This window comes from Mesorhizobium sp. J428 (assembly GCF_024699925.1).
GTDB lineage: Bacteria > Pseudomonadota > Alphaproteobacteria > Rhizobiales > Rhizobiaceae > Mesorhizobium_A.
Window position 1 is genome coordinate 5,204,792 of record NZ_JAJOMX010000001.1, and the last position, 111,012, is coordinate 5,315,803.

Annotated in this window: 101 protein-coding genes, 2 tRNA genes and 6 pseudogenes; 58 read left to right on the forward strand and 51 right to left on the reverse strand. The window is 65.0% G+C overall.

Annotated features, from left to right (window positions below; all coding sequences use genetic code 11):
* The first annotated feature begins 158 nt into the window (after window positions 1-158).
* Together LRS09_RS26290 and LRS09_RS26295 are read left to right on the forward strand one after the other, a co-directional pair.
* Window positions 159-1,425 (forward strand): annotated as a pseudogene (locus LRS09_RS26290) (class I SAM-dependent methyltransferase).
* Between the two features lie 394 nt (window positions 1,426-1,819).
* Window positions 1,820-2,383, forward strand: a complete 564-nt coding sequence (locus LRS09_RS26295; RefSeq protein ID WP_257810001.1) for a hypothetical protein — start codon at window positions 1,820-1,822, stop codon at window positions 2,381-2,383.
* A gap of 123 nt (window positions 2,384-2,506) precedes the next feature.
* Here the strand turns inward: LRS09_RS26295 and LRS09_RS26300 are convergent, their stop codons facing one another.
* Window positions 2,507-4,486: a bifunctional 2',3'-cyclic-nucleotide 2'-phosphodiesterase/3'-nucleotidase gene (locus LRS09_RS26300; protein WP_257810002.1), complete on the reverse strand. Its 1,980-nt coding sequence runs from the start codon at window positions 4,484-4,486 to the stop codon at window positions 2,507-2,509.
* A 332-nt stretch (window positions 4,487-4,818) separates the two neighbouring features.
* Here LRS09_RS26300 and amt point away from each other — a divergent pair, with 332 nt between their 5' ends.
* A complete protein-coding gene (amt, locus tag LRS09_RS26305; RefSeq protein WP_257810003.1) occupies window positions 4,819-7,998 on the forward strand; it encodes an ammonium transporter in 3,180 nt (1,059 codons plus the stop codon).
* Between the two features lie 10 nt (window positions 7,999-8,008).
* Here the strand turns inward: amt and LRS09_RS26310 are convergent, their stop codons facing one another.
* Window positions 8,009-8,482, reverse strand: coding sequence for an Lrp/AsnC family transcriptional regulator (locus LRS09_RS26310; protein WP_257810004.1), 474 nt, complete (start codon window positions 8,480-8,482; stop codon window positions 8,009-8,011).
* 163 nt (window positions 8,483-8,645) lie between these two features.
* Here LRS09_RS26310 and ald point away from each other — a divergent pair, with 163 nt between their 5' ends.
* A complete protein-coding gene (gene ald, locus LRS09_RS26315) occupies window positions 8,646-9,761 on the forward strand; it encodes an alanine dehydrogenase (protein WP_257810005.1) in 1,116 nt (371 codons plus the stop codon).
* A gap of 212 nt (window positions 9,762-9,973) precedes the next feature.
* On the opposite strand, the gene LRS09_RS26320 is transcribed toward ald, so the two are convergent.
* The 5 genes and pseudogenes from LRS09_RS26320 to LRS09_RS26340 form a co-directional block, all read right to left on the reverse strand.
* The gene (locus tag LRS09_RS26320) at window positions 9,974-10,552 is read right to left on the reverse strand and encodes an OmpA family protein (protein ID WP_257810006.1); all 579 of its coding nucleotides are present in this window, start codon (window positions 10,550-10,552) and stop codon (window positions 9,974-9,976) included.
* A gap of 92 nt (window positions 10,553-10,644) precedes the next feature.
* Window positions 10,645-11,210, reverse strand: a pseudogene (locus LRS09_RS26325) (GNAT family N-acetyltransferase).
* Complete coding sequence (gene sseA / locus LRS09_RS26330; RefSeq protein WP_257810007.1) at window positions 11,207-12,067, reverse strand: 3-mercaptopyruvate sulfurtransferase; 861 nt, start codon at window positions 12,065-12,067, stop codon at window positions 11,207-11,209. Before sseA ends, LRS09_RS26325 begins: the two are co-directional and overlap by 4 nt.
* A gap of 76 nt (window positions 12,068-12,143) precedes the next feature.
* On the reverse strand, window positions 12,144-12,887 hold the full coding sequence (locus tag LRS09_RS26335) for an alanyl-tRNA editing protein (protein ID WP_257810008.1): 744 nt from the start codon (window positions 12,885-12,887) through the stop codon (window positions 12,144-12,146).
* Window positions 12,887-13,921 (reverse strand): cysteine synthase A, encoded by a 1,035-nt coding sequence (locus tag LRS09_RS26340; protein ID WP_257810009.1) that lies wholly within the window; start codon window positions 13,919-13,921, stop codon window positions 12,887-12,889. Before LRS09_RS26340 ends, LRS09_RS26335 begins: the two co-directional genes overlap by 1 nt.
* A 259-nt stretch (window positions 13,922-14,180) precedes the next feature.
* On the opposite strand from LRS09_RS26340, the gene LRS09_RS26345 reads away from it, so the two are divergent.
* On the forward strand, window positions 14,181-15,161 hold the full coding sequence (locus LRS09_RS26345; RefSeq protein WP_257810010.1) for a carboxylesterase: 981 nt from the start codon (window positions 14,181-14,183) through the stop codon (window positions 15,159-15,161).
* A 9-nt stretch (window positions 15,162-15,170) separates the two neighbouring features.
* Here LRS09_RS26345 and LRS09_RS26350 read toward each other — a convergent pair whose 3' ends face one another.
* The 5 genes and pseudogenes from LRS09_RS26350 to ilvA form a co-directional block, all read right to left on the reverse strand.
* Entirely contained in the window at window positions 15,171-16,361 is a 1,191-nt protein-coding gene (locus LRS09_RS26350; protein WP_257810011.1) for an MFS transporter, read from the reverse strand.
* Window positions 16,362-16,509: 148 nt separating this feature from the next.
* Window positions 16,510-17,904 (reverse strand): DEAD/DEAH box helicase, encoded by a 1,395-nt coding sequence (locus LRS09_RS26355; protein WP_374684885.1) that lies wholly within the window; start codon window positions 17,902-17,904, stop codon window positions 16,510-16,512.
* 325 nt (window positions 17,905-18,229) lie between these two features.
* On the reverse strand, window positions 18,230-19,975 hold the full coding sequence (locus LRS09_RS26360; protein ID WP_257810012.1) for a phospholipase D-like domain-containing protein: 1,746 nt from the start codon (window positions 19,973-19,975) through the stop codon (window positions 18,230-18,232).
* A 159-nt stretch (window positions 19,976-20,134) separates the two neighbouring features.
* On the reverse strand, window positions 20,135-20,680 hold the full coding sequence (locus tag LRS09_RS26365) for a DUF1697 domain-containing protein (RefSeq protein ID WP_257810013.1): 546 nt from the start codon (window positions 20,678-20,680) through the stop codon (window positions 20,135-20,137).
* Window positions 20,677-21,937: pseudogene (gene ilvA / locus LRS09_RS26370) on the reverse strand (threonine ammonia-lyase IlvA). The gene LRS09_RS26365 and the pseudogene ilvA overlap by 4 nt, the downstream one beginning before the upstream one ends.
* Before the next feature lie 180 nt (window positions 21,938-22,117).
* Here ilvA and LRS09_RS26375 point away from each other — a divergent pair.
* The gene (locus LRS09_RS26375) at window positions 22,118-23,509 is read left to right on the forward strand and encodes a TrkH family potassium uptake protein (RefSeq protein ID WP_374684939.1); all 1,392 of its coding nucleotides are present in this window, start codon (window positions 22,118-22,120) and stop codon (window positions 23,507-23,509) included.
* An 88-nt stretch (window positions 23,510-23,597) separates the two neighbouring features.
* A complete protein-coding gene (locus LRS09_RS26380) occupies window positions 23,598-24,755 on the forward strand; it encodes an alpha/beta hydrolase (RefSeq protein WP_308240369.1) in 1,158 nt (385 codons plus the stop codon).
* A gap of 25 nt (window positions 24,756-24,780) precedes the next feature.
* On the opposite strand, the gene ade is transcribed toward LRS09_RS26380, so the two are convergent.
* On the reverse strand, window positions 24,781-26,586 hold the full coding sequence (gene ade / locus LRS09_RS26385; RefSeq protein WP_257810016.1) for an adenine deaminase: 1,806 nt from the start codon (window positions 26,584-26,586) through the stop codon (window positions 24,781-24,783).
* Window positions 26,587-26,757: 171 nt separating this feature from the next.
* On the opposite strand from ade, the gene LRS09_RS26390 reads away from it, so the two are divergent.
* The 8 genes from LRS09_RS26390 to LRS09_RS26425 all read left to right on the forward strand — a co-directional run bounded on the left by LRS09_RS26390 (window position 26,758) and on the right by LRS09_RS26425 (window position 34,774).
* Window positions 26,758-28,557 (forward strand): sensor histidine kinase, encoded by a 1,800-nt coding sequence (locus LRS09_RS26390; protein WP_257810017.1) that lies wholly within the window; start codon window positions 26,758-26,760, stop codon window positions 28,555-28,557.
* A complete protein-coding gene (locus LRS09_RS26395) occupies window positions 28,554-29,888 on the forward strand; it encodes a sigma-54 dependent transcriptional regulator (RefSeq protein ID WP_257810018.1) in 1,335 nt (444 codons plus the stop codon). Before LRS09_RS26390 ends, LRS09_RS26395 begins: the two co-directional genes overlap by 4 nt.
* A gap of 233 nt (window positions 29,889-30,121) precedes the next feature.
* Window positions 30,122-31,147: a tripartite tricarboxylate transporter substrate-binding protein gene (locus tag LRS09_RS26400; protein ID WP_257810019.1), complete on the forward strand. Its 1,026-nt coding sequence runs from the start codon at window positions 30,122-30,124 to the stop codon at window positions 31,145-31,147.
* A gap of 19 nt (window positions 31,148-31,166) precedes the next feature.
* Window positions 31,167-31,628, forward strand: a complete 462-nt coding sequence (locus LRS09_RS26405; RefSeq protein WP_257810020.1) for a tripartite tricarboxylate transporter TctB family protein — start codon at window positions 31,167-31,169, stop codon at window positions 31,626-31,628.
* An 11-nt stretch (window positions 31,629-31,639) separates the two neighbouring features.
* Complete coding sequence (locus LRS09_RS26410; protein ID WP_257810021.1) at window positions 31,640-33,148, forward strand: tripartite tricarboxylate transporter permease; 1,509 nt, start codon at window positions 31,640-31,642, stop codon at window positions 33,146-33,148.
* On the forward strand, window positions 33,145-33,729 hold the full coding sequence (locus tag LRS09_RS26415; protein WP_257810023.1) for a hypothetical protein: 585 nt from the start codon (window positions 33,145-33,147) through the stop codon (window positions 33,727-33,729). Before LRS09_RS26410 ends, LRS09_RS26415 begins: the two co-directional genes overlap by 4 nt.
* Before the next feature lie 55 nt (window positions 33,730-33,784).
* Window positions 33,785-34,561 carry an exodeoxyribonuclease III gene (gene xth / locus LRS09_RS26420; RefSeq protein ID WP_257810024.1) on the forward strand — a complete coding sequence of 259 codons (777 nt, stop codon included), beginning with the start codon at window positions 33,785-33,787 and terminating at the stop codon, window positions 34,559-34,561.
* Window positions 34,562-34,688: 127 nt separating this feature from the next.
* Window positions 34,689-34,774 (forward strand) — tRNA-Leu (locus tag LRS09_RS26425).
* Between the two features lies 1 nt (window position 34,775).
* Here the strand turns inward: LRS09_RS26425 and LRS09_RS26430 are convergent.
* Together LRS09_RS26430 and wrbA are read right to left on the reverse strand one after the other, a co-directional pair.
* Window positions 34,776-35,741 (reverse strand): alpha/beta fold hydrolase, encoded by a 966-nt coding sequence (locus LRS09_RS26430; RefSeq protein ID WP_257810025.1) that lies wholly within the window; start codon window positions 35,739-35,741, stop codon window positions 34,776-34,778.
* Between the two features lie 298 nt (window positions 35,742-36,039).
* Window positions 36,040-36,639: an NAD(P)H:quinone oxidoreductase gene (gene wrbA, locus LRS09_RS26435; protein ID WP_257810026.1), complete on the reverse strand. Its 600-nt coding sequence runs from the start codon at window positions 36,637-36,639 to the stop codon at window positions 36,040-36,042.
* A 184-nt stretch (window positions 36,640-36,823) separates the two neighbouring features.
* On the opposite strand from wrbA, the gene LRS09_RS26440 reads away from it, so the two are divergent.
* From LRS09_RS26440 to LRS09_RS26480, 9 genes are all read left to right on the forward strand, one after another.
* A complete protein-coding gene (locus LRS09_RS26440; RefSeq protein WP_257810027.1) occupies window positions 36,824-37,564 on the forward strand; it encodes a competence/damage-inducible protein A in 741 nt (246 codons plus the stop codon).
* 114 nt (window positions 37,565-37,678) lie between these two features.
* Entirely contained in the window at window positions 37,679-38,179 is a 501-nt protein-coding gene (gene gpt / locus LRS09_RS26445; protein ID WP_257810028.1) for a xanthine phosphoribosyltransferase, read from the forward strand.
* 118 nt (window positions 38,180-38,297) lie between these two features.
* The gene (locus tag LRS09_RS26450; protein ID WP_257810029.1) at window positions 38,298-38,789 is read left to right on the forward strand and encodes an NUDIX hydrolase; all 492 of its coding nucleotides are present in this window, start codon (window positions 38,298-38,300) and stop codon (window positions 38,787-38,789) included.
* A gap of 118 nt (window positions 38,790-38,907) precedes the next feature.
* A complete protein-coding gene (locus tag LRS09_RS26455; RefSeq protein ID WP_257810030.1) occupies window positions 38,908-40,473 on the forward strand; it encodes an inorganic phosphate transporter in 1,566 nt (521 codons plus the stop codon).
* 720 nt (window positions 40,474-41,193) lie between these two features.
* On the forward strand, window positions 41,194-45,033 hold the full coding sequence (locus LRS09_RS26460; RefSeq protein ID WP_257810031.1) for a vitamin B12-dependent ribonucleotide reductase: 3,840 nt from the start codon (window positions 41,194-41,196) through the stop codon (window positions 45,031-45,033).
* A gap of 275 nt (window positions 45,034-45,308) precedes the next feature.
* Complete coding sequence (locus tag LRS09_RS26465) at window positions 45,309-45,962, forward strand: hypothetical protein (RefSeq protein WP_257810032.1); 654 nt, start codon at window positions 45,309-45,311, stop codon at window positions 45,960-45,962.
* A gap of 326 nt (window positions 45,963-46,288) precedes the next feature.
* Window positions 46,289-46,729, forward strand: a complete 441-nt coding sequence (locus LRS09_RS26470) for a cupin domain-containing protein (protein WP_257810034.1) — start codon at window positions 46,289-46,291, stop codon at window positions 46,727-46,729.
* Window positions 46,730-46,974: 245 nt separating this feature from the next.
* On the forward strand, window positions 46,975-47,814 hold the full coding sequence (locus tag LRS09_RS26475; RefSeq protein WP_257810035.1) for a right-handed parallel beta-helix repeat-containing protein: 840 nt from the start codon (window positions 46,975-46,977) through the stop codon (window positions 47,812-47,814).
* 233 nt (window positions 47,815-48,047) lie between these two features.
* A complete protein-coding gene (locus LRS09_RS26480; protein WP_257810036.1) occupies window positions 48,048-48,842 on the forward strand; it encodes a thermonuclease family protein in 795 nt (264 codons plus the stop codon).
* A 3-nt stretch (window positions 48,843-48,845) separates the two neighbouring features.
* Here the strand turns inward: LRS09_RS26480 and LRS09_RS26485 are convergent, their stop codons facing one another.
* Complete coding sequence (locus tag LRS09_RS26485; protein ID WP_257810037.1) at window positions 48,846-49,304, reverse strand: GFA family protein; 459 nt, start codon at window positions 49,302-49,304, stop codon at window positions 48,846-48,848.
* A gap of 438 nt (window positions 49,305-49,742) precedes the next feature.
* Here LRS09_RS26485 and LRS09_RS26490 point away from each other — a divergent pair, with 438 nt between their 5' ends.
* Entirely contained in the window at window positions 49,743-50,192 is a 450-nt protein-coding gene (locus LRS09_RS26490) for a hypothetical protein (protein WP_257810038.1), read from the forward strand.
* Between the two features lie 138 nt (window positions 50,193-50,330).
* On the opposite strand, the gene yghU is transcribed toward LRS09_RS26490, so the two are convergent.
* Both yghU and LRS09_RS26500 read right to left on the reverse strand, forming a co-directional pair.
* Window positions 50,331-51,197, reverse strand: coding sequence for a glutathione-dependent disulfide-bond oxidoreductase (yghU, locus tag LRS09_RS26495; RefSeq protein WP_257810039.1), 867 nt, complete (start codon window positions 51,195-51,197; stop codon window positions 50,331-50,333).
* A gap of 102 nt (window positions 51,198-51,299) precedes the next feature.
* On the reverse strand, window positions 51,300-51,839 hold the full coding sequence (locus LRS09_RS26500; RefSeq protein ID WP_257810040.1) for a putative glycolipid-binding domain-containing protein: 540 nt from the start codon (window positions 51,837-51,839) through the stop codon (window positions 51,300-51,302).
* A 103-nt stretch (window positions 51,840-51,942) separates the two neighbouring features.
* Between LRS09_RS26500 and LRS09_RS26505 the strand changes: the two genes are divergently transcribed.
* Window positions 51,943-52,449 carry a DUF992 domain-containing protein gene (locus tag LRS09_RS26505; protein WP_257810041.1) on the forward strand — a complete coding sequence of 169 codons (507 nt, stop codon included), beginning with the start codon at window positions 51,943-51,945 and terminating at the stop codon, window positions 52,447-52,449.
* On the opposite strand, the gene LRS09_RS26510 is transcribed toward LRS09_RS26505, so the two are convergent.
* From LRS09_RS26510 to LRS09_RS26540, 7 genes are all read right to left on the reverse strand, one after another.
* Complete coding sequence (locus tag LRS09_RS26510; RefSeq protein WP_308240370.1) at window positions 52,450-52,698, reverse strand: GNAT family N-acetyltransferase; 249 nt, start codon at window positions 52,696-52,698, stop codon at window positions 52,450-52,452.
* Window positions 52,623-52,955 (reverse strand): hypothetical protein, encoded by a 333-nt coding sequence (locus LRS09_RS26515; RefSeq protein WP_257810042.1) that lies wholly within the window; start codon window positions 52,953-52,955, stop codon window positions 52,623-52,625. Before LRS09_RS26515 ends, LRS09_RS26510 begins: the two co-directional genes overlap by 76 nt.
* Window positions 52,956-52,998: 43 nt before the next feature.
* Window positions 52,999-53,484 (reverse strand): GNAT family N-acetyltransferase, encoded by a 486-nt coding sequence (locus LRS09_RS26520; RefSeq protein WP_257810043.1) that lies wholly within the window; start codon window positions 53,482-53,484, stop codon window positions 52,999-53,001.
* Between the two features lie 3 nt (window positions 53,485-53,487).
* Complete coding sequence (gene gatB, locus LRS09_RS26525; RefSeq protein ID WP_257810044.1) at window positions 53,488-55,008, reverse strand: Asp-tRNA(Asn)/Glu-tRNA(Gln) amidotransferase subunit GatB; 1,521 nt, start codon at window positions 55,006-55,008, stop codon at window positions 53,488-53,490.
* A gap of 66 nt (window positions 55,009-55,074) precedes the next feature.
* On the reverse strand, window positions 55,075-55,932 hold the full coding sequence (locus LRS09_RS26530; RefSeq protein ID WP_257810045.1) for a hypothetical protein: 858 nt from the start codon (window positions 55,930-55,932) through the stop codon (window positions 55,075-55,077).
* A 158-nt stretch (window positions 55,933-56,090) separates the two neighbouring features.
* On the reverse strand, window positions 56,091-56,522 hold the full coding sequence (locus LRS09_RS26535) for a CBS domain-containing protein (protein ID WP_257810046.1): 432 nt from the start codon (window positions 56,520-56,522) through the stop codon (window positions 56,091-56,093).
* Between the two features lie 87 nt (window positions 56,523-56,609).
* Window positions 56,610-57,371 carry a rhomboid family intramembrane serine protease gene (locus LRS09_RS26540; RefSeq protein ID WP_257810047.1) on the reverse strand — a complete coding sequence of 254 codons (762 nt, stop codon included), beginning with the start codon at window positions 57,369-57,371 and terminating at the stop codon, window positions 56,610-56,612.
* Window positions 57,372-57,741: 370 nt separating this feature from the next.
* On the opposite strand from LRS09_RS26540, the gene LRS09_RS26545 reads away from it, so the two are divergent.
* The 3 genes from LRS09_RS26545 to LRS09_RS26555 all read left to right on the forward strand — a co-directional run bounded on the left by LRS09_RS26545 (window position 57,742) and on the right by LRS09_RS26555 (window position 59,992).
* Entirely contained in the window at window positions 57,742-58,383 is a 642-nt protein-coding gene (locus tag LRS09_RS26545; RefSeq protein WP_257810048.1) for a PAS domain-containing protein, read from the forward strand.
* Window positions 58,384-58,511: 128 nt separating this feature from the next.
* Window positions 58,512-59,132: a PilZ domain-containing protein gene (locus LRS09_RS26550; protein WP_257810049.1), complete on the forward strand. Its 621-nt coding sequence runs from the start codon at window positions 58,512-58,514 to the stop codon at window positions 59,130-59,132.
* A gap of 254 nt (window positions 59,133-59,386) precedes the next feature.
* Window positions 59,387-59,992: a transglutaminase-like cysteine peptidase gene (locus LRS09_RS26555; RefSeq protein ID WP_374684886.1), complete on the forward strand. Its 606-nt coding sequence runs from the start codon at window positions 59,387-59,389 to the stop codon at window positions 59,990-59,992.
* A 137-nt stretch (window positions 59,993-60,129) separates the two neighbouring features.
* Here LRS09_RS26555 and LRS09_RS26560 read toward each other — a convergent pair whose 3' ends face one another.
* Window positions 60,130-60,660 carry a gamma carbonic anhydrase family protein gene (locus LRS09_RS26560; protein WP_257810050.1) on the reverse strand — a complete coding sequence of 177 codons (531 nt, stop codon included), beginning with the start codon at window positions 60,658-60,660 and terminating at the stop codon, window positions 60,130-60,132.
* 30 nt (window positions 60,661-60,690) lie between these two features.
* On the reverse strand, window positions 60,691-61,011 hold the full coding sequence (locus LRS09_RS26565; protein ID WP_257810051.1) for a hypothetical protein: 321 nt from the start codon (window positions 61,009-61,011) through the stop codon (window positions 60,691-60,693).
* Window positions 61,012-61,119: 108 nt separating this feature from the next.
* Here LRS09_RS26565 and LRS09_RS26570 point away from each other — a divergent pair, with 108 nt between their 5' ends.
* Window positions 61,120-61,851 (forward strand): hypothetical protein, encoded by a 732-nt coding sequence (locus LRS09_RS26570; protein ID WP_257810053.1) that lies wholly within the window; start codon window positions 61,120-61,122, stop codon window positions 61,849-61,851.
* A 24-nt stretch (window positions 61,852-61,875) separates the two neighbouring features.
* Here the strand turns inward: LRS09_RS26570 and LRS09_RS26575 are convergent, their stop codons facing one another.
* The 5 genes from LRS09_RS26575 to LRS09_RS26595 all read right to left on the reverse strand — a co-directional run bounded on the left by LRS09_RS26575 (window position 61,876) and on the right by LRS09_RS26595 (window position 64,993).
* Entirely contained in the window at window positions 61,876-62,265 is a 390-nt protein-coding gene (locus LRS09_RS26575; protein WP_257810055.1) for a MerR family DNA-binding transcriptional regulator, read from the reverse strand.
* 76 nt (window positions 62,266-62,341) lie between these two features.
* Complete coding sequence (gene mgtE / locus LRS09_RS26580; protein WP_257810056.1) at window positions 62,342-63,754, reverse strand: magnesium transporter; 1,413 nt, start codon at window positions 63,752-63,754, stop codon at window positions 62,342-62,344.
* A gap of 136 nt (window positions 63,755-63,890) precedes the next feature.
* Entirely contained in the window at window positions 63,891-64,295 is a 405-nt protein-coding gene (locus tag LRS09_RS26585; RefSeq protein WP_257810057.1) for a GtrA family protein, read from the reverse strand.
* Window positions 64,296-64,469, reverse strand: coding sequence for a hypothetical protein (locus LRS09_RS26590; protein ID WP_257810058.1), 174 nt, complete (start codon window positions 64,467-64,469; stop codon window positions 64,296-64,298).
* On the reverse strand, window positions 64,454-64,993 hold the full coding sequence (locus LRS09_RS26595; protein ID WP_257810059.1) for a class I SAM-dependent methyltransferase: 540 nt from the start codon (window positions 64,991-64,993) through the stop codon (window positions 64,454-64,456). Before LRS09_RS26595 ends, LRS09_RS26590 begins: the two co-directional genes overlap by 16 nt.
* 221 nt (window positions 64,994-65,214) lie before the next feature.
* Between LRS09_RS26595 and LRS09_RS26600 the strand changes: the two genes are divergently transcribed.
* The 4 genes from LRS09_RS26600 (at window position 65,215) to ggt (ending at window position 69,040) form a co-directional block, all read left to right on the forward strand.
* The gene (locus LRS09_RS26600; RefSeq protein WP_257810060.1) at window positions 65,215-66,204 is read left to right on the forward strand and encodes a glycosyltransferase family 2 protein; all 990 of its coding nucleotides are present in this window, start codon (window positions 65,215-65,217) and stop codon (window positions 66,202-66,204) included.
* 143 nt (window positions 66,205-66,347) lie between these two features.
* Window positions 66,348-66,432 (forward strand) — tRNA-Leu (locus LRS09_RS26605).
* Between the two features lie 111 nt (window positions 66,433-66,543).
* On the forward strand, window positions 66,544-67,251 hold the full coding sequence (lipB, locus tag LRS09_RS26610) for a lipoyl(octanoyl) transferase LipB (protein ID WP_257810063.1): 708 nt from the start codon (window positions 66,544-66,546) through the stop codon (window positions 67,249-67,251).
* Window positions 67,252-67,279: 28 nt separating this feature from the next.
* Complete coding sequence (gene ggt / locus LRS09_RS26615) at window positions 67,280-69,040, forward strand: gamma-glutamyltransferase (protein ID WP_257810064.1); 1,761 nt, start codon at window positions 67,280-67,282, stop codon at window positions 69,038-69,040.
* A gap of 3 nt (window positions 69,041-69,043) precedes the next feature.
* Here ggt and LRS09_RS26620 read toward each other — a convergent pair whose 3' ends face one another.
* Window positions 69,044-70,291, reverse strand: coding sequence for a cytochrome-c peroxidase (locus LRS09_RS26620; protein WP_257810065.1), 1,248 nt, complete (start codon window positions 70,289-70,291; stop codon window positions 69,044-69,046).
* Window positions 70,266-70,706, reverse strand: coding sequence for a FixH family protein (locus LRS09_RS26625; RefSeq protein WP_257810066.1), 441 nt, complete (start codon window positions 70,704-70,706; stop codon window positions 70,266-70,268). Before LRS09_RS26625 ends, LRS09_RS26620 begins: the two co-directional genes overlap by 26 nt.
* 132 nt (window positions 70,707-70,838) lie before the next feature.
* Here LRS09_RS26625 and LRS09_RS26630 point away from each other — a divergent pair, with 132 nt between their 5' ends.
* Entirely contained in the window at window positions 70,839-71,759 is a 921-nt protein-coding gene (locus LRS09_RS26630) for a sugar kinase (RefSeq protein ID WP_257810067.1), read from the forward strand.
* A gap of 259 nt (window positions 71,760-72,018) precedes the next feature.
* On the opposite strand, the gene LRS09_RS26635 is transcribed toward LRS09_RS26630, so the two are convergent.
* The 4 genes from LRS09_RS26635 to LRS09_RS26650 are packed head-to-tail and all read right to left on the reverse strand — an operon-like array spanning window position 72,019 to window position 76,598.
* Window positions 72,019-73,113 carry an aldose epimerase family protein gene (locus tag LRS09_RS26635; RefSeq protein WP_257810068.1) on the reverse strand — a complete coding sequence of 365 codons (1,095 nt, stop codon included), beginning with the start codon at window positions 73,111-73,113 and terminating at the stop codon, window positions 72,019-72,021.
* Window positions 73,114-73,124: 11 nt separating this feature from the next.
* Window positions 73,125-74,579 (reverse strand): NAD-dependent succinate-semialdehyde dehydrogenase, encoded by a 1,455-nt coding sequence (locus tag LRS09_RS26640; protein WP_257810069.1) that lies wholly within the window; start codon window positions 74,577-74,579, stop codon window positions 73,125-73,127.
* A gap of 22 nt (window positions 74,580-74,601) precedes the next feature.
* Window positions 74,602-75,609 carry an Ldh family oxidoreductase gene (locus LRS09_RS26645; RefSeq protein WP_257810070.1) on the reverse strand — a complete coding sequence of 336 codons (1,008 nt, stop codon included), beginning with the start codon at window positions 75,607-75,609 and terminating at the stop codon, window positions 74,602-74,604.
* Window positions 75,610-75,647: 38 nt separating this feature from the next.
* Window positions 75,648-76,598 carry an AEC family transporter gene (locus tag LRS09_RS26650; protein WP_257810071.1) on the reverse strand — a complete coding sequence of 317 codons (951 nt, stop codon included), beginning with the start codon at window positions 76,596-76,598 and terminating at the stop codon, window positions 75,648-75,650.
* A 154-nt stretch (window positions 76,599-76,752) separates the two neighbouring features.
* Here LRS09_RS26650 and LRS09_RS26655 point away from each other — a divergent pair, with 154 nt between their 5' ends.
* Window positions 76,753-77,304: a histidine phosphatase family protein gene (locus tag LRS09_RS26655; protein ID WP_257810072.1), complete on the forward strand. Its 552-nt coding sequence runs from the start codon at window positions 76,753-76,755 to the stop codon at window positions 77,302-77,304.
* Window positions 77,305-77,314: 10 nt separating this feature from the next.
* On the opposite strand, the gene LRS09_RS26660 is transcribed toward LRS09_RS26655, so the two are convergent.
* A complete protein-coding gene (locus LRS09_RS26660; RefSeq protein WP_257810074.1) occupies window positions 77,315-78,205 on the reverse strand; it encodes a PfkB family carbohydrate kinase in 891 nt (296 codons plus the stop codon).
* Between the two features lie 167 nt (window positions 78,206-78,372).
* Between LRS09_RS26660 and LRS09_RS26665 the strand changes: the two genes are divergently transcribed.
* The 6 genes from LRS09_RS26665 (at window position 78,373) to LRS09_RS26690 (ending at window position 84,192) form a co-directional block, all read left to right on the forward strand.
* The gene (locus LRS09_RS26665) at window positions 78,373-79,206 is read left to right on the forward strand and encodes a metallophosphoesterase (protein ID WP_257810075.1); all 834 of its coding nucleotides are present in this window, start codon (window positions 78,373-78,375) and stop codon (window positions 79,204-79,206) included.
* Window positions 79,207-79,402: 196 nt separating this feature from the next.
* On the forward strand, window positions 79,403-79,687 hold the full coding sequence (locus LRS09_RS26670; RefSeq protein WP_085465735.1) for an acyl carrier protein: 285 nt from the start codon (window positions 79,403-79,405) through the stop codon (window positions 79,685-79,687).
* Window positions 79,688-79,736: 49 nt separating this feature from the next.
* Window positions 79,737-80,906 (forward strand): beta-ketoacyl-ACP synthase, encoded by a 1,170-nt coding sequence (locus LRS09_RS26675; protein WP_257810076.1) that lies wholly within the window; start codon window positions 79,737-79,739, stop codon window positions 80,904-80,906.
* Between the two features lie 5 nt (window positions 80,907-80,911).
* The gene (locus LRS09_RS26680; RefSeq protein WP_257810077.1) at window positions 80,912-82,180 is read left to right on the forward strand and encodes a beta-ketoacyl-ACP synthase; all 1,269 of its coding nucleotides are present in this window, start codon (window positions 80,912-80,914) and stop codon (window positions 82,178-82,180) included.
* 46 nt (window positions 82,181-82,226) lie between these two features.
* Window positions 82,227-83,255, forward strand: coding sequence for a zinc-binding dehydrogenase (locus LRS09_RS26685; RefSeq protein ID WP_257810079.1), 1,029 nt, complete (start codon window positions 82,227-82,229; stop codon window positions 83,253-83,255).
* A gap of 4 nt (window positions 83,256-83,259) precedes the next feature.
* Entirely contained in the window at window positions 83,260-84,192 is a 933-nt protein-coding gene (locus tag LRS09_RS26690; RefSeq protein ID WP_257803502.1) for a lipid A biosynthesis lauroyl acyltransferase, read from the forward strand.
* A gap of 22 nt (window positions 84,193-84,214) precedes the next feature.
* Here LRS09_RS26690 and LRS09_RS26695 read toward each other — a convergent pair whose 3' ends face one another.
* From LRS09_RS26695 to LRS09_RS26710, 4 genes and pseudogenes are all read right to left on the reverse strand, one after another.
* Window positions 84,215-85,138, reverse strand: coding sequence for a DmsC/YnfH family molybdoenzyme membrane anchor subunit (locus LRS09_RS26695; RefSeq protein WP_257803503.1), 924 nt, complete (start codon window positions 85,136-85,138; stop codon window positions 84,215-84,217).
* Window positions 85,139-85,140: 2 nt separating this feature from the next.
* The gene (locus tag LRS09_RS26700; RefSeq protein ID WP_257803505.1) at window positions 85,141-85,899 is read right to left on the reverse strand and encodes a 4Fe-4S dicluster domain-containing protein; all 759 of its coding nucleotides are present in this window, start codon (window positions 85,897-85,899) and stop codon (window positions 85,141-85,143) included.
* Window positions 85,896-88,746, reverse strand: a pseudogene (locus tag LRS09_RS26705) (molybdopterin oxidoreductase family protein). The gene LRS09_RS26700 and the pseudogene LRS09_RS26705 overlap by 4 nt, the downstream one beginning before the upstream one ends.
* A 92-nt stretch (window positions 88,747-88,838) precedes the next feature.
* Complete coding sequence (locus LRS09_RS26710; protein ID WP_257810090.1) at window positions 88,839-89,270, reverse strand: L,D-transpeptidase; 432 nt, start codon at window positions 89,268-89,270, stop codon at window positions 88,839-88,841.
* A gap of 190 nt (window positions 89,271-89,460) precedes the next feature.
* Between LRS09_RS26710 and LRS09_RS26715 the strand changes: the two genes are divergently transcribed.
* The 7 genes from LRS09_RS26715 to LRS09_RS30450 all read left to right on the forward strand — a co-directional run bounded on the left by LRS09_RS26715 (window position 89,461) and on the right by LRS09_RS30450 (window position 97,766).
* On the forward strand, window positions 89,461-90,741 hold the full coding sequence (locus LRS09_RS26715; protein ID WP_257803506.1) for an acetylornithine deacetylase/succinyl-diaminopimelate desuccinylase family protein: 1,281 nt from the start codon (window positions 89,461-89,463) through the stop codon (window positions 90,739-90,741).
* A 130-nt stretch (window positions 90,742-90,871) separates the two neighbouring features.
* The gene (locus tag LRS09_RS26720) at window positions 90,872-91,306 is read left to right on the forward strand and encodes a L,D-transpeptidase (protein ID WP_257803507.1); all 435 of its coding nucleotides are present in this window, start codon (window positions 90,872-90,874) and stop codon (window positions 91,304-91,306) included.
* Between the two features lie 180 nt (window positions 91,307-91,486).
* Window positions 91,487-92,968, forward strand: coding sequence for an ABC transporter substrate-binding protein (locus LRS09_RS26725; protein ID WP_257810081.1), 1,482 nt, complete (start codon window positions 91,487-91,489; stop codon window positions 92,966-92,968).
* A 151-nt stretch (window positions 92,969-93,119) separates the two neighbouring features.
* Window positions 93,120-94,067 carry an ABC transporter permease gene (locus LRS09_RS26730; RefSeq protein ID WP_257803508.1) on the forward strand — a complete coding sequence of 316 codons (948 nt, stop codon included), beginning with the start codon at window positions 93,120-93,122 and terminating at the stop codon, window positions 94,065-94,067.
* Window positions 94,064-94,933 (forward strand): ABC transporter permease, encoded by an 870-nt coding sequence (locus LRS09_RS26735; protein WP_257810082.1) that lies wholly within the window; start codon window positions 94,064-94,066, stop codon window positions 94,931-94,933. Before LRS09_RS26730 ends, LRS09_RS26735 begins: the two co-directional genes overlap by 4 nt.
* Complete coding sequence (locus LRS09_RS26740) at window positions 94,930-96,555, forward strand: ABC transporter ATP-binding protein (RefSeq protein WP_257810083.1); 1,626 nt, start codon at window positions 94,930-94,932, stop codon at window positions 96,553-96,555. The genes LRS09_RS26735 and LRS09_RS26740 overlap by 4 nt, the downstream gene beginning before the upstream one ends.
* Before the next feature lie 326 nt (window positions 96,556-96,881).
* Complete coding sequence (locus LRS09_RS30450) at window positions 96,882-97,766, forward strand: sulfotransferase family 2 domain-containing protein (protein ID WP_374684887.1); 885 nt, start codon at window positions 96,882-96,884, stop codon at window positions 97,764-97,766.
* On the opposite strand, the gene LRS09_RS26745 is transcribed toward LRS09_RS30450, so the two are convergent.
* Window positions 97,708-98,136 (reverse strand): TerB family tellurite resistance protein, encoded by a 429-nt coding sequence (locus LRS09_RS26745; RefSeq protein WP_257810085.1) that lies wholly within the window; start codon window positions 98,134-98,136, stop codon window positions 97,708-97,710. The two genes, LRS09_RS30450 and LRS09_RS26745, sit on opposite strands and share 59 nt — an antisense overlap.
* A 164-nt stretch (window positions 98,137-98,300) precedes the next feature.
* Between LRS09_RS26745 and LRS09_RS26750 the strand changes: the two genes are divergently transcribed.
* The 4 genes from LRS09_RS26750 (at window position 98,301) to LRS09_RS26765 (ending at window position 100,264) form a co-directional block, all read left to right on the forward strand.
* Entirely contained in the window at window positions 98,301-98,471 is a 171-nt protein-coding gene (locus LRS09_RS26750) for a hypothetical protein (protein WP_257803512.1), read from the forward strand.
* 88 nt (window positions 98,472-98,559) lie between these two features.
* On the forward strand, window positions 98,560-99,387 hold the full coding sequence (locus LRS09_RS26755; RefSeq protein ID WP_257810087.1) for an AraC family transcriptional regulator: 828 nt from the start codon (window positions 98,560-98,562) through the stop codon (window positions 99,385-99,387).
* Between the two features lie 74 nt (window positions 99,388-99,461).
* Window positions 99,462-99,878 carry a VOC family protein gene (locus LRS09_RS26760; protein WP_257803514.1) on the forward strand — a complete coding sequence of 139 codons (417 nt, stop codon included), beginning with the start codon at window positions 99,462-99,464 and terminating at the stop codon, window positions 99,876-99,878.
* Window positions 99,875-100,264 carry a cupin domain-containing protein gene (locus tag LRS09_RS26765; protein WP_257803516.1) on the forward strand — a complete coding sequence of 130 codons (390 nt, stop codon included), beginning with the start codon at window positions 99,875-99,877 and terminating at the stop codon, window positions 100,262-100,264. The genes LRS09_RS26760 and LRS09_RS26765 overlap by 4 nt, the downstream gene beginning before the upstream one ends.
* A 4-nt stretch (window positions 100,265-100,268) precedes the next feature.
* Here LRS09_RS26765 and LRS09_RS26770 read toward each other — a convergent pair whose 3' ends face one another.
* Together LRS09_RS26770 and LRS09_RS26775 are read right to left on the reverse strand one after the other, a co-directional pair.
* Window positions 100,269-101,735 (reverse strand): cobyric acid synthase, encoded by a 1,467-nt coding sequence (locus tag LRS09_RS26770; RefSeq protein ID WP_257803517.1) that lies wholly within the window; start codon window positions 101,733-101,735, stop codon window positions 100,269-100,271.
* Window positions 101,735-102,337 (reverse strand): dimethylsulfoniopropionate lyase, encoded by a 603-nt coding sequence (locus LRS09_RS26775; protein WP_257810088.1) that lies wholly within the window; start codon window positions 102,335-102,337, stop codon window positions 101,735-101,737. Before LRS09_RS26775 ends, LRS09_RS26770 begins: the two co-directional genes overlap by 1 nt.
* Window positions 102,338-102,466: 129 nt before the next feature.
* On the opposite strand from LRS09_RS26775, the gene LRS09_RS26780 reads away from it, so the two are divergent.
* Both LRS09_RS26780 and mmsB read left to right on the forward strand, forming a co-directional pair.
* Window positions 102,467-103,642: an acyl-CoA dehydrogenase family protein gene (locus LRS09_RS26780; RefSeq protein ID WP_257810089.1), complete on the forward strand. Its 1,176-nt coding sequence runs from the start codon at window positions 102,467-102,469 to the stop codon at window positions 103,640-103,642.
* A gap of 147 nt (window positions 103,643-103,789) precedes the next feature.
* On the forward strand, window positions 103,790-104,668 hold the full coding sequence (gene mmsB / locus LRS09_RS26785) for a 3-hydroxyisobutyrate dehydrogenase (protein ID WP_257803521.1): 879 nt from the start codon (window positions 103,790-103,792) through the stop codon (window positions 104,666-104,668).
* Window positions 104,669-104,971: 303 nt separating this feature from the next.
* On the opposite strand, the gene LRS09_RS26790 is transcribed toward mmsB, so the two are convergent.
* From LRS09_RS26790 to LRS09_RS26815, 5 genes and pseudogenes are all read right to left on the reverse strand, one after another.
* Window positions 104,972-105,616, reverse strand: a complete 645-nt coding sequence (locus tag LRS09_RS26790; RefSeq protein WP_257803522.1) for a cytochrome c oxidase assembly factor 1 family protein — start codon at window positions 105,614-105,616, stop codon at window positions 104,972-104,974.
* Window positions 105,617-105,682: 66 nt separating this feature from the next.
* Window positions 105,683-106,093: a carboxymuconolactone decarboxylase family protein gene (locus tag LRS09_RS26795; RefSeq protein WP_257803524.1), complete on the reverse strand. Its 411-nt coding sequence runs from the start codon at window positions 106,091-106,093 to the stop codon at window positions 105,683-105,685.
* On the reverse strand, window positions 106,093-107,472 hold the full coding sequence (locus LRS09_RS26800) for an aspartate aminotransferase family protein (protein ID WP_257803525.1): 1,380 nt from the start codon (window positions 107,470-107,472) through the stop codon (window positions 106,093-106,095). The genes LRS09_RS26795 and LRS09_RS26800 overlap by 1 nt, the downstream gene beginning before the upstream one ends.
* Window positions 107,473-107,665: 193 nt before the next feature.
* Window positions 107,666-108,270 (reverse strand): annotated as a pseudogene (locus tag LRS09_RS26805) (DUF72 domain-containing protein).
* 192 nt (window positions 108,271-108,462) lie between these two features.
* The gene (locus LRS09_RS26815; RefSeq protein WP_308240344.1) at window positions 108,463-109,506 is read right to left on the reverse strand and encodes an MFS transporter; all 1,044 of its coding nucleotides are present in this window, start codon (window positions 109,504-109,506) and stop codon (window positions 108,463-108,465) included.
* A gap of 559 nt (window positions 109,507-110,065) precedes the next feature.
* On the opposite strand from LRS09_RS26815, the pseudogene LRS09_RS30455 reads away from it, so the two are divergent.
* From LRS09_RS30455 to LRS09_RS30465, 3 genes and pseudogenes are all read left to right on the forward strand, one after another.
* A pseudogene (locus LRS09_RS30455) lies at window positions 110,066-110,577 on the forward strand (trimethylamine methyltransferase family protein).
* On the forward strand, window positions 110,574-110,696 hold the full coding sequence (locus tag LRS09_RS30460; RefSeq protein WP_374684888.1) for a hypothetical protein: 123 nt from the start codon (window positions 110,574-110,576) through the stop codon (window positions 110,694-110,696). Before LRS09_RS30455 ends, LRS09_RS30460 begins: the two are co-directional and overlap by 4 nt.
* Window position 110,697: 1 nt before the next feature.
* The gene (locus LRS09_RS30465) at window positions 110,698-110,961 is read left to right on the forward strand and encodes a hypothetical protein (RefSeq protein ID WP_374684889.1); all 264 of its coding nucleotides are present in this window, start codon (window positions 110,698-110,700) and stop codon (window positions 110,959-110,961) included.
* Window positions 110,962-111,012 lie beyond the last annotated feature (51 nt).

The window sequence follows — 111,012 nt, forward strand, 5'->3', positions numbered from 1 at the left end:
TCGATGCGGGAGCCGGCGCAGCCCGCCGGCTCCTGCCCTCGGGTCGCTAGCCCAACGACCCGTCTGTTGTTGCCTCTTGAACATTCCCATCGTGCCATGGAAGATTGCAGTTGTATGGCATGACAGCCGCGACCGCGGTCGCGCGAAGGGCATCGGCAATGACGCACGGGGGAAACACAACAGCGGATGAACTCTCGGCGGAGCGCGCCGTGCGGCTCGATCCCGGCAATTTCGCCGATTTCGCGCGCGGCCTGCCCGCCAAGGCGCGGATGGTGCTGCAGGCCGCCATGTCGCTGCCCTTCGGCTCGCTGGTCGCGCGCCTTCCCGACGGTCGCACGGTCAGCGTCGGCGGCAACGCGCCCGGGCCGGACGCGAAGGTGATCCTGAAGAACTGGCGGCTGCCGTCGCGCGCCTTTTCCGGCGGCACGATCGGCGTGGCCGAATCCTACATGGACGGCGACTGGGAAAGCCCCGACGTCACCACCTTCCTCGAACTCTTCGTGGTCAACCAGGAGGCGGGCGAGAAGGTCGCCGGCGGCGCCAACTGGCTCATCATGACGATCCAGCGCATCCGCCACTGGTTCAACGACAACACCAGGTCCGGCTCCAAGCGCAACATCTCGGCCCATTACGACCTCGGCAACGAGTTCTATTCGAAGTGGCTCGATCCGAGCATGACCTACTCCTCGGCGCTCTACGACACCGGCGCCAATGACCTCGAATCCGCCCAGGCCGCGAAGTTACCGGGCGCTTGCCCGCGACACCGGCATCGGACCCGACGACCATGTGCTGGAGATCGGCTGCGGCTGGGGCGGCTTCGCAGAGTTCGCCGCCCGCGAGATCGGCTGCAAGGTCACTGGCCTGACGATCAGCCGCGAGCAGCTCGACTATGCCCGCGCCCGCATCCAGAAGGCGGGCCTTGCCGACAAGGTCGAGTTCAAGTTCCAGGACTATCGCGAGGAGACCGGTCGCTACGACCGCATCGCCTCGATCGAGATGTTCGAGGCGGTCGGCGAGAAATACTGGCCCGTCTTCTTCGGGAAGGTGAAGGAGTGCCTGAAGCCCGGCGGCACCGCCGGCATGCAGATCATCACCATCAACGAAGACGCCTTCAAGCTCTACCGCAAGCGCCCGGATTTCATCCAGCGCTACGTCTTCCCCGGCGGCATGCTGCCGACGCCGGCGATCTTGAAATCGATGGGCGCGCAGCACGGCCTGTCCTTTTTCCGCGAGCGTGTCTTCCCGCAGGACTACGCCCGGACGCTGGCCGAGTGGCGCGAGCGGTTCTGGCACTCCTGGGACCGCATCGTCCCGCTTGGCTTTGACGACCGCTTCAAGAAGCTTTGGGAGTTCTACCTGCACTATTGCGAAGCAGGCTTCCGCGCCGAATACATCGACGTGCGCCAGGTCGTCTATAAGGCCTGACCCCGTATTTCATCCGGTTCGAACCTGCGCCGACAGACACCGCGCGAGGCGGACGTCGTCACGTGCACAGCATGGATGCGACAGCCTGCGATTGAAGTAAAGTCTCGTTCGATCGCAAGCGGATAAGTTCTCATCCGGCTCCCGTCCTTGCTTTCCCTCAAAAATTTTCAACGATTCTTCAAATTCTGCAGAAAAACCAAATTCTGCCTGCAGATGTGAAGCGATCCACATCCGGAAAGTCCACGGCGTCTTATATTTCTTCTCGACAAAAGGAGATCTGCAAACATTCACTTGCACGTCATCTTTTGTCTTACAAAAATACTTCATCGTGAATTTGGCATACAATCGAAAGAATGGGGCATGTGAAATGATCTGAACAACAGGAGATATTCACATGAGAAAGACCTCACTCCTCATCGGGCTCGCAGCCTCTCTCGTTTCTGCGAATCCCGGACACTCGGCCTCCCTGATCTGGGACACCGGCGTCGACACCTGTACCGCTCTGAACTGCGGCGCCATCCTCATGGGCGGCACAGTGCTCAACGCGGTCAATGCCTCGACCGCGCGCTGGGACATCGCCGTCTACGCAGCCGCCGGCGAATGCCTGCGTCTGGACGAGACGGCCATGTTCGGCGCTGGCGCTGACGACGAAATGGTCGTCGTGGCTCCGAACGGCACCGTCTACCGCAACGACGACTTCGGCTCGCTGCGTCCGCGCGTCGTGGTCAACCCGACCCCGTCGTCGGGCTGGTACTACGTCTCGATCGCCAAGTTCACCGGTGCGGCCGCGCCGGAGCACGACATCCACTTCCGCTATGGTCGCTATGTGAGAAGCACGACGAATCCGAACTGCGCCTCGCCGACGGCGGGACAACTCGGCCAGCAGTCGACCTTCGGCAAGGGTCCAGCCACGACCGAAGTCACGCCTCCCGCGGCACCTTCGGGCGGTTCCCGCTGAACGAGGCCGCTGACGGCCGGAGACGATGGTTTCCTCGTCCTTCTCCGGCCTTCGGGCAGTCGTTCTGAAAGAAGAAAGCCCGGGCGACATGCCCGGGCTTTCCAGTCGCCAATACCGATCGGCTTACAGCGTGATGCGATACTTCCCGAAGCCGCCCTCGCCTTCGCCGGCGTCCTCTATCTTCACGCCCTTCACCTCGGCCAGGAACTGCTTCGCCTTCGGCCCGGTCTCGAACAAAACCGTCGCGCCCTCGACCGGCATGAAGCTCCAGTTGGCGTCGGCCGACGGATTGATGGTGCCCTGCTCGATGATGTAGCGCACGATCACGTCGCGATTGGTGTCCGGCGCCTCGAAGATGATCTTCGACGCGTTGATCTCCGGGAAGTTGCCGCCGCCGCCGGCGCGATAGTTGTTCGTCGCGACGACGAACTTCGCCGCCGGATCGACCGGCTTGCCGTCGAACATCAGGTCGACGATGCGGCTCGAACTCGCGTTCAGCACCGCGCCCTTCGGATCGTATTTCGGTGGCTGCGACAGGTCTATTCTGTAGGTGACGCCGTCGATGACGTCGAAGTTGAAGGCCGGGAAGTCCGGGTTGATCAGCTTCTGGTCCGCCTTGCCCTTCTCGATCTGGTTGAAGATGCCCGCCGACATTTCCAGCCATTCCTTCACCTGCGCCCCGGTGATCTCCACCGCGCGCACCGTGTTCGGATAGAGGTAGAGGTCGGCGACGTTCTTGATCGCGATGTCGCCGGCCGGCACGTCCGTATAGTAGTCCGGCCCGCCGCGCCCGCCCGACTTGAAAGGTGCTGCGGCCGACAGCACCGGCAGGTCCTTCCACTGCGAGGTCTTCAGCAGGTCCTTGATGTACCAGGTCTGCGCCTGGGAGACGATCTGCACCGACGGATCGTCGGCCACCAGCGCGAAATAGGAATACAGCGGCGCCGTGGTCTTGCCGACCGGCCGGCGGACATAGGCGAGCGTCGCCTCGTGGTCCTCCTTCACAGCGTCGACGATCTTCTGCACGTCGCCGACCACCGCCTTGTTCTTGTTGTCCACGCGCTCGAAGATCGGCCGTGCCTCGGAAGTCGCGGAAACGACCCGCCACTTCGACCCGTCGCGCTCGAGCAGCAGGTCGATCAGGCCCATATGCGAGCCCCAGAAGCCGGCCTGCACCGCGGGCTTGCCTTGCAGCGTGCCCTTCTCGGTATCGACGCCTTCGAGGCCCTGGAAATCCTTCTTGCCGGGGAAGACGAGATGCTGGTGGCCGGTGAACACCGCGTCGATGCCCTCGACGCCGGCGACATGGAAGGCCGCGTTCTCCATCATGTCGCCGGTGCCGGTGTCGATGCCGGAATGCGAGAGCGCGATGACGATGTCGGCGCCTTCCTCCTTGATCTGCGGCACCCAGACCTTGGCCGCCTGGACGATGTCGCGCACCGCGACGTTGCCCTCAAGGTTCTTCGAATCCCAGATCATGATCTGCGGCGGCACGAAGCCGATGACGCCGATCTTTATCGGGTGTTCGGCGCCCGACCCGTCCTTGATCGCCTTGTCGAGGATCACGTAGGGCTTGAGATAGAGCTTGTCGTCGCGGGCATTGGCGGCAAGCTCCGTGCCGCGCACCAGGTTGGCGCAGACGAAGGGGAAGTTGGCGCCGGCCAGCACCTTGTCCATGAAGGACAGGCCGTAGTTGAACTCGTGGTTGCCAAGCGTCGACACCGAATAGCCGAGCAGGTTCATGCCCTTCATCACCGGGTGGATGTCGCCGTCCTTCATCCCGCGCTCATAGGCGATGTAGTCGCCCATCGGATTGCCCTGCAGAAGGTCGCCGTTGTCGACCAGCATCGAATTGGTCGCCTCCGCCCTCACCGCATCGATCAGCGAGGCGGTCCGCGCGAGACCCATCGTGTCATTCGGCTTGTCGCCGTAATAGTCGTAGGGCAGCACGTTCACATGGATGTCGGTCGTCTCCATGATGCGCAGATGCGCCTGGTTGGCCTGGGCATTGGCGGAGAACGGGTGGAGCATCACCAGGCCGCCGAAGGCGGCACTGCCGGCCAGGAAGGCGCGGCGCGAAAGCGGAAGCAGCATCTCGGACATTTCTCTCTCCTGTAAACGTCGAGGAAGGCGCGGCGGAAGATCGAGATCCGAGTGTCGCGCCACTGCTTGCCTCTGTCCAGCATCAAGGTGACAGGCCGATGAACATTCGCCGGCAAAAGTTTCCGTCCTGACCGGCAGCATCGCGGCCGTCGGCGCGACGAGAATCGGCTCTTGGCCGGCCAGCCCACAAACCGGACCGTTTGACTAAACTTTAGGCAATTGCATAAAACAACCCATTGTTTTCAAATGAGATTCCACGATCTAAGCGGGTGTGAGTACACGCAAGTTTAATCAACTTCTGCTGAAGTCCCCATAAGGGCATAGGGGGCAGCATGACGCGCATCTTGCGACAGCGCGGCGTTTGGATCCTGATCGCCGCCGGTCTGGCGGCGGGCAGCGCTCCGCCGCACGCGGCGGCCGCCGAATTGTCGATTGAAACCTTGAAACGCGATCTCGACATGAGCTGGACGCTGCTCGCGGCCGGCCTCGTGCTGATGATGCAGGTCGGCTTCCTGCTGCTCGAAGCCGGCATGGTCCGGTCGAAGAATTCGATCAACGTCGCACAGAAGAATCTCCTCGACATGGTGTTTGCCATCGTGGCCTTCGGCGCGGTCGGCTTCATGCTGGCCTTCGCGCCGAGCCGCGGCCTGCCTTTCGGTTTCGACGCCGGCTATCTGATGGTGTCCAACCTCGGTTCCTGGCAGACGGCCTTCTTCGTCTTCCAGGTCATGTTCTGCGGTACCGCGGCGACCATCGTCTCCGGCGCGGTCGCCGAACGGATGCGGCTTTTCGCCTATGTTCTCGGCTCGATCTTCATCGCACTCTTCATCTATCCCGTCTTCGTCCACTGGGCCTGGGGCGCCGCTCTGCAGCCGAGCGAAAGCGCGTTCCTCGGCAATATGGGCTTTATCGATTTCGCCGGCTCGACGGTCGTTCACGGCACTGGCGCCTGGGTCTCGCTCGCTGCCTGCTGGATCATGGGTGCGCGCGAAGGCCGCTACGATGCGAATGGCGATCCGGTCCGCATCGCCGGCCACAATCCGGTGCTGACCACGGCCGGTGCCATGATCCTCTTCGTCGGCTGGATTGGGTTCAACGGCGGCTCGACGGTCGGGGCTAGCCCCGACATCGCGCACATCATCGCCAACACAGTGATCGCCGCGGGCACGGGCGGCACCGCCGGCTACCTCCTCGGCTGGCACCAGGATGGCGTCGTCTATCCCGAGAAAGCGGTCTGCGGCATGCTCGGCGGGCTGGTGGCGATCACCGCCGGCTGCATGGTGCTCGGCCCGGTCGGCGCCTTCCTCGTAGGTATCGTCGGCGGCCTCGTCGCGATCTGGGGCAACGATGTCGTCGAGCGCGATCTCAAGATCGACGACGCCGTCGGCGCGATCGGCGTGCACGGCTTTGCCGGCGTTGCCGGCACGCTCGCCGTCGCACTCCTGGCGCCGGTCGAGAACCTCCCCGCCGGGGGCCGTTTCGCGCAGCTCGAAGTTCAGGCGACCGGCGTCGCCGTCAATTTCATCTGGAGCTTCGGCGTCGCCGTCGTCTTCTTCTGGGCGCTCTCCCGCATCACCCGGCTGCGCGTCACCAGCGAGGAGGAACAGATCGGCCTGAACGAGGCGGAACACGGCACCCGCATGGGGATCGGCCATGTCGAGCAGGCGCTCGAAAAGCTGGTGCACGGCAAGGCCGATCTCACCATGCGCATCCCCTCTGTCCAGGGCGATGAATCCGAAACGTTGACACGCCTGTTCAACGGGCTGATGGACAGCATCCAGCGCGAGGAGCATGCGCGCGCGGAAACCCGGCGCATCGCGCGGGACGCGGTCGAGGCCGAACGCCTGTCTGCACTCGCCAACGCGACCTTCGAAGCGATCGTCATCCTGCAGGACGGCAGGATCGTCGACGGCAACGACAAGCTCGCCGAACTCTTCGGAACCAGCCTCGCGAAACTGAAAGGCCGCCAGCTCCTCGACCTGATCGCGCCCGACTGCGTCGGGGAGGTTCGCGAGGCCATGACGCTGTCGGTCGTCGATCCGTACGAATGCGCGATCGTCGATATGGCGGGAACACGCATCCCCGTCGAGATGCGCGGCCGCGAAGTGACCTATCACGGCGCGAAGTCGCGCGTCGGCTGCATCGTCGACCTGCGCGAGCGCAAGAACGCCGAGGACCATATCAGGCACCTCGCGCTGCACGACACGCTGACCGGCCTGCCGAACCGCGCGCTCTTCAACGAAAAGCTTGCCGCGGTGACCCGTTCCGGCAGAAGCGACCGCGGCAAGACGGCGCTTCTCCTGATCGACCTCGACCGGTTCAAGAACATCAACGACATTCACGGTCACCCCGCCGGCGACCGCGTCATCCAGATTTCGGCGCAGCGCCTTGCCGAATTGTCGCCCGACGGCTGTCTCGCGGCCCGCCTCGGCGGTGACGAGTTCGCGATCCTGTTCCCGGGTCTCGCCTTCGCCGCGCAGGCGGCCGATCTCGCCTTCCGGATCGTCTCGAGCCTCATCCTGCCGATCACGTTGGACGACGGCACCCAGGTCCGCGTCGGCGCCAGTGTCGGCGTGTCCGTCGCCGACAGCCCGAACGAGCTGGAACGGCTGGTCTCACGCACCGACACCGCACTCTACCATGCCAAGCACATGGGCCGGAACACCTATTGCCTCTACGAGCCGGGAATGGACGCGCAACTGGAGAAGCGCCGCGCAATCGAAGGGGACCTCGCCGAAGCCCTCGAACGTGGCCAGTTCGACCTGCATTTCCAGCCGCGCATCTCCGTCGCCACTCGCCGGATCGTCTCCTACGAGGCGTTGGTGCGGTGGCACCATCCTGAAAAAGGCATGATCAGTCCGGCGGACTTCATCCCGATCGCCGAGCAGAACGGCAAGATCATTGCGATCGGCGAGTGGATATTGCGCGAGGCCTGCCGCCGCGCTCGTTCCGAACTCGGTGGCGCTCGGGTAAGCGTGAACGTCAGCCCGGTCCAGTTCCGCCAGCGCAACTTCGTCGAGGCGGTCGGCGCAGCCATCGCGGACACCGGCATCGATCCGACCATGCTGGAGCTGGAAATCACCGAAGGCGTGCTGATCGATGACGACAAGCGCGCGCATCGCCTTCTGAGCGAACTCAAGCGTCTGGGCGTCACCATCGCGCTCGATGATTTCGGCACGGGCTACTCGTCGCTGGGTTATCTAGGCCGCTTTCCCGTCGACACGATCAAGATCGATCGTTCCTTCGTCCGTGACATGGCGAAGTCGGACACCGCCATGACGATCGTCCGCACGATCGCCGGCCTGGGCGATGGGCTGGGCATGACAATCGTCGCGGAAGGCGTCGAGACGATGGACGAGGCGAGGCTGCTCGCCAACTTCGGCTGCAGCGAGTTCCAGGGCTACCTCCTGGGCCGCCCCATGCCGGTGTCCGCGATCCCCGATATCGACCACGCGGCGATCGCGCAGACCGTCGAGCAATGTCTCGCGACGCCCCTCGAAGAGGCTGCCTGACGCCGGGCGCCTAGGCCATCTCCGGCTTCAACCCCAGCGCCACGCGATCGATGATCTCCCTCAGCGCAAAGCTCGAATTGATCTTGGTCACGTGCGGCAGCGCGGTTAGCCATTCCTTGTGGATGCGCTCGTAGTCCGCGAGGTCCTTCGCCGCAATCCGCAGGATGTAGTCGTATTCCCCGGACATCAGGTGGCAGGAGAGGATGTTCGGGCAGCGCTTCACCGCGCTCTCGAAGTCGGACAGCGTCTTCTCGAACTGGCCGGACAGCGAGATGTGCACGATCGCCGTCATCTGGTGGCCGAGCGCTGTGTTGGAGATGCGCGCATGGTAGCCGCGGATGATGCCGGCCTTTTCGAGCGCGTCGAGACGGCGCGAGCAGGCCGATTGCGACAGTCCGGCCCGTTCCGCGAGCGCGGCGTTGGAGATGCGTCCGTCCGTCTGAAGCGTGTCCAAAATGGTGATATCGATCCGGTCTAGCCGCATTGGTCGAAGATCCTTCGCAAGATCGGCACCCCCACGCAAGAATACGCGAATATGGCATCGTCCCACAACTGCATTCGCAAGGACGTTCGACCCGTTTCATGGTTACATTCGTTAACGCATGGGGAACATGGGCCAAAGGCCCGTAAAAAACGGAGAACAGAAGATGCGCGTCGGCTGCCCGAAGGAAATCAAGAATCACGAATATCGCGTCGGCCTCACCCCCGGCGCGGTGCGCGAATATGTGGCCCACGGCCACGACGTCCTGGTCGAGACCGGCGCGGGCGCCGGCATCGGCGCCGACGACAACGCCTACCGCGCCGCGGGCGCCAAGATCGCCAAAACCGCCGCCGAGGTGTTCGAGCGTTCCGACATGATCGTCAAGGTCAAGGAGCCGCAGCCGGGCGAATGGGTGCAGCTCCGCGAGGGCCAGATTCTCTACACCTATCTGCACCTCGCGCCCGATCCGGAGCAGACCGCGGGCCTGATCGCCTCCGGCGTCACCGCCGTCGCCTACGAGACTGTCACCGACGACCGCGGCGGCCTGCCGCTGCTCGCCCCGATGTCGGAAGTCGCCGGCCGCCTCGCCATCCAGGCCGGCGCGACCGCGCTGCAAAAGGCTAATGGCGGCCGCGGCGTGCTGCTCGGCGGCGTCCCGGGCGTCCTGCCGGGCAAGGTCGCCGTCATCGGCGGCGGCGTTGTCGGCCTGCATGCCGCCCGCATGGCCGCCGGCCTCGGCGCCGACGTCACCATCATCGACCGCTCGATCCCGCGCCTGCGCCAGCTCGACGACCTCTTCGCCGGCCGCGTCCACACCCGCTACTCCACCGTCGAGGCGCTCGAGGAAGAGTGCTTCTCGGCCGACGTCGTCGTCGGCGCCGTGCTGATCCCGGGCGCGGCCGCGCCCAAGCTCGTCACCCGCGAGATGCTGTCGGGCATGAAGAAGGGCTCCGTTCTCGTCGACGTCGCGATCGACCAGGGTGGCTGCTTCGAGACCTCGCACGCCACCACCCATGCCGAGCCGACCTACGAGGTCGACGGCGTGATCCACTACTGCGTCGCCAACATGCCGGGCGCCGTGCCTGTCACCTCGGCACACGCGCTCAACAATGCGACGCTGCACTACGGCCTGCAGCTCGCCGACAAGGGCCTGAAGGCGCTCGCCGATGACCACCACCTGCGCAACGGTCTGAACGTCCACCGCGGCAAGATCACCAACCGCGCCGTGGCCGAGGCCCTCGGCTTTGAGATGGTCGAGCCCCGGCAGGTTCTTGCCGCCTGATCAGCCGCGACGCATCCTCCCAGTCGCGCAGCGCCCGCCGGTTTCCGGCGGGCGTTTTCGTTCATGGCAACCGCGGCAATCCGAGGCAGCAACAAAAAAGCCGGGCTCTTGCCCGGCTTCCTCGGCATCGAGATCCGCCGCCGGTTCATCCGCGGTCGTCAGATCGATCGACGTCCATCTTCTAGCTGTCGATTGTAACAGCTGTACGACGCCTAGAACGGCCGCACGACGTCCGTCACCCGGCGCAGCGTGACGCGGCGGTTGCGCCATTCCTCGCGCTGCGTCGGCACCAGCAGGAACTCCTCGCCATAGCCGACCGTCTCCAGCGCACGGCGCGGAATACCGAACTCGCGCACCAGGACACGCTTCAGCGATTCCGCCCGACGCTCGGACAGGACCTGGTTGGATGAGAACGAGCCGACCGCGTCCGTATGGCCCTCGATCAGAAACACCTCGCCCCGGTTGCGACGCAGGATGCGCTCCATGGCAGTCGCGATATTGTCGACCTTGCGGTACTGTGAGCGCGGAATCTCGGCCGAGGCGAACTCGAAATTGATCGACTGGATGTCGATCGACGGCGCGATGCGGCGGATTTCGGGGCGGCGGCGCAGTTCCTGAACCGTGACGCGCTCCTGCGGCGCAAGGCGCTTGCGGGGCGCGGCCTGCAGCTCCTGCTCGATGCGCGCCGCGCTCGGCGTGGTCGCCTGGGCAAACGCCTCTCCGGTCCCGCCGATAACGGCGGAACCCGCCAGCGCGGCGGCGGCGGTCAGAAAATTGCGGCGGTTCAGCATGGTCGTCTCCTTTGCATGTCGATGCGTGCGACCATGGCAGCGCAAGCCTGAAAGGAAGCTGAACGCCGGGTTCAGGAAACGTGCGGAAACCTTTACGGCCGCAGCAGGATTTCCGCCCGTTCCGGCATGGTCAGCGGGAAGACCGTTTCCTTGACCTGTGCCACCGGCCTGAACCCCATCTTCTGATAAAGCGGCAGGGCTGCCGGATGATCGAGCGTGCAGGTCTGCACCACCACGCGCTGCGGCGATCTCGACCAGGCCGCCTCGATCGCCGCGCCCAGGAACCACCGGCCGATGCCCTGGCCGGTCGCATTCTCCATCAGGCCGAAATAGACGAGTTCGATCATATCGTCCCCTTCCGGGGCGAGTTCGAACATGCCGGCGGGGCTCCGTCGAGATGAAGCACGCGCACGTCGCGCTCGGGCTCGGCCAGCTTCTTCTCCAGCACCTCATCGGAAAGCCTCAGCGCATTCACCCAATGCCATTTCCGCCCGACCCGATCGATGAGGTAGCGGTAGAAATGATTCGGCATGCTGCGCGCCTTGAGCAGCGCGATCGGCCGGTTGTAGGGCACCGGGGGATAATGCGCCGGCGGCGCGACCATTTCGAGGAACGTGACCGTTACGTCGATCGGATCGGGCTTCTTCTGCGCAGTCATGCTTCGTCCTTTACCACCGGCGTGTCGGCGCGGCCGCCCCATTCGGTCCACGACCCGTCGTAGAGTTTGACGTCGCGATGCCCGAGCGTCTCCAGCGCCAGCGCCACCACAGCCGCGGTGACGCCCGATCCGCAGGAGGTGACGACCGGCTCGTTCAGGTCCACCCCGGCGGCGGCAAACGCCTGCTTCAGATCTTCCGCCGGCAGCAGCTTGCCGTCCTTCGACAGCGCCAGCGCCGGCACGTTGTGCGCCCCCGGCATATGCCCGCCTCGGACGCCGGGCCGCGGTTCCGGGTCCTTGCCGGTGAAGCGGCCCGGCGGCCGCGCGTCGGCGATCTGTCGCCCGCCCTTCTCGACGATCTCGCGCATCTCCGCCAGCGAGGCGACCCGTCTTGGATTGAACCGGACGTCGAACAGGCACGAGGCGATCTTGGTCGGCTGGTCGGTGACGAAGCGGCCTTCCTTCTTCCAGCCGTCGATGCCGCCTTCGAGCACATAGACCTTCTCCGCGCCCATCGTGCGGAACATCCACCAGGCGCGCGGCGCGGAGAAGAAGCCGGGCCCGTCATAGACCACGATGGTGTCGTCGCGCGAAATCCCCATCGATGCCGCGAAGGTCGCGAACACCTTCGGCGAAGGCATGGTGTGCGGCAGGTCCGAACCCGGCTCGACGACAAGGTCATGGTCGAAGAAGACCGCGCGCGGGATATGGCCGGCATCATATTCGGCCCGCGCATCGCGCCCTTGCGCCGGCAGGTACCACGATGCGTCGATCACGGACATGCCCGGATCGTTGAGATGCTCGGCCAGCCAGGCCGACGAAACGGTGAAGCCGGTAGGTGCAGCGCTCTTGCTCATGGGCCGGTCATACACCACCGCGAGGCCGCCTGCCTATCCGGCTGTTGATCGCCACCACGCGTCACTTGCGGAGGCCCTACCCCGCCGCCGACGGCCCGAACCGCAGCCGGTAGCGCCGGTTCTCGCGGCCCTTCTTCTCGATCTTGCCGATGTGGATCTCGCCGATCTCACCGGTGCGGGCGACATGAGTGCCGCCGCAGGGCTGGCTGTCCACCGACGCATTGTCGCCGATGCAGACGAGCCTTATGCGCCCGGTGCCGCTCGGCGGGCGCACGTTTTTCGATTTCACCAGCCCCGGATTGGCCGCGAGTTCCTCGTCGGTGATCCAGCGCGTGAAGACCGGATGGTCGGCCCGCACCAGGTCCATCAACCGCTCGGTGACAAGTTCCTTGGTGTAGCTCGTATCCGGAATGTCGAGGTCGATGCGGCTGTCGTCTTCGGCCACCGACGCGCCGGTGATCGGGAACGGACAGATCACCGAGACGAGGTGGCAGGCCGTGTGCATGCGCATCAGGTTGAAGCGGCGCGGCCAGTCGATCGCCAGTTTCACGCGCGAACCGACGAGCGGAACCGCCGCCCCCTCGGCCGGAACGTGGATGATCTCGTCCTTCGTCTCGCCCGTTACCGTGGCCGCGATCGGAACGACCGTCCCGTCCGAAAGCGTCATTGTGCCCATATCGCCCGGCTGGCCGCCGGAGGTGGCGTAGAAGATGGTCCGGTCGAGGATCAGGCCGCCGCTCTCGTTGACGGCGAGCACCTCGGCCTCCGCCTCCCGCAGATAGGAATCCTCGCGGAAGAGCGCCTCTATGCGCAGCACCATCAGTCCACCTTTTCGTAGGGCACGTCGATCTCCGGCGTCCGGTCCATCCATTGCGGGATGGGCAGGTTCTTGGTGCGCAGGAAGGCGGGGTTGAACAGCTTCGACTGGTAGCGCGTGCCGTAGTCGCAGAGGATCGTCACGATCGTGTGGCCGGGGCCGAGATCCTTCGCCAGCCGGATCGCGCCGGCGATGTTGATGCCGGTCGATCCGCCGAGGCAGAGCCCTTCCTCCTGCACCAGGTCGAAGATGATCGGCAGCGCTTCCTCGTCCGGCACCTGGTAGGCGAAATCGGGCGTGAAGCCTTCCAGGTTGGCCGTGATACGCCCCTGGCCGATGCCCTCGGTGATCGAACTCCCCTCCGACTTCAGCACGCCGTCGGTGTAAAAGCTGAAGAGGGCCGCGCCCAGCGGGTCCGCGATCGCGATCTTCACATCCTTGCTCTTGCCCTTCAGTCCCGCCGCTACGCCCGCCAGAGTTCCGCCGGTGCCGACGGCCGAGACGAAGCCGTGCACCTTGCCGCCGGTCTGGTCCCAGATCTCCTGCGCCGTCGTCACGATGTGGCCGTCGCGGTTGGCGACATTGTCGAACTGATTGGCCCAGATCGCGCCCGCGGGCTCGCTTTTCGCAAGTTGCTCCGCCAGCCGGCCCGACACCTTCACATAGTTGTTCGGGTTCTTGTACGGCACCGCCGGAACCTCGATCAGTTCGGCGCCGAGCAGGCGCAGCGCGTCCTTCTTCTCCTGGCTCTGCGTGTCGGGGATCACGATCACGGTGCGATAGCCCAGCGCCTTGGCGACGACGGTCAGCCCGATGCCGGTGTTGCCCGCCGTGCCCTCGACGATCACGCCGCCGGGCCTCAGCAGGCCGCGCTTCTCGGCGTCGCGGATGATGAATAGGCCGGCGCGGTCCTTCACCGACTGGCCGGGATTCATGAACTCGGCCTTGCCCAGGATCTCGCAGCCGGTTTCCTCGGATGCCCGCCTGAGGCGGATCAGCGGCGTGTTTCCGATGGCGTCGATGACGGAAGTGAACATGATCGATCCTTGCCTGCTCGCCCGCTTCGGGGCTGGAGGGTGAGCAGCCCGGTTTAGAAACCAAGCCGCTTCCCCGCAAGGGAGCATTTTTCTCCGAAGCCGCCAATCGACGGCAAAATGCACCGTCGGAGGCGGTCATCCGGGAACGAACATTCAGGCTTCTATGGGCAAAGGCCACGCGAAGCTCTCGCCCGGCACGTCTCCTTGTCTGGACCCCGCCCGCGCGATACCGATAGGCCGAATGATCTGGGAGGACCCGATGGGGAGGATCGTCGCTATCTTGCTTCTGCTGCTGGTCGTCGCGCTCGGCGCGCTCTATCTCCTCGGCCCGCGTGTGGCGGCCGACACGACGCTGACCTTTCGCGACACCTCGATCGGTCCCGACCCCGACGCCTATCTCGCCGACTCCGAGGCGAAGGTCGCGAACATCCGGCCGGGCCTCGCCAAGGAGATCGTCTGGGCCTATCCCGCCTCGCGCGCGAAAACGCCGCTGTCGATCGTCTACATCCACGGCTTCTCCGCCTCGAAGGGCGAGGTCCGCCCGCTGCCCGACAAGGTCGCCGCCGCCCTCGGCGCCAATCTCTTCTTCACCCGCCTCGCCGGCCACGGCCAGGACAACGCCGCCATGGGCGAGGCAAGCCTCAACGCCTGGGTCAACGACACGGCCGAAGCGCTCGCGATCGGCCGTGCCATCGGCGAGAAGGTGGTCGTCATCGCCACCTCCACCGGCGGCAGCCTCGCCGCCTGGGCGCTTACCCAGCCCGAGCTTGCCGGAAATGTCGCGGCGGCCGTGCTGATCTCGCCCAATTTCGGCGTCCAGGCCTCGGGCGCGGGCCTGCTCACCGGCCCGTGGGGCCTGCAGCTCGCGGAACTCCTGGTCGGCAAGGAGCGCGGCTTCGAGCCGGCCAACGACCTGCAGCGGCAGTTGTGGACGTGGCGCTATCCAACCCGCGCGACACTGCCGATGGCCGCGACCGTCGAACTCGCCCGCGCGCAGCCCTATGACAAGGTGACGATCCCCGCCCTCTTCATCGTCTCCGACGGCGACAAGGTGATCAGGCCGGACGAGGCAAAGGCCGTCGCCGCCGCCTGGGGCGGCCCGCACGAGCTCGTCTCCGTCGACAACCCCGGCGATCCATCCAGCCATGTCCTCGCCGGCGACGCGATGTCACCAAAAATGACCGATCCGCTCGCGACCCGGATTGTCGAATGGATCAAATCGCTTGGGCTTGGAACCTGACTCTGCGCATCAGGCCGCGGGCTTCGCGTCGCGCGCCGGGAGGTAGGCGATGTGGGCGACCGCCAGCATCGCGGCATAGAAGACGAACAGCGTGCGATAGGCCGCGAGCGGATCACCCGGTACGGTCGAGGCGGTCACCACCGCGCCGGTGACGAACTGCATCACGCCCACCCCGCCGATCGAGAAGAAGTTCATCAGCGTCACCCCCCTGCCCGTCAGGTGCATCGGCAGGAAGGCGCGCGCATGCGCCATCAACAGCCCGTAGCTCGCCCCGGTCACGCCGATCAGCACCAGCACCACCGCGTCAGCGAAAATCCCCTCGCCCGCATGCAGTGCCAGCCACAGGATCGCGCACAGGCTCAGGCTGTTGCCGGCCACCGCGACCCATTTGCGCGTGCGGAAGAGCTGGTCGAGTGGGCCGTAGAGGAAGTTGCCCGCTACCATGGCGAGGGCCATGAACAGCGTCACCTGGCCGATGACGATCGCGGTGGCGCCGTAGACATCCGCAAGATACGGCCCCGCCCAGAGCCCGCGTATGCCCACGGCCGGTGCATAGTTGATCGCCGTCAGCGGGATGATCGGCCACAGCACCCTCAGCCGCAGCAGGTCGAGATAGCCGGAAAAGCCGGTATCGGCATGCTCGGTCTTGAGCTTTTCCGGATCGCGCACGAAGACGGCAATCGCCAGAGCGACGGCCACGGTCACCGCGACCAGCCCGAGCATCACCCAGCGCCAGCCGAATGCCTCCGCCGCGTTCGCAAGCGGCGACGAGCCGAAGACGTTTCCGGCCGAGCCGACGCCGATCAGCGTCGACGTCAGCACGGCGAACCGCGCCGGTGGGAATTCGCGTGCGAAGATGAACACCGAGGCCATCAGCACCGGCGCGCAGCCCATGCCGATCAGCACCATCGCCAGCGTGATCATCCACGGCGCGGTAGCCGAGGCGAAGATCAACCCGCCGGCACCGCCGCACAGGCCGAGCAGGATCGCCGCCGTGAGCTTCGGGCCGAACCGGTCGAGCGACACGCCGACGACGAACTGCATCAGCGCGAAGGCGATGAACCATGCGCCCGAGGCCATCGACAGCTCGGCCTTCGTCGCCCCGAGTTCGGAGATCAGCGCCGGCGTCAGCACGGCGAGGAAGGAGCGGAAGAATTGCGACAGCACATAGGCCGCCGTCAGCGCAACGATGCCCGCCATGGATGCGTTTCCCGGTTCGTCTCGACGGCTCTGCGGCCGCCTGCGTGCCGTCCGGGGTAAACGATGACCGTCCGGGCATCAATGTGCCAACGGCCCCACAAGGGGGCCGTCGGTTGGGTCAGCAGAATGGACCGGAACGGGCCCGGGCTCAGGCCGCGCGGGTGGCGGGCTTCGATCCGAAACCGCGACGCTTGCCGCGGAACGGCTTGCGCTCGCCGGCCGGCGCACCGCCGGGCTTGCCTTGGGCGTTGCGATTGCCGCCCTTGTGGTTGCGGTTGCCCCCATTGCCAGGATTGCCGTTGTCCTGGCGCGGCTTTGCACGCGGGTCGCGATATGGCGCCTCGCGCGGCTCGTTCTTGTTGACGGCGGGGTCCGGCTGGTCGGTGTGATCGGCAATGACGGCGATCTTCATGCGGGTGATCCGCTCCACCGCGCGCAGCTTGGCGAACTCGGCAGGATCGCACAGCGTGATCGCCACGCCGTCGGCGCCGTTGCGGCCCGTGCGGCCGATACGGTGGACGTAGCTCTCCGGCTCGTCCGGCAGGTCGAAGTTCACGACATGCGAGATGCCGGGCACGTCGATGCCGCGCGCGGCGATGTCGGTCGCCACCAGGATGCGCACGGAACCGTCGCGGAAGTCGTTCAGCGCCCTCTGGCGGGCATTCTGGGACTTGTTGCCGTGGATCACGGCGGCGTTGAAGCCGTCGCGTTCGAGGTCGCGGGTCACGCGATCTGCGCCGTGCTTGGTGCGGGCGAAAACGATGACCGACTTCATCTTCTCGTCGGCAAGCATGGCGGACAACACCTGCCGCTTCTGCTTGAGCCGCGCGATGACCAGGCCCTGCTTGATCTCGGTCGCCGTCGTGGACGGCGGAGCCGCCTCGACGCGCACCGGGTTCTTCAGCAGCGACTTCGCCAGTTCGGCGATCTCGTCCGGCATGGTCGCGGAATAGAGCGCCGTCTGCCGCTCGGGATGCGTCGCCTTCGACAGGCGGCGCACGTCGTTGATGAAGCCCATGTCGAGCATCCGGTCGGCCTCGTCGAGCACCAGCCAGCGCGTCTCGTTCAGCTTCACCTCGCCCTCGCGGACGAGATCGGTCAACCGGCCGGGCGTGGCGATCAGGATGTCGACGCCTGCCTGCATCTTCTTGACCTGGCTGTTGCGCGACACGCCGCCGAGCACCAGCGCGGTCGAGATGTGCAGGCCCTTGGCCAGCACCTTGATCGTGTCCTCGATCTGCACCGCGAGTTCGCGGGTCGGCGCGAGGATCAGCGCGCGCGCCGTCTTCGGCAGCCGCTTGGCGCCGATGGCAATGATCTTGGTCAGGATCGGCAGCGAAAACGCCGCCGTCTTGCCCGAGCCCGTCTGCGCGATCGCGATGATGTCGCGGCCGGCCAGATGCGGCGGGATCGCCTTGATCTGGATCGGCTTCGGCTCGGTAAAGCCCGCTGTCACGGTCGCCTTCAAAAGGCTGCCCGTGATGCCCAGCGCGGCAAATCCGGACTCGGCGATATTGGTTTCAGTGGTGGTTTCGGTGTTCAAAATACTCTTCTTTCGGCGGCCGCCATCGGCCGCGCGCAGAGACGGACCCGGGGCGCAACCCGACCGTCAGGGATCTATGTGAAACGACAAGGCGGCGGAAAACCCGCTCGTTTGCGCTGTCGCGCCCGCATGCATCATGCCGCGGGGCTTGTCCGCCAACCGTCCGAGGACAGGGCGAAACAGACGCGACGAAGTCTCATTGGAGAAAGCCGGAACATCCGGCCCAAGCGCCTATGCGGTGGCATATGGGGGAATTCGACGGAAAAGGCAATCGAAATCGTTGTGCGGTGCAATAGGCGCGCATTCAGTTAAGTCCCGTGCGCCGCTACTTGAACATTTCGCGCCGCTTGTCCTGATAGCTGCCATTCCTGAAATGCTTGTCCACCCAACTGTCGTCGACGGCCAGGAAACGGCTGTCGTCAGCGGCCGCCCCGCCGCCCGCGTTGGCGTTCGCAGCTTTGCGATACAGGAAATGGCGGAAAAGCCGATCGAATTCCGTGAAATAGATATGCGCCACCCGCTTGTCACCGCGGATCAGCAGCATATTTTCGTCGTTGCCGGTCAGCGAGCCTTCGGAAAAATTGGCGGAACCCGCGAACACCAGCGGGTCGTCGCCGAGTGGGTCGACGACCAGGAATTTCTGGTGGACGTAGAAGACGTGTCCGCGCGTGCCGCGGAAGTGTATCTCGCGGTGCCAGTTCTGCAGGTCCCAGCCTGGAATCTCGCGCTGCTTTCCGTCCCGCCCGAGTACCGAACCGACGGCAACGGAAATGTTGGGGTCTTGTTCGTGGAGCGCCGGCAGGATGTTGTCCTCATCCTTCTCCATCAGGATGAATCGCAGATGGTCTCGCGGTTCGACCAATCGGGTGTGCATCGCATTCGTCTTGGCGTTGAGGCCGAACGCCGCCGTGAACAGCCAAGGCTTGTCCGCTTCCGCCGCCCGCGCGCCATACCATTTCAGCATTCTGGCCCCCTTCCGGGGACTGAAGAGCGTGGTGGTTCCAACCGGCAGGTCGTCGCCGGGGTCCGGCGAATGCGTCGCCATCCACGCCTTCAGATCGTCCGGCTCCGTATCGCCTTCCAGCTTCGTCCAGTAATCCAGGAATTCTCCGGCGACACGCTTGTCGCGGATCAGGTGGCCGGTGTTTGCCTGGCCAAGAAAGCCCGACATCGAGAAATTCGCCGATCCGGTCCAGACCTCGGTCGGCACGCCTCCCCGCAATTTCACTATAAACTTGTTGTGCGGGATTTTCAGGCGTTTCGTCCGCGCGATCAGGGTTCCCTGGTCGAAGTCCGCATCGGGTCCAGCCAGCGCCTTCTTGTTATCGGCCGTCGCCTGAGTGTCGACGATCTTCCTAACGCCACCGCTCCCCTTCTTCGGATATTTGATCTCGGTTCCGCCCTCATAGATGATCCTGACGTCCACGCCCCGCTTCTGCGCATCGCGCAGCAGGCGGATCACCGGCAGATAGTGAAATTCGTAGGCTGCGACGCGAAGCTGATCGCCGGAACTGGCATCCAGCACGAACCGCCGAAGTGCCTCGAAAAGCCCGCGTGACAGCCACGCCGTCTGCGGATGATCCGGATTGTCGGGCTCTGGCGGCCGGATGCTCGTTTTGAACTTCTGCATGTAGGCCTGCGACGCGACCGCGCCGCGATTGAAGAAGACGGCATGGTCGCCGGCGTCATCCTCTTCGGTTCGCACCGTCACCTCCACCGGATCGCCGAGCCGCCTCTGGTCATGCGGGCCATACATCGGGTGGATGAGGTAGGTGTAGTGGTGATTTTCCTTGGCGGCGTAGTCGCTCCACACAAAGCTCTGGACCGGGTGTGTGTTGCTCGCGTAGCCCTTACCCAGATCGGGCGCCGGCTCGATAGCCCGGAACACTTTCGACCCTAGAAGCCAGCGGTCAGAGCCGGGCGTTCCCACCTCGGTGTGATCGACGCGCCGGAAAGCAAAGCCGAGCAGGTTCTGGCGCGCCGGCGGCGTGGCGTCGAGGCCGAAGAAGACCACATAGGTTCCGGCAATGACATTCACGGAGATGCCGTTCTTCCCGCCACGAGCCTGCATCCGACGCTCCGATCGAGACAGAAGCAATGAACTTCTTGTTGAAGAGTAACTCTAAAATTGATTAATAGCAACAGCGCAGGATATTACTTAATGATACTTCGACCTGCCGGTATTTTCGATCTTTGCCGACTTACCTGTTGCCGGTCTTTGAAGGCGACATCAGTCCGCAGCAGCGGCCTCCGCCATCTCCATCAGCTTCATCACCGTATTCCAGTTCCGCGCCGTGTTCGCCACACCGATGCCCTTGTCGAACTTCTCCGCCAGCTTCGATCTGCCGAACCCGTTCGGCGTGTGCAGATAGGCGACGCGCTCCACCACCTCGATCCGTTCGCCGCCCTCCGCCAGCTCGCGCAGCTTCTCGACCGCCCCCTTCGGCGGGTCGTCCGCCAGCACCGCCGCATGCAGGAACTGCGGCACCTCCAGCGCGTCCGGAAACGGGTTCTTCGCGATGAGCTCCGCCCATTCGGCCCGCGTCACGACATGGATGTCCTTGTCGAAGCCGAATTCGGTCTTGCAGATCGCCGCGACCTCCTTGCGCACCGTCTCGCGGCCCTTGCCGCTCGCCAAGAGCGCATTGCCGCTGTTGATGTAGGTCGCGGCTTTCTCGAAACCCGCCTCCGTCAGCTTTTCGCGCAGCGGCTTCACCGGCAGTTGCGTCGCCCCGCCGACGCCGCGGAACAGGAGGATGTAGACCGTCTTCGTCATATCAGCAGGCCCGCCAGCGTCTCGTTCTCGGTGATGTCCTGATACGCCCAGCCGGCCGCGTCGAAGCGGTGGCGCAGCGTGTCGAAATTCTTCCGGTCCTTGGTTTCGATGCCGATCAGCACCGAGCCGAAATTGCGCGCCGACTTCTTCAGATATTCGAACCGCGCGATGTCGTCCTCGGGGCCGAGCAGGTCGAGGAAGGCGCGCAGTGCGCCCGGCCGCTGCGGGAAGCGAAAGACGAAGTAACTTCTTCAGCCCCTCGAACCGCAGCGAGCGCTCCTTCACGTCCGGCAGCCGCTCGAAGTCGAAATTGCCGCCTGAGACGATGCACACCACCGTCTTGCCCTTCAGTTCCTTGCGCGGAAAATCCTTCAGCGCGTCGATCGCCAGCGCGCCCGCCGGCTCCAGCACCACGCCCTCGATGTTGAGCATTTCGAGGATGGTCGAGCAGAGCCGGTTCTCCGGGATGAGCTTCACCGCGTCCGCGGGAAACTCCTTCAACTGCTTCAACGGCTCGCGGCCGATCTCGGCCACCGCCGCGCCGTCGACGAAATTGTCGACCGCGTCCAGCTTCATCCGCCGGCCGTGCGCCAGGGTCTCGCGCAAGCTCGGCGCACCGGCGGGCTCGGTGAAGACGAAGCGCGACGTCCAGCCCGCGTCGTGGAAATATCGCGTCAGCCCCGCCGCAAGTCCGCCGCCCCCCACCGGGATGATCACCACGTCGGGCTCCCTGCCCTTCGGCATCTGCGCGGCGATCTCCTGCGCCACCGTCGCCTGGCCCTCGATGATGTCGCGATGGTCGAAGGGCGGCACCATCAGCCCCTTCTCGGCTTCGGCGAAGGCGATTGCTGCCCGGTAGCAATCGTCGAAGAAGTCGCCCACCAGCCTGATCTCGACGAACTCGCCGCCGAAGATGCGCGTCTTGTCGATCTTCTGCTGCGGCGTCGTCACCGGCATGAACACCACGCCGCGCTTACCGAAATGCCGGCAGACATAGGCGAACCCTTGGGCGTGGTTGCCGGCCGAGGCGCACACGAACAATTCGGCCTTCGAGCCGCCCGATAGCGCCTTGCGGAAGAAGTTGAACGCGCCGCGGATCTTGTAGGAGCGCACCGGCGACAGGTCCTCACGCTTCAGCAGCACGCGGGCGCCGAACTTGCGCGAAAGGTGGTCGTTCTCCTGCAACGGCGTCGGCGCGAACAGCGCCCTCACCTCGGCTGTGGCCCGCTCCACGCCCTCGATGAATGCCGTCGCCATCGCGCTTTCCCAAAACTGTTGGTTCAAGCCGCGCCCTATTGCATATTCAGGCTACGGAAGCCACCTTCCGCGCCGCCGCCCGCCCGGCGGCGGATTTCGCAAGGCCACACGGTGCACTCTCTTTCCATCCGCGCTGCGATCCACGTCTCGGCCGTCTTCGCGATCTACCTGTCGCTGGCGATGCTGATCCCGGCCGCGGTCGATCTGTTCTACGGCAACGAGGACTGGAAGGTGTTCGCCTTCTGCGCCTTCTTCCTCGGCGGCCTGTCGCTCGCCGTCGCACTCGCCACGCAGGGCCGCCCGCCGCCGGCCAACACCCGCTTCGGCTTCCTTCTCGTCAACATGCTCTGGATCACCATGGCGGTGGCGGGCGCGATCCCGCTTCTGGCCGCGCCGTCGATGGACCTGTCGCTGGCCGACGCCATTTTCGAATCGGTCTCCGGCATCACCACCACGGGTGGTACGGTCATCAACGGCCTCGACAATGCCCCGCCCGGCCTGCTGCTCTGGCGCTCGCTGCTCAACTACATGGGCGGGCTCGGCGTCATCGCCCTCGGCCTGTTCCTGCTGCCCTTCCTCAACATCGGCGGCATCACCTATTTCCGCATCGAATCGTCCGACATCCAGGAGAGACCCTTCGAGCGCCTCGCCACCTTCACGCTCAGCCTCATTGCCATCTATTCCGCCCTGGTCGCCGCCTGCGCGCTGCTCTACGTCGCCGGCGGCATGCAGATCTTCGACGCGGTCAACCACGCCATGTCGACGCTCGCCACCGGCGGCCTGTCCACCCACGACACTTCGTTCGCCCGCTACGCCGACAATCCCGCCATTCTGTGGACCGGCTCGTTCTTCATGTTCATCGGCGGCCTGCCCTTCTCGATCATGATCCTGTTCGCCGTCCGCGGCCGCATCGACGCGCTCGGCGACCCGCAGATCAAGGTCTATCTCGGCTATTCGGTGGTGTTCGCCGTGGCGGTCGCGATCTATCTGCGCGTCTCGACCGGCGTGCCGTTCTTCTATGCGCTCACGCACTCGACCTTCAATTTCATGTCGATCATCACGACGACCGGTTTCGCCAGCGACGACTACACCAAATGGGGTCCGTTCGCCGTCGCCTGCATCTTCGTAGCCACCTTCCTCGGCGCCTGCTCCGGTTCCACCTCCGGCGGCATGAAGGCCTACCGCTTCCTGATCCTGTTCGAGCTGCTGGCCAACGGCGTGCGCCGCCTCGTCTATCCCAACACCATCCACCCGGTCCGCTACGGCGACCGCAGCGTGCCGGACGACATGCAGCGCGCGGTCGTGCTGTTCATCGCCTCGTTCTTCGTCATCTGGATGATCGGCACCGTGCTCCTGTCCGCCACCGGTCTCGACATCGTCACCGCGCTCACCGGCGCGCTCGCCTGCATGACCAATGTCGGCCCGGGCCTCGGCGACATCATCGGCCCGGTCGGCAACTATTCCAGCCTGCCCGACACGGCGAAATGGATCCTGTCGGCGCTGATGATGCTGGGCCGCCTCGAGATCCTCGCAGTGCTCGTCATCTTCTCCCCCGCCTTCTGGAGCAGGTGAGCCGCGTCCGATCCTCGGCTGGACGGCGGCGGCTCGTACCGCTATCCAGCCCTGGGCACGGGGGAAGCTTTCTGGATGTGGTGCGGTGATGGCGTCTGTCGGCTCGCGTTCCTGGCTGTTTCCCGTCGCCGTCCTGGTTGCGGCGCTGCTTGCCTCGGGCTGCAACACGTCGCCTGAGCGCCCGCTGCTCTTCGATCCTCCGGTCGTTTCCCAGAAGGGAGTGGCGGCGACCCACGAGATCTACATCGCCACCACCCGGCACAAGGCAGACGACCCGAAGACCGTGTTCGACGGCCGGCGCTCTCAGGAGCACGCCTTTGCGCGCATCGACATCTCCGTGCCCGCGATCCACAAGGTCGGTGCACTGGAAAAGCCGAAGGGTAAGAGCCCCGACCCGTCCCGTTACTTCACCGCCCGGTCGATCACCGCCTATGACGGGATTTCCACCTTCTCCAGTCATGTGAACGATGCGGCGCGGCGTGATGGCGGCCGCGTTCTGGTCTTCGTCCACGGCTACAAGACCCCTTTCGACGCCGCGGTCTACCGCGCGACGCAGATCGTGCACGATTCCGGATACACCGGGGCTCCGATCCTCTTCACCTGGGCCTCTGCCGGCCGGGCGCTCGACTATGTCTACGACCGCGACAGCGCCAACGCCGCCCGCGACGCGCTGGAGGAACTGCTGCGCTCGCTGGCGAAGTCAGGCGTCAAGCGCATCGATATCGTCGCGCACTCCATGGGCACGTGGCTGACGATGGAAACGCTGCGCAGCCTCGCGATCGCCGGCGACCGCGACCTCGGCGGCCGGCTCGGCGACGTGGTGCTCGCGTCCCCCGACATCGACGTCGACGTCTTCAAGAGCCAGATGCGGCGCTATGGCGTGCCGGACAGGCCGTTCTTCGTGCTCCTGTCCGACGACGACAAGGCGCTGCGCTTCTCCAGCCTGATCGCCGGCCAGCAGCCGCGGCTCGGCGAGTATCGCGACGCCAAGGAGATCGCCGATCTCGGTCTGGTCGTGGTCGACCTCACCCAGGTGAAAGCCGGCGACAGCTACAACCACACCAAGTTCGCCGACAATCCCGCGCTCGTCACCATGCTCGGCGAGCGGCTGCGCCAGGGCGACGAGTTTGGCGGCGAGACCGACCCGACCGAGGCGCCAGCCCTGCTGGCGCGCGGCGTCGGCACGGCGGCGGAAGTGATCATCACCACGCCGTTCAGGGTCTTCAACATGGTGCTGAACCAGTAGGGGGGCCGTCCGGTCTCCGCTGCTTTCAGACGAACAGGTCGACCTTCTCAAAGGTCCGCACGTCAACCAGCCCGACGTCTGAGATCCTGAGTTCCGGGATCACCACCAGCGCCAGCAGCGAATGCTGCATGAAGGCGTTGTTGAGCGTGCAGCCGCAGTCGATCATTGCCTGCTTCAGCCGCTCCGCCTTTTCCGCCACGATCTCCGCTCGCTCGTCCGACATCAGCCCGGCGATCGGCAGTTCGACGGTCGCCAGTTCCTTGCCCCCGGAATAGACCGTCGCGCCGCCGCCGATCTCCGACAGACGGTTCACGGCGGCCGCCATGTCGGCCTTGTTGGTGCCCACGACGATGATCTGGTGGCTGTCATGCGCCACGCTCGATGCCACGGCACAGTCCTTGGCATAGCGGAAGCCCGAGACGAAGGCGTTCACCACCTGCCCGGTCGCCCGGTGCCGCTCCACCACCGCGATCTGGCAGATGTCGGCCTTGCGGTCCATCGCCACCAGCCCGTTCTCGACCGGCAGGTCCACCTCCAGCGCCTTGGTCGGCGCCTGGTTCTCCACCACGCCGATCGCGCGCACCCTCACCGAATTCGCACCCTTGGGTGCGGCGATATCGAACTCGGAGGCAGTCTTCCTGCCGCCGACCTTCACCGTCTGCTTCGCCTTCTGCGGATAGTCGTAGGGTGGGATCTCGACCAGCAGCTTCCCCTGTTCCGCCAGCTTCACGCCCCGACCCCAAACCTCGTCGATCACCAGCTGCGCCAGGTCCGACACGATCAGGAAGTCGGCCAGCCTGCCCGGCGCGATCGAGCCGAGGTCGCGGTCGACGCGGAAATGCTGCGCCGTGTTGAGGCTCGCCATCTGGATCGCCGTCACCGGCTTCAGCCCCTGCTCGATCGCATGGCGCACCACGCGGTTCATGTGGCCGTCATTCACCAGCGTGCCGGCATTGCAGTCGTCGGTGCAGAGGATGAAGTTGCGCGGGTCAATCCCGCCCTCGGTCACCGCCTTCACCTGCGCCGCCACGTCGTACCAGGCCGAGCCAAGCCTCAGCATCGCCTTCATGCCCTGCCGCACCCGCGCGATCGCATCCTCGGCCCGCGTGCCTTCGTGGTCGTCTTCCGGCCCGCCCGCGACGTAGCCGTGGAAGGCAAGGCCGAGGTCCGGCGAGGCATAGTGCCCGCCCACCACCTTGCCCGCCTTCACCGTCTCGGCAATCTCCGCCACCATCAGCCGGTCGTTGTTCGAGACGCCGGGGAAATTCATCACTTCGCCGAGCCCGATGATGTTCGGCCAGGTCATCGCCTCGGCCACGTCCTTCTCATCGATCGTCGCGCCGTTGTTCTCCAGCCCCGGCGCCGAGGGCACGCAGGATGGCATCTGCACATAGACGTTCACCGGCATCGCCACCGCTTCGTCGTGCATCAGCCGCACCCCTTCCAGCCCCAGCACGTTGGCGATCTCGTGCGGGTCGACGAACATCGAGGTCGTGCCGTGCGGAATGACCGCGCGGCAGAACTCGGTCACCGTCACCATGCCGCTCTCGACATGCATGTGCCCGTCGCACAGGCCGGGCACCAGATAGCGGCCGGCGGCGTCGACGACGATCGTCTTCGGCCCGATCGCGTGGCTCGCATCCGGCCCGCAATAGGCGAAACGCCCGCCGATGATGGCGAGGTCCGTGCCGGGGATGATCTCGCCGGAGTGGACGTTGACCCATCGTCCGTCCCGCACCACCACGTCGGCATGGCTGCGCCCGGTCGCGACGTCGACCAGCAGCGGCGCCATCAGCGCGCGCGGCTTGGGCGGATGGAAAGACGTTGTCATGACGCGACTCCTGTTTGCGCGAGCTTGCCAAGCCGTGCGGCGCGGCGCCAGAGGGGAAGACGCCGACTTCGATTGTCAGCCGCATGCCGCGCGATATATTCGCAGTTCCTCCATGTCGAGGCGACAGCGTGACGACGCAGGGGTACAGGCACAAGATGGCTTCTGGCGACGATGGCCGCCCTGCTGATGGCGGGCGCCGTCGCGCTCGTCGGCAGCGGCATCGCCATCCGCTTCTATCTGGACGACGCGGCCGCGCGCGGCCAGACTACGCTCCGGCTCGCCGTCGCGGCCCTCGACGGCCACATGCGGCGCTTCGAGGCGCTGCCGCCCCTGATCGCGGATCAGGACGACATCAAGTCACTGGTCGCCGACCCGGCCAACGAGGCGCTGCGCACCGAGGCGAACCGCTATCTGAAGGAGATCAACGCCCTCCTCCAGTCGTCCGACATCTATGTCATGGTGCCCAGCGGCGACACGGTGGCCGCCAGCAACTATGACGGACCGCTGTCCTTCGTCGGCGAGAACTTCTCCTACCGCCCCTATTTTCAGGATGCGATCGCGGGCCGCGCCGGGCGGTTCTTCGCCCTCGGCACGACGTCGCTCAAGCGCGGCTACTATTTCTCCGCCCCCGTTCGCGTCGATGGCGAGGTCCTTGGCGTGGTCGTCTTCAAGGTCGACCTCGACGCCATCGAGGCGTCGTGGAAGGGCGGCGACCACGAGATCATCGTCACCGATCCTGAAGGCATCATCTTCATGTCCGGCCGCCCGGACTGGCTGTATGCCGGGTTGCTGCCGATCACGCCCGACCGCTTGGCGCGCACGACCGAATCGCGCCGCTACGCCAACGCGACGCTGCGCGAGCTGCCGGTGCGCCGCGGCAGCCTCGACGAGCACGTGCTGATGAACGTCGACATGAACGGCAAGGGCACAGAATATCTCGTCCTCTCCGCCGCCATGCAGAATGCCGGCTGGACCGTGAGTGTGCTGACGGACACCGCCTCCGCCTATGCGCAGACCTATGTCAGCATCGCCGTCGCCGTTCTCGTGCTCGGCCTCGCCGCCCTCCTCGCCGCAATCGTGCTGCAGCGGCGCGCGCGGCTTGCCGAGCGCATGGAGCTGCAGCGCACCGCGCAGGCCGAGCTCGAACGGCGCGTCGCCGAACGCACCGCCGATCTCGCCCAGGTCAACCGCCAGCTCGAGACCGAGGTCGCCGAGCGCCGCGCCACCGAACAGCAATTGCGCAAGACGCAGTCGGACCTGGTGCAGGCGGGCAAGCTCGCCGCGCTCGGGCAGATGTCGGCGGCCCTCAGCCACGAGTTCAACCAACCACTGGCGGCGGTGAAGACTTATGCCGACAACGCCGCCATCCTGATCGAGCGCGACCGCATCGCCGAGGCACGGGACAATGTCACGCGCATCTCCGCCCTGACCGACCGCATGGCTTCGATCAGCCGCCACCTGCGCAACTTCGCCCGCAAGCCGAACGAGAAGCTCGGCTCCGTCGATCTCGCCGAGGTGGTCGCCGACACAGCGGAAATCGTCGCCTGGCGCCTGAAGGCGGCCGACGCAACGCTGAAGGTCGATCTCGGCCCCGTGCCCCTGTCCGTTCGCGGCGGCGCCATCAGGTTGCAGCAGGTGCTCGTCAACATCATCTCCAACGCCGCCGACGCGGTGGAGGGCCTGGACGAAAGGACGATCGAGCTGACCGCCCGGAAGAAAGGCGGCCGGGTCACGATCAGCGTCAGGGATCACGGGCCCGGTGTCGCGCCCGCCATCGCCGAGCGCATCTTCGACCCGTTCTTCACGACCAAGGGCGTCGGCAAGGGTCTCGGCCTCGGCCTGTCGATCTCCTACAACATCGTCAAGGATTTCGGCGGCTCGGTCTCCGCCTCCAACCATCCCGACGGCGGCGCGGTCTTCGCCATCGAACTCGATGCGGCCAGGCCATCCGTACGCGAGGCGGCGGAATGAGCGCGCCGGTCGTCCTGCTCGTCGACGACGAGGAGGAGCTGCGGCGTTCCACCGCCCAGTCGCTCGACCTGGCGGGCTTCGTCGTCCGCGACTTCGCCTCGGCGGAACGGGCGCTGGATTTCGTCAGCCCGGGCTTCAACGGCGTGCTCGTCAGCGACATCCGCATGCCCGGCATGGACGGGATGACGCTGATGGCGCATGTCCGCGACATCGACCCCGACATCCCGGTCATTCTCGTCACCGGGCATGGCGACGTGCAGCTCGCGGTCAAGGCGATGCGCGAGGGCGCCTACGACTTCATGGAGAAGCCGTTCACCACCCAGCAGCTTGCCGACATGGCGGCGCGCGCCACCGACCGCCGCCGGCTGGTGCTGGAAAACCGGCTCCTGCGCGCGGCCGCCGGCAAGCGCGACGACCTGGAGGCGCGCCTGCCCGGGCGAACGCAGGCCATGATCGACCTGCGCTACCGGCTGCGCGCCGTGGCGGCGACGGATGCCGACGTGCTGATCATCGGCGACACCGGCACCGGCAAGGAAGTGGCTGCGCGCGCGCTGCACGATCTCAGCGGGCGCGCCACCAGCCCCTTCGTGGCCATCAACTGCGCCGCCCTTCCCGACACGCTCATTGAGAGCGAGCTGTTCGGGCATGAAGCAGGCGCCTTTCCAGGCGCGTTGCGCGCCCGCTTCGGCAAGTTCGAGCATGCGCGCGGCGGCACTGTGCTGCTCGACGAGATCGGCTCCATGCCCATCGACCTGCAGGCCAAGCTGCTGCGCGTCATCCAGGACCGCGCCGTCACCCGTCTCGGCTCCAACGACGCCGTCCAGCTCGACGTGCGTTTCGTGGCCACCAGCAAGGCCGACCTGGAGGCCGAGGTCGCGGCCGGCCGCTTCCGCGCCGATCTGTTCTACCGTCTCAACGTCGTGACGCTGCGCATGCCCTCGCTGGCCGCGCGGCGGGACGACGTGCCGCCCCTCTTCCTGCAGCTCGTCACCGAGGCCGCGGGACGCTATCGCCGCGAGGCTGCCGAGGTGCCGCCGTCGGTCATCGCCGCTCTTGCCCGGCGCGACTGGCCCGGCAATGTGCGGGAATTGCGCAACGCGGCCGACCGCTACGTGCTCGGTCTGGGCGCGACGCCGGCGGGCGAGGCGATCGCCGACCAGGGCGAGGAAAAGCTCGCCGAGCGGGTGGCGGAGTTCGAGCGCGGCGTGATCGCGAGCGCACTGCGCGCTCATCGCGGCAGTCTCAAGCCGGTCTACGAGTCGCTCGGCATCTCGCGCAAGACTCTCTACGAGAAAATGCAGAAATACGGACTGTACAAGGCTGACCTGTAGCCAAGCCGGCCTCCGTCGATCCCGCCCACTCGACGTCTTGGGTGGTGATTCACCCACGAGGTAGCCGCGATGTTACGATATCCACCCATCGCCGGCCGAAAATATGCGGAAACGTCGATCGCCGCCGACATGGGCTTGTCTCTTGGCCCGATCCGTCGGCTATTGCACTATTCATAGTCGGTGCCGGGAGGATCTGTGCACCGAAGGGCTTTCAGCACACCCGGGAGGAAATCATGCAGAAGATTCTTACCGCGCTCGGCGCGGCAGCCATGTTGTCGATGTCGACGCTCTCGGCGCTCGCCGAATATCCCGAGCGCCCGATCACCATCGTGGTTCCGTTCGCGGCCGGCGGGCCGACCGACACGGTGACGCGCCTCGTCGCCGAATCGATGTCGAAGGATCTCGGCCAGCAGGTCGTGGTCGAGAACGTCGGCGGCGCCGGCGGCACGCTGGGTGCCGGCCGCGTCGCGCAGTCCGATCCGGACGGCTACACGCTGCTGCTCCATCATATCGGCATGGCGACCAGCGCCACGCTCTATCGCAAGCTCGCCTACGACACGCTGGGCGCCTTCGAATATGTCGGCCTCGTCACCGAAGTGCCGATGACCATCGTCGCCCGCAAGGATCTCGAGCCCGCCGACCTCAAGGGCCTGGTCGAATACGCCAAGGCCAACAAAGACACGGTGACGGTGGCGAACGCCGGCATCGGCGCGGCCTCGCATCTGTGCGGCATGCTGTTCATGACCGCGATCGGCACGCCGCTGGTCACCGTGCCCTACAAGGGCACCGGCCCGGCCATGACCGATCTGCTCGGCGGCCAGGTCGACATCATGTGCGACCAGACCACCAACACGACCAAGCAGATCCAGGGCGGCACCATCAAGGCCTATGCGGTGACGACGCCCAAGCGCCTCGACGTGCTTCCCGACCTTCCCACCACCGATGAGGCCGGCCTGCCCGGCATGCAGGTCGGCATCTGGCACGGCCTCTACGCGCCGAAGGGCACGCCCGCCGACGTCACCGAGAAGCTGTCGAAGGCGCTTCAGGTTGCGCTCAAGGACGAAAACGTCGTCGCCCGGTTCGCCGAACTCGGCACCACGCCCTCGCCCGAGGCTGACGCCACGCCGGCCGCGCTCAAGGCCAAGCTCGAAAGCGAGATCGCACGCTGGAAGCCGATCATCGAAGCCGCCGGCCAGACGCCGACTGACGCTTCGCGGGAGCGGCTCCGGCCGCTCCTCCTTCCATCCGGGGCGGCGTAGACCGCCGGGGACAAAAGCGATGGACACTCGTGGTATCGACCGCACGAACGCCGTTTGCGGCGCATTCTTCATCCTTGCCGGCCTTGTTTTCGGCTACCAGTCGCTTGGGGTCGATCTCGGCACCTGGCTGAGGATCGGCCCCGGCGGCCTGCCGCTGGTGCTCTCCGCCTTGCTGATCCTGCTCGGCGTCATCATCCTCGTCCCGGCGCTGCGCGTCGAAGGCGAGCCGGTCGGCAAGATCGCCTGGCGCGGCATGCTCTTCATTCTGCTCGCGCCGCTGATCTTCGGCCTCACCGTGCGCGGCCTCGGCTTCGTGCCCGCCGTCTTCGTGACGTCGCTCTTCGCCTCCTTCGCCTCCTACCGGATGAGCTGGTGGATGGCGCTGCTTCTCTCCTTCGCGCTGGCGGTCTTCTCGATGATCGTCTTCAGCTACGGGCTCGGCCTGCCCTTCCAGCGTTTCGGCCCCTGGCTGCGGTTCTAGGAGGCGCAACGATGGAACTCTTCTCCAACCTCGCGCTCGGTTTCGCCACCGCGTCCACGCTCTACAACATCGGCTTCTGCCTGATAGGCGTCCTGCTCGGCACGCTCATCGGCGTGCTGCCCGGCATCGGCGCCACCGCCACCATCGCCATGCTGCTGCCGATCACCTTCCAGATCGGCGACCCGGTCTCCTCGCTCATCATGCTGGCCGGCATCTATTACGGTGCCCAGTATGGCGGCTCGACCACGGCGATCCTCATCAACATGCCCGGCGAATCCTCCTCCGCCGTCACGGCCATCGACGGCTACCAGATGGCGCGCAAGGGCCGCGCCGGCGTGGCGCTCGCCACGGCCGCCATCGGCTCCTTCGTCGCCGGCACGATCGCCACCGTGCTCATCGCCCTGTTCGCTCCGCCACTCACGACGATCGCGCTCAAGTTCGGCGCGGCCGAATACTGCTCGCTGATGGTCGTCGGCCTCATCATGTCCGTCGCGCTTGCCCACGGCTCCGTCGTCAAGGCGATCGCCATGGTGGTGCTCGGCCTGCTCCTCGGCCTCGTCGGCCAGGACGTCATCTCCGGCGCGCCGCGGCTCAATTTCGGCCTCAACCAGCTCGGCGACCAGCTGAACTTCGTCGCCATCGCCGTCGGCCTGTTCGGCATCGCCGAAATCCTGCGCAATCTGGAGGACGAGCGCACCCGCGAGGTGCTGATGGCCAAGGTCACCGGCCTGATGCCGACGCGCGAGGACTTCCGCCGCATGGTCGCCCCCATCCTGCGCGGCACCGCGCTCGGCTCCGCGCTCGGCATCCTGCCTGGCAACGGCGCGGTGCTGGCGGCCTTCGCCTCCTACACGATCGAGAAGCGCGCCTCCGACCGGCCGGAGGAATTCGGCAAGGGGGCGCTTGCCGGCGTAGCCGGCCCCGAATCGGCCAACAATGCCGGCGCGCAGACCTCCTTCATCCCGATGCTGACGTTGGGCATCCCCGCCAACCCGGTCATGGCGCTGATGATCGGCGCGATGATCATCCAGGGAATCGTGCCCGGTCCTAACGTCGCCGCCGAGAAGCCCGACCTGTTCTGGGGCCTCATCGCCTCGATGTGGATCGGCAACCTGCTCCTCGTCATCCTCAACCTGCCGCTCGTCGGCCTGTGGGTGAAGCTCCTCAAGGTTCCCTACTTCGTGCTGTTCCCGACGATCATGGCCTTCTGCTCGATCGGCGTCTATTCGGTGAACTCCAACGTCTGGGACCTCTACGTCGTCGCCTTCTTCGGTCTGCTCGGCTATTTCCTGCTCAAGCTGCGCTGCGAGCCCGCTCCGCTCCTGCTCGGCTTCGTGCTCGGCCCGCTGCTCGAGGAAAACCTGCGCCGCGCCATGATCCTGTCGCGCGGCGACGTGTCGACCTTCGTCACCCGGCCGATCAGCGCCGGCCTGCTCCTGCTGGCCGCCCTCGTCCTCGTCGTCGTCTTCCTGCCCTCCGTGCGCAAGAAGCGCGAAGAGGTCTTCGTCGAGGACGAATGAGCGACACCCCGCCTGCCTGGCCGCCTTTCTACTTCTCCGGCGGCTGGTTCCGCATGGGCTCCGACGAGCCGCAGTTCAAGCTGAAGGGCAAGTTCGAATTCGAGTTCCTGAACCCCGACGAGGGCGACGACCCCGCCCTCGCCGCAGCCTGGTATGCAGAGGACTTCCCCAGCCGCATCGCCGGCGAACCGCGGTGGCTGGCGACCGGCGGCTGGGAGATCGCTCCGGCCGCGTCGACCGGCCGTTCCGCGCCCTTCACCGCCCGCCGCGCCAGCGTCGAGGTGGCCGGCCGCGTCGTCTTCTCGCCCGACCCGTCGCACTGGGTGAAGGTCGAGGTCTTCCTCGGCGCCTTCCGCGTTTTCGTCGCCTACATGGACAGGGTGTGGGAGGAGTTCGAGCTCTGGCCGTCCGGCGCGACCGAGAAGACCGTCGATCCGCCCGGCCGGATCGGAAAGCGGCTCGACTGGATCAACCTCGCGCCCTCCGCCTGGCCGGCGCTGGCCCGTCTCGTAGACGACCAGACATTCTCCATTGAACTGCCCGGCCGCAACGTAGTCGAGATGTCTGCCCCAGGCGACTAGCCGCGGTTCAAAGACGAGCCGCGGAACACTTGCCGCGCCCGCGTGTTTCGTCCTCGTGCTCATCGCGACCTTCAACATCAACAACGTCAACCGCCGTCTGCCTAATCTACTCGCTTGGCTGGCGAAACGGCATCCCGACGTGGTGGCGCTGCAGGAGCTGAAAGCGACGCAGGCGGACTTTCCAGCCGACGCGTTGCGGGACGCCGGCTACCGCGCGGTCTGGCGCGGGCAGAAGACGTGGAACGGCGTCGCCCTCCTCGCCCGCGGCCGCGAGCCGGTGCTCACCCGCGACGCTCTGCCAGGCGACTCATCCGACAGCCAGGCCCGCTATATCGAGGCGGCGTTCAACGGCATCATCATCGCTTCGATTTACGCGCCCAACGGCAATCCCCAGCCCGGCCCGAAATTCGACTACAAGCTCGCCTGGCTCGCGCGCCTGCAGCGGCACGCCACCGCACTCCGCAAGTCCGGCGCGCCGGTGGTGCTTGCCGGAGACTTCAACGTCGCGCCGACCGATATCGACATCTACCCGACGAGATCCTGGGACGACGACGCCCTGATCCAGCCCGAAAGCCGGGCCGCCTTCCGCAAGCTGCTCGGCCGTAGCTGGACCGACGCCGTGCGCACGATCCATCCGGACGAGCGCATCTACTCCTTCTGGGACTACAAGCGGAACCGCTGGCCGCGCGACGCGGGCCTCCGCCTCGACCATCTTCTGCTCAGCCCCAACCTGCGCGACCGCCTCCTCGATGCCAATGTCGATCGCGACACCCGCGGGGAAGACGGTGCGAGCGACCATGCGCCGGCATGGGTGAAGCTGCGCGATGAGTGACAGCCCGTGGCGCTTGGGGCCAGCAAAGCGACATTGACCCTCAAATCCGCGCGGATGCGGCCAGACGCTCGCAAACCTGCGCAACGCGGCTTGCAATCCACTCAAACAACGACGAAAACCGCGCCATGCGGGCGTGGCGGAACTGGTAGACGCAAGGGACTTAAAATCCCTCAGCCTCTGGCTATGCGGGTTCGATCCCCGCCGCCCGCACCATTCATGCCGCGAACGCCCTCTCCGCGACGCGCCGGATCAGCGCGACGACCTGCTCGCGCGCCCAGTATTGCGGGTGGTGGCCGATGCCCTCGACCGTCTCGAAATCGAGCCCTTTGATACGCGGCGCGAACGCTTCGCCGTTCTCACGCCAGTCCAGCACCTTGTCCGCCGTGCCGAACACCATGCCGGCCGGCATGTCGATCTCTTCGAAGCGCTTCGCCAGCGCCGGTATGTCGTCGCCCACCGAGACGAGATCGGCGACCATGTTGTAGAAGTGGCCGGGCCTGAGCCCGAGCTCGCCGCCGCCCTCGGTCATATAGTCCAGCGGCGTCTCCTGCGGGCCGAAGACATAAGCGAGCGTGGCCGGCGCGACCTTCAGCGCGGCGGGGATCGCCACGGTGTTGGCGATCAGCCAGCGCTTAAGCGGCGAGGTGATGTAGATCGGCGCCATCTCCGGCGGGATCCCCTCGCGCGGCCTGGTCAGCGCCGAGATCAGCACGATGCCTGAGATCTTGTCGGGATGGTTCAGCGCCAAGGTCAGCGTGATCATCCCGCCCAGCGAATGGCCGACGACCAGCGGCTTCTCCGGCCCAAGTTTCTCGATGAACTTGGCGATCAGCGCCGCCTGCGCCGGCAGGGCAGCGCTCGCTCCCGCCGCGCGCGTCGAATAGCCTGCGCCGGGCCGATCGAGCGCGATCAGCCGGTAGCCGGGGATGCGCCCGCTGAACAGCGGATGGCGGAAATGGTGCAGCGTGCCGCCGAAGCCGTGCACGAACAGGATCGGCCTGCCCTCGCCTTCCTCGACATAATGGATGCGGTTGCCGTCGATCTCGACGAATTTGCCCCGCGCCGGCACCAGCCGCTCGGCCCGGCGCGCGATCGTCTGGGTCTGCCAGACATACCAGCCCGTGACCGCCAGCACCGCGACCAGGAGGAGAACGACGAGCCAGAGAAGGATGGTGGTCAAGATGCCGCTCCGCGGATGGGACGCGGCATTGGTAATTCATCTTTCGCAACCGCGAAACAGGCCGCGAATGCGAAAACGGGCGGCCAGAGCCGCCCGTTCCTCAAGCCTGCTTCACGAGGTGCAGGACAAGGGCCCCCGCCCGTCTGCACGACCTCGGAGACTGTTTCGAAATTCGCTCTGGCGAGTCAGCTGGTGGTGGTTTCGAGAACCGGAGCGCAGCGGACATTTGGGTCCGTGAGCACCGGAAGCGCAGAAAACGCCATCAGATGGCCGCCAGAGCAGAATTTTCCAAACAGTCTCAGCCGTGCAGCTTGATCGCGATCTCAGCCAGCCGCTTGCCCTGGAACTTCGCGCCTTCCAGCTCCTGCGCCGAAGGCTGCCGCGAGCCGTCCGTGTCGGAGGTGGTGGTCATGCCGTAGGGCGAGCCGCCGCGCACGACATCGTTGCCCGACTGGCCCTGATAGGCATAGCTCAGCGGCACGATGATCATGCCGTGATGCTGCAGCGACCACTGCGCCTGGACGATCGACAGCTCCGCGCCGCCGTGCTGGGTCGCCGTCGACGACATCACGGTCGCGACCTTGTTCAGGAGTGCGCCCTTGGCCCAGAGCGGGCCGGTCTGGTCGAGGAAGTTCTTCATCTGCGCCGCCATCGCGCCGTAACGGGTGGCGAAAGCCAGCACGATGCCGTCATACTGGTCGAGTTCCAGCGGCTCGGCGATCGGCGCGTCCTGGTCGAGCTTGTAGTAGGCGGCCTTGGCCACCGCTTCCGGAACCAGTTCCGGCACGCGCTTGATCGTCACCGCGGCGCCTGCTTCCTTCGCGCCCTCGGCGGCGGCCTTCGCCATCGCTTCCGTGTGGCCCCAGCTCGAATAGTAGAGCACCAGTACCTTTGCCATCGTCGTCTCCTGTGTCTCGTGTCTTGTCGTCCGCCGCTCGGGACCGACGCTTCGCCGTGATTTAGCCCCTTTGGCACCCCTTGCGTAACAACGGTGTCGCCGACAGATCGTTCACCGTTTGCGACCCATTGCCGGCTGGGCGCATCGGCGCTACGAGACGCTGGCCGAGCGAAAGGATGCGACGTTGAGCGAAATCGTGACTGCCGCGATGATGGTGATCGGGGACGAGATCCTCTCCGGCCGCACCAAGGACAAAAACATCGGCCACCTCGCCGACGTGATGACCGCCATCGGCATCGACCTGAAAGAGGTCCGCATCGTCCCCGACGAGGAGGACGAGATCGCCGCGGCGGTCAACGCGCTGCGGGCGAAATACACCTACGTCTTCACCACCGGCGGCATCGGCCCGACGCATGACGACATCACGGCCGATTCGATCGCCAAAGCCTTCGGCGTCCCCTGCGACTACGACGCGAAGGCGTATAAAATGCTCGAGGAGAGCTACGCCGCCCGCGGCTTCGAATATACCGACGCACGCAAGCGCATGGCGCGCATGCCCGTCGGCGCCGAGCACATCGACAATCCCGTTTCGCTGGCTCCCGGCTTCAGGATCGGCAACGTGCATGTCATGGCCGGCGTGCCGGCGATCTTCCAGGCGATGCTCGACAACGTCGTCCCGACGCTGCATGGCGGCGCGGTGATGCTGTCCGAGACGGTTCACTGCCCCTATGGCGAGGGCACGATCGGCACCCAGCTTGGCGAGATCCAGAAGGCCAATCCGGACACGATCATCGGTTCCTACCCGAAATATCTCGACGGCAAGTTCTGGACCGAGCTCGTCGTGCGTTCCCGCTCGCCGCAAAGCCTCGCCAAGGCAAAGGCCGAGGTCGAGGCCATGCTCGCCGCGATCGCCGCGCCGGCCTGAGCGTTTTCCTGCCGATTCCCGGTGGATGCGACGCGCAAACCCTTGCGAGATCTCGGAAAGTTCCCGCTAATCCCGGCTGCATTCCTGAGCTTCAAGCCAAGCGGAGTGCGTCCCATGTCCCTGCCCGAAAAAGCCTTCCCGGTCTCGTGGGACCAGTTCCATCGCGACGCCCGCGCGCTTGCCTGGCGGCTTGCCGGCATCAATGGCGGCCAGTGGAAGGCGATCGTCTGCATCACGCGCGGCGGCCTGGTGCCCGCCGCCATCATCTCGCGCGAGCTCGGCATCCGCGTCATCGAGACCGTCTCGGTGGCCTCGTACCACGACTACACCTCGCAGGGAGAACTGAACGTTCTGAAGGAGATTACGTCCTCGCTCACCGAGAATGACGGCGAGAACGTTCTGATCGTCGACGACCTGACCGACACCGGCAAGACCGCCGCTGTGGTGCGCGCGATGCTGCCCAAGGCGCATTTCGCCGCCGTCTACGCCAAGCCGAAGGGAAAACCGATGGTCGATACCTATATAACGGAGGTCAGCCAGGACACCTGGATCTACTTCCCCTGGGATATGGGCTTCACATACCAGAAGCCGATTTCAGAGGATCATCGCGGCTGAACCCATGCCGCGGGCGCGAAAATCGTAAGCTTCGCGCAGGGTTTGCGCTTTATTATCAGCGCACTATCTGTATGTTTCGTAAGCTGGCAAACAAGAAGGCGACCATCGAAGCACCGGAATGTTGATTTCTTATTCGACCCGCAGGAGACTTTTGGAACGCGCCCGCCAGTTCTTTGGCGGCATGCCGTGCCGGGTCCAGGTCGCCGCTCTTCCCTGGCGGCTGTCCGGCGGCGACGTCGAGATCCTGCTGGTGACGAGCCGGGGCACCGGCCGCTGGGTCCTGCCGAAGGGCTGGCCGGAGTCGTCCGAGAAGCTATGCGAAGCGGCCGCGCGCGAAGCGGCCGAGGAAGCCGGTCTGTCAGGCGGCGTTTCGGAGCGCGAGGCCGGCACGTTCTACTACGACAAGGTGCTGAATTCGGGCCTCGAATGGCATTGCGAGGTGCATGTCTTCCCGCTTGAGGTCGACTCGCTTGCCGACAAGTGGCCAGAGATGAAGAAACGCAAGCGGCGGTGGTTTCGCGCCGCGGATGCCGCAAGGCTCGTCGCCGAGCCGGATCTCGGTGAGTTGATCCAGCGCTTCGGCGCCAATCCACGACAAATCGCAGCCTGACGCCGTGACACGGAACGGCAGAGGTTGCCCCTCGGGGTGATCTGCCCTATCGCGCTTCCTGTCGCCGGCCGGATCTTCGACATCCGGCCCGAAGTCCCCTCTTCGATGGATCTGCCCCATGGCGCTTCCCGCCGAACTCACCCGCAAGGACACGCTCGACAAGGATCTCGACAAGATCGCCTCCGTCGAGGAGGCTGCGAGCGTGCTGTCGCGCGGGCTGGTGGCTCCCGGTCTCGCGCTCCTCTTCATCGTGTTCGCAGCGGTCGCGGCGTCGATCTACGTGATGGGCCAGCCGGGAGCGGTGGTGATCGTCGCGGCGGCGGCGATCGGCGGCTACATGGCGCTGAACATCGGCGCCAACGACGTCGCCAACAATGTAAGCGCAGCTGTCGGCGCCCGTGCGCTCACGCTGGGCAGCGCCCTGGTGCTGGCGGCGATCTTCGAAACCGCCGGCGCCCTGATCGCCGGCGGCGACGTGGTCGAGACGATATCCAAGGGAATCATCGATCCTCGGCTGGTAAGCGATCCCAACGTCTTCATCAGGCTGATGCTCGGGGCGCTCATCTCCTCGGCCCTGTGGGTCAATCTGGCCACCTGGATCGGCGCGCCGGTCTCGACCACGCATGCCGTTGTTGGCGGCGTCGTGGGCGCGGGCATCGCGGCTGCTGGAGTTGGCTCTGTCGACTGGAGCATCATGGGCGCTATTGCGGCCTCGTGGGTCGTCTCGCCGCTCGCCGGCGGTATCGTGGCGGCGCTGTTCCTCTTCTTCATCAAGTCGACCATCATCTACCAGGACGACAAGCTCACCGCCGCGCGGCGCTGGGTGCCGGTGCTCATCGCCATCATGGCCGGCTCCTTCACCACCTATCTCGCCAGCAAGGGTCTCAACCATGTCGTGACCTTCGACGGCTGGACGCTGGCGGCTCTCGGTCTGGGCTCCACGGCGCTCTTCTGGGTGCTGTCGCACAGGTTCGTGGCGCTCCAGTCGCGCGGCATGGAGAACCGCAACCAGTCGCTGCGCAAGCTGTTCCGGCTGCCGCTGGTCATCTCGGCGGCCCTGCTCTCCTTCGCCCATGGCGCCAACGATGTGGCGAACGCCGTCGGCCCGCTGGCGGCGATCGTCTCGACCGCGCAGGGCGGCGACGTCGAGACCGCGGTCGGCATCCCCTTCTGGGTGATGCTGATCGGCGCGGCGGGCATCTCGATCGGTCTGCTGCTCTTCGGACCCAAGCTCGTGCGCATGGTCGGCGAGCAGATCACCAAGCTCAACCCGATGCGCGCCTTCTGCGTCGCGCTGTCGGCCGCGCTCACCGTCATCATCGCCTCGGCGATGGGCATGCCGGTCAGCTCCACCCATATTGCGGTCGGCGCCGTTTTCGGCGTCGGCTTCTTCCGCGAATGGTACACGGCCAATTCGCCACGCCGGCGCGCCTATCTCGAGCGCAAGATGGCGCGCCGCCGCGCCGAGCGCGAGGCATCCGCCGGGGCGATCGCGGACGTGCTGGCCGATGAGGCCGATCTCGACAACGCGGGCGCCCCACCGATCTCCCGCGAAGAAATCTCCCGCCGCAATCTTGTCCGCCGCGCCCATGTTCGCACCATCGTCACCGCGTGGGTGACCACGGTGCCCGCCTCGGCCCTGCTGGCGATCGGCGCGTTCCATCTCATCGGCCTGGTATTCTGAGAGACTGTTTCGAAATTCGCTCTGGCGAGTCAGCTGGTGATGGTTTTCGGGGTCGCCGCAGGCGACGAGCGGAGCGGACATTTGGATCCGTGAGCACCGGAAGCGCAGAAAACGCCGTCAGATGGCCGCCAGAGCAGAATTTCCAAACAGTCTCTCAGCCGGCCGACAGTCCCCATTATCCACATGCATCCCCCACAAGATGTTGTGGTCATAAATCTCGCATAAACGAATCGTTGACCTCCCCTCGCGAGTCGTTTCATATCGGTCATGCGCTCGTGTTGAGGGCGCGGCGCGGGCTCCGGCCCAAGCCAGTTCTTCCCCGATTTGATGCGTTTCCCGACGATCGAGGCCGCTTTCCAGCGGTGCGCTCGGCTGAGGATCTCGTGTGCCTTCCGGGCTCGGGAAAATGGACGAAATTGATTGGCGTAAAGAGGTTGTTAACACTATATTTAGTGTTTGCGGGGGATAGTCGACACCAGATAAGGGATAAGTCTCGCAAGATGAGACTCACCTGAATCGGTGACGGAAGAGGGCCGCAAGAGGGTTTCGACCGCCGCGCAGCCGCCTCTGTGAAGGTGGGCCGCGACGGAGCGGAACAGGACGGCGGAGAGGCGTTGCGGACCTTCGGGACCGCGACGGATGCAGCCAGGGCAGCATCGCGGAATCGTGAGGACGAATTCTGTGGATGACGCTATATTTGGGGACTGAAGGACGAAGACGATGCGGATCGAACGGCGCTTCACCAAGGACGGACAGTCTGCCTATACGGAGATCGAATTCCGTAAGGCCCTATCCGAGATCAAGAACCCCGACGGCTCGGTGGTCTTCCGCCTGGCCGACATCGACGTGCCGGCTCAGTTCAGCCAGGTGGCGACGGACGTGCTGGCGCAGAAGTATTTCCGCAAGGCCGGCGTGCCCGCGCGCCTGAAGAAGGTCGAGGAGAACGACGTCCCCTCCTTCCTGTGGCGCTCCGTGCCCGACGAGGCCGAGCTCGCCAAGCTGCCCGAGAACGAGCGCTACGGCTCCGAGACCGACGCCCGCCAGGTCTTCGACCGTCTCGCCGGCACCTGGACCTACTGGGGCTGGAAGGGCGGCTATTTCGCCTCCGAGGCTGACGCCAGCGCCTTCCGCGACGAGCTCGCCTACATGCTCGCCACCCAGCGCGTCGCCCCCAACTCGCCGCAGTGGTTCAACACCGGCCTGCACTGGGCCTACGGCATCGACGGCCCCGGCCAGGGCCATTTCTACGTCGACCCCTTCACCGGCAAGCTCACCAAGTCGAAGTCGGCCTATGAGCATCCGCAGCCGCATGCCTGCTTCATCCAGTCCGTCGCCGACGACCTCGTCAACGAGGGCGGCATCATGGACCTGTGGGTGCGCGAGGCGCGCCTGTTCAAATACGGCTCCGGCACCGGCTCCAACTTCTCGCATCTGCGCGGCGAGGGCGAAAAGCTCTCCGGCGGCGGCCGCTCGTCGGGCCTGATGTCCTTCCTCAAGATCGGCGACCGCGCCGCGGGCGCCATCAAGTCGGGCGGCACCACCCGCCGCGCGGCCAAGATGGTCGTCGTCGACATCGACCATCCCGACATCGAGGACTACATCGACTGGAAGGTGAAGGAGGAGCAGAAGGTCGCTTCCCTCGTCACCGGCTCCAAGATCGTCAAGAAGCACATGACCGCCGTCATGAAGGCCTGCGTCAACTGCGACGGCCCGGACGGCGACTGCTACGACCCCAACCGCAACCCCGCCCTCAAGCGCGCCATCAAGGACGCCAAGAAGGACGGTGTGCCGGAGAACTACGTTCAGCGCGTCATCCAGTTCGCGAAGCAGGGTTACACCTCGATCGAGTTCAAGACCTACGACACCGACTGGGATTCGGAGGCCTACCTCACCGTCTCAGGCCAGAACTCCAACAACTCCGTCTCGCTGAAGGACGATTTCCTGCGCGCCGTCGAGACCGACGGGTCGTGGAACCTCACCGCCCGCAAGGACGGCAAGGTGGTCAAGACGCTGAAGGCCCGCGAGCTGTGGGAAAAGATCGGCTACGCCGCCTGGGCGTCGGCCGATCCGGGCCTCCACTTCAACACGACGATGAACGACTGGCACACCTGTGCGTCGGCCGGTGCGATCCGGGCGTCCAACCCGTGCTCGGAATACATGTTCCTCGACGACACGGCCTGCAACCTCGCCTCGATCAACCTTTTGCCCTACCGCCTGCATGGCGGCGACATCGACATCGCGGCCTACGAGCACACCGTTCGCCTGTGGACCATCGTGCTCGAGATCTCGGTCATGATGGCGCAGTTCCCCTCGAAGGAGATCGCCAAGCTCTCCTACGAATACCGCACGCTCGGCCTCGGCTATGCCAATATCGGCGGCCTGCTGATGACCAGCGGAATCCCCTACGACTCCGCCGAGGGCCGCGCCATCTGCGCCGGCCTCACCTCGATCATGACCGGCGTCGCCTACGCCACCTCGGCCGAGATGGCCGGCGAGCTCGGCGCCTTCCCGGACTATGAGCGCAACGCCGCCAACATGCTGCGTGTCATGCGCAACCATCGCCGCGCCGCCTATGGCGAGGCCGCCGGCTACGAGGCGCTCTCGGTCAATCCGGTGCCGCTGGTCCATGCGGACCTGAAGCAGGCCGCACTCGGCGAGCATGCCAGGACCGCCTGGGACCGCGCCATCGCGCTCGGCGAAAAGAACGGCTACCGCAACGCCCAGGCCACCGTCATCGCGCCCACCGGCACGATCGGCCTCGTCATGGACTGCGACACCACCGGCATCGAGCCCGACTTCGCGCTGGTGAAGTTCAAGAAGCTCGCCGGCGGCGGCTACTTCAAGATCATCAACCGCGCCGTGCCGGAAGCGCTGCGCACGCTCGGCTATTCCGAGGCCCAGATCGCCGAGATCGAGGCCTATGCCGTCGGCCACGGCAACCTGAACCAGGCGCCCGGCGTCAACCCGTCCTCGCTGCGCGCCAAGGGCTTCACCGAGGAGAAGATCGCCGCCGTCAACGCCGCGCTCGGCTCCGCCTTCGACATCAAGTTCGTCTTCAACAAGTGGACGCTCGGCGAGGACTTCTGCAAGTCCGTGCTCAAGCTTACCGACGAGCAGCTCGACGACTTCTCCTTCGAGATGCTGCCGGCGCTGGGCTTCACGAAGAAGGAGATCGAGGCCGCCAACATCCACGTCTGCGGCGCGATGACCCTCGAAGGGGCCCCCTTCCTGAAGAACGAGCACCTGCCGGTGTTCGACTGCGCCAATCCGTGCGGCAAGATCGGCAAGCGCTATCTCTCCGTCGAGAGCCACATCCGCATGATGGCGGCCGCGCAGCCCTTCATCTCGGGCGCCATCTCCAAGACGATCAACATGCCCAACGAGGCGAGCGTCGAGGACTGCAAGAACGCCTACATGCTGTCCTGGAAGCTGGCGCTGAAGGCCAACGCGCTTTACCGCGACGGCTCGAAGCTCTCCCAGCCGCTCAACGCCTCGCTCATCGCCGACAATGACGACGACGAGGACGACGCGGTCGAGACCCTCGTCGCCGCCCCGGCGGCCGCGCGTGCGACCCAGATCACCGAGCGCATCGTCGAGCGCGTGGTCGAGCGGCTCTACCGCGACCGCGAGAAGCTGCCGAACCGCCGCCAGGGCTACACCCAGAAGGCCGTCGTCGGCGGCCACAAGGTCTACCTGCGCACCGGCGAGTTCGGCGACGGACGGCTGGGCGAGATCTTCATCGACATGCACAAGGAAGGTGCCGCCTTCCGCGCGATGATGAACAATTTCGCCATCGCCATCTCGCTCGGCCTGCAATACGGCGTGCCGCTCGAGGAATATGTCGAGGCCTTCACCTTCACGAAGTTCGAGCCGGCCGGCATGGTCGTCGGCAACGACGCGATCAAGAACGCCACCTCGATCCTCGACTACGTCTTCCGCGAGCTCGCCGTCTCCTATCTCGGCCGCCATGACCTTGCCCATGTCGACCAGTCCGACTTCGGCAACACGTCGCTCGGCCGCGGCATCCAGGAGGGCAAGACCAACCTCGTCTCCACCGGCTGGACGCGCGGCTACAAGCCGACGCTGGTGTCGAAGTCGGCCGAACCGAAGGGCTTCGCCGACGGCGCTGCCTCATCCTCGCCCACCCCCTCGTCTCCGGCCCGCGCCGCGACGACCGCGGTCGGCGGCTCCAACGTCCGCGCCTTCTCCGCCACCACGGTGACGGCGCTCAAGACCGTCTCGTCGGAGCGCGTCGAGGAGACCGTGGCCTTCAAGCGCGACTACGAGGAGCGCGCGAAGGAACTCGCCGAGGAGATCGCGGAGGAAAACCATCCCGACCTGTTCGAGGACGACGCCCCGGCCGCGACCACGGCCCTCTTCTCCGACAAGGCCCAGGCCGACGCCGCCAGCGCCAAGGCGCTCGCCAACGACCGCCGCGTCAAGTCGATGATGCAGGGCTACACCGGCAACTCCTGCTCCGAATGCCAGAACTTCACCATGGTCCGGAACGGAACCTGCGAGAAGTGCGATACGTGTGGCGCGACGTCAGGGTGTTCGTGAGAATCCGCAACCGTTGAAGCGCTAAACATGCCGGCCCGGTCGCAAGATCGGGCCGAACTACAAGAAGGAACAAAAGGGATACACGCATAACGATGCCCTTATATGGCATCCAGAAACACCAAGGCCGACCCCTGCCAGGGTCGGCCTTGGATACCGCGAATAAAGCCGAAGCCACGCGGGGCGAAGAAATCTGACGACCTCTCCCTTAGCAGGAGCACCATATGGGGAGTCGGGTTTCAGAGTCGAGGTAGCGAAGGCAAAACAGGAACCTAAACATGTTCACCTTCGGAACTTCTGCATACCTGAAAATGATATCGCTCAATGCGAAACCTCAACGCACGGAAGTGCGTAAGCGGCTCATTCCCAGTGATGACCCCTATGACTTCCATCGGTCGCTTAGGCCTCTCGCCAATAGGATGCTCGCAAAGGGTGAGGACGTTGAAAGCGTGTTCGAATCTGCAAGTCGAATTTCTGCAACTCCGGAACGAAATTCCGTGCAGGCAGGATTACGAACGCTCTTGCTATGGCGCGACGTGCATACTGCTGATCTGTTCGAAGTCAAACCTCACACTCATACGAGCCCACAAGAAATTTTCAGAGTAAAATTTACAGCCGATTTTGGTACAATCATAGATGGAAAGCGGTGCGGTGTTCATCTTTGGAACACAAAGAAACCTGTTATCGATGCGCGTTTTTCAACAGCAACTCTTTCGATTATTAGAGAGTTCTATCCAGAATTAGATGGGCTAGCGGTCCTTTCTCTAATTGACTCCAGCCTCATCTGGTCCTCGGATGAGACCGCCTACGCAGATCTTGGGCGTCGGCTTATGACAAGGTTGGAGAACGTCATCCTAAGCGTTGAAGAGGAAATCCGAGACTCTGGCCGCGATAGACCGTCACCGCCGAGCCATCCCACCCCAATCATATAGGCGACACGTCCACCTGTCCTTCCCCCTTGTGGGGGAAGGTGCCGCCCTCGCTGCTCGCGCAGGCGAGCGGTGAGATCAGGCGGCGGATGAGGGGTGCTGGACGGAGTAAGACGGTCCAGAACATGCGCGGCGAGCGCCCCCTGCACACCCGAGTTCCGTCCAACACCCCTCATCCGTCTCGGCCTTCGGCCGATCCACCTTCTCCCACAAGGGGAGAAGGACACGCGCTCCTCCCCTAAACCAATCCCCAACCACGTCCCGCGCCGCCGCTTGCCACGCCGCCGCCGCGCGGGCATGCAGGTTCCGCATCGTCACCGGGGGAAATCATGACACATCGCACGCCGCGCGCCGCATGCCGCGCCTTCCTCATCCTTCTGGCCGCAACCGCCCACGCCGCCGCCCTCGACCCCACGCCGCAGGCGGCGGTCGTCACGCCGCTCGCCTCGACAGACAAGACCGATGCCGGCCAGCCGCTCGTCCTGCCGCGCGACAAGCCGCGCGTCATCGCCTCGATCTTCGAAATCCCGCCCGGCGCCACGCTGCCGGTGCACAAGCACCCCTCCGCCCGCTACGCCTACGTGCTCGCCGGAAACCTGCGCGTCACCAATGCCGACACCGGCAAGACCACGGACTACAAGACCGGCGACTTCATCGTCGAGATGATCGACACCTGGCACCAGGGCGCCAACACCGGCTCGGACACCGTCCGCCTCCTCGTCATCGACCAGGTCGAAGGCGACGCCCCGCACACGGTGCTGAAGCAGTAGGGTGAGCATCCGTTTCGCCGCGGGCGAATTGGAAGGTCCAGTGGACCTTCCAAAGGATGTGAACGCCCGGAGCCCTGGCGGAGGGCCGGGAAACAGGCTCATGTAACCGGCCCCCTCGCCCTCTGCATGTTTGGCTTCGTCGACGACCGCCCGAATTCCCACCATCTCACTCCGACCCTCTCCTATGGACAAGCGCCCGACCGCAGGCTCTATTCCCTTGGGGAAAGTGCATCGGGAGTGACGTCATGCATTCATCATTGGCTTGGGCTGTCGCGGTTGCCGCGCTGGCGCTTTCGTCCGCGGCCCGCGCGGAGACGATCTACTGCACCGCGATCAACGCGCTGCCGGCAGTGATCAGCACGCAGGGCATCTATTGCCTCAAGAAGGATCTCGCCACCTCGATAACGACAGGCGCGGCCATCACGATCAACACCAACAATGTGACGATCGATCTGAACGGCTTCAAGCTGGGCGGCCTGGGCGGCGGTGCCGGTTCCCAGGCCAAGGGAATCGCCGCGACCGGTCGAACGAACATCACATTGCGCAATGGCTCCGTGAGGGGCTTCTATGCCGGCATCGACCTGTCCGGGGGCGGCTCCGGCCATCTGATCGAAGACATGAGGGTCGAAGGCTCCCTCCAGACCGGAATTCTCATCGCCGCCGACGGCGCGATCATTCGCCGAAATGTCATTTCGTCCATCGGCGGAGGTTCAGACTACTCCGCCTACGGCATTTACATCGCCGCCAACGGCGTTTCGGTGACGGACAATGTCGTCGACGGTATCCATGAGACCTACCAGGCCGTAGGCATCATGAGCATAAGCGGCAGTGCAAGAGGAATTATTGCCGCGAACGAAGTGCGCGACATAGGTTCGACGACGAGTTCGACGTCCAGGGGCATCTGGGTATCCGGCACCAACCGGATGGTGATCAAGGACAACTATGTCGTCAACACCACGGCCGGGGCTTTGCATGGAATCCATGCTGACGGCACGAGCGACGCGTGCATCGGCAACATCGTGTCTGCAACCTTCTCGACCGCGATCTATGGCTGCGATTATTCCAGCGGCAATCACGTCTTCTAAGTCGTCCGGTCACGCGGCCCCTATCCTCCCCTGCGAAGCGAGGGGTCCGAAGGACGGGCGAGATAAGTGGCTCGCCCCGGCAAGGGACCACGCGAAGCGTGGTGGAGGGGGCTGCGAGGCCAACGAGCCTGAGACATGCCTACTGCCTACTGCCTACTCCCTACTCCCCTACTCCCCACGCACCGTCCCTTAACCGTTGATGCCTCATCCTGCGGGCCACGATGGAGGCGCGGATGGCGGCGAATCGCAAGCGCTCGGGCGCGAAACCGGCACGACGGAAGAATTCGGGGCGCAGCGGCGGCCGCGTCGCGGCCTCCCTCGGCCTCGTGACGCTGGGGGCCGTGCTGGCCTTTGCCGCCACGGCCTGGTTCGGCATGCCCGATCTCGACCGGCTGAAGCGCAGCATCGCCGGCGCCGCTCCTCCCGCAAAGGTGGAGCGCACGGCCAGGCCCGAGCGCTCGCGCCTGCCCGCCGCAAAGCCGGATCGTTCGATCGAAACCGCCGCCCTGCCGGTGCCGCGCCCGTCGAAGCCGGTGCCGCAGAAGACGCGCGAGGACAAGCCCCTGCCCGCGGTCGCCCGTCCGCCGGCCGAGGTCGCGCCGACGCCGAAGGCGGAGGTTCCCAACGCGCCGGTAAAAACCGCCCTGCCCACGGCGCCGAAGAACGCCACGCGGCTTGCCGGCCTCGCCTTCCCGATCTGCGGCGAGCGCGCCGCGCGCGGCTGCGTCGTCGACGGCGACACCTTCGTCCTCGACGGCAAGGCGATCGGCGTCGCCGATATCGAGGTGCCGGCCGCCGGCGACCCGAAATGCCGGCGCGAGGCGATGCTGGCGGCCAAGGCGAAGGATCGCCTGCGCGAGCTTTTGAGCGCCGGCCCGCTGGAGCTGGTCGCCGCCTCGGACGACAAGGACATCTACGGCCGCAAGCTGCGCACCGTCATGCGCGACGGCCGCTCGATCGGCGATGCGATGATCGCCGAAGGCCTCGCCCGCCGGCCGGGCGGGTCGCGACAGACCTGGTGCGGCTGATGTCTAGCGCTGCCAGGCGGCGAATTCCCTGAGCAGGCCTTCCATCGCCTCCATGGGCGGAAAGCGCTCGAAGGAATGAGCCGCCCCAGTCTCGGCGAAGGGCAGTTTTTCCGACGTGTAGGTCTCGATGAAGGGCGCGATGCCGCTCGTGTCGTCCAGCATGGTCGGGCGCAGATTGACGAACCAGTCCATGCCTTGCGGCCGGGTGAACATCCAGCTCATGCACCAGCCGCAGAAATGATGCGCACTGTCCTCGCCGTGCAGGCCGCCGATCACCGTCTCGCCCTCGGTCACCTCGAAACCGTCGGCCGGGATCGCGGCGGACAGCGAAAAGGCCGACGAGCTCATCCTCTGGCAGCCGGTGCAATGGCAGGCCATCGTCACCAGCGGCGCCTTCGTCACCTTCAGCCGCACCCGCCCGCAGCGGCACCCGCCCTCGCGCGGCACTATCCAGTCGCTCATCTCGTCACCTCCATGATGCACAGACCATTGCCCCGCCCCGCGCACAACGGCAAGCACCCGAACCGCTCCCTGCCTGCCCCGCCTCGCCCCTGACCGCTTCATGCCACCCCGCGCGCCCGTCTTCCCGGGCGCCGGAGGCGACCCGGGACCCATTCCTCTCTCCGGTTACACGCTGAAAACGCCCACGGTCGCGGCAAGGGTCAGCGCCAACCCGCCATGGTCAATCGGTCCCGGCTGACCTCCGGTCGCCGGGATGACGATCGCGGACAGTTTGCGCTGTCTTGAGAGGAGCCGGAGAGGTCAGTTCTGGCACATCATCCGATGGATCGATTTCCGCTCACTTTCCGCTAACCCCTTGATCCCATTGGCCCGCCGAATCTTTTCATCCACCCCTTTCAGACATGCATGACACTGTGCTCGGTGAAACGGGAGCCGGCGATGGGCTGGAGGGCGAAGGCGGGGAGGGAACAGGCGTTAAAGGCGAGGATCGTCATGCGCCTGTTCTCGATCGCCGACATGGCCGAGCAGGCCGCCGGCCGGTCGTTCTGGGTCCGCTGGTGCGTGCTGTGGGCCGCCTGGCAGGCCAATGCGCTGCTCCGGGCCTACGTCGAAGGCACGCTCCGCAGTTCCGCACGCAGACCCTGGAGGCCGGTCCTGATGCCGGCCGGTTTCGGCAGCAATCCCTTCGATGCTGAAGACATCGCCGATTCACTCAGGGCATTTGGCCACTACATGCAGGCCATCGCGGCACAGCTGTGCCGCCTGTCGTTCCTGCATCAGGGGCAGGCCTCCGACGAGGCCGGGAATGAGGGCGGGGTGCATCGCGCCGACCTTCAGCGCCTCGCCGACGCGACCATCTCGCCGGTCGAACTGCGCGACACGTCCTGAGCAGCACCTGTCCTGCCCCTGTGCAGGACAGGTGAATGCCCCAAGACCGATCCTGTTTGCGTCCGCGAAAAATTGCGCTGCGGTCGACAATCCCGCGCGGCCACCTTCTCCCCGTGAACGGGGAGAAGGAGAAACACCCTACTTCGCCAGCTTGTCCTGCGTCTTCGTCTCGAAATCGGACGCGTCGTGACGCTCGTGCAGCTGGCCGGAGAGGTCTCCCGAGACGCGGTTGACCATCCGGCCGCGCACCACCGCCGGCCGCGCCAGGATCTGGTCGGCCCAGCGGATCACGTTCTTGTATTCGTGCACCGACAGGAACTCGCCGGCGCCGTAGTTCCAGCCCTTCGCCATGCCGCCATACCAGGGCCAGATCGCCATGTCGGCGATCGTGTATTCGCTGCCGGCAACATATTCGACCTCGGCCAGCCGCCGGTCGAGCACGTCGAGCTGGCGCTTGGTCTCCATCGCATAGCGGTCGATGGCGTATTTGATCTTCTCCGGCGCGTAGGAATAGAAATGACCGAAGCCGCCGCCGAGGAAGGGCGCCGAGCCCATCTGCCAGAACAGCCAGGACAGCGTTTCCGCGCGGGCCGCCGTCTCCGTCGGCAGGAAGGAGCCGAACTTCTCGGCGAGATAGACGAGGATCGCGCCCGACTCGAACACCCGGATCGGCGTCGGGCCCGACTGGTCCATCAGCGCCGGGATCTTCGAGTTCGGATTGACGGCGACGAAGCCCGAGCCGAACTGGTCGCCCTCGTTGATCTTGATCAGCCAGGCGTCATATTCGGCACCCCTGTGTCCGAGCGCCAGCAGTTCCTCCAGCATGATCGTCACCTTCACGCCGTTGGGCGTGGCGAGCGAATAGAGCTGCAGCGGGTGCTTTCCGATCGGCAGTTCCTTGTCGTGCGTCGGCCCGGCGATCGGACGGTTGATCGAGGCGAAGGCCCCGCCATTCCCCTTCTCCCAGGTCCAGACTTTCGGCGGCGTGTAGGGCGTATCGGACATCTGCGTCTCCGGCATATGAGGGATGAGAACGGACGGACGTCCGCATTGTTGAAAGATAGGCCCCGCCGACGCAGCGCGCCAGAGCGGGGCGATTGGTCCAGCTCATTCCATCTCCCACAGCTCCGGATAGAGCTTCACGAAGCCGGACGGCGCCATCTCCAGCGTCGCCGCGTAGGAGAACCCCCGATAGGCGTAGCGGCTCTCGTCCAGCCGGCGATAGTATTGCGGCAGCTCCACCAGCCGTTCCGCCCCGACATCGAACCACGCGACCTTGATGTCCGCCGCCTCGCCGATCGCAAGCGGCATGCGGCGCAGCTGCTGCAGATTGGTCGCCGGCGTGAAGCCGAGGTCGAGGTCCATCAGATGCGCCAGCCCCGGCTGCGCCACCCCATCCAGCGTCCAGCCATCGGCGTCGCGAACGATCTCAAGGGCGAAGGCCCTTTCGCCAGCGAAGCCCTGCACCAGCCCGCGCCGGGTCGACCAGTCCGGCGCGATGTCGAGGCTGTAGGACACGCAGGCCGGCCCGTCTTCGTGGCGGAAGACCGCCGTGCCCTGGAGAAGATGGCCGCCGGGCACGGTTTCGATCCGCGCCGCGTCGTGGCCCGTCACGTCGAGCCGTTTCCACAAGGCGGTTTCCATCATGTCCATGCTCCCTGCGTGCCGCCACCGTCCCGCCACGCTTGCGCCTTGATGCCGGTTCATCAGCATCGCGGGACGGAGCTGCACTATCGAACGGAGACCTCGCATGAACAAGATCCTCGCCTTCGCGCTCGCGGCCCCGCTGGCGGCCGCTGCCACGCTCGCCGTCGCAGCCGACCGGCAGAGCTACCAGGAGGACGACCGCTACGGGGGCGTCAAGATCGGCACGCTCTCCTGCGATGTCGGCGGCGGCATCGGCTACGTGCTGGGCTCGGCCAAGACGCTCGACTGCACCTTCCGCCCGACCGGCGGCCGGCGCGGCGAGGACTATTCCGGCGCGATCCGAAAGCTCGGCGTCGACGTCGGCTTCACCACGCGCGGCAAGCTCGTCTGGGCGGTGTTCGCCCCCACCGCCGGCTATCATCGCGGCTCGCTCGGCGGCGTCTACGAGGGCGCCTCGGTCGAGGCGACCGTGGGTGCAGGCATCGGCGCCAACGTGCTCGTCGGCGGCACCTCCGGCTCGATCAGCCTGCAGCTCCTCAGTGTGACCGGCCAGATCGGCCTCAACGTCGCGGCCGCCGGCACCTCGATGACGCTGAACCCGGTGAACTGATCAGGCGCGCGATAGTGCCTTGCGCATGACCAGCGTCGGCACTCCGCCGATGCCGCCGCAGGCGTCGCGCTCCTCGGTGGTCACGAACCCCTCGCGCTCGTAGAAGCGGATCGCGCGGTCGTTGCCCTTGATGACTTCGAGCGAGATCGAGGGCTCGCCGACATAGTTGACGATCACGGCATGCAGCAGGCCGGCGGCGAGCCCGCTGCCCTGCTCGGCCGGCGCGACATGCAGCCGGTCGAGCCACAGTACCCCTTCTCGACTTTGGCATAGGCATAGCCGACGATCCGCCCGTCCGGCGCCTCGCCGACGAAACTCTCGGAATGCATTCGCTTCAGATCGGCAGCGATCATCTCCGGCCGGTGCTTCTTCGCCGATTCGAGCTCCGCCCGCTCCTCCCCCATCAGCGGCCCATAGGTGCGCACCCAGGACGCGTGGATCAGCGCCGAAACCTGATCCGTGTCGGCCTCGGTCATATGGTGGATGCGGGCTGCGGTGTCAGGCATGTCTTATGTCCTCCCACGGCCACTCTAGGCGGCGGGAGCGGAATCACACCAGCGATTTGTCGAGCGTGACGAGCGTGGCATGCAGCCTTTCCTCGCGCCGCTGGCCTCTCCGTTCGTATCCCTCGCTTTCGAGGAAGCCCAACGCCCGCAGATTGCGCGCGCCAACCTCCAGCCGGATGCGCTCGGTCTCGAAGAAAGACTCCTCCAGCTCCTGCAACAGCATTCCGCCAATCCCGTGTCCCTGAAGCGCCGGCCGGACATAGAGGCCGAGCACATCGACCACCCGGTCGTTGTCGTCCGGGGAGGCCGCGAAGGCCACGCCGGCAATCGCCTCGCCGTCGTCCGCAACGAGAAACTCGGACAGCGGCCGGCTCATCGCGGCCTTTAGCGCCTCGCGGGAATAGAGCGCCCTGGCTATGGTGTCGACCATGTCCACGCCGTAGAACGCATCGTAGGCCGCATGCAGGCTCTCGCCGATCAGCCGGCTGGCCTCCGGCAGGTCGCGCTCGCTGGCGGTGCGGACGAACAAGGCCTACTCGATCCCGAGCTTCGCCTTGACGAGGTCGTTGACCGCTTGCGGGTTTGCCTTGCCGCCGGTCGACCTCATCACCTGGCCGACGAACCAGCCGGCCAGCGTCGGCTTCGCCTTCGCCTGCTCGACCTTGTCGGGGTTGGCCGCGATGATCTCGTCCACCGCCTTCTCGATCGCACCGGTGTCGGTGACCTGATCGTATCCGCGTTCCTTTGCAAAAAGTCTGACATCGACTTCGACCCCACCCTCTACACGGTAGGACCAGTAGTCATTGGTGAGATCCTTAGCCATCTTGCCCGAAATGGTGCGATCGCTCACCATCATGACGATTGTAGAGTTTGCCTTCGCAGAGATTGGCCCTTCTTCTATTGACAGCCCGGCGGCGTTCAGGAGGCCGAAATACTCGTTGATAAGTCGATTTGCCGCCTGTTTCGGATCGGCTCCATTCGCGACCATCTCCTCAAAATAGTCGGCAATCGCCTTTTCGGACACGAGGATCGAGGCGTCGTAGACCGACAGGCCGAGCTTGTTCACCAGCCGGTCGCGCTTGGCGTCTGGCAGTTCGGGCAGGTCAACCGCAAGCGCATCGACATAGGCCTGGTCGAATTCGAGCGGCAGCAGATCCGGGTCGGGGAAATAGCGGTAGTCGTGCGCCTCTTCCTTGGAGCGCATCGAGCGCGTCTCGCCCTTGCCGGGATCGAACAGCCGGGTCTCCTGGTCGATCGAGCCGCCATCCTCCAGGATCGCGATCTGGCGCCGCGCCTCGGAGTCGATGGCCTGCCCGATGAAGCGGATCGAGTTGACGTTCTTGATCTCGCAGCGCGTGCCGAATTCCCCGCCGGGCTTGCGCACAGAGACGTTGACGTCGGCACGAAGCGAGCCCTCGTCCATGTTGCCGTCGCAGGTGCCGAGGTAGCGCAGGATCGTGCGCAGCTTGGTCACATAGGCCTTCGCCTCGTCGGCCGAGCGCATGTCGGGCTTCGACACGATCTCCATCAGCGCCACGCCCGAGCGGTTGAGGTCGACATAGGACATGGTCGGATGCTGGTCGTGCATCGACTTGCCGGCATCCTGCTCCAGATGCAGCCGCTCGATGCCGACCTCGATGTCCTCGAACTTGCCCTCGCGATCCGGGCCGACCGAGATCATGATCTTGCCCTCTCCGACGATCGGTTGCTTGTACTGCGAGATCTGGTAGCCCTGCGGCAGATCGGGATAGAAGTAATTCTTCCGGTCGAAAACCGATTTCAGGTTGATCTGCGCCTTTAGGCCGAGGCCGGAGCGGATCGCCTGCTTGACGCACTCCTCGTTGATCACCGGCAGCATGCCGGGCATGGCTGCATCAACCAGGCTGACATTGGCATTTGGTGCCGCGCCGAACGCGGTCGAAGCGCCGGAAAAGAGCTTCGAGTTCGACAGGACCTGGGCGTGCACCTCGAGGCCGATGATGACTTCCCAGTCGCCGGTGGCGCCGGGGATCAGCCGCTTGGCGTCGGGGGTGCGAGTATCGATGATGGACATTTGCGTCTTGCGATCCGGATGGCGGGAGACCGCTTCCTAGACCGGGAAAGCCGCGGATGGAAGCCTCTACGACGTCGGGCGGAACATCACGTCCAGCGGATCGAATTTCAGTCCGACCTCGCGGCCGTTGACGAAGACGAGGTCGGACAGCTTCTGGAAGTGCTGCCCGCTCGAGATCACCGTGAACGGGTCGCGCTTGCCGGTCAGCCATTGCCCGAGATTGGCAATGTCGTCGCTCTCCTCGCAGAAATTCACGAGCCGCCGGAAGAGCTTCGGCAGGATCACCGCCTCCTCCAGGATCGTGCGCGGGCCCCAGAACTGGAAGCCGGGACTGCGGTCGAAGGCCCAGATGCCACGCTTGTCCTCGATCGCGGCCGCCGCGGCCCGCGAGATCGCGGCGAGACCGGTCTCGTTTGTGGTCGTATAAAAGGTCGGATAGACGAGCCCTTCCGCGGCGAGCTTGTAGTTGATCGTCATCTCGACGATCGCATCGGTCAGCGCCGGCAGTTCGGCGCCGTCCGCCAGCCCGTGATCGCCGAGCAGCGCATAGGCGATCGGGCGGTCGTAGCCGTCGACATCCGCCGCGACGATCGCGCCCTCGACCGAATCCCCGGCCGTGACGATCTTGGTGAAGTTGAGGTTGTAGGTCAGCACCGGTATGCCGAAGGCCCGCAGCAATGCGTCCGTGGCGGATTTCGCGATGGCAAGCGGCTGGGCGAAACCCTCGTAATGCGTCTCGAGCGAATCGATCCCCTCGATGCGCAGCTGTATCGGGCGGTTCTTCTCCGGCGTCGGCTTGCGGAAGTCGCGGCCCCAATCGAAGAAATCCCAGTTCGCCGTATTGTTCGCCTGGAAGGCGATCGAATCACCGTCAGGCGAGCGATTCTTGACGTGGTACGTCCCCTTGATCACCTTGCTCGGCATCGAGCCTCTCCCGTCCGCGCATCATCACGCCAGCCGGCGCAGGCTGGTCCTGGATCATGACAGGAGAACTACACCTCGCCAGCGGGGCGCAGTCTGTCGGAGATTTCACTTTCGAGGCGACTTTTCCGCGGAACCCGCAGGCGCGACCGGTCGGGAGATCAGACCGTCGCGATATACTGCTTGATCTCCTCGGCTTCCTTCTCGATGTCTTGGATGCGCCGCTTGACCACGTCGCCGATAGAGATGATGCCCGCCAGCACGCCGTTCTTCTCCACCGGCAGGTGGCGGAACCGGCTGCGCGTCATGATCTCCATGACCTCGTTGACAGTCGCGGATTCGCTGCAGGTCTTCACCTTGGCGGTCATGGCGGTCGACAGAGGTTTCTTCAGCGCTGCGGCACCGTGCTCGGCGATGACGCGGACGATGTCGCGCTCGGACAGGATGCCTTCGATCCGGCCGTTGCCGGATGTGACGACGAGCGCACCGATCTTGTACTGCGCAAGCGTCTTCACGGCGCTTTCGAGCGTCTCGGCCGAGGTGAGTGTCACCACGTTGCGGCCCTTTTCCTCGAGAATAGCCTTCACCGTCATCGTCTTCCTCCTTTCAATGACGGCCGACGCCACTCCCCCAACTTGATAGGCGCTGGCCGGAGAACGGATGGTGCGCCCGGATTCGGGTCATTGCAAGGCCGTTGAGCCCGAGGCGCGCGACGGCAACCTGTCGAACAGGCCGATGCCGAACAGTCCGGCCAGCATGCCGCCGATATGCGCCTCCCAGGCGATCGATCCTTCACTGCCGGATAGATCGAGGCCCGCACCTGCCGCGAAGTTGATGGCGAGCCAGACGCCGAGGAAGATGAGAACCGCCCGCGAGCGGAGCGTTTCGCCGAGGCTGAGCCGCGGCCCCGCGAAGATGGGAAGGCGGTGGGAGCGGTCGACGCGGAATCCGAACCGCGCCGCTGCTCCCATCATGCCGGAGATCGCGCCAGACGCGCCGATGACCGGAACCATGTCGTCCGGCCGCGCGGCGAAATGGAGAAGCAGTGAACCGACGGTCGCGAAGCACCAGAACAACACGAACCGCACGACACCGATGCGGGTCGCCAGCGGCGAGGCGAACGCCGCCATCCAGACCATATTCAGGATGAGGTGCATCCACCCGGCATGGAGCAGCGAAGAGGTGAACGGGCTGGTAAAGGCGTAGACGTCGAGGTCGTAGCCGCCGGTGTAGCGGACGGGAAAGAAGGCACCGTTCAGGATCAGCTCGTAATTCTGCTGCGGCGTCAGCACGTAGACGCGCGCCAGATGAATGCCGACGCAGAGAATGATGAAGACGATTACGACCCCGGGCAGGTTGAACAGCGGCTCGCGTCCCCCACGACCGGATGGCATCGCGTCGGGCGCCTCGGCAGACTGTTCGGTGCGGTCGGAATCGGTCATCGGATGTGAGTCGCCTCGTTGCAGCGACTCATATAGCAATGGTGCCTGTCGATTGCCCCGGATGGTTAAAGAAAAAGCCGTCCGAGGTTGCCCTCGAACGGCTTGGTCGAGCCCCCAGCCCACCCAAACGATTGCGGCTCTCGCCGCGAAAAGTGCTGCAAAGCCAATGGCTTCGTGATGTGGTCATTGTTTCGCAGTTTTTCCGGCCGCTGGCAACGGTAACCCAAAATTAACCTTAACGGTCCGGCGCTGTTAACAATCTTGCCCCTGTGCTGGCACGGAACCTGCAACGTCCGGCATGAAGGTCACCGGTGGGCGCGACGCTGTTCCCCGTTGGCACATTCGGGAACTGTCCGAGCGGAGCAGGTGCATGAGACTCAAGGGATCGATCGAGCTGTTCCAGTATTGGGACAGACTCCGCAGCGGGCGCCCTGCCCCGACGCGCACAGAGATCGAGCCGGCCGACATCAAGTCGCTGCTCGCCGACACGTTCATCCTGGAGAAGGACGCGCGCGGTGAGGCTGTATTCCGTCTTGCCGGCACCCGGCTGTGCGCCACCTTCGGGCGTGAGCTGAAAGGGTTCACCTTCTCCTCGCTCTGGCTGCAGAAGGACGAGCGCGTGGTCGCCCGCCTCGCGCATGGCGCGTTCCTCGCAAAGTCGGTGGTGGTGATCAGCTTCGACGGCGTGAGCCGGAACGGACGGTCCAACAGCTTCGAACTCCTGCTCCTGCCGCTCGACGGCGGTGTGCAGCATCCACGGTCGCTCGGCGCGATCACACCCGTCGAAAGGCCGTACTGGCTGGGCGCGGATCCCGTCGTCGAATGCCGGATCACCTCGCTGCGCGTCGTCGACCCGGAGCGCGAGCCGCTCTTCCTTGCCAACCGGCCGGCGGTTCCCGTTCCCTCCCTGTCTCCGTCGCTCGAAGCGGCTGACACCGCGATCCGACCCGGTGCGCGAGGCCGCAGAATCCGCCATCTTCTGGTGCTCGACGGCGGGCGCGAAGGACGCTGAATACGCCTCATTTGCCGGGCATTCGGGGCTCCCGACTTACGCGCTATTAACCTATTTCGACCTAAAGTCTTGGCAGAACGTGCGCGCGGGCGCACCGTCTCCCAACGTGGTCGAGGCCAGTGACAGCAATGACGTCTGCCGCCATGGATTTTTCCCAAGCCAAGGCTGAAAGGCGGAATTTCCAGCGCGTGCGCGTCAAGATCTATGGCCGTTTCATGCTGGAGGACCGCTCCGAGCATCCCTGCCAGGTTCTCGACATGTCGCCGGGCAATGTGCTTCTGCGCGCCGACCGCATCGGCCAGCCGGGCGAGAAGGTCATCGCCTATATCGACCATATCGGCCGTATCGAAGGCGTCGTCACGCGCACCCAGGCCGATGGCTTCGCCATGACCATTGTCGCCTCCGATCGCAAGAAGGACAAGCTTGCCGCCCAGTTGACCTGGCTCGCGAACAAGCATGAGCTCGACCTGCCGGAGGACCGCCGCCATGAGCGTATCGCGCCGCGTAACCCGATCAGCGTCATACAGCTCGCCGATGGCCGCCAATATCAATGCCGCATCATCGACCTGTCGCTCTCGGGCGCCGCGATCGAAATCGACGTCAAGCCGGCGCTCGGCACGCAGGTCATCCTCGGCACAATGCGCGGGCAGGTCGTTCGTCACTTCGAGGACGGCGTCGCCGTCGAGTTCGCGGTGATCCAGCGGCCGGAATCCCTCGAGGCCGAGTTCAGCGTCGGACGCGACCTCTAGCTCACCGTACTATTCACCTTCCAGTCAGGCCGGGCTCGTCCCGGCCTTTTTCGTTCGCGGCGCTCCGTCCGGGAGCATTCCGCTGGCGCCCCTGCACGCCAAGATAAGCCATTGCCTTGAAGCATCAAATTTTACATAAATTCTATTCTTATTTTATATTTGTTCTATTCTAGTTCGCTTCAATCTGTACTTCGGACTTTTGCGCCGAATAAATCCGAACCTGTCATTGTCATCTCGAACGGGGAGACAGGGACATGGGGACAATCAAGACTTTCCTGCTGCTTGCCGCGACGACCGCAGCTGCGTTCGGCTTTGCGGGTTCCGCAAGCGCTGCGCCGAACTTCATGCCGGGCGGCGAACGGACCACCCAGCCGATCGGACACTATGAATTCTGCCGGCGCGTGCCGCAGGAATGCGCGCAGAAGACACCCAAGACAAATCCGGTCGAGCTGAGCCGCAAGCTCTGGGCCAAGATGGTCGACATCAATAGCACCGTCAACACGGTGATCGCGCCGCGCACCGACATGGAGATGTGGGGCCAGGAAGAATACTGGTCCTACCCGGACAGCGAGGGCGACTGCGAGGATTACGTCCTGGAGAAGCGCCGCCAGCTGATGGCGCTCGGCGTGCCCGCCGGCAACCTGCTCATCACCGTGGTGCGGCAGCCCAACGGTGACGGCCACGCTGTCCTGACGGTGCGCACCAGCCTGGGCGACTTCGTGCTCGACAATCTCGAGCCGAGGATCCTGGCCTGGACCGACACCGACTACACGTTCCTGAAGCGCCAGTCCGAGCGGAACTCGGGTATCTGGATCGCCGTCAACGATGACCGCCCAGTCGCCGTCGGCAGCGTGAAGTAGGGAGCAGCGACAACCCGGTCGAGTCCCCACCCTCCCCGTCCCCAACGACCGGGTTCAGGAGCCGGCCCATGTCCCCGGGCCGGCTCCGCCTTTTTCTGGAGCCTGCCTAGGCCGGCAGCCGTCACATGACGGTCGGGTCAGTCGACCTTCTTCAGGCCCTTCATGAAGCGCTTGCCGTTGTCGACATAGTGCTGAGCCGATGTCCTCAGCCGGTCCGCCGCAGCATCGTCGAGCGTGCGCACGGCCTTGGCGGGCGAGCCGACGATCAGCGAATTGTCGGGAAACTCCTTACCCTCGGTCACCAGCGCTCCGGCGCCGACGAGGCAGTTCCTGCCGATCTTCGCGCCGTTGAGGATGATCGCGCCCATGCCGACCAGCGAGTTGTCGCCGATGGTACAGCCGTGCAGCATGGCGCGATGGCCGATCGTGCAGCCTTCGCCGATCGTCAGCGGATAGCCGGGATCGGAATGCATGATCGTGTGTTCCTGCACGTTGGTGCGCGCGCCGATCCTGATCTTCTCGTTGTCGCCGCGGATGGCCGTGCCGAACCAGATCGAGACATCGCGTCCGACTGCGATGTTGCCGATCAAGGTGGCGTCGGGGGCAATGAAATTGCTCTCGCGCTCCTCGAATTCCGGGCTCTTACCGTCGATCGCGTAGATTGGCATGCAGTCCTCCGTTCGCTGTCGCCGAGCGACCTATCCGCCCGCAAGCAGGATCGCAAGCTCCGTGGCCAAAATGCCGGTCGCCAGCGTCCACCCTGCTCCGATGATAAGGCAGATCGAAAGGGTGGTAAGTCCGACTCGCCCGCGCCGGCGTGCCTCCAACGCGTCGTTGACGAGCATGAAGGGGCCCGCAGTGAGGCTCGCGGCTAGCGACAGCGCGATACGCCGGCGGTCGACAAAGGGCGGCGCCAGCCGCAGGGGCGCTCCGGTTGCGATCTCCATTGCCGATCCGGCAAAGCCGGCGATGGTCAAACCCACCGCGAAGGCAAAGGAGAAGGCCCAGATCTGGTCCATGTTCACCTCCCGTTTACCATGTTGGCCCAGTTTGGCCGTCAGGCGCGGCGCAATGGCCGTGCCGCTCGGCCTGTGCCGGCAAGGCACATCGAGATGCAGGAGAAGGATGTGGCGACGGATACGGCGGCAGACCCGATATCGCGGCCCCTGCTCGATTCACGCTTCGCCTGGCGGGTCTTCTATGTCTTTGCAGCGCTTGCGCTGCTGTCGGTGGCGATCAGCGTGGCCGGACGCTTTGCCGGGCGCAGCATATCCATGGCCGGCCATACCGACGACACATCGGTCGCCGAGGTCGTGATCGGCAACAACGTCATCGCCGCGCCGCGAAACATGATCCGTTTCGAGACGGCGCGCCGGAACGGGGTCGCCTCCCGGCTCGATCTCTACATGCGCTGGCCGCAGCTCGATGGCTATACGGACGCGGCGCGCGACGACTTCAATCATGCAGCCGGCGAGCCGAACATCCTCTTTGCGTCGCTCTCGCCGCGGATGATGTCGCGCGATATGAGCGGCCGCTACGAACCGATCTATGCGCAGTTGACCGAGACGACGGACAAGACACTCCCCGGCGGGCTCCGGGTCCGGAACTTCAGCGTCAAATCGGGCTACCTGAACGAGGTACTCGTCCTGGCCGAACGCCCTGGCGAGCCGCCCTATGTCGCGCGCTGCCTCGACGAAGCGTCCGCGGCAGGCTCGCTGGCTCCTTGCGAGCGCGACATCCATGTCGGCGACGACCTCAGCCTTACCTATCGCTTCCCGCGCCAGCTGCTGTCCGACTGGAAGGCGCTGGACGAAGCCATGCTGGCGAAGGTGACGGCGCTGCTGAAGACCGGAAACTGACGCCAGTCGATAGACCCGGTCGTCTCAGGTGTTGACGCCCAGCTCGGCAAGGCGCTCGACGCAGGACTCTTCGGCCTGGTCCAGCTCTGCCAGCGTCTCCTCGAGGTCCCGGCGCTTCTGGCGCAGGTCGCCTCGCTTCTCCTCGATACGCTTGATCAGGAGCTTGAGCTGGCCCGCCTCGCCCGGCGGCTCCTTGTACATCTGGATGATCTCGCGGATCTCGTTGATCGAGAAGCCGAGTCGCTTGCCACGCATGATCTGCTTGACGAGATGGCGGTCGGACGGCCGGAACAGCCGGGTCCGCCCCCGGCGCACCGGCTGGACCAGCCCCTCGTCCTCATAGAACCGCAAGGTGCGCGTCGAGATGTCGAACTCGCGCGTCAGCTCGGTGATCGTATAGTATTCACGCGCCATCGATACGGCCAAACTCCGGATTCCGTTCCGGAAAAAGCTTGGCATGGCATTTACGTAAAAGTCAATCGCGGCTGCGTCACCTGACCCCGAACCACCAGGCGGCGAGGCCGAGGAAGGCGAAGAAGCCGACGACATCGGTCACGGCCGTCACGAAGACGGCCGAGGCGACCGCGGGGTCGGCACCGAAGCGGTCGAGCAGCAGCGGGATCAGGATGCCGGCGAGCGCGGCCACGAACAGGTTGATGATCATCGCCGCGGCGATGATGAAGCCGATATGGACCTCGAACCACAGGCCGGCGACCGTGCCGACGAGCAAGGCGAAGATGATGCCGTTGATGAAGCCGACGCCCATCTCGCGCCGGATGATGCGGCCGGCATTGTAGATGTCGAGATCCTTGGTGGCGAGCGCGCGCACAGTAACCGTCATTGTCTGCGAGCCGGCATTGCCGCCCATGCCCGCCACGATCGGCATCAGCACCGCCAGCGCCACGATCTGTTCGATCGTCGCGTCGAACAGGCCGATCACTGACGCAGCGAGGAAGGCCGTCAAGAGGTTTATCAGCAGCCAAGGCACGCGGGAGCGCGACGTGGCCAGCACGCTGTCCGACAACTCCTCATCGCCGACGCCGCCGAGGCGCATGATGTCCTCCTCGGCCTCCTGCTGGATGACGTCGACGACGTCGTCGATGGTGAGCACGCCGACGAGGCGGTCGTTCTCGTCGACGACCGCGGCCGACAGCAGGTCGTACTGCTCGAATTCCTGCGCGGCCTCTTCCTGGTCCATCGTCGCCGGGATCGCGTGCCGCGTCTCGTGCATGATGTCCTCGATCTTCTCCGCGCGCTTCGTGCGCAGGATCATGTCGAGGTCGATGGCGCCGAGCAGGCGAAAGGTCGGATCGATGACGAAGATCTGGGCGAACCTGTCGGGCAGGTTCTGGTCCTCGCGCAAATAGTCGATCGTCTGGCCGACGGTCCAGAACGGCGGCACCGCGACGAACTCCGTCTGCATGCGCCGGCCGGCAGTCTCCTCCGGATAGTCGAGTGCGCGCCGCAGCCTGATGCGCTCGGTGAACGGCAGTTGCGAGAGGATTTCCTCCTGGTCGTCCTCGTCGAGGTCTTCCAGGATGTAGACCGCGTCGTCGGAATCGAGCTCCTGGACGGCCTGCGCGATCTGCTCATTGGGCAGCTGGTCGACGATCTCCTGACGGATAGAATCGTCGACCTCGGTCAGCGCCGCGAAATCGAAATCCTCGCCGAGCAGGTTGACCAGCGCCCGCCGCTGATCCGGCAACAGCGCCTCCAGCACGTCGCCCAACTCGGACTGGTGGAGATCCGCCAGATCCTGCTTGAGTGCCAGCACGTCGCGGTCGGCGATCGCCGCACCGATATGGGCGAGGAAGGACGCACGGATCACGCCGTCCTCGTCGTAGATATCGGCATTGCCCTCATGTTGATGGGAAGCCGAGGCGCGATCTTCGGGCTGTTGCAATGGCGCCTCCGTGGCTGCGGCTGCTTCGCCGCATCCTTACCTGTGCAACGGGCGAAACATCAATCGATTTGCGACGCTGGCTGAATGCAATCTGGAGAACGCTGCCGGCCTAGGATTCGTGACACTATCGGGGCACTCAGGCCGCTCGCCCCGAAAAGACCCAGAGCTGGAAGATCACGAAATTGAGCGCCGGGATCAGCACGCTGATAAGCGCGAACGAAACCCAGCCCGGGATCTGCCCGGTTTCGGCAAACGCCGTCACCACGCCGACGATCACCAGATTCACCGCCTGGATGACGCAGAATTTAAGCCATTCCCTGGCGATGGCGCCGTTCGACGAGAACGTGATGCGCCGGTGACCGAGAAAAGACACCGGCACCAGCACGGCATAGGCGATATAGCCGGAGGCCGTGGCGGACAGGCCCGCCCACTGGAACAGCGCGGTGGAAATCAGGAAGAACGCGATCGTGTTGAACGCACCTATTCCTGCGAAGGCCGTAAGGCGCCGCGCATACCGCTTTAGATCCACGGCACCGGCCATCTAGCGTCGGGCCACCACATAATATTGCGCGCCGGTCGGAAGGGCACCCAGCGCGTCGTCCACGCGTCGCGCAAAGCCGTCGATGGATGGAACATTGAGGATATAGCGCCCCTCGAGAATGGTCATACCCGCCAGGCGCAGGTGCTCCTTCGCGGTTTTCATCGAGAGCAGCATGCGGCGTCCGCATCGAACGGGCAGTTGGAAACTGCCCGCTGCGTCAACGGATTGTAGGGATTGTGCTCGAACAGCAGCACTGCGCCGCCCTGCCTTACCACGCGTCGCAGCTCCGAGGCAAAGCGCGGCCACAACGGCACCGGCACGTGATGCATCACGCAGATAGCAAAGCAGGCGTCGAACGTGCCGTCGTCATAGGGGATAGTCTCGCCGTCATAAGCCTTGTACTCGACGCCGGGATTATTGATACTCGCCTCGGCAACGCATTCGGCAGAAGGATCGACCCCCGTGATTCGCCCGACCGAACCGGTGAGCAACGGGTGATACGTCCCCACCCCGCATCCGACGTCCAGGATCGAAAGCTCTCGCGTCGGCCCGACCTTCTCCGCCAGGACATCGAGAAGCCTCTTGGCCTTTGCTCGGATGAAGAAATCGACCTTCAGCCCCGAGAAAGCGATTGAACCGTTCACCGCGTCCGAATAGCTGTTTCGGTACGCGTCGAACTCGCTCGAAATCTTGGTCATTCCACGTTTCCTTCGAATGATCCTTGGCGCGGCATGCAAATAGCACCGGGATGATACCCTGCGCGGAGTCGCAATTCGTGCCTATGCTGTGCAGCTCTATCTTATCGCATTGCCGCCGACTATCTCGTAAATCGAAAGCGGAAGTCTCGCTTCGACAACGACCAGCTTGACAGTGCGTTGGCGACGTTTTCGTTTCAACGAGACAAAACATGGTGCCTTGAGTGTCAAATCCTATCGTCTCCATCGTCGTCCCCGTATACCGCAGCATGACGGTGCTGCCCGAATTGGTGAAGCAAGTGGAGGGCGCGATGGCTGGCAGTGCCTACGCCTCCAGTTTCGAGCTCGTGCTCACCAATGACTGCAGCCCGGACGGCAGTTGGTCGGTCATCGAGGAACTGGCAGCGAAATATCCATTCGTTCGCGGCGTTTCGCTGCGCAAGAATGTGGGGCAGCATAATGCGACTATGGCCGGGCTGCGATTCTCGCGCGGCGAGATCGTCGTCATCATGGACGACGACCTGCAGCACCCGCCCTCGGCCATATTGCAGCTTGCCGAGCGGATCGAGCGCGGGGCGGATGTCTGCTACACCAGATATGCGGAGCGAAAGCACGCACTGTGGAAGCAGTGGGGAAGCCGGATCAACGACATCGCGGCCACCTGGCTGATGAAGAAGCCGAAAGGTCTCTATCTCTCATCCTTCAAGGCGCTCAACCGGGATATCGTCAACGCGGTGCTACGCTACGACGGCCCATACACCTATCTCGACGCCCTCATCTTTGCGACGACCAACTCGATCGATTCGGTCGAGATCAAGCACCAGCGGCGCTGGGAAGGCGAGAGCACCTACAATTTCCGCCGCCTTTTCTCGCTCTGGCTGAAGATGGCGACCGGCTCTTCGATCTATCCGCTGCGCGCGGCCACCGTCGCGGGCTTCGCGCTCGCTCTTCTGAGCCTGATCGTCTTCATCCTGGTGATCGGCGAGCGGATGCTGAATCCGCAGGTGCCGCCCGGGTGGGCCTCTGTGATCGCCACCGTGCTCTTCATCGGCGGCATCCAGACCTTCTGCATTGGCGTGATCGGCGAATATGTCGGCAGGATCTACACCCGCGTGAACAATGCACCGCAGTTCGTCGTCGGAAAGACGACGTTCAAGCGCGCCGACCCCACGGTCCGCGGGTCTTCCGCAGCGGAACCGAATACCGAGAGCTAAGCCGAAGCCGGCATGTTGACCCACATCCGCAATGGCTATCGGGAGCAGATTTAAAAGACGGGAAATTCACCCGCTGCCGCACTTGTTTCACGAAAGGTGATTTGCTACATGCGCCGGGCCGGTCACGACCGGCCCTACCACGTGCGGTCGTGGCGGAATTGGTAGACGCGCAGCGTTGAGGTCGCTGTGGGGCAACCCGTGGAAGTTCGAGTCTTCTCGACCGCACCAAGTTCTCCCAGATAGAGTTTGCAAACGTCCGGGCCAGCGACGAAGGTGCTTGCGTCAGCTGGACGTCCGTGCCGCGAAGGCCCATATCTTGCTCGAAACCGAGCGCATGCCGTGAACATCCGACAGGACATAGTCACCAGCTTCTGGCCACGTGGAGAAGGCCTGCCCGTCGAATGGCGGATCGAGCCCGGCCTCGTCGCCTACCCGGACGCGCTGGCGGCGATGGAGGCGCGTGCGGAGGCGATTCGTGCCGGGACGGCGCCGGAGATGGTCTGGCTCCTGGAACATCCGCCGCTCTACACGGCAGGCACTAGCGCCCGGATCGAAGATCTCGTGCAGCCGGACCGCTTTCCGGTCCATGCGGCTGGCCGCGGCGGCGAGTACACCTATCACGGCCCCGGCCAGCGCGTGGCCTATGTGATGCTCGATCTCAAGCGCCGTCGCGAGGACGTGCGATTGTTCGTGGCGAGCCTCGAGGAATGGATCATCCGCACCCTGGCGCGCTTCAACGTCAAGGGCGAGCGGCGCGAGGATCGTGTCGGCGTGTGGGTCGTGCGGCCGGACAAGCCGCCTGTCTTCGGCCATGCCGCCGAGGACAAGGTTGCCGCGATCGGAATCCGGCTGCGCAAATGGGTGAGTTTCCACGGCATCTCGATCAACGTCGAGCCGGAACTCGACCATTTCGGCGGGATCGTGCCCTGCGGCATCTCCGAATACGGCGTGACGAGCCTTGTAGACCTCGGCCTGCCAGTAACGATGGCCGATCTCGACGTCGCGCTGAAGGCGGCTTTCGAAGAGGTGTTCGGCCCGCTATCCTGACCCGATGATCGGGTCCAGGAGGCGTCCCATGACCGTGCTCGCAAATTTGCTCCGCATCGCATCGGTGGCACTATCGCTTGCCCTGCCCTCACCCGCGCTCGCCCAGCAAGCAACTGACACGATAGCGCCCGAGGCGGCCACCGGCACGGCGCCGAAGGCGGCAACACACGCGCAGCGCCATATGGTGGCAGCCGCCAATCCGGTCGCTGCCCAGGCCGGACTAGACGTGCTGCGCGCCGGCGGCTCGGCAGCGGATGCAATTGTGGCGGTGCAGACCGTGCTCGGCCTGGTCGAGCCGCAATCGTCCGGCCTCGGCGGCGGCGCGTTCCTCGTCTGGTACGACGCGGCGTCGGGCAAAGTCACGACCTTCGACGGACGGGAAACGGCACCGAAAGCAGCCACGGGTGACCTCTTTCTCGGCACCGACGGCAAGCCGCTGAAATTCTTCGACGCCGTCGTCGGCGGCCGGTCGGTCGGCACACCTGGCGTCGTTCGGCTGCTCGAGACGGTACACAGCCCCTACGGCAAGCTCGGCTGGGCCGACCTCTTCAATCCGGCGATCGATCTCGCTAAGGAAGGCTTCGCCGTGTCGCCACGACTGGCCGCACTCGTGGCCGACGATGCCGACAAGCTCGGCACACAGGCCTCGACGCGTGATTATTTCTTCCCGGCCGGCAAGCCGATCGCGGCGGGAGAAACACTCAGGAATCCGGCCTATGCCGAAACGCTCTCGTCAATTGCCAGGGACGGTCCTGACGCCTTCTACAAGGGGCCAATCGCCGCCAGTATCGTAGAGGCCGTCAGGAGCCATCCGAACAATCCTGGCCTCCTCTCAGGCGAAGACCTTGCCGACTACAAGACAATCAAGCGTCCGGCGGTTTGCGCGCCTTATCGTGGCCTCGAAGTCTGTGGCATGGGACCGCCCTCCTCCGGCGCGCTGGCCATCGGCCAGATACTGGGCATGGTCGAGCCCTTCGAACTCGCGACGCTCGGGCCGGACGATCCGGAAAGCTGGCGCATCCTCGGCGATGCGACCCGCCTCGCCTTCGCCGACCGCGAGCGCTATGTCGCCGACGCGGACTTCGTCTCGATCCCGAAGGGACTGCTCAACGCCGACTACCTTAGCACCCGCTCCGCCCTGTTGCGCCGTCCGACCGCCCTGCCCCAGGACAGCGTAATCGCAGGCGATCCGCCCTGGGACAAGGCCGAATTGCGCCGCGACGGCTTCTCGCTCGACATGCCGTCGACCACGCATTTCGTCGTCGTCGACGACGCAGGCAACATCGCTTCGATGACGAGTTCGATTGAGAACGGCTTCGGCTCAAGGCTGATGACGGGCGGCTTCCTGCTCAACAACCAGCTGACCGACTTCTCCTTCGCACCGGAGGAGGATGGCCGCGCCGTTGCGAACCGCGTCGAGCCGGGCAAGCGGCCGCGCTCCTCGATGTCGCCGACGATCATCCTCAGGGATGGCAAACCGGTGTTTGCGCTCGGCTCGCCCGGCGGATCGAGCATCATTCCCTATGTCGCGAAGACCATCGTCGCATTGGTCGACTGGAAGATGGGCATCAGCGAGGCCATCGCCCTGCCACATCTGACGAACCGCTTCGGCACCTACGATGTGGAAGCCGGGACGTCGGCGCTGTCACTTGTGAAAGACCTGGAGGCGCTGGGCTACAAGACCGCGGCGAAGGAGCAGAATTCGGGTCTGCAGGGCGTCGCAATCACGGCGAACGGCATCGACGGCGGCGCCGATCCGCGCCGCGAGGGCGTCGTGGTCGGCGATTGAGCGTCAGTTCGACGGCGAAGCCCCGACGTCGAGGGTTTTCAGAAACGCAGCCAATGCGCTCTTCTCGCGTTCGGACAGCGTCAGCGGCTGCAACTCGCTCTCCCCCTTCGGCGGACGCGGCGCAGCCGCATAGTGCTCGATCACGTCCCCGATCGTGGCGATCTGGCCAGAATGCATGTAGGGCGGGCGCGACGCAGCCCCGCGCAGCGACGGCGTCTTGAAGGCCCGGACCATCAGCGGGTCGTCCTTTGCCACGAAGCGCAGCTCGCCGCATTGCTCCGGCTTCGCATCGCTGTAGCGGCCAAGGCAGTTGAACGGATCGGCGAGCGCCTTCGGAATTCCGCCCGCGCGACCGGAATCCTCCGGCAATTCCGGTGGCTGCGGCACGCCGGTATTGTGGAAATGCTCGTCGCTGAACCGCGGTCCGGCATGGCAGGTCACGCAATTGGCGCGGCCGATGAACAGCTTCAGACCGAGCTTCTCCGTCTCGTCGAACGCGGCATCGCCTTGCGGCGTCTCGCCCGCCGCGATCGCCTTCGCAAACCGGTCGAAGCGCGTTTCCTCGTGGCGAATGGAGCGCTCGAAGGCAGCGAGCGACTTGCCGATATTGGCGAAGACGGCGTCGATCTCCGCGCGTTTCGCGTCGGGAATCGTCGCCCACGCAGCCCGCTCCTCGGCAGAGCCGAGCGGGCCGGCATTGGGCGGAACATCCGAGAGATCGGGCGGCGGTCCGAAGATGCGTTCGTAGCGATCGTTCAGCGACGCCGAAATGAAGTGCGCATAGGCGGTGCGGTTGCCGCCGTGCTCGCGCGCATCCTCCAGTGGTCCCAGCGCCTGCGCCCAGAGACTGTCCTTGCGACCATCCCAGAACTGCCAGGGGCTATGGGCGACGCCGGCGAGCGGCATGGTCCGGCGATCCGTCACCCCCACGCCGCGGGCGAGCGGCAGGTCGTCCTGGAACTGCCGGTCGACCTGATGGCAGGTCGAGCACGACACGTCGCCTTGACCGGACAGGCGCGGTTCGAAGAATAGCGTCGCGCCGAAGGCGGCGGCGAGCCGATCGTCGGCGAAGCGGTTCGACGGATCGGCGGGCAGCGGCGGCAGGGCGTCGAGCGACAGCGAAGCGATCGTCGCCTTCTCAGCTTCCGAGAACTCCTCGCCGGAGCACCCGGCGATAACGCCGAGCACGACGATGACAACGCCGGAAAGCGTGCGGCGAAAGGCGCTAAAGGCTGAGGTTGAATATGACATCGTCCTCTCCAGCCGCGGCCTTGACGCGAAGCTTGAATTCCCACCAGCCGGACATGTTGAAGCGCACGCCCTCGATCCGGTAGCGCCCCTCGCCCAGAGAAGCCGTGACCTGCGGCGCCGTCGGCAGGCCGTGGCCATGCTGAGGCATGCCGCCATCGACCGTAATCTGCGCGTCTTCGACCGGCTCTCCAGCCGGCGTGTGCACCGTCACGATCCAACTGTGCAGCGTATTACGCTCGAAGGCCGGATTCTCCGGCGCAATCTCGACGGCAAAGAGGCCTTTGGCGGTCGTCCTGCCCCGAGACAGATCGAGATTCGACGGCGGCGCCATGGCGATCATCATGTAGGCGATCACCGCCAGCACGATAGCCAGCAGAACTGCGGAAACGACGATGACCTTGCGGCTGCGCAGCATTGAATATTCTCCTCTTCATCAATGCCCAGACAGGCTGAGGCTTCCGGTTACTGGAAGGTCAAGCGCCTTTTTGCAGACCTTGTCGCCGAACCGGCGGAACCCTTATAGACGACGCGACGAAGGGAGAAGCGAATGGATCGCAAGGGCGTCGCCTCGGTGGGAGAATGCATGCTGGAACTGTCCGCGCGCCCGGATGGCGCGTGGACGCTCGGCTATGCCGGCGACACCTTCAACACATTATGGGCAATCCGGGCGCTGACGCAGTTGCCGTGCGATTATGTCTCCGCCTTCGGCGACGACCCGTTTTCGGCCAAGCAGACGTCGTTCTTCGCCGAGGCCGGGATCGGCGTGGCGGCAAGCCCGGTGATCCCCGGCGCGCGGCCCGGTCTTTACGCCATTACGCTGACGGGCGCGGAGCGATCCTTCACCTACTGGCGCAGCGACGCAGCGGCGCGGCAACTGGCATCCGATGGCGGAAAGTTGGCGAAAAGCCTTGAAGATCGAGCGCTTGTCTACTTTTCCGGAATCACCCTGGCAATTCTGGAACCCGCCGCGCGATCGGTCCTGCTCGCCGCGATCAGCGCTGCGCGCGCGGCCGGCAGCCTCATCGCCTTCGACCCCAACTACAGGCCCCGCATGTGGAGGTCGTCGGATGAGGCCCGGGCGATGATCGCGGAGGCGATCTCCATCACCGACATTGCCCTACCGACCTTTCCCGATGAGCAGGCCCTTTTCGGCGACGTTGGTCCCGAAGCCACGGCGGAGCGCCTAAGACGCGCCGGCGTGAGGGAGATCGTGGTGAAGAACGGAGCCGATCCTGCCCTGGTGGTGGACAGGTCGGATTCCTACCTGGTCCCCGCGCTTCGCGTCGACGCGGTGGATACGACCGGCGCCGGCGACAGCTTCAACGGCGGCTACCTCGCGGCGGCGCTGGACGGGCGGTCGCCGCTGGACTCGGCCGCGCTGGCGCATCGCGTCGCCGCCACCACCGTGATGGTGCGCGGCGCGCTGGCACCCTACGAAACCTTGCGTATTGCGGCTAACCTCGGCTGATACCATCTGAATTTGAAATGCGGACCAACACCGGGTGCGATAGCCTACTCAACACGGCACTCATCGGCTCACTGGCGATAGCGGGTGTGGTCGGGCTTCTGGCGGCGGTGACGCCCTTCATTGATCATGGCAGCGTTGTCTCGTCGCAGACTAAGCCAGTGACAGTGATCTCCGTCGCCAGCGGAAAAGGAGGCGCTTCATATTTCGTCAGATTCGATGACAGCAGAACGATGGTGCTGCGCGGACCGACTCTGCCACTCTACCCTGCGGGCAGTTCGATCACGGTCACGATCGACCGGTACGCCGACGGAACGATCACACACACAATACCGAGATAGTCACGCCAGCCTGAACCGGCATCCGTCACATGCCGGTAGCGGTCGCCGGGCCAGAGGATCGCCTGGGGGAAATACGGACGGTTGGGCGAATCCGGCCAGGCCTGCGCCTCTAGGCAGAACCCTGCCCAAGCCTTGTATTTTCGCCCCTGCAGCCCGGACACCTCGCGCGCGACCTTGTGGCCGGCATAGAATTGCACGCCGGGCTCCGTGGTCCACATCTCCATCTCGACGCCGGACGACGAACCTTGCGCCCAGGCCGCCTGTCTCAGCGGGCCGCGGTGGGAGGAGAGGCAGAAATTGTGGTCGTAGATCACCTGCTCGCCAGCCTTCTCCAGACGAATGGGACGGGAGAGCTGGAAGTCAAAATCGGTGCCTTCGACGGGCTCCACGATACCGGTCGGGATGAGCTCCTTATCGACAGGCAGGTAGGCACCGGCATTGATGACCAGGCGATGGTCGAGGATCGAATCCCAGCCGCCATCGTCCAGGTTGAAGTAGGAGTGATTGGTGAGGTTGCACAGCGTCGGCTGGTCGGTCGTCGCCGACAGTTCGATCGACAGCGTGCCGGGCAGCTTGAGACGGTAGGTGCAGGTGATGTCGAGATTGCCCGGAAAGCCCATGAACCCGTCGGGGTCGAGCAGCCTCAACGTAATGAAATCGCTGCCGCGCATTTCGAGCGACCAGACGCGCTTGCCGGTGCTTTTCGAGCCGCCATGCAGGGTATGCTTGCCGAGGAAGTTCGTGTCGGCCTGAAAGCGCTGGCCATCGATGATGAACTTGCCGTTGGCGATGCGGTTCGCGTAACGACCCGCGATCGCGCCGAAATAGGGCGACGAGGCCGGATAGTCGTCAAAGCGGTCGAAGCCCAGCACCAGAGGCGCCGTATGCCCCTCGAGGCGCAGATCCTGCAGGACCGCGCCCCATTCCATGACGGTGGCGGTCAGCCCGCCACCGGAAATATGGTAGCGATGGATGGTCTCGCCTTCCGCGGTCGTCCCGAAGACCTCGCCTTCCATCGCTCTGCCCGCTACTTCAGGCCGCCGATGCAGACATACTTGGTATCGAGATAGTCCTCGATGCCCTGGTGCCCGCCTTCCTTGCCGAGGCCGGATTCCTTGACGCCACCGAACGGCGCCTCGACCGTGGTGATCAGGCCTTCGTTGATGCCGACCATGCCGTATTTCAGCCCCTCCATCACGCGGAAGGCGCGGTTAAGCGAGCCTGTATAGGCGTAGGAAGCAAGGCCGAACTGGGTGTCGTTCGCCAGTTGGATCGCCTCCTCCTCGGTCTTGAAACGGAAAACGGGAGCCAGCGGGCCGAAGATCTCTTCCTTCATGAACATCATGTCGGGCTTCGCCTCGGCGATCACCGTCGGCTGGAAGAAAGAGCCGCCGAGCTCGTGGCGCTTGCCGCCGGCCACGACCTTGCCGCCCTTGGCGGTCGCATCCTGAATGAACTCCTCGACCTTCTCGACCGCCTTCTCGTCGATCAACGGTCCCTGCTGCGTGCCCGCGTCGAGCCCGTTGCCGACCTTGAGCTTGTTCGAGGCTGCCGCCAGCTTCTCGACAAAGGCGTCGTAGACGCCCCCCTGCACGAAGAAGCGGTTGGTGCAGACGCAGGTCTGACCCGAATTGCGATACTTGGCGACCATCGCACCTTCCACGGCGCGATCGATGTCCGCATCGTCGAAAACAAGGAATGGCGCGTTGCCGCCGAGTTCCATCGACACTTTCTTCACGGTGGAGGCGCACTTCTCCATCAGGATCTTGCCGACCTCTGTCGAGCCGGTGAAGGTCAGCTTGCGCACCAGCGGGTTGGCGCAGATCTCGTCGCCGATCTCGCTGGCCGAGCCGGTCACAATGTTGACCACGCCCTTGGGGAAGCCGGCCTCCTCGCAGAGCGCGCCCCAGGCCAAGCCGGAATAGGGCGTCTGCGAGGCGGGCTTCACGACGACGGTGCAGCCGGCGGCGAGCGCCGGGCCGATCTTGCGCGCGAGCATGGAGGACGGGAAGTTCCAAGGTGTGATGGCCGCGACCACGCCCACCGGCTCCTTGGTCACCAGGATGCGGCGCTCCGCCCATGGGCTCGGCACCGTGTCGCCATAGGTGCGACGGCCTTCCTCGGCGAACCACAGGATGTAGGCGGCCGAGATGGCCATCTCGCCTTTGGCCTCGGTAAGCGACTTGCCCTGCTCCATCGTCAGCAGTTCGGCCAGCGCGTCCTGGTTCTCCAGGATCAGGTCGTGCAGCTTGCGCAGGAGTTTGGACCGGTCGTTGGCGGTCGTCTTCCTCCAGCTCTCGAAGGCGGTCTGCGCCGCCTCGATGGCACGGCGCGTCTCGGCCTTGCCGGATTTCGGCACAGTGCCGATCTTCAGCGTCGTCGCAGGATTGGTGACGTCGATGGTGGCTCCTGAATCCGCCTGGATCCATTCGCCGCCGATCAGATTGGCCTGGCGCATGTAGTGGCTGGTCTTCTGGAGCATTTCGTGGCCTCCTGCCGCCGTTTCAAAGGGCAGCAATCTGTTTGATTTCGTTCAGCAATACGCTGTCGACGGCAATACCGTCGCGCCTTAGCCGCGCACGCATCTCATGGCGTCTCGCCCCAGGCACGCGCGCGCCGTCGACCTGCATGATGGCCTCGGCCATCTCCGCAAACCGGCTCAAGGCTCTTACCCCACCGAAGGCTTGAGGATCAATCGCAATGATCGTCTGCCCGCTGCCCGGAGGGCCGCCCTCGGCGTCGAAGAAGGAAGTCTGCTCGTAGGCATAGTTGGCGCCCGTGAGCCCCGCAGCAAGCAGTTCCACCATCAGGGCGAGCGCAGTGCCCTTGGCGTCGCCGACCGGCACCATGGTGCCGGCCATGGCCGCAGACGCGTCGGTCGTCGGCCTGCCGTCCCGGTCGAGCGCCCAGCCTTCCGGGATCGGTTCCCCCTTCTGTTCGGCGGCCATGATCTTGCCGCGCGCGACCTTGGACAGGGACAGATCGATCACGATCGGAAAAGTGCCCTCCACCGGGCAGGCGAACGCGATCGGGTTCGTTCCGTAGAGTGGCGTGCGGCCGCCCCACGGCGATATGCTGGCCGGGGCGTTGGCGAGCATCAGCGCGATGAGGCCGGCATCGGCGAGCGCTTCGACGACTAGTCCCGTGACACCTGCGTGATGAGAGCGGACGATGCCGGCGGCCGCGATGCCTTGCATCCTGGCCATGTCCCGGAGTTCGCGCCCGGCAAGATCGAATGCCGGATAGGCAAAGCCGGTCCCGGCATCGACATGGACCGCCGAAGGCCTGGTCCGGATCAGCTTCGGTACGGCGTGGCCATCGACCTTGCCGGCGCGTGCCTGCGCGGCATAGGCGGCAACGCGGCGCAGGCCATGACCGACCTGCCCCACCAGTTCGGCACCGACGAGCGCATCCGCGACCAGACCGGCGTTCTCGATCGAGGTGTCGGATGCGGTCAGCGCCGCTGCGACGAGCGCGTGCGCGACGTCAACCGGAACGATTTCCTGGGTCACGAAAGGGATCTCCGTTTCTGCGCGGTCAAGGTTGCGTCCTAACCGAACACGGCTTGAGCTATCGCAAGCCACATCGTCGTCGTGACGACCGCCATCGCAGTGCCGATCGTCATGCCGTTGGACGCAAGCGCCTGGCCGGTACCGAACTGGGTGGCGATGAGGTAGGAATTGACGCCGGCCGGCAGCGACGCCGCCGCGACCGCGACCTTGGCCGTTAGCGGCGGCAGGCCGAAAAGCCAGGCACTACCGAGCACCAGCGCCGGCATCAGGAACAGCTTGATCAGCGCGAGCGCCGTTCCTGCCTTTACATTGCGGGCGATGCCGTATTTGCGCAGGCTCAGGCCCAGCGCGAACAGGGCGACCGGAGCGGCGACGTCGGCGATCGCGTCCACCAGCCTGTTTGCGAGGCCAGGCAGTTCAAGGCCCGATATCCGGATCAGCAGCCCGGCAAGGATGCCGATGATCAGCGGGTTCGTGAACATCCGCCTGAGAAACGCGCGCACGAGCAGACCAAGCCTGAACTTCTCGCCGTCCTCGCGCCCCACGATCTCGAACAACAGAATGGACGCGGCGATCATGACCGGGAGATGGACCGAGAGCAGCAGCGATAGTGTCTCAAACCCTTCCTGGCCGTAGACGCCAAGCATGAAAGGGATGCCGAGCAAAGCGATGTTCGAGAAGGCGGCGGTGACGCCGCCGACCACCCCTGCCCTGGCGTCGCGTCCAAAGCCTTTGACGATGAGGATCTGTCCAGCGGCCCAGGTGACGACGGCGCCCGCAAAATAGGCGCCCCAGAAGGCCCAAGGGGCAGCGCCATGGAAATCTGCCCCCAGCATGGTGCGGAACAAGAGCAGCGGCAGCGCCACGCTAACGGCGAACTCGGCCACGGCGTCTCCGACCTCGACCTTCAGATAGTTCGTCACGCCGGCCAGATAGCCGGCCGCGACGAGGCCAAAGACGAACAGGACGGTTTCCACGACGGAAGACATGACGCGGGTTTAGGCGAGCCGCCCGCCGGGTGCAATCGGCGCAAGCCGGCCGCCTCAGCTGGTCCAGCGGGCCGGACGCCTGCCGGCCGGTAAGCCGATTGTCTTTGATTCCGGCCGTCCGACCCTATATCGATGCGGACCGACAGGGGTTTGCATGCTGAGATGTCTGATACTTGCGCTGGCTCTGTTCGCAGCGACCGCGGCTGGCGCGACGGAAGCGGGGTGGGCGCTTCTGCGGGAGGGAGGGCATGTAGTGCTGCTGCGCCATGCCTTCGCGCCCGGCTCCGGTGAGCCGGCCAACTTCGACATCGAGAAGTGCAACACCCAGCGCAATCTTTCCGATTCCGGGCGGCAGCAGGCGCGCAAGCTCGGCGCGCTCTTCGCAGCACGGGCCGCTCCCGTCGAGCGCGTGCTGACCAGTCGCTGGTGCCGCACCAAGGAAACGGCGCGACTGGCCTTCGGCACGGACGATGTCGAGGAATTCGACGCTCTCGACCCGTTCGCCCCGGATTCTCCCGAAAAGGACGCCCAGTCGAGGGAGGTTCTCGACGAAATCCGCGCCGGGAGCGGCTCCGGCAACATGGTGATGGTCACCCACCTGGAGAACATCGCGGCGCTGACGGGAGAAAACGCACGCGAGGGCGAGGCCGTCATCGTCCAGTTGCGTGACGAAGGCCTGCACGTCCTCGGCCGCATCCGGTTCTGAGCCGCCTTGGTCAGTTCGACAGGAATGCGTCCACGTCCGTCCGCCTCGGATAGCTGGCGCGGCCTCCACTGCCGGCACATTTGAGCGCCGCGGCGGCATTGGCATAACGGATCGCCGCCTCTTCGCTTTCGCCCTCGGCAAGCTTCAGCGTAAAGGCGCCGTGCCACACATCGCCCGCACCAAGCGTCTCCACCGCGGTTACGGCAACAGCCGGGACGCTGCGCACGTCGTCTCCGTCTAACCACAAGACGCCCTTCGCGCCGTCCGTTACGCAAACCCAAGCGCCTGTGGTACGCGCCGCCTCGCGCAATCCCTTCGCAAGGTCGGAATGACCCGCATAGTCGCGCAAACCTTGCGCAGAGAAGGCGATGTGCGAGGCGAGCATCAGCGCGCCCTCCGCGAGCGCGATCGGTGCTTCGGCGTCCAGCACGCCCGGCACGCCGCGCTCCCTCGCCCGGCCGAGCACCGCGGCGCCGCATTGCGGCCAGCGCGTGTCCGACAGTGCAGCGTCAAATTGGCCGAGATCCGCAACCGCCAGCCACTCCGCCCCAAAGGAAATGTCCATGTCGCGATAATTGACGATCTGTCGCTCGCCCGCCGCGTCGATGAAGACCGCCGAGAAAGACGATTTCCGCCCGGCGAAGCGGCGGACCAGCGCGCAGTCGACCCCCTCGACTTCCAGCCCAGACACGATCATGTCCGCGACGGCGTCGTCGCCCAGGCGCGCGGCAAGGCGGGCCCGGCCGCCGAGCCGCGAGATCGCGACGGCGGCATTGGCCGCGTTGCCGCCGCCGGTCATCCAGGCGTCCTTTGCCCGGTATTTTTCGGCGCGGCGCGGCATCTCGTCGAGTTGGTAGACGAAATCGATGACCGCGACGCCCGCGCACAGGATGGTCGTCATAGAAAGCCGCCAGCGTGATCGTCCGCGGTGTCGCGGACAGGGCCAGCCTATCCTCTTTGGCGCCGGCCGGCGAAGCGATTTCTGGAGCCTCCCGCTGCGGAACAAGGCCGGCGGGTTCCGCTGTCGCCCGTGCTCGGATAAGAGGCAAGGGCAAGGGGCAACCGGACATGAAACTCGTTCACATCTCCGACATCCACATCAATGCCGACCCGATCGCGGGACAGAATTCGGTCGCCGCCTTCGAAGCCTGCCTTGCCCACGTGGAGAAGCGGCATGCCGATGCCGACGCGGTCGTGATCTCCGGGGACCTCACCCATCACGGCAAGCGCGAGGCTTATCTGAAGCTCCGCGAGATCCTTGCCGCGTCTCCGATCGAGCCGATTCTTATGATCGGCAATCACGACCACCGGGAGACCTTCAAGGAGATATTCTCCGACGCGCCGGTGGACGCGGATGGCTATATCCAGCACGTCCGCGAGATCGGCGGCCATCGTCTGATCTTCCTCGACACGAACCTTGCCGGCAATCACAGCGGCCGCCTCGGGCCGAAACGCCTCGCATGGCTGTCGGCCCAGCTCGAGGAATCTCAGCGCGAGCGCAAGCCGGCGCTCGTGTTCCTGCACCATCACCCGGTGCAGATCGGCGTGCTCGCGACCGATATCCTCGCGCTGGTCCAGAAGAAGGAGTTCGCCGCGATCCTGAGCCGCCACCGCGACACGATCCGCCACGTCTTCTTTGGTCACTGCCATATGTCGCTGTCCGGCTCGATCGAGCGCGTCCCCTTTTCCGCGCCGCGTTCCACCAGCCATCCGGGCTGGCCGGAATTCGAGGGACGCCTCGCCTACGGGCATGGTCCGATCGAGCCGAGCTACAACCTCGCCTTGATCGACGACACGTCCGTCGTGATCCATACGATCGAGTATCGGCTGGACGACCGGATCGAATGGGAACCGCTCACCGGCGGAGAGGCCGGAACCGTCACGGTGCCGCCGGGACCATAACGAGGCGGGCCAGTACAGCTGCACCGTGCCTGACTAAAGGCCAGAGGGGTTCGCGACGCCTGCTCCAGCAACCATTTCCGACACGCACAGGCTCCCGCGCACCCCAGGCGCGGCGATTTCACCCTTCCACTTTCGGGCGAAAACGACTAGAGCCTGCAAAGCTATCGCCAACGATTGACCGCAAGGGAAGTACAGCTTGACGACGACATTCGAAAAGGTCGCGGACCTGATCGCGGAAACGACCGAGATCGATCGCGACAAGATTACGCCGGAGAGCCACACGATCGACGATCTCGGCATCGACAGCCTCGATTTCCTCGACACGGTCTTTGCGATCGACAAGGAATTCGGGATCAAGATTCCGCTCGAGAAGTGGACGCAGGACGTGAACGAAGGCCGCGTGTCGACGGAAGAATACTTCGTTCTCAAGAATCTGTGCGCGAAGATCGACGCCCTGGTGGCAGCCAAGAAGGCGGCCTGATCTCGCAAAGCTTGACGGTGCCGCATTCATTGCCGCACATGAGCGCACAATGAGCGCTCGCGACGTCGTCATCACTGGCATAGGCCTGGTTTCCTGCCTCGGCGAAGGCGCCGAGGTCCACTGGAAGGCCTTCGAGACCCCTTCCCTGCCGCCGCCGACCGATTCGGAGCGATTCGCTCCGTATACGGTGCATGCTCTCCCGGAAATCGACTGGACGTCGCAGATCCCCAAGAAGGGCGACCAGCGGCAGATGGAGCTCTGGCAGCGGCTCGGCGTCTACGCGGCCGGACTGGCGCTCGACGATGCAGGCCTCAAGTCCAACGAAGCGCTGTGCACGACGATGGACATGATCGTAGCCGCCGGCAGCGGCGAACGCGACAAGGAAGTCGACGAGAACATCCTCGAGGCCACGCTAACGCGAAACGACGCAGAGGCGCTGATCAACGAGAAGCTGACCAACGATCTGAGGCCGACGCTCTTTCTCGCCCAGCTGTCGAACCTGCTCGCTGGCAACATTTCGATTGTCCACAAGATCACCGGCTCATCCCGCACTTTCATGGGAGAGGAAGGCGCCGGTGTATCGGCCTTGCAGACCGCGGTTGCCCGGCTTGCATCGGGCCAGTCGACGCACACGCTCGTCGGAGGAGCGTTCCAGACCGAGCACCCCGACAAGCTGCTCGCTTACGAATTGGGCGGATATCTTCACCGTGGCAAATGGCAGCCGCTATGGGACCGGCATGCCGAGGGCGGCGGCGTGATCACGGGCTCCGGCGGAGCATTTCTGGTGCTGGAAACGCGCGAGCATGCGCAGGCGCGCGGCGCCCGCATCTACGCAGTCGTGGACAAAGTCGCCTCGTCGCTTTCGTCCCGCGCCAAAGGAAAGCTGGCGCAGGACATCGCGGCCATCGTGGAGGCGCTTGGCGCAGAGCCCGGCCGCCTGATCATTTCGGGCGCTTCCGGCGCCCCAGGGCCGACACGGACCGAGCGGCAGGCGCTGGCGGCCCACGTGCTGCGCGGCTTCTCCGCCTTGACCGGTCACCTCAAGGAGGCCCAGCTCCCGTTCGCCGTTGCGCTTGCGGCGCTGTCGCTCTTCAACGGCCACGCCCCCGGAACGATGTCCGACACCGAGACCCCATATGACGTAGCGCCGGATACCGTGCTCGCCACGGCGATCGGCCATCATCGCGGGGAAGGTGCGGCCCTCCTACGAAAGGCTTGAGGACCATGAGCCGATACAAGGATCATCTCGGCCGTCCGCTCATCGCCGTTACCGGCATGGGCGTGGTCACGTCGCTTGGAGCAGGCAAGACGGAGAACTGGTCGAAGCTAACCGCGGGCGCGTCGGGAATCCATGCGATCACGCGATTTCCGGTCGATCATCTGAAGACCACGATCGCCGGCACGGTGGATTTCCTGCCCGGCAGCGACAAGGGCATGTACGCACTCACCTATGAGCTGGCGGCGACCGCCGGCCAGGAGGCGATCGCAGAGGCCGGCATCGGCTCCGACTTCGGCGGTCCGCTGTTTCTCGCCTCACCGCCGGTAGAACTCGTCTGGGCTGACCGGCTCGCAATGTACCGGAGCGTGAGCGAAGGCAGCGGCTACCAGCGCCTGCTCGAGGCCGCGCGGGCCGGCAACGGTGCCTCGATCTTCGACGAGGCGCTGTTCGGCACCGTCGCCGATCGCCTTGCCGTCCTGTTTGGTACGCGCGGGCTGCCCATCACCACCTCGACCGCCTGCGCGTCGGGCGCGACCGCGATCCAGCTCGGTGTCGAGGCGATCCGGCGCGGCGAGTGCGACCGGGCGTTGGCGATCGGCGCCGACGGCTCCGCAAGCGCGGAATCGATGGTCCGCTTCTCGCTCCTGTCGGCCCTATCGATGCAGAATGAGACGCCGGAGCGCGCCTCCAAGCCCTTCTCGCGCGATCGCGATGGCTTCGTGCTCGCCGAAGGCGGCGCGGCCCTAGTGCTTGAGTCGCTGGAGAGCGCCGTCGCGCGGGGCGCAACCGTGCTGGGCATCATGCGTGGATGCGGCGAGAAAGCGGACGACTTCCACCGTACGCGCTCGAAGCCCGACGGCTCGCCGGCCATCGCCGCGGTGAAGCTCGCCCTCGGCGACGCCGGCGTTTCCGAGGACGAGATCGGCTATGTGAACGCGCACGGCACATCGACGCCGGAAAACGACAAGATGGAGCACCTGTCGCTGTCGACCGTGCTCGGACCGCGGATCAGGTCGGTGCCCGTATCGTCCAACAAGTCGATGATCGGCCACACCCTCTCCGCCGCAGGCGCGATCGAGGCGGTGTTTTCGCTCATGACCATGCGCGAAGGCGTGCTTCCGCCGACGATCAATTACGACCATCCCGATCCGGCGATCGATCTCGACGTCGTGCCGAACGTCAAGCGCGAGGCTGATGTCTCGACGGTGCTGTCGAACTCGTTCGGTTTCGGCGGCCAGAACGCTTGCCTTGTCATGTCGCGCGAACCCGTCTAAGCGGCGCGGTCAAGTCCCGAACCGCCGCAGGAAACCGCACGAAGACATGCGCGCATTGCAGCTCGTCGCCGACCGCCGCATCGAGGCCGTCCACATCGCCTCGCCCTCGCCGCCCGCTCCCGGCGAGGCGACCGTCGCGATCAAGGCCGTCGCGCTCAACCATATCGACGTCTGGGGCTGGCGCGGCATGGCCTTCGCCAAGCGCAAGATGCCGCTGGTGGTCGGGGCCGAGGCGTGCGGCATTGTCGAGGCGATCGGCGAAAGCGTGACGGGCCTGGTGCCCGGCCAACTCGTCGCGATCTACGGCGCACGCACCTGCGGCCATTGCAAGGCGTGCCGCGAGAAGCGCGACAATCTTTGCGAGAACGTCGAAGGCGTGCACGGCTTCCACCTCGACGGCTTCGCACAGGAGCGCATGAACATCGCCGCGCGCCAGCTCATTCCGGCGCCTGCGGGCGTCGACGCGACAGCCGCCGCCGTGACGCCGATCACCTTCGGCACGGTCGAGCACATGTTGTTCGACAACGCGAAGCTGGAAGCCGGCGAAACCGTGCTCGTGCATGCCGGCGGTTCGGGCATCGGCACGGCCGCGATCCAGCTCGCCAAACTGGCCGGTGCAACCGTCATCACGACGGTCGGCTCCGATGCCAAGATGGAAAAGGCCAAGGCGCTCGGCGCCGACCACGTCATCAATTACCGCAAGGACAGGTTCGAGGGCGTCGTGCGCAAGCTGACCGGCAAGAAAGGCGTCGACGTCGTCTTCGAACATGTCGGCGCCGACACCTGGGCCGGCTCGATGCTGTCGATGAAGAAGGGGGGGCGGCTCGTCACCTGCGGCTCGACTTCAGGCGTATCGACCACGATCAACCTGATGCAGCTCTTCCAGCAGCAGTTGCGCCTCATCGGCTCGTTCGGCTGCCGCATTGAGAACATGGCGACCGTCATGGCGAAGCTCGCCACCGGCAAGGTGCATCCCGTCATCGATTCCGAGGTGGATTTCGATCATCTCGGCGACGCGCTGGCGCGCATGGAGAGCCGCGACGTCTTCGGCAAGATCCTGCTGCGGATCGCCTGAGCCCATGAAGCTCTCCGCCCTGCCCGGCCGCATTGCCCGCTCGATCGCCTTCCGGACGCGCCGCGCCAATCACTGGATCGTCGCCAAGATCGTGTTCACGACCTTCGCGCTGCTGCAGAAACTGCCGGCCGACAGGGCGCTCAACGTGTCAGACCGCCTCGCGCGCCGCGTTGGGCCATGGACCAGTCGCCACCGCATCGCGATGGACAATCTGCGCAAGGCTTATCCCGAAAAGAGCGAGGCCGAGTGCCAGGAGATCGCGCTCGACATGTGGGGCCACATGGCCCGGCTCGGGGTCGAATACGTCTTCCTCGACAAGCTCTACGATTTCGACGCGGAAAAGCAGACGCCCGGCCGCGTCGAATTCAAGGGCGGCGAGATCTTCACGGAAATGCGCAAGCGCCGCAGACCGCGCATCTTCTTCACGGCGCACACCGGTAACTTCGAGATGTTCCCGATCGCGGCCTCGTCGCTGGGCATGACGGTCGCGTCGCTCTTCCGTGCTCCCAACAATCCGTTCATCGCCCAGGAGATTAGCCAGAGGCGCAAGATCTCCGGCAACCGCATGGTTCGTTCGAAGGCGGGCGCCGCCTATGTGCTGGCGCGCATTCTCCACAACAAGGGCAATGTCGGCGCACTCGTCGACCAGAAGTTCAGCAAGGGCATCCCGACCACCTTCTTCGGCCGCCGCTGCGAGACAAGCCCGCTCGTGCCGCGGCTCGCACGGCAATACGATGCAGAGATTTACCCGGTCCGCTGCGTGCGCCTGCCGGACAACCGCTACCGTCTCGAACTGTTCGACAAGATCGAGCCACCGCGCGATGCCCGCGGCCAGATCGACGCCGATGCCCTTTGCCAGATGATCAACGACATCGTCGAAGGCTGGGTGCGGGAATATCCGGGGCAGTGGATGTGGTTCCATCGCCGGTGGGGCTGACCGGCTTGCCTTCGTCGTCTGATCAGCTTCCGTAGTAGTTCATCACGGCGTGCCGCGCCTCCGCGAAGAACAGCCAGCGCTCGGCCAGCGTGCCCGCGAAGAAGGCCAGCGCCGCAAGGGCCGAGAGGACCGTGGCAACCGCGGGTGAGGTGCCTGCGGTCGCCGCGAGCAACAGAAGCAGCGCCGGCAGCGCACCGCCGACGATCAGCGCGATACGTCGAAGCTTGGCCGCATGCTTGCGCGCCACGCGGAAGCCCATCTCGTTGGTCAGGTAGTTGCCGTTCATGTGCGGACGTTCGAGCAGACGCACCCTGCCGATCGGGCCGAGGCCTGTCGCCGTCTCCGGCGTGGACAGCGGGCCGAGCTCGCCCAAGCGGGCCCACCAGCGCAGCTTTACGATCCAGGCTCCGACCAGCGCAGCGACAGCGAGGAGAGGCAGCCAGACCGCCTCGCTCCCCCCGAGTGTGGAGAACAAGCTCACCAGCGTGAGCCCGCCGGCCAGCGCAAAGACAAGATAGAATACAGGCGTCCACCCCGTGTTCCAGGCCTGGACGGAACGCAGCGAGGCATAGATCATCGCCGTGCAATAGACGGTGACGCCGCAAAGCAGCGCGCCGAGAATGCCTGGCAGAGGCAAGTAGCGCCCGCTCCAGAGCGAGGTGATCGCATTGACGGCGAGCGGGATAAAGGTCAGCACCGCCATCACCCCCTCGCGCGACAGCCAGCTCGACCGCCATTGCGAGAAGGCGCGCCAGGCACGCTGCGGATTGCCGAGATGGAGCGTCGACGAGGACAGCCCACCCGCGATCAGCAGAAGCGCCACGACATGCGCAGCCTTCGTCGCGGTCGCCGACGGATCGAGCAACCCGAGACCGAGCATGGCCGCGAGTCCATAGCCCAGGCCTGACAATGTGGTGAAGAGGATGATCGACGGCGCGGGATGCATGTTCAGATGCGGTCCAGCATGCCGTCGAGCCAGGCGAAGAAGCCCTTAGCGCCATCCGAGTTCTCGGCGAGCGGGATCGTGCTTGCGAGCGATTTTCGCGGTCTCGGAGGCAAATATTTGTTCACCGGTCGCGTGCCCTGCTCCGGCATCAGGTCGATGCCGCCGCGCTCTAAGACCATGATCGAGACATTGGACTGCGGATCGGCGAAATCGCCGTAATGCCGGGCGTTTGCGGGACAGGTCCGCACGCAGGACGGCACACGGTCGATCTCCTGCAGCGTCTCGTTGTAGATGCGGTCGACGCACAGCGTGCATTTCTTCATCACGCCAGCGGCGAGATCCATCTCGCGCGCGCCGTATGGGCAGGCCCAGGCGCAGAGGCCGCAGCCGATGCACTTGTCCTCGTCGACCAGCACGATCCCGTCGGCAGAGCGCTTGTAGGAGGCGCCCGTCGGGCAGACCGTGACACAGGGTGCGTCCTCGCAATGCAGGCAGCTCTTCGGAAAATGGACGATGCGCGCGTCACCCGCCTCACCGACGATCTCGCCGCCCTCCGGCACGACCTCGAAGGTGTGGATTCGGTTGAGAAACGTGCCGGAGACCGCGGATCCATAGGGCTCCTGGTCCGAGAGCGCAGCGCCGTAGCCGCCCGTGTTCCATTCCTTGCAGGAGATCACGCAGGCGTGGCAGCCCACGCACACGTCGAGATCAATGACGAGCCCGAGCTTCTTCGGCGGCGGCAGTGAGGGGAGCGAGGTCATCGATCCCACTCCTGTCCGTAGCGCAGTTCGGATGGGCTATCGTTGGCCGCACCCGCCCGTCCGACGGAGGCGAAGGCCGGCCTCGACACCTGATCCGGCTCCGCCTTCTCGATCCTGACCCTGAGGTCGTACCACGCTGCCTGGCCGGTCACCGGATCGGAATTCGACCAGCGCATGCCGTCGCCCTTGGGCGGCAGAAGCTCGTGGATCAGGTGGTTGAGCAGGAAGCCGCGATTGCTTTCGGGCGCATCCTTCGCGAGCCCCCACGTGCCCTTGCGCTTGCCGATCGCGTTCCAGGTCCACATCGTGTGGCGGTTGACCGCGTCCGAACGCGCGATCTCCACCTTGATCCGTCCATGATGCGAGATGACCCACGCCCAGTCGCCCGTGGCGAGCCCGACCTCGTCGCAGATCGCGCCCGGAACGTACATGACGTTGCGCGTATGGATCTGGCGCAGCCAGGCATTCATTGATCCCCACGAATGATACATCGACATCGGCCGCTGCGTGACCGCGTGGTAGGGATAGGCCTCGCGATCGACGCCCGCCTCTTCCAGCGGCCGGTACCAGGCGGGCAGCGGATCGAACGCCATCTCCAGCCGCTCGCGGTGCGTTTCTGGTGCCAATGGCTCCCTCAGACCCTGCGCCGAGAGACGGAATTTCTGGCAGATTTCGCTGTAGAGCTGGAACGTGACGGGCTGCGGCGTGTCGAAGAAGCCCATCTTCACCGCGAAGTCCTGGTAGGCGCGGTTGGCGTGCTTGTAGAACTGCGCCTCAAGCGGAATATGTGCCGAGAAGTATGCGCCGTTCTCGATGTAGCGCTTCAACTGGTCAGGGTTCGAGGCCCCTCGCCCCACTCGGTCGCCGCCTGCCCCGCGAAATCCGGCCAGCGGTCCGATGCCCGGGCGGCGCTCGTGCCGGACGATGTAGTCGGCGAAATCCTTGTAGAGCGGCACGCCGCGATGGTCGACAAATCCCGGCAGCTTCAGCCGGCCGGCAAGGTCGATCAGCGCCGACTGGAAGCCGCGCACGTCCCGATCCGGCTCCACCACCGGCCAGCGGATCGCGTCGTTGACCGCGTCGGGCTCCGAGATCGGCCGGTCGAGCAGCGAAATACAGTCGTGCCGTTCGAGGTAGGTTGTGTCCGGCAGGACGAGGTCGGCATAGGCGACCATCTCCGACGCATAGGCATCGCTATAGATGATCTTCGGGATGACGTATTCGCCCGTCGTCTCGTCCCTGTCCTCCAGCATCTTGATGACGCCGGCGGTGTTCATGGACGAGTTCCAGGCCATGTTGGCCATGTAGAGGAACAACAGATCGATCTTGTACGGGTCGCCGGCATGCGCATTGGCGATCACCATATGCATCAGCCCGTGCGCGGAGATCGGCGCGTCCCAGGAGAACGCCTTGTCGATGCGGGTCGGGCCGCCGTCCGGGCCGATAAGCAGGTCTTCGGGTCCGCGCGGAAAACCGAGATGTGGGCCGGACAGTGGCTTGTTGGAGCCGAAATGCTCAGCCCTTCCGTGCGGCGTCGGATGCGCCTCGATCGGCTTCGGATAAGGAGGCTCGAAGCGGAAGGCGCCGGGACAGTCGACTGCACCGATCAATGCCTGCAGCACATGGATCGCGCGCGCCGTCTGGAAGCCGTTCGAATGCGCCGAGATCCCACGCATGGCATGGAAGGACACAGGCCGCCCGACGAAGGACGGGTGCCGCTCGCCGTTCATGTCAGTCCAGGGCTGTGCAATCTCGATCGCCTCCTCGAAGGCGACACGTGCGATCTCCGAGGCCAGGCCCCTGATCACCTCGGCCGACACACCTGTCTCGCCCGCAACATTCTCGGGCGCGTAGCGCCGATCGAGATAACGTTCGGCGAGCAGTTGGAACGACGGCACCGTAACCCGGCCATCTTCCAGCTCGAAACGCCCCGACATGGCCGCCCGCGCGCCTTTCGTGCCGGCGGCGACCGCTCGCTCGGTCACGGTCTCCCAGACCAGCGGTTTGCCCTCGCCGTCGCGCGCGAAAAGCCCGTGTTCCGCGGTTCCCGGCGCATCGACCACCAGCCATGGCGCGTTGGTGTAGCGCACGAGGAAATCGACATCGATCCTGCGCGCCTTCAGCAGCTCGTGGATGACCGACATGACCAGGAGACCGTCAGTGCCGGGCCGAATGCCGATCCAGCTGTCCGCCACTGACGAATAGCCGGTGCGCACCGGGTTTACCGAGACGAAGCGCGCGCCGCGCGACTTGAGCTTCGACAGGCCGATCTTGATCGGATTGGAATCATGATCCTCCGCTACGCCGAACATGACGAAAAGCTTGGGACGCTCCCAGTCGGGCGAGCCGAACTCCCAGAACCCGCCGCCCAGCGTCATGATGCCGGCGGCCGCCATGTTGACCGAGCAGAAGCCGCCATGCGCGGCGTAGTTGGGCATGCCCGAACTGCTGCGCGAAGAAACCGGTCAGCGACTGCGACTGGTCGCGGCCGGTGAAGAAGGCAAATTTCTTCGGGTCGCGCGCCCTCACCTCGCCCATCCAGTCGACGGCAAGCGACAGCGCCTCTTCCCACGAGATCGGCTTGAACTCGCCCGAGCCGCGCGGTCCGGTCCTGAGCAGCGGCGAGGAGAGCCGCGCCGGGGCATAATGCTGCATGATCCCGGCCGAACCCTTGGCGCAGAGAACGCCCTTGTTCACCGGGTGGTCGCGATTGCCTTCGATATAGCGCACCTTGCCGTCCTTGATGTGGACGTCGATGCCGCATCGGCAGGCGCACATGTAGCAGGTCGTCTTGCGCACCTCGTCGGAGACGGGCTTGGAGAGCGCAAGGCGTGGTTCAGGACTCATCAGGCATTGCTCCCACGGCCGACTCTTATAGTCGAGCCGCGGTCGCGGCAAAGCCGTTGGGACGGCAAATCGTCACGTTCGGGGCGAATAACCTATTTCGTGACGATGATGCGGGTGTTGCCGGGCCCGATCTCACGAACGAGCGAGTAAAAGGTCTCCGCATTCGTGGTGGCAAGCCTGACGCAGCCGTGCGAGGCCGGCGTGCCCAGCCGGCTTTCGGCTGTCGTGCCATGCACGGCGTAGCCGCCGTGATAGAAGACCGCGAAGGGCATCGGCGCCATGTCGTATTTGCGAGAATGCCACATGCGATGCATGCGGTAGGGCCGCCACTGGCCGGCCGGCGTCACATAGCCGCCGCGCGCAGTCGACACCTTCCAGGTGTAGATCACCTTGCCGTGCTTGCGGACCGTCATGGTCTGCGTCGCGACGTCGACATTGGCAACCAGCGTCGCCGCCTGGGCGACTGCCGGAAGGCCGATCGTCACCGCCGCTGCAAGGCAAGCGCCGAGTATGGTCGTTCTCATCATCATGAAATCCCCCATCCGAATGCCCGCTCGCGAATTTTTAGTCGTCCATGGCTGAAGAGTGTATGAACAAGCGCACACAAACAGGTGAACGCCGGCGGGCTTTCGGCTGCTCTGGTCCAATCGCATTTCGCGCCTGAAACGAAACGCACCGCTTGCGCGGCGTTCGCCATCCCGCTCAAATTGCGCCATGAACGAAAAGACCTTCGACACCATCGATTCCCGCGCCGACGAGCTGGCGGCGCTGACGGCCGACCTGATCCGCTTCCCCACGATCAACCCACCCGGCGAGGCTTACACGCCCTGCGCCGAATATATCGGCGAACGCCTGCGCAAGCGCGGCTTCACGGTCGAATATATCCGCGGGATCGGCACGCCCGGCGACAACGACCGCTACCCGCGCACCAACGTCATCGCGCGTTTCGACGGACGCACCCCCGGCAAGACCGTGCATTTCAACTCGCACATCGATGTGGTGGAGGCAGGCGAAGGCTGGACGCTCGACCCGTTTGGCGGCGTGATCAAGGACGGCCGTGTCTATGGCCGCGGCGCCTGCGACATGAAGGGTGGGCTCGCCGCCTCGATCATCGCTGCCGAGGCCTATATCGACATGAACCCGGACTTCGCCGGCGCGATCGAGATCTCAGGATCGGTGGACGAAGAATCCGGTGGCTTCGGCGGCGTCGCCTATCTCGCCGAGAAGGGATACTTCTCCCCTCCCCGCGTGCACCACGTCATCATCCCGGAGCCGCTGAACAAGGATCGCATCTGCCTCGGACATCGCGGCGTGTGGTGGGCGGAGATCGAGACCAAGGGCCAGATCGCGCACGGCTCGATGCCGTTCCTCGGCGACAGCGCGGTGCGCCATATGGGGGCGGTGCTCGGCGCGTTCGAGGACGAGCTCTTCCCCGCGCTCGACCGCAAGCGGACGCGCATGCCGGTGGTGCCAGAGGGGGCGCGCCGCTCCACCATGAACATCAATTCAATCCATGGCGGCCAGACCGACGACTATTTCCCGGGCCTGCCGTCGCCCAACGTTCCCGATTCCTGCAAGATCGTCATCGACCGCCGCTTCCTGCTGGAAGAGAGCCTCGAGGAGGTGAAGACCGAGGTGACGTCGATCCTCGACCGCCTGAAATGGGAACGCCCGAAATTCGACTACCGCATGCGCGACCTGATGATCGTGCATCCGGGGATGACCGAGGAAGACGCGCCCGTGCCGCGGGCGATCGCCAGTGGCATCCGCCGTGTCTTTGGCCGCGACCCGCAATACGTCATCTCGCCCGGCACCTATGACCAGAAGCACATCGCCCGGATAGGCAAGCTGCACGACTGCGTCGCCTACGGCCCCGGCATCCTCGACCTCGCCCACCGTCCGGACGAATGGGTCGGCATCGACGACATGGTCGAAAGCGCAAAGGTTATGGCGCACGGACTGGATATGCTGCTGCATGGCGAGACAGGTGCCTAGGTTCCGCGAAGCGAGACCAAGTCCTTCCCCATAAACCATGAAATGAAATCTTCGTGCTTTTGCGCGGGGATCGGTTGCGCCCGATTATTGCCGCAACTAGTTTGCCTCGGGGCGCAACAGGGGGTCTGATATGTTGGGCAAGGTCATAGCAAGTCTTTCGCTCGCGGCCATGGTCGCCGCCTTCCAGCCATCGATCGCCGCTGCTGCCAAGGTGGTGGCGACGGTCAATCTGTCCTCGCAGACGATGACGGTCACGCATGGTGGGGTGGTGAAGTATCGCTGGCCGGTGTCCACCGCACGCAAGGGCAAGGTGACGCCGACGGGAAGCTGGTCGGCCAAGTGGCTGTCGAGGAATCATCGCTCGAGCCGCTACAACAATGCGCCCATGCCCTATTCGATCTTCTATTCCGGCAACTACGCCGTCCACGGCACCAACCAGGTCAGCCGCCTCGGCCGCCCGGCATCCTCGGGCTGCATTCGGCTGCACCCTTCCAACGCCGCGGTGCTGTTCTCGATCGCCCAGCGCGAAGGCCTGCGCAACATGAAGATCGTGGTCAGACACTGACCGTCACGAGGCCCGCGCCTGGAAGGCGACGGCCCTGCGAAACTGCAATAGATCGCCGTCGCAACCCGTTGCGACGGCGAAAAATTTCCGTTCCGGATCGGCAGCTTGGCACAAAGCCGATTTACTCGCGGCGTTTTTCGGGCTTCAATCCCGCGTCACACCATTCCGGAGCTCGCTTCCATGAAATCCTGGTCTTCCATTCTCGCAGCGGCGGCGATCGCGCTCGCCTCGTCGACGGCGGCCTTCGCCGCCCGGACTGACATCGTCGTGGGCCTGCCGCTGGAGCCGCCGCATCTCGACCCGACCGCAGGCGCGGCCGCCGCGATCGATGAGGTGGGCTATGCCAACATCTTCCAGGGCCTGACCCGCATCGGTTCGAAGGGTGAAGTGCTTGCGGACCTCGCCGAGAGCTGGACGATCAGCGACGACGGTAAGGTCTACACGTTCAAGCTCCACACCGGCGTGAAATTTCACGACGGCACTACGTTCGACGCCGAGGACGTGAAGTTCTCCCTCGACCGCGCCCGTGCGGAAAATTCAACCAATGCGCAGAAGGCGCTGTTCGCACAGATCGACACGGTCGAGGTTGTTGATCCGGCGACAGTGAAGATCACGCTCAAACAGCCGCAGGGCGCGTTCCTCTACAATATGGGCTGGGGCGACGCTGCGATCGTGGCGCCGGAGAGCGCTGAGACCAACAAGGACAAGCCGATCGGCACCGGTCCGTTTAAGTTCGTGAACTGGGCCAAAGGCTCCTCGATCACGATCGAGAAGAATCCTGACTATTGGGGTGAGCCGGTCTATCTGGACAAGGCTGAGTTCCGCATCATCCCCGACGCCGCCGCGGCCGTGCCGGCGCTGCTGTCGGGCGACGTGCAGGCCTTTGCAAACGCCCAGCTCGGCGACGCCCTGCCGCAGATCGAATCCGATCCCCGCTTCAAGGTAGTGATCGGCTCGACAGAGGGCGAGACGATCCTGGCCATCAACAACAAGAAGGCGCCGTTCGACAAGCTGCAGGTCCGCCAGGCCATCTCTTACGCGCTGGACCGCGAAGAGATCATCAAGGGCGCATCGGCCGGCCTCGGCACTCCGATTGGTTCGCATTTCTCCCCCGGCAACGCAGCCTATGTCGACCTGACTGGTCGCTATCCGCACGACGTGGCCAAGGCCAAGGAACTGATGAAGGAAGCCGGCCTCGAAAGCGGCTTCAAGGCCACGATCAAGCTGCCTCCGCCGGCTTATGCGCGTGATGGCGGCCAGATCATTGCCTCGGAGCTCAAGCAGATCGGCATCGAACTGGAGATCATTCCCGTCGAGTGGGCCGACTGGCTGAAGCAGGTCTTCACGGACAAGGACTACGACCTGTCGATCGTCAGCCACGTCGAACCAAATGACATCGGCATCTATGCCCGCAAGGACTACTACTTCAACTATGACAATCCGGCCTTCGACAAGGTGATGGCCGACCTGGACGTCACCTCTGATGAGGCGAAACGCAATGAACTCTACGGCCAGGCACAGAAGATCCTCGCTGACGACGCGGTGAACGGCTTCCTGTTCCAGTTGCCCAAGGTTGGTGTCTGGGACGCCAAGATCGAGGGAATGTGGGAGAATACGCCGACCCCCTCGGTCGATCTGACCAAGGTCAAGTGGGTGGATTGATCAGGATGTCTTCTCCCCCTTTCGCGGGGAGAAGATGCCTGCAGGCAAGCGAGGGCCGCGCCGTCTTCTATATGTTCGCGTCGTCCCTCAGCGGGCCCGTCGGGCCGCCGTCTCTCCGTGAAGGGAGAGACGGGAAAGCCTGGTATTTCTTATGACCGCATTTCTCCTTAAACGCTTGCTGATCGGCCTTGCGACGCTCCTCGTGGCGTCGATGGTCGTCTTTGGCGTCATGGAGGTTCTGCCAGGCGATCCCGCTTTGCTGATGCTCGGCATGAACGCCTCGCCGGAAGCCCTTGAAACACTCCGGCAACAGATGGGACTGCATGATCCCCTGATCATCCGCTACCTGGGCTGGGTCGGGGGCCTGTTGGTCGGCGATTTCGGCCGCTCCTACACCTATTCCTCTCCGGTCATCGACCTGATCGGCGAACGCCTTGCCGTCTCGCTGCCGCTGGCGTTGATATCGCTCGCGCTGTCGACGGCGATCGCGATTCCGGTCGGCCTGTTCTCCGCCGCCCGCCGCGGCAGCCTCGCCGATTCCGTCGCGATGGGCACCGCCCAGGTCGGCGTCGCCATACCGAACTTCTGGTTCGCGCTGCTGCTCATCTACGTCTTCGCCGTCTGGCTGCGCCTCGTGCCGGCCGGAGGATTCCCAGGCTGGGCCGGAGGCATTTGGCCCGGCATCAAGTCCCTCATCCTACCAGCGGTGGCGCTTGCGTTGCCGCAGGCGGCAATCCTCGCGCGCGTCACTCGCTCCGCCCTGCTCGAAGTGCTGGGAGAGGACTACATCCGCACCGCCCGCGCTAAGGGCATGCCGCGCCGCACGGTGCTGTGGCGGCACGCGCTGCGCAACGCCATGATCCCGGTGCTCACCATTCTCGGCCTGCAGTTCGCTTTTCTGCTGGCAGGCACGATCATCATCGAGAACGTCTTCTACCTGCCGGGCCTCGGCCGCCTGATCTTCCAGGCGATCACCCAGCGCGACCTGATCGTGGTCGAGGGCGTCGTCATGCTGCTTGTGGCCACGGTGGTCGTCGTCAATCTTCTTGTGGATCTCGCCTATGCGCTCGTCGACCCACGGCTGAGGGTGCGAACATGAGCGCCGAACCCATTGCCGCGCCGGTGGAGGAGAGCATCCTCCGGCTCGCGCTCCGCAACCGCTCCTTCGTCATCGGCCTGGTCATCACCGCGCTGATCGCGGCCATGGCGCTGGTCTCCTTCGTCTGGACCCCTTACGACGTCACCGATCTCATCGTCGCCAACCGGATGAAGCCGCCTTCCTCCGAATTCCTGTTCGGCACCGACCATTTCGGCCGCGACATCCTGTCGATGATCATGGTCGGCGCCAGGAACTCGATCGCCGTCGCCTTCGTCGCGGTCGGCATCGGCATGGCGCTCGGCATACCGCTCGGCTGCTGGGCCGCGGCACGCGGCGGCTGGATCGACGAGACGCTGATGCGGTTCAACGACCTCGTCTTCGCCTTCCCCGCCCTTCTGTCCGCGGTGATGATCACTGCGATCTTCGGTCCCGGTGCGGTCAATGCGATCATCGCAATCGGCATCTTCAACATCCCGGTCTTCGCCCGCGTCGCTCGCGCCGGTGCACTGGCGCTGTGGCCACGAGAATTCATCCTTGCCGCCCGCGCCTCCGGCAAGGGTAAGACGCAGATTACCATCGAGCACATCCTGCCCAACATCGTCTCGATGCTCCTGGGCATACAAGGCACGATCCAGTTCGCGCTTGGCATCCTCGCCGAGGCAGGCCTGTCCTATCTCGGCCTCGGCGCGCAGCCGCCCATGCCTACCTGGGGCCGCATGCTGTTCGACGCCCAGACCCGCATGATGGTGGCGCCCTACCTCGCGCTCTTTCCCGGCATGGCGATCGTCATCACTGTTCTGGGCCTCAACCTGCTCGGCGACGGCCTTCGCGACGTGCTCGACCCCAAGCTGAGGCGCGAACGGTGAGCCTGCTCGAGATCGAAAAGCTGAAGCTCGAGATAGGCGGCACGCCTATCCTGAAGGGCGTGGACATCGCCATCGGCAAGGGCGAGGTCATGGGCCTGGTCGGCGAGTCGGGCTCGGGCAAATCGATGACCGCGCTGGCGATCATGCAGCTCCTGCCCCAGGCCGCGAAGGCATCGGGCCGCCTTATCTTCGACGGTATCGACATCCTCTCCTCGACCGAGAATGCGATGTGCCGGCTGCGGGGCGATGACATCGGCATGGTGTTCCAGGAACCCATGACCGCGCTCAACCCGGTCAAGACCATCGGCGAGCAGGTGGCGGAGGGCATTCGCTGGCACACCGGCGCGAATTGCGCCGACGCGGAAGCGCGCGCACGCCAGATCCTCGACCGTGTCGGCCTGCCCGAGGCGAAATTCCCCCTCTCCCGCTACCCGCACGAGCTGTCCGGCGGCCAGCGCCAGCGCGTCGTCATCGCCATCGCCTGTGCGCTGAAGCCGAAGCTGCTCATTGCCGACGAGCCGACCACCGCCCTCGACGTCGTGCTGCAGAAGCAGATCCTCGAACTGCTCAAGGATCTCGTCGACGAGCAGAAGATGGGCCTTCTGCTGATCAGCCACGACCTCGCCGTCGTGGCCGACATGTCCGACCGCGTCACCATCATGCGCCATGGCGAGGTGATGGAGGATGGCGAGACCGCACGGACGCTTTCGGAGCAGGTGCATCCCTACACGCGCCAGCTCGCCCAGGCCTCGATGCACGTGCCGGAACGGCCGAACAAGCATGCCGCGAATACTACGGCCGACAACCTCTTGGAAGTCAGCCAGGTCGTCCGCGAATATCCCGGCCGCCGCGTCTCCCTTCTGAAGAAGGGCGAGCCTTTCCGGGCAGTCGACGGCGTCTCGTTCTCGATGAAGCCAGGCCAGTCGATCGCGCTGGTCGGTCGCTCCGGCTGCGGCAAGTCCACGCTCGCCCGGATGATCCTCGCGCTCGACCATCCAACGTCGGGCGACATCCGCTTCATGGGCGAGAGCCTCGTCGGCAAGAACGAGGCAAAGCTGCGGCCCTTCCGCCGCAACATGCAGGTCGTGTTCCAGGATCCCTACGGCTCGTTCAATCCGCGCCACAAGGTCGAGCGGCTGGTCTCGGAGCCGCTTCACCTCCTCGACCACAAACCGTCGCCGCAGGAAAGGCGCGAACTGGTCGCAAGCGCGCTGCACGAGGTCGGGCTGAAGCCGGCCGACATGGACAAGTACCCGCACGAGTTCTCGGGCGGCCAGCGTCAGCGCATCTCGATCGCGCGCGCCATCATCACCCGCCCAAAGCTGATCGTTGCCGACGAGCCGGTCTCCGCACTCGACGTGTCGATCCGCGCGCAGGTGCTCGACCTCTTCGCCGACCTCAACCAGCGGCTGGGCGTCGCCTACCTCTTCATCACCCACGACCTCACGGTGGCGCGTGCGATCACCGACGAGGTGATGGTGATGCATGATGGCAGGATGGTCGAGGAAGGCCGCACCGGCGAGATCCTCGACAACCCAAAATCGGACGCCGCCAAAGCGCTTGTCGATGCAGCGCCCGATCTACATCGGGCAATCGCGCGCCGCCTGCAGGAACAGGGCTGAACTCCGCCGCCTCGTCGATCCATCCTGGATCGGCTGAACGGATCGGCATCGATCCTCGAGCCGTGCAATGCCGTGCATGAAGGCCCAGACCAGGCATCGTTACCCACGAAAACAAAACGTTACCCCTCCAGCGATGTCTGGAAACATTTCGGCCGAAGTTTGGACACCTCTCATAAGCATGGTCGCCGAACCTGCGTGCTGAGGGCGTCGAGGTCGCGCGGCCGGTTCGACGACTTGCTCGCTCTCTGCCCGCGCCAGAATGTCTGAACATGCAGCGGTCCCGTTGCACTCCCGCGGCAAGGGCCTGTTTTTGGAAGCGTCTCGACATGACCAGCACCCATCATCCAGCCAAGAGCGGCGGTCGGGCATATGATTTGAGAGCCGTCGTCTCGCACAGATACGGGTTCGTCTATGTCCCCGTCCCGAAATGCGGCACCACGACGATGGACCGCGTTCTGCACGTCATCCACGGCATCGAGGATTCGGATTACCGGATCGATACGGATCACGCAGTCCGCTACACGCCGGACCGGAAATCAGGCCGTGACATCGAAACGCTCTACGTTCCGGTCAATTACGTCAGAAGATTCAAGCGCCAATTCGAGGGCTACACATGGATATCGGTCGTGCGGAATCCGTATGATCGTCTGGTATCGATGTATAATTATGACGTGCGCCGATACGCGAAGCATTTCGACCGCAAGACCTATCTGTTTGCAGGCTTTTTCAAGAGAGCCGCTTTCGTTCTCGGCCGCGATCCCAGGTCTACTCAGCGAAACGCGATACGTCGCAGGATCGGTTTCGACAGGTTCGTCCACGGGCTCGAAAGGAGCGGGACGGACTTCGACATTCACTTCATGCGGCAGACGGACATCATGTTCTACGATCTCCTGTGCGGACGATCGACTGATCGATGTCGAGCGGCTGTCTACCGAACTACCGCCCTTGCTGAAAGAGCTTGGGGTACGGGAAGACTTCGTCGAACGCCTCGCACCATTCCCGCGCTCAAATCCGTCGCGACCTTCCGATGCCCGCTACGACGAGACGACGCGCGCGGTGGCCTACCGGCTTTATCAACCGGACTTCGCGGCCCTCACGCCGTGGACATCCTCAGTCCCCGGCGAATAGGCAGGCATAGCATCGTGGAACGAGCTATTCCGGCCGCACCAGCTCGCGCGGATCAATGTGGAGCAGCGAAACGGTGCGCTTGAGGAGGTCGATCTCCTGTGCCGACAGTTTCTCGTCCGCCTTCGCGATCTCCGTCATGTGGCGGGCGAGCGTGATGCGGCGCGCCAGAGGCAGTTCGCCGAAAGTGCCGAGCGAACGCGCCGTCGTGTTCTCGTAGCCGAAGTCCTGGAGGTATTTCAGCACCTCCTTCAGGCTCTCCTCGCCGATGCCGAAACCGTCGCGGCAGATGCGCTTGAACGCCTCGAGCTCCGGCCCCGCCGCCTCTCCGTCGGCGAGCACCATTCTGAAGAGCAGCATCAGTTCGGCCGTCAGCACGGGGTCGTCCGCGACGCGCCTGACCGCCGGATCACCTTCGAACAGCACCCGTACCTTCTCGATCAGGCCAGCGATCATGAGCATTCCTCGTTTACGCGATACGGCCAGTCTAGCTCGAATCCGCGCGCATCGAAACGGTTCGCGCGGGCCGCAGAGGAGGCGCCGAACGCACTTGGTTTCTACGACCAAAGTCGTAAGCTTCCCCCGCGTGCGACTCGCACGCACGAGGAGAGGAGAAGAAGATGAATCTGTCCGCGCCCACCATGGTGGTCTTCATCATTTCGTTGATCATCGCGATCATCGCTGTGTTGATGTCCCTCAGCGTCATCACCTTCATTCCGATTGCCGCATTCTGGGTGATGACTCTCGCTTACGTCGTCCTCGCGGCCGGCTGCCTGTTCAAAGGGGCCTGACGGCCCTTGATACATGACGCGCGCCCCGGCAGGCGGGGCGCGCAAATCGGGCCTGGATTCGCCGTTGAAATGCGTCGATGATCGCGCGATGGACATGCATGCCACCTCCGTGCCTGGTCCGCCCGTTCCACCCGACTGGTTCGAGATGCTACGGCGTCCCGCAGCCCTTGGCATCTCGTCCTGCGTCCACGAATTCGTTCACTACCGCGAGATGGTTCCGGGCCTGTTCAGGCAGGTCGAGACCGCGTCCCTGGTAGTTCCGCTGATCATCAGCTTCGGCACGCCGTTCGCGATCGGGCTCGGCCGCGACCCAAGCTCGGACGAGACATACGGCAGCTTCGCCGCAGGGCTCTTTCCCGGTCAGGTGGTGATCCAATCGACAGGCTTTTCGAACTGTATCCAGGTCAATTTCACTCCGCTCGGCGCCTGGCGCTTCTTCGGCCTGCCGATGAGCGAACTGGCTGCGCGGATGGTCACGCTCGACGATCTTGCCGGCGGAGACATACGCGAGTTGCGGCCGCGCCTTGCCGATCAGGCCGACCCCGCACGCAGGCTCGACCTCGTCGAGAGCTTCGTCACCAGCCGGCTGCTCCGCTCCACTGCGCACGACCCCGTTTCCGAGGCAGCCTACGAACTGCTGCTCCGTCGCAACGGCGACGTGCGCATATCGCGGCTCGCAGCGCGGCTCGACTTGTCGCGCAAGCATCTCGCCGAGCGCTTCCGTGCGGCGATAGGCGTGCCGCCGAAGACGGTCGCGCGCATCATGCGCTTCAACCGTGCCCAGCAACTGGCACGCGCCGGCGAGGACTGGGCCGATATCGCGGCCGCCTGCGGCTATGCCGACCAGGCACATCTCGCGCGCGAATTCCAGGAAATGTCCGGCTCGACCCCCACGGCATGGAAGGCAGCCGCCTGAGGGTTACAATTCTTCAAGACCGGTTGAACCCGCCTCGCTAGTCTCATGTTGGCGTACCCAAAAGGAGAACCGACATGACAATCGAAGCCCCTCGCCTCTTCCCAACCTTCCGCTACCGCGACGCAGCCCGGATGATCGACTGGCTGGTCGAGGCCTTCGGCTTTTCCGTCGATGCGAAATTCATGGACGGCGATCATGTCGGCCATGCGCAACTCTCCTTCGGCTCGTCCATGATCATGCTGGGCAGCGTTCGCGACGACGAATATGGCCGCATGGTCGGCGCTCCCGGCGACAATGGCGGCAAGTCGGTCTACATCGCCGTCGACGACTGCGACGCCGCCCACGAACGCGCCGAGGCCGCCGGCGCAAAGATCCTCGAGAAACCCACCGATCGCGATTACGGCAGCCGCGAATTCATCTGCGCCGATCCCGAAGGTGTCGTCTGGTCGTTCGGCACCTACTGGCCGAAGGCCGGCGGAGATGCCGCGTGACCGGCGGACTGATCGTGCTTGGCCCCACCGAAGGCCGCGCCTATGAGATGTCGGACATGCGCGCCGTCTTCAAGGCGGACGGCGAAGAGACGGGCGAGCGCTACAGCGTTTCCGAATGGTGGGTGAAGCCGCATGGCAAAGGCCCCGGACCGCATTTGCACGCTACGGAGGACGAGCTTTTCTACGTGATCGCCGGCACGATGTCGGTGATGGTCGCAGATGCATGGCGCGACCTCGCAGCCGGCTCGTTCATCCGCATCCCGGCGGGAACCATACACGATTTCGAGAACCGCACGACCGAGCCGGCCGCACTTCTCAACGTCTTCATGGGTGCCTTCGAGCACAAGATGCCGGCGATCGTGAAATGGTGCGAGGAGCACCGCTGAATTGCTACCTCGCGGTGGCGAGCAGGTCATCCACGTCGAGCGACCGCTCCAGATGGTCGGCGATGGCATCCAGCGCTTCCTCGACCTTGCGGCGATGATGGAACACCCCGCCCTCCACGCCCAGCTTGCCAAGAAACGCCCGGCGGAACTCGGTCGAGCCGAACAGGCCATGCAGATAGGTCCCCATGATGCGCCCGGTGTCGGATATGGCCCCGTCCGGCTTGCCGCCGATCTCGACCAGAGGCCGCGCGCAATCGGGCCCGCCGGTGCGACCCAGATGAATCTCGTAGCCGTGCACGGCGGCGTTGAACGCGATCGAGAACCCGCCCGCCTCGCCGACGGTCTTCTCCGGCTCGAGGACTGTCTCGATATCGAGCAGGCCGAGGCCTTCCGCGCGCTCCTCCCCGCCCTCGATGCGATGAGGGTCCGCGACGCGGCGACCCAGCATCTGGTAGCCGCCGCAGAGGCCGACGACGTGCCCGCCGCGGGCAACATGAGCAGCGAGGTCATTCGCCCAGCCCAGTGCACGGAAGCTCGCAAGATCGGCGATCGTCGCCTTCGAGCCGGGGATCACCACGAGCGATGCATCCGAAGGCAGGCGCGATCCCGGCGGCACGAAGACCACCTCGACCTCCGGCTCCGCCTTCAGCGGGTCGAGATCGTCGAAATTGGCGATGCGCGGCAGCATCGGCACCGCCACCTTCAGCGCCTTCTCGCCGGCGCGGGCCAGGCGATCGAGCACGACGGAATCCTCCGACGGCAGCAATGCCGCTTCGCGCAGCCACGGCACGACGCCAAAGGATCGCCAGCCGGTGAAGCGGGTGATCGCCGCCAATCCATCGTCGAAAAGCGACAGGTCGCCGCGAAACTTGTTGATCAGGAAGCCTGCGATCATGTGCCGATCCGCCTCTGGGAGGATCAGATGCGTGCCGGCGATCGCCGCGATCACCCCTCCCCGGTCGATGTCGCCGACGAGCACCACCGGAACGTCCGCCTTGGTGGCGAAGCCCATATTGGCGATGTCGCGGTCCCGCAGGTTGATCTCGGCCGGTGACCCGGCTCCTTCAACGACGATCAGGTCGGCGCCTGCCGAAAGCCGTGTCCAGCTCTCCATCACGGCGCCGAGCAGCCGGCCCTTGAGCTCCTGGTAATCCCGCGCGCCGGCCTCACCCGCGACCCTGCCATGCACCACCACCTGAGCGCCGATATCTGACTGCGGCTTCAGCAGCACCGGGTTCATGTCCACGGTCGGCCGGATGCCGCATGCCAGTGCCTGGAGCCACTGCGCCCGGCCGATCTCGCCGGAACCTCCGTCGGGATGCGCAGCAACCGCCGCATTGTTCGACATGTTCTGCGGCTTGAACGGCGCCACTCGAATGCCACGCCGCATCGCCGCGCGGCAGAGGCCCGCCACCAGCACCGTCTTGCCGACGTCCGAGCCCGTGCCTTGCAGCATGATGGCCTTCGCCATCAGTCAGCCCTGCCGGTGATGGTCGAGCGCGCGGCGAGCGGCCCGCCGCGCCACAGATAGAGCGCAAGCAGCGGATCATCGTTGGTCGTCATGGCGTGGTTTATGTTGGAGGGATGATGGATGATCTCGCCTGCCGCACGTGCCGCGAACTCGCCATCGTCCTTTCGCCACAGCGCACCACCGGTGAGGGGAATGTAGATCTCCTCCGCCTCGTGATGATGGTCCGGGTAGTGCAGGCCGGGCCCGAGCAGCAGGAAGCCGCAGGCCACCTTGTCGTCAGCGAAGTGGCCGCGCGTGCCCACCAGCTCCAGCCACCCGTAATTGTCGATGAAATCCTGGCCGAAGTCACTCGCCGCATAAGTCTGGCCCCAGTGGAGCCGCTGGCCCCTCTCCGCGAGCAGGCGCGCCAGTTCCTCGCCCGGACCTCCTTCCGCGCTCGCCGCGCAGGCGTCCAGGTATTGCAGGCACGGCAGGGATGCCGCGTTCAGTGCCCGCTCGGGCAGCTCCGGCGCCCAAGGCGCGATGAAGTCAGCGACCAGCGGCCCGCACTCAGCTAGGAAGGCGCGTGCCTCCGCCATAAGGTCCTGTGCGATTTTTCCCATTCCCATCCCCTCGGAACAGCAATCGATGCACACCGGTTGCACCGGATTGGGTGCGAGCGAGCCGGTTGCACGACCCTTTCATTGGTCTAGACTGTCGCGCCAACAAGACAAGATGCCAGGGAGGCGTAGATGGATGCGACGGTCGATCAGGCCGCGGGCCAGTTCGAGCTCAACGCAGACCAGCGTGCGATCCAGGAGATGGCGGCCGCCTTCGCCGGGGATCGCGTGGCCCCGAATGCGCTCGAGTGGGACAAAAAGCGCTATTTTCCCTCCGACGTGGTGCGCGAGACCGGAGCGCTTGGCCTCGGCGGCATCTATGTCCGCGACGATGTCGGCGGCTCTGGGCTCGGCCGCATGGACGCGGTGCTGATCTTCGAAGCACTGGCGCGCGCCTGCCCGGCCTTCTCCGCCTTCATCTCGATCCACAACATGGCTGCCTGGATGATCGACGTCTTCGGCGACGACGATCAGCGGCAACGGTTCCTGCCGAAAATCACCTCGATGGAGTGGCTGGCGAGCTATGCGCTGACGGAGCCCTCTGCAGGCTCCGACGCGGCAGCGCTGAAGACGCGCGCGGTGCGCGGTCCCGGAAACGGTGCGGACTACACGCTCAACGGGACCAAGCAGTTCATCTCGGGCGCCGGCGACAACGACGTCTACGTCGTGATGGCGCGCACCGGCGAGGACGGCCCCAAGGGCGTGTCGACCTTCGTGATCCCGAAGGATGCGCCGGGGCTCAAGTTCGGTGCTCTGGAATCCAAGATGGGCTGGCACATGCAGCCGACCCGGCAGGTGATCTTCGAGGACTGCAAGGTGCCGGCAGAGAACCGCCTCTCGGCAGAGGGGATGGGTTTCCGCATCGCCATGGCCGGCCTCGACGGCGGCCGGCTCAACATCGCCGCCTGTTCTCTCGGCGGCGCCCAGTCCGCGCTCGACAAGGCGCTGCAGTGCGCTTCGGAGCGCCAGGCCTTCGGCCAGGCCATCGACCGTTTCCAGTCGATGCAGTTCAAGCTCGCCGACATGGAGACCGAGTTGCAGGCCTCGCGCATCTTCCTCTACGCGGCGGCCTCGAAGCTTGACGCCAAGGCGCATGACGCCGGCAAATGGTCGGCGATGGCTAAGCGCTTCGTTACCGACACCGGCTTTAAGATCGCCAACGATGCGCTCCAGGTCTTCGGCGGCTACGGCTATCTGCACGACTACGGCGTCGAGAAGCTCGTCCGCGACCTGCGCGTCCACCAGATTCTCGAAGGCACCAACGAGATCATGCGCGTCATCGTCGCGAGGCATTTGATCGGGAGGTAGGGGAGTAAGGCAATAGGGCAGTGAGGCATTAGGGCAGTAGGGAAAGAGCGGTGGCAGCCCTGCCGCGTTCCCCTCCCTACCCACCAACCTACTGCCCTACTGCCCTATTGCCTTACTCCCTAGTTCCCTAATCTCCGGAGGAAACCAATGACCACCATCGCCTTCATCGGTCTCGGCAACATGGGAAATCCCATGGCCGCCAATCTCGTCAAGGCCGGCCACACCGTGTTCGGCTTCGACCTCGTGCCCGCCAATCTCGAGGCGGCGACGAAGAACGGCGTGACCGTGATGGCGAACGCGCCGGCCGCGGTGAAGGATGCCGACGTGGTGATCACCATGCTGCCAGCCGGCAAGCACGTCCTCTCCGTCTACGAGGACATCGCGCCGAAGGCCAAATCCGGCGCGCTGTTCATTGATTCCTCGACCATCGACGTCGATTCCGCCCGAAAGGCACATGCGATCGCCGGTAAGTACGGCCTTCTCTCGGTCGATGCGCCTGTCTCCGGGGGCACTGGTGGTGCCACGGCCGGCACGCTGACCTTCATGGCCGGCGGCTCGAAGGACGCCTTCGCCAAGGCAGAGCCGATCCTCAAGCCGATGGCGGGCAAGATCGTCCATTGCGGCGATGCGGGTGCCGGACAGGCGGCCAAGATCTGCAACAACATGATCCTCGGCATTTCCATGATCGGCGTCGGCGAGGCCTTCGTGCTCGCCGAAAAGCTCGGCTTGTCGCATCAGGCTCTTTACGACGTCGCCTCCACTTCGTCCGGCCAGTGCTGGTCGCTCACCACCTACTGTCCGGTCCCGGGCCCTGTTCCCACCTCGCCTGCCAATCGCGACTACAAGCCGGGCTTCGCGGCCGCGCTGATGCTTAAGGACCTGAAGCTTGCCCAGGAGGCCGCCTCCTCGTCCGGCGCAGTCACGCCTTTGGGCGCGGAAGCCGCCCAGCTCTACGCCCTCTACGCGGCACAGGGCGGCGGCGACACGGATTTCTCGGGAATTATCCGCTTCCTGCGCGGCGAGTGAGCGAACCTTTCTATGTCATTAACGTAAGTATACGGAAATTAACGAAGATTTTCGCCACAGGACGCGAGAAAAATGCGCGATTCATCCTTTGCTAAGCACCTGATAACCGGGCGGTAACGATATCCCGTTAGAACTTGATCCCGAGGCGGACATCAAAGACCCGCCCGGCTCCGGATCAGGTCTCGCGTACCGGAGCCCGAAAGTTTCAGGCGTAGCGTTTCCTGCGTTCCTAGGCTTGAGTCGCGCCCTTCCGGAAGACCGGAGGCGCGGCTTTTGCATTTTGGGGCGCAGCAATGTCCTGCTTCAAAGGTCGATCGGCGCGTTTGGAATCTGGATGTTCTTCGTGTTGCGCAGCACGATCGGAACGTCCCCGCCCTCCGCCCGAACGATCAAGAGCAGCAGCTCCCATGTTCCTCCTGCCCGATCTGCCTGCACATAGGCGTTGCCGGCAGCCTTCGAGCCCGTGAGCGGAATAGACAGTTCTGCCCTGCCCGTTCCGCCCGCGGAGACCGAGATGTTTCCCCACACCCAGAACCCGGCCGTGATGTCGTCGCCGAGCGCCTGCCGGACCCGTTCGTCCGAGCGGATAAGCTCCATGCTCATCTGATAGGCTTCGCTGCGCTTCATCATCGGAACGATGCTGGCGAACAGCCCGGCGATACCGCCGATCACGATGATCCAGATCGCCAGCCCGGCAATCGCCCACCTGCGCTGCGTCTTGCGGAAATGCTCTGCATCCCGCCAATAGCGATTGCGCCAGGCCCAGCGGCTGCCGCGGAGGCCGAGCACGATCATCATGATGAAGTTGATGCCCGGGATCAGCGCCAGCAGCGCGATCAGCGTGCTGTTGCCGATGCCCCAGATCCAGTTGAGAAAGAATGCACCCCAGTTCCAGCGATCGAGCTCGCGCGGAATCTCGGCCGGATCGTTCAAGGGTTGGCTTGCCATTCTCGCTCCAAGCAGCGCTATCGACTGTTCCCGTAGACCGTGGTCGTTCCCGTCAGATCGACCGGTTCAGCCCTTGGGCAGGAATTGCGGGTCGACCGGCGGACGCAGCGCACTCGCCAGCCGGTTTGTCTCGTTGGCCTTGCCGGCCACCGCCAGCACCTCCATCAGCATCGCGTCGGTCATTCCCTTCGCCCGGGCCGAGGCCGTGTGCGAATAGGTGCAATACTCGCACCCGTTGGTCGCCGACACGGCGATGTAGATCAGTTCCTTGGTGAGAGGGTCGAGCGCGCCCGGCCCCATCACCACCTTCAGCGCCTCCCATGTGCGCTTCAGGTTCGCCGGATCGTGCGCCAGCACCTTCCAGAAATTGTTGACCCAGTCGGACTTCCGCGTCGCCATGATGTCATCGTAGACAGCGCGAACCTCGGGCGAGGCATCGGCATATTCGACCAGCGGCACGATAGGCGGGTTGCTCATTATGCCCTCCCCAGGTCGCGGGCGGCGAGATCGAGAGCCTTCTCGATCCGGTCGGCGGCAATGTCGATCGTCTCGCGGGTCCAGATCAGCGGCGGCGACAGGATCATCGTGTCGTCGGTCGCCCGCATCATCAGCCCTTGCGCGATCGCATGGTCGCGCACCCTCACTGCCGCGCTGCCGGAGGGCTGGAAGCGCTCGCGCGTTTCTTTGTCGGCCACGATCTCGATCGCGCCCAGCAGCCCGAACGTGCGCACCTGGCCGACGATCGGATGCCCTGAAAGCCGCTCCATCAGCGTCTTGCGGAAATAGGGGCCGGTGTCGCTGCGAACCCGGTCGACAAGGCCTTCCCGCTCGATGATCTCGAGGTTCTTCAGCGCCACCGCGCAGGCCACGGGATGTCCCGAATAGGTGTAGCCGTGGAAGAACTCGCTGCCCTTGTCGATCAGCGTCCTCGCGACGCGGTCGCCGATGAACAGCGCCGAGAGCGGCTGGTAGCCCGAGGTCAACGCCTTCGCGGTGGTGATCGTATCCGCCTCGATGCCCATCGCCTGCGCGGCAAACCACTCACCGGTGCGGCCATAGCCTGTGATGACCTCGTCGAGCATCAAGAGCACGTCGTACTTGCGGCAGATGCGCTGGATTTCGGGCCAGTAGCTCTCCGGCGGGATCTTGACGCCTCCCGCCCCCATAATCGGCTCGCCGATGAAGGCCGCGACGTTGTCGGCGCCAGCCTCCAGGATCGCCTCCTCGACCGCACGCGCGGCGCGGATGCCGAAATCGTGTTCGCTCTCACCCGGCTCTGCCAGTTCGAACGAATAAGGCGGCATCACGTGCACGATGTTCGGTACCGCGCCGCCGAGCTGCTCGTGCATATGGCTCATGCCGCCGAGCGAGGCGCCGGCGACGGTCGAGCCGTGATAGGCCATCTTGCGGGAGATGATGCGGTTCTTCTGCGGCTTGCCCTCCAGCGCCCAGTAGCGGCGCACAACGCGCAGGGCCGTGTCGTTGGCCTCCGAGCCGGAAGATCCGTAGAAAACCTGGTTCATGTTCGCCGGCGCGATCTCCGCCAGCTTCTTGGACAGCAGCACCGGCGTCGGCGTCGAGCATTTGAAGAAGGAGTTGTAGTAGGGTAGTTCCTTCATCTGCTCATAGGCCGCCTCGGCAAGCTCGGTGCGCCCGTAGCCGGCGTTCACGCACCACAGCCCCGCCATGCCGTCGAGGATCTCGTTGCCCTCGGAATCGTATATATAGGGCCCGTCCGCGCGCACGACCATGCGGGACCCCGCCGCGCGCAACTCCTTGTGGTCGGTGAACGGGTGGAGATGATGCCCCGCATCGATCTCCTGCAACTGCTTCAGGGAAAAGTTCTGGTAGCTCATGGTCTTGCCTCTTTGCTGAATCGATCCGGCACGGCCGGGGATGATTCACGGCAAAGGGGGCGAATAGCCGATACGGGCGCAGAGTCTGAGCAGTTCGACATGTCGCGTGCGCCGTGACGGCGTGCATGCGACGCGCAACTGCGCTTTGTATCTGCCCTTCATGATGGAAGAATAGCGGCCGCCGCGGGGTCGCTCAAGGGTCGAGCATCTCGATCAGGCTTGCCGCATTCCTTGGTGCCGCGCTCTTAACGTCGTTGTCGAAGAAGCACCAGATATCGCGGCCTTCGCTGCGCCAGTGCCGCATGCGGGCAGCCCAGGCGGAAAGGGCCTTCTTCGAATAGCTGCCGTGATAACGTCCGGACGGTCCATGATTGCGCACATAGATCCAGTCGGCGGTGACGGCCGTCGGCGCCGGCGCATCGGCATGGTCGGACAGGCAGAGCGCGGCGTTATGGTCGCGCAGCACTCCGAGGACCGGCTCTTCATACCAGCTCGGATGCCGAAACTCGAAACACCATCGCCGCGACGGGGAAAGCCGCGATATGAAGCTCGCCAGCCGCTCCCGGTCCGCCTTCATGCGCGGCGGCAACTGGAAGAGCACGGGCCCGAGCTTGTCACCAAGAAGGTCCAGCCGGGCATCGAGCAGGCCGAACGAATTTTCATCGACCAGGAGCCTGCGCCAATGGGTGATGAAGCGGGAGGCTTTCCATGCTAAACGGAAATCCACAGGCGTGTCGTCCCGCCATGCCTTCACCGCTTTTCCGTCGGCGTCCGGTAGAATGGCGCATTGAGCTCCACGGCGTCGAACTGCGTGGCGTAGTGCGTAAGGGCATCCTTCTTCTTCAGGTCCGGCGGATAGAAAGGCCCCCACCAATCGGCATAGTGCCACCCGGACGTGCCGATGCGCGTCTCGATAAGCTCGTCTGTTTCGGGTCGGTCGTTTCGCCAATCCGCATCCTCGCGAGCAGAACCCGCGAGACGGCGGAAGGTTCAGGCCCGCTCGGCGCGCGTCGCAGCCCGGTAGAGCGCGAACGCGATCAGGACGGCACTCAGCCCCGCGCTGACGGCGGGCAGGCCGATCGGACCGAAAACCTGCATCGCCGCGCCCGAGCCCGGCGGGCCGATAATGCCGCCCACGCCCCACATCAGGGCGAAGGCCGAATTACCCGCCACCAAAGCCTGGCCGCGGAAGCGGTTGCCGAGCTCGACAAGCGACATCGTGTAAACGCCATAGCCGACGCCGCCCATCACCAGCAGGACGGGCCAGACGAACGGCCCGGAGATCAGGAACGGCAGCGAGAGCACGCAGACGGCATTGAGCGCGGCGCAGCAGATCATCATCGCCCTCGCGCCGAATCGCTCCGCCAGCAAACCGAGCGGCACCTGCAGCAAGATGTTGCCCAGCGAAAGCAGCGTGATCAGCGCGGCAAGCCGCGCCTCGACCAGCCCGTAGCCGGCGCCGAACACAGGCATCAGCGAATAGGCGCTCTGCTGCGTGGCGGCGGAAACCGTGACGGCGAGCAGCAGCGCCGGCGCGAGCAGCCAGAAGCCGAACACGCCGGTGGCCGGCTTTCCGTCCGGGTCCGGCTCGAAGCCGCGCAGTCCCTTCGTGGTCAGGAACAGCAGCAGGGCGCAGCCGGAGAAGCCGAGGATCGCCACCAGGAGCGGCGGCCACCCCTCCGTGCCGACCGCAGTCAGCGTCAGCGGACCCGCCGCATAGCCGACGCCGGTCACGGCGTTGAACACGCCCATGATGCGCCCGCGCTTCTCGTCGGGCGCCAGCGCCATCATCCAGACCTCGCCGAGGATGTAGAGCGGATTGATCGCCAGCCCGATCAGGAAGCGCAGCGGATACCACGCGATCCAGTTTTGCATCAGTCCAACCAGGAAGAAGAGCAGCGCTCCGGCGAGCGCCGCCGTGACGGCGAGCCGCCGCCCGCCCAGTATCCGCACCAGCTGCGGCACGAACAGCGCCGAGACGATCAGGCCGAGCGGCGTCATTGCGGCGGACAGGCCGATCTCCGCGGGCGTCATGCCCGGGCTGCTGCATGGAGGAAGGTGAAGAGCGGATAGGACGGCCCTGCGCCAGCTTCAAACGCGGTCACTTGCCGCCCGTCGAGGCCGGGCTTTGCAGGCGCCCACGGCTGTGCAGGGTCCAGTTGGGCTCGCTCTTGCATCGCCTCCGCGCCCTGCACGCGGTCTCCGGGATCGCAGGCAATGGGCACACTTGTCGAAACCTGATGTTTCAAAGCCCGCCCTACGGCGGCACAGGCACGAAACATGCCGGGGATCGTGAACGCGGGTCAGGACGGGCCCCAAACCATCGAAGGCAGCCATGCAATCGCGCTATCCCGGAGTTCGCATACGCCATGCCGAACATCTTCGCCCTGCACTGGACACGCGACGCCCCGTCTGGCCGTCGCGCGGGACCGCCCCAGACGATACAGCGGCGGAGCGCAGGCGAGTGGCTCTGACAGGCTAAAAGCCTGACGGGGCGATATCGGGGGCCGCAGCGCGCATGATTGGCGCATGTCGTGATCCTTCATGCTTGTGGTCGCCGCTCCGGCTGTCCTGATCGTCCGCGCCGTCCAATATGACCCCGAAATCGTCAGCCTGTCAGGGAATCGCATGTCGAAGCTTCAGCCGATGCCGCTCCAGCAGTCCGCGCCCGCAGCGAGGACCTAAGACAGCAAGCGCGCAGGTCCTCGTCCACTTTCGCGAACAGCCGCCGTTCCGCCGCCTGGAAGATCCTTTCCCGCCTACGCCGATTGTCTCCGAGGACCAGCTCGAGGCGATCCATCTCGCTTCGCTGCGGGTGCTGTCCGAGATCGGTCTCGACGTGCTGCACGACGACGCGCGCAGGATCATGAAGAAGCCGGCGCCGATGCGCGGGGCTCGGAACGCGTCCGCTTCGATCCTGCCATGATCCGCAAGAGCGATCGCACGACTGCTGCGCCTCCCGAATTCCGCGTGCACGCGCGCAATGCCGACCATTCGATCGATTTCGGTGGCGATGTAGGTCTTCGCCCAGGTTGCTTCCGCGCCGAACTGCTCGATCTCGATCGTGGCCGTCGCCCCGGCAACCAGCAGGATATAATCTGGTGAAGCTGGCGCAGATGCATGTCATCTCGACAGCGAGGCGGTATCCGGTCGAGCCGATCGATATCCATCCGTCGATCCGCCACCTCGAATGCATTCGCGATCCTGGCGGCAGCGACCGATAAGGTGTTCCACATCTATTCGCTCGGCCACCGCGAGCGCAATCTCGACGGCATCGAAATCGCCCGCATCGCCAACGGGCTGACGGCGGACCCGCTTCTCGACAACCCCGGTCTGCTACACGATCATCAACACCAACTCGCCGTTGAAGCTCGACATCCGATGATGGAGGGCATCATCCAGATGTCATCACATGGGCAGTTGGTGATCGTCACGCCATGCGCTCGCTGGCGCCGCTGGCCCCGGTGCAGGCGGTGGCGGGCGCGGTGAGTGCAACAGAACGCCGAGCCGCTCGCCAGTATCGCCTTCACGCAGATGGTG

Excerpts from the sequence above, each read along its gene's own strand:
- LRS09_RS26295 (WP_257810001.1), top strand. The coding sequence starts at position 1,820 with ATGAGAAAGACCTCACTCCTCATCGGGCTCGCAGCCTCTCTCGTTTCT.
- LRS09_RS26300 (WP_257810002.1), bottom strand. The coding sequence starts at position 4,486 with ATGTCCGAGATGCTGCTTCCGCTTTCGCGCCGCGCCTTCCTGGCCGGC.
- amt (WP_257810003.1), top strand. The coding sequence starts at position 4,819 with ATGACGCGCATCTTGCGACAGCGCGGCGTTTGGATCCTGATCGCCGCC.
- LRS09_RS26310 (WP_257810004.1), bottom strand. The coding sequence starts at position 8,482 with ATGCGGCTAGACCGGATCGATATCACCATTTTGGACACGCTTCAGACG.
- ald (WP_257810005.1), top strand. The coding sequence starts at position 8,646 with ATGCGCGTCGGCTGCCCGAAGGAAATCAAGAATCACGAATATCGCGTC.
- LRS09_RS26320 (WP_257810006.1), bottom strand. The coding sequence starts at position 10,552 with ATGCTGAACCGCCGCAATTTTCTGACCGCCGCCGCCGCGCTGGCGGGT.
- sseA (WP_257810007.1), bottom strand. The coding sequence starts at position 12,067 with ATGAGCAAGAGCGCTGCACCTACCGGCTTCACCGTTTCGTCGGCCTGG.
- LRS09_RS26335 (WP_257810008.1), bottom strand. The coding sequence starts at position 12,887 with ATGGTGCTGCGCATAGAGGCGCTCTTCCGCGAGGATTCCTATCTGCGG.
- LRS09_RS26340 (WP_257810009.1), bottom strand. The coding sequence starts at position 13,921 with ATGTTCACTTCCGTCATCGACGCCATCGGAAACACGCCGCTGATCCGC.
- LRS09_RS26345 (WP_257810010.1), top strand. The coding sequence starts at position 14,181 with ATGGGGAGGATCGTCGCTATCTTGCTTCTGCTGCTGGTCGTCGCGCTC.
- LRS09_RS26350 (WP_257810011.1), bottom strand. The coding sequence starts at position 16,361 with ATGGCGGGCATCGTTGCGCTGACGGCGGCCTATGTGCTGTCGCAATTC.
- LRS09_RS26360 (WP_257810012.1), bottom strand. The coding sequence starts at position 19,975 with ATGCAGGCTCGTGGCGGGAAGAACGGCATCTCCGTGAATGTCATTGCC.
- LRS09_RS26365 (WP_257810013.1), bottom strand. The coding sequence starts at position 20,680 with ATGACGAAGACGGTCTACATCCTCCTGTTCCGCGGCGTCGGCGGGGCG.
- LRS09_RS26375 (WP_374684939.1), top strand. The coding sequence starts at position 22,118 with ATGCTGATCCCGGCCGCGGTCGATCTGTTCTACGGCAACGAGGACTGG.
- LRS09_RS26380 (WP_308240369.1), top strand. The coding sequence starts at position 23,598 with ATGGCGTCTGTCGGCTCGCGTTCCTGGCTGTTTCCCGTCGCCGTCCTG.
- ade (WP_257810016.1), bottom strand. The coding sequence starts at position 26,586 with ATGACAACGTCTTTCCATCCGCCCAAGCCGCGCGCGCTGATGGCGCCG.
- LRS09_RS26390 (WP_257810017.1), top strand. The coding sequence starts at position 26,758 with ATGGCCGCCCTGCTGATGGCGGGCGCCGTCGCGCTCGTCGGCAGCGGC.
- LRS09_RS26395 (WP_257810018.1), top strand. The coding sequence starts at position 28,554 with ATGAGCGCGCCGGTCGTCCTGCTCGTCGACGACGAGGAGGAGCTGCGG.
- LRS09_RS26400 (WP_257810019.1), top strand. The coding sequence starts at position 30,122 with ATGCAGAAGATTCTTACCGCGCTCGGCGCGGCAGCCATGTTGTCGATG.
- LRS09_RS26405 (WP_257810020.1), top strand. The coding sequence starts at position 31,167 with ATGGACACTCGTGGTATCGACCGCACGAACGCCGTTTGCGGCGCATTC.
- LRS09_RS26410 (WP_257810021.1), top strand. The coding sequence starts at position 31,640 with ATGGAACTCTTCTCCAACCTCGCGCTCGGTTTCGCCACCGCGTCCACG.
- LRS09_RS26415 (WP_257810023.1), top strand. The coding sequence starts at position 33,145 with ATGAGCGACACCCCGCCTGCCTGGCCGCCTTTCTACTTCTCCGGCGGC.
- wrbA (WP_257810026.1), bottom strand. The coding sequence starts at position 36,639 with ATGGCAAAGGTACTGGTGCTCTACTATTCGAGCTGGGGCCACACGGAA.
- gpt (WP_257810028.1), top strand. The coding sequence starts at position 37,679 with ATGTCCCTGCCCGAAAAAGCCTTCCCGGTCTCGTGGGACCAGTTCCAT.
- LRS09_RS26450 (WP_257810029.1), top strand. The coding sequence starts at position 38,298 with ATGTTGATTTCTTATTCGACCCGCAGGAGACTTTTGGAACGCGCCCGC.
- LRS09_RS26455 (WP_257810030.1), top strand. The coding sequence starts at position 38,908 with ATGGCGCTTCCCGCCGAACTCACCCGCAAGGACACGCTCGACAAGGAT.
- LRS09_RS26460 (WP_257810031.1), top strand. The coding sequence starts at position 41,194 with ATGCGGATCGAACGGCGCTTCACCAAGGACGGACAGTCTGCCTATACG.
- LRS09_RS26465 (WP_257810032.1), top strand. The coding sequence starts at position 45,309 with ATGTTCACCTTCGGAACTTCTGCATACCTGAAAATGATATCGCTCAAT.
- LRS09_RS26470 (WP_257810034.1), top strand. The coding sequence starts at position 46,289 with ATGACACATCGCACGCCGCGCGCCGCATGCCGCGCCTTCCTCATCCTT.
- LRS09_RS26475 (WP_257810035.1), top strand. The coding sequence starts at position 46,975 with ATGCATTCATCATTGGCTTGGGCTGTCGCGGTTGCCGCGCTGGCGCTT.
- LRS09_RS26480 (WP_257810036.1), top strand. The coding sequence starts at position 48,048 with ATGGCGGCGAATCGCAAGCGCTCGGGCGCGAAACCGGCACGACGGAAG.
- LRS09_RS26485 (WP_257810037.1), bottom strand. The coding sequence starts at position 49,304 with ATGAGCGACTGGATAGTGCCGCGCGAGGGCGGGTGCCGCTGCGGGCGG.
- LRS09_RS26490 (WP_257810038.1), top strand. The coding sequence starts at position 49,743 with ATGGGCTGGAGGGCGAAGGCGGGGAGGGAACAGGCGTTAAAGGCGAGG.
- yghU (WP_257810039.1), bottom strand. The coding sequence starts at position 51,197 with ATGTCCGATACGCCCTACACGCCGCCGAAAGTCTGGACCTGGGAGAAG.
- LRS09_RS26500 (WP_257810040.1), bottom strand. The coding sequence starts at position 51,839 with ATGATGGAAACCGCCTTGTGGAAACGGCTCGACGTGACGGGCCACGAC.
- LRS09_RS26505 (WP_257810041.1), top strand. The coding sequence starts at position 51,943 with ATGAACAAGATCCTCGCCTTCGCGCTCGCGGCCCCGCTGGCGGCCGCT.
- LRS09_RS26515 (WP_257810042.1), bottom strand. The coding sequence starts at position 52,955 with ATGCCTGACACCGCAGCCCGCATCCACCATATGACCGAGGCCGACACG.
- gatB (WP_257810044.1), bottom strand. The coding sequence starts at position 55,008 with ATGTCCATCATCGATACTCGCACCCCCGACGCCAAGCGGCTGATCCCC.
- LRS09_RS26530 (WP_257810045.1), bottom strand. The coding sequence starts at position 55,932 with ATGCCGAGCAAGGTGATCAAGGGGACGTACCACGTCAAGAATCGCTCG.
- LRS09_RS26535 (WP_257810046.1), bottom strand. The coding sequence starts at position 56,522 with ATGACGGTGAAGGCTATTCTCGAGGAAAAGGGCCGCAACGTGGTGACA.
- LRS09_RS26540 (WP_257810047.1), bottom strand. The coding sequence starts at position 57,371 with ATGACCGATTCCGACCGCACCGAACAGTCTGCCGAGGCGCCCGACGCG.
- LRS09_RS26545 (WP_257810048.1), top strand. The coding sequence starts at position 57,742 with ATGAGACTCAAGGGATCGATCGAGCTGTTCCAGTATTGGGACAGACTC.
- LRS09_RS26550 (WP_257810049.1), top strand. The coding sequence starts at position 58,512 with ATGACGTCTGCCGCCATGGATTTTTCCCAAGCCAAGGCTGAAAGGCGG.
- LRS09_RS26555 (WP_374684886.1), top strand. The coding sequence starts at position 59,387 with ATGGGGACAATCAAGACTTTCCTGCTGCTTGCCGCGACGACCGCAGCT.
- LRS09_RS26560 (WP_257810050.1), bottom strand. The coding sequence starts at position 60,660 with ATGCCAATCTACGCGATCGACGGTAAGAGCCCGGAATTCGAGGAGCGC.
- LRS09_RS26565 (WP_257810051.1), bottom strand. The coding sequence starts at position 61,011 with ATGGACCAGATCTGGGCCTTCTCCTTTGCCTTCGCGGTGGGTTTGACC.
- LRS09_RS26575 (WP_257810055.1), bottom strand. The coding sequence starts at position 62,265 with ATGGCGCGTGAATACTATACGATCACCGAGCTGACGCGCGAGTTCGAC.
- LRS09_RS26585 (WP_257810057.1), bottom strand. The coding sequence starts at position 64,295 with ATGGCCGGTGCCGTGGATCTAAAGCGGTATGCGCGGCGCCTTACGGCC.
- LRS09_RS26590 (WP_257810058.1), bottom strand. The coding sequence starts at position 64,469 with ATGCTGCTCTCGATGAAAACCGCGAAGGAGCACCTGCGCCTGGCGGGT.
- LRS09_RS26595 (WP_257810059.1), bottom strand. The coding sequence starts at position 64,993 with ATGACCAAGATTTCGAGCGAGTTCGACGCGTACCGAAACAGCTATTCG.
- ggt (WP_257810064.1), top strand. The coding sequence starts at position 67,280 with ATGACCGTGCTCGCAAATTTGCTCCGCATCGCATCGGTGGCACTATCG.
- LRS09_RS26620 (WP_257810065.1), bottom strand. The coding sequence starts at position 70,291 with ATGTCATATTCAACCTCAGCCTTTAGCGCCTTTCGCCGCACGCTTTCC.
- LRS09_RS26625 (WP_257810066.1), bottom strand. The coding sequence starts at position 70,706 with ATGCTGCGCAGCCGCAAGGTCATCGTCGTTTCCGCAGTTCTGCTGGCT.
- LRS09_RS26630 (WP_257810067.1), top strand. The coding sequence starts at position 70,839 with ATGGATCGCAAGGGCGTCGCCTCGGTGGGAGAATGCATGCTGGAACTG.
- LRS09_RS26635 (WP_257810068.1), bottom strand. The coding sequence starts at position 73,113 with ATGGAAGGCGAGGTCTTCGGGACGACCGCGGAAGGCGAGACCATCCAT.
- LRS09_RS26640 (WP_257810069.1), bottom strand. The coding sequence starts at position 74,579 with ATGCTCCAGAAGACCAGCCACTACATGCGCCAGGCCAATCTGATCGGC.
- LRS09_RS26650 (WP_257810071.1), bottom strand. The coding sequence starts at position 76,598 with ATGTCTTCCGTCGTGGAAACCGTCCTGTTCGTCTTTGGCCTCGTCGCG.
- LRS09_RS26655 (WP_257810072.1), top strand. The coding sequence starts at position 76,753 with ATGCTGAGATGTCTGATACTTGCGCTGGCTCTGTTCGCAGCGACCGCG.
- LRS09_RS26660 (WP_257810074.1), bottom strand. The coding sequence starts at position 78,205 with ATGACGACCATCCTGTGCGCGGGCGTCGCGGTCATCGATTTCGTCTAC.
- LRS09_RS26665 (WP_257810075.1), top strand. The coding sequence starts at position 78,373 with ATGAAACTCGTTCACATCTCCGACATCCACATCAATGCCGACCCGATC.
- LRS09_RS26675 (WP_257810076.1), top strand. The coding sequence starts at position 79,737 with ATGAGCGCTCGCGACGTCGTCATCACTGGCATAGGCCTGGTTTCCTGC.
- LRS09_RS26680 (WP_257810077.1), top strand. The coding sequence starts at position 80,912 with ATGAGCCGATACAAGGATCATCTCGGCCGTCCGCTCATCGCCGTTACC.
- LRS09_RS26685 (WP_257810079.1), top strand. The coding sequence starts at position 82,227 with ATGCGCGCATTGCAGCTCGTCGCCGACCGCCGCATCGAGGCCGTCCAC.
- LRS09_RS26690 (WP_257803502.1), top strand. The coding sequence starts at position 83,260 with ATGAAGCTCTCCGCCCTGCCCGGCCGCATTGCCCGCTCGATCGCCTTC.
- LRS09_RS26695 (WP_257803503.1), bottom strand. The coding sequence starts at position 85,138 with ATGCATCCCGCGCCGTCGATCATCCTCTTCACCACATTGTCAGGCCTG.
- LRS09_RS26700 (WP_257803505.1), bottom strand. The coding sequence starts at position 85,899 with ATGACCTCGCTCCCCTCACTGCCGCCGCCGAAGAAGCTCGGGCTCGTC.
- LRS09_RS26710 (WP_257810090.1), bottom strand. The coding sequence starts at position 89,270 with ATGAGAACGACCATACTCGGCGCTTGCCTTGCAGCGGCGGTGACGATC.
- LRS09_RS26715 (WP_257803506.1), top strand. The coding sequence starts at position 89,461 with ATGAACGAAAAGACCTTCGACACCATCGATTCCCGCGCCGACGAGCTG.
- LRS09_RS26720 (WP_257803507.1), top strand. The coding sequence starts at position 90,872 with ATGTTGGGCAAGGTCATAGCAAGTCTTTCGCTCGCGGCCATGGTCGCC.
- LRS09_RS26725 (WP_257810081.1), top strand. The coding sequence starts at position 91,487 with ATGAAATCCTGGTCTTCCATTCTCGCAGCGGCGGCGATCGCGCTCGCC.
- LRS09_RS26730 (WP_257803508.1), top strand. The coding sequence starts at position 93,120 with ATGACCGCATTTCTCCTTAAACGCTTGCTGATCGGCCTTGCGACGCTC.
- LRS09_RS26735 (WP_257810082.1), top strand. The coding sequence starts at position 94,064 with ATGAGCGCCGAACCCATTGCCGCGCCGGTGGAGGAGAGCATCCTCCGG.
- LRS09_RS30450 (WP_374684887.1), top strand. The coding sequence starts at position 96,882 with ATGACCAGCACCCATCATCCAGCCAAGAGCGGCGGTCGGGCATATGAT.
- LRS09_RS26745 (WP_257810085.1), bottom strand. The coding sequence starts at position 98,136 with ATGATCGCTGGCCTGATCGAGAAGGTACGGGTGCTGTTCGAAGGTGAT.
- LRS09_RS26750 (WP_257803512.1), top strand. The coding sequence starts at position 98,301 with ATGAATCTGTCCGCGCCCACCATGGTGGTCTTCATCATTTCGTTGATC.
- LRS09_RS26755 (WP_257810087.1), top strand. The coding sequence starts at position 98,560 with ATGGACATGCATGCCACCTCCGTGCCTGGTCCGCCCGTTCCACCCGAC.
- LRS09_RS26760 (WP_257803514.1), top strand. The coding sequence starts at position 99,462 with ATGACAATCGAAGCCCCTCGCCTCTTCCCAACCTTCCGCTACCGCGAC.
- LRS09_RS26770 (WP_257803517.1), bottom strand. The coding sequence starts at position 101,735 with ATGGCGAAGGCCATCATGCTGCAAGGCACGGGCTCGGACGTCGGCAAG.
- LRS09_RS26775 (WP_257810088.1), bottom strand. The coding sequence starts at position 102,337 with ATGGGAAAAATCGCACAGGACCTTATGGCGGAGGCACGCGCCTTCCTA.
- LRS09_RS26780 (WP_257810089.1), top strand. The coding sequence starts at position 102,467 with ATGGATGCGACGGTCGATCAGGCCGCGGGCCAGTTCGAGCTCAACGCA.
- mmsB (WP_257803521.1), top strand. The coding sequence starts at position 103,790 with ATGACCACCATCGCCTTCATCGGTCTCGGCAACATGGGAAATCCCATG.
- LRS09_RS26790 (WP_257803522.1), bottom strand. The coding sequence starts at position 105,616 with ATGGCAAGCCAACCCTTGAACGATCCGGCCGAGATTCCGCGCGAGCTC.
- LRS09_RS26795 (WP_257803524.1), bottom strand. The coding sequence starts at position 106,093 with ATGAGCAACCCGCCTATCGTGCCGCTGGTCGAATATGCCGATGCCTCG.
- LRS09_RS26800 (WP_257803525.1), bottom strand. The coding sequence starts at position 107,472 with ATGAGCTACCAGAACTTTTCCCTGAAGCAGTTGCAGGAGATCGATGCG.
- LRS09_RS26815 (WP_308240344.1), bottom strand. The coding sequence starts at position 109,506 with ATGACGCCCGCGGAGATCGGCCTGTCCGCCGCAATGACGCCGCTCGGC.